This is a genomic window from Pseudomonas sp. PAMC 26793, assembly GCF_000313235.1.
GTDB lineage: Bacteria > Pseudomonadota > Gammaproteobacteria > Pseudomonadales > Pseudomonadaceae > Aquipseudomonas > Aquipseudomonas yamanorum.
Genome location: NZ_AMXG01000051.1, coordinates 110,203 through 203,424 on the forward strand (window position 1 = coordinate 110,203; position 93,222 = coordinate 203,424).

General features: G+C 60.7%; 77 protein-coding genes and 1 pseudogene (1 of these 78 only partly in view). 47 read left to right on the forward strand and 31 right to left on the reverse strand.

From position 1 onward, the window contains the following. Together D109_RS0127330 and D109_RS0127335 are read left to right on the forward strand one after the other, a co-directional pair. Positions 1–219, forward strand: the final stretch of a protein-coding gene (locus D109_RS0127330; RefSeq protein ID WP_017479697.1) for an MFS transporter. Its footprint begins 1,116 nt before the window's first position; only the last 219 of its 1,335 coding nucleotides appear in the window; its start codon lies beyond the left edge, outside the window; its stop codon occupies positions 217–219. A 30-nt stretch (positions 220–249) separates the two neighbouring features. Continuing rightward, positions 250–1,497, forward strand: coding sequence for an OprD family porin (locus tag D109_RS0127335; RefSeq protein WP_017479698.1), 1,248 nt, complete (start codon positions 250–252; stop codon positions 1,495–1,497). Here D109_RS0127335 and D109_RS0127340 read toward each other — a convergent pair. Beyond that, entirely contained in the window at positions 1,494–1,712 is a 219-nt protein-coding gene (locus D109_RS0127340; RefSeq protein WP_017479699.1) for a DUF2790 domain-containing protein, read from the reverse strand. The genes D109_RS0127335 and D109_RS0127340 overlap by 4 nt on opposite strands. A 110-nt stretch (positions 1,713–1,822) precedes the next feature. Between D109_RS0127340 and D109_RS0127345 the strand changes: the two genes are divergently transcribed. Continuing rightward, positions 1,823–2,746: a LysR family transcriptional regulator gene (locus tag D109_RS0127345; RefSeq protein WP_017479700.1), complete on the forward strand. Its 924-nt coding sequence runs from the start codon at positions 1,823–1,825 to the stop codon at positions 2,744–2,746. Between the two features lie 91 nt (positions 2,747–2,837). After that, complete coding sequence (locus tag D109_RS0127350) at positions 2,838–3,671, forward strand: oxidoreductase (protein WP_017479701.1); 834 nt, start codon at positions 2,838–2,840, stop codon at positions 3,669–3,671. A gap of 8 nt (positions 3,672–3,679) precedes the next feature. Here the strand turns inward: D109_RS0127350 and D109_RS0127355 are convergent, their stop codons facing one another. Then, positions 3,680–4,594 (reverse strand): LysR family transcriptional regulator, encoded by a 915-nt coding sequence (locus D109_RS0127355; RefSeq protein WP_003217142.1) that lies wholly within the window; start codon positions 4,592–4,594, stop codon positions 3,680–3,682. Positions 4,595–4,842: 248 nt separating this feature from the next. Here D109_RS0127355 and D109_RS0127360 point away from each other — a divergent pair, with 248 nt between their 5' ends. From D109_RS0127360 to pgm, 4 genes are all read left to right on the forward strand, one after another. Next, positions 4,843–5,865: a zinc-dependent alcohol dehydrogenase family protein gene (locus D109_RS0127360; RefSeq protein ID WP_017479702.1), complete on the forward strand. Its 1,023-nt coding sequence runs from the start codon at positions 4,843–4,845 to the stop codon at positions 5,863–5,865. A 650-nt stretch (positions 5,866–6,515) separates the two neighbouring features. Next, a complete protein-coding gene (locus D109_RS0127365) occupies positions 6,516–7,925 on the forward strand; it encodes a hypothetical protein (protein WP_026078252.1) in 1,410 nt (469 codons plus the stop codon). Positions 7,926–7,949: 24 nt separating this feature from the next. After that, a complete protein-coding gene (locus tag D109_RS0127370; RefSeq protein WP_017479704.1) occupies positions 7,950–9,362 on the forward strand; it encodes a PLP-dependent aminotransferase family protein in 1,413 nt (470 codons plus the stop codon). Positions 9,363–9,462: 100 nt separating this feature from the next. Continuing rightward, positions 9,463–11,106 carry a phosphoglucomutase (alpha-D-glucose-1,6-bisphosphate-dependent) gene (pgm, locus tag D109_RS0127375; protein ID WP_017479705.1) on the forward strand — a complete coding sequence of 548 codons (1,644 nt, stop codon included), beginning with the start codon at positions 9,463–9,465 and terminating at the stop codon, positions 11,104–11,106. Between the two features lie 156 nt (positions 11,107–11,262). On the opposite strand, the gene D109_RS0127380 is transcribed toward pgm, so the two are convergent. Beyond that, entirely contained in the window at positions 11,263–11,958 is a 696-nt protein-coding gene (locus D109_RS0127380; protein WP_017479706.1) for a pirin family protein, read from the reverse strand. Positions 11,959–12,176: 218 nt separating this feature from the next. Between D109_RS0127380 and D109_RS0127385 the strand changes: the two genes are divergently transcribed. Then, on the forward strand, positions 12,177–14,645 hold the full coding sequence (locus tag D109_RS0127385; protein ID WP_017479707.1) for a UvrD-helicase domain-containing protein: 2,469 nt from the start codon (positions 12,177–12,179) through the stop codon (positions 14,643–14,645). A gap of 130 nt (positions 14,646–14,775) precedes the next feature. On the opposite strand, the gene D109_RS0127390 is transcribed toward D109_RS0127385, so the two are convergent. After that, a complete protein-coding gene (locus tag D109_RS0127390) occupies positions 14,776–15,048 on the reverse strand; it encodes a DUF1652 domain-containing protein (RefSeq protein WP_017479708.1) in 273 nt (90 codons plus the stop codon). A 260-nt stretch (positions 15,049–15,308) separates the two neighbouring features. Here D109_RS0127390 and D109_RS0127395 point away from each other — a divergent pair, with 260 nt between their 5' ends. Genes D109_RS0127395 through D109_RS0127410 form a run of 4 tightly spaced genes read left to right on the forward strand, consistent with a single transcriptional unit; the run spans position 15,309 to position 19,089 of the window. Further along, complete coding sequence (locus D109_RS0127395; protein ID WP_017479709.1) at positions 15,309–16,124, forward strand: AraC family transcriptional regulator; 816 nt, start codon at positions 15,309–15,311, stop codon at positions 16,122–16,124. 49 nt (positions 16,125–16,173) lie between these two features. After that, complete coding sequence (locus D109_RS0127400; protein ID WP_017479710.1) at positions 16,174–17,580, forward strand: FAD-binding oxidoreductase; 1,407 nt, start codon at positions 16,174–16,176, stop codon at positions 17,578–17,580. Between the two features lie 27 nt (positions 17,581–17,607). Then, on the forward strand, positions 17,608–17,949 hold the full coding sequence (locus tag D109_RS0127405) for a cupin domain-containing protein (protein ID WP_026078253.1): 342 nt from the start codon (positions 17,608–17,610) through the stop codon (positions 17,947–17,949). 60 nt (positions 17,950–18,009) lie between these two features. After that, on the forward strand, positions 18,010–19,089 hold the full coding sequence (locus D109_RS0127410) for a polyamine ABC transporter substrate-binding protein (protein ID WP_017479712.1): 1,080 nt from the start codon (positions 18,010–18,012) through the stop codon (positions 19,087–19,089). Between the two features lie 369 nt (positions 19,090–19,458). Here the strand turns inward: D109_RS0127410 and D109_RS0127415 are convergent, their stop codons facing one another. Then, on the reverse strand, positions 19,459–20,253 hold the full coding sequence (locus tag D109_RS0127415) for a helix-turn-helix transcriptional regulator (RefSeq protein WP_017479713.1): 795 nt from the start codon (positions 20,251–20,253) through the stop codon (positions 19,459–19,461). Positions 20,254–20,450: 197 nt separating this feature from the next. Here D109_RS0127415 and D109_RS0127420 point away from each other — a divergent pair, with 197 nt between their 5' ends. The 10 genes from D109_RS0127420 to D109_RS0127465 all read left to right on the forward strand — a co-directional run bounded on the left by D109_RS0127420 (position 20,451) and on the right by D109_RS0127465 (position 37,738). Then, entirely contained in the window at positions 20,451–21,815 is a 1,365-nt protein-coding gene (locus D109_RS0127420; protein ID WP_017479714.1) for an APC family permease, read from the forward strand. 9 nt (positions 21,816–21,824) lie between these two features. Next, on the forward strand, positions 21,825–22,925 hold the full coding sequence (locus D109_RS0127425; protein WP_017479715.1) for a P1 family peptidase: 1,101 nt from the start codon (positions 21,825–21,827) through the stop codon (positions 22,923–22,925). Positions 22,926–23,289: 364 nt separating this feature from the next. Beyond that, positions 23,290–24,738, forward strand: a complete 1,449-nt coding sequence (locus D109_RS0127430; RefSeq protein ID WP_017479716.1) for a serralysin family metalloprotease — start codon at positions 23,290–23,292, stop codon at positions 24,736–24,738. A 74-nt stretch (positions 24,739–24,812) separates the two neighbouring features. Then, positions 24,813–25,181 (forward strand): AprI/Inh family metalloprotease inhibitor, encoded by a 369-nt coding sequence (locus D109_RS0127435; protein WP_026078255.1) that lies wholly within the window; start codon positions 24,813–24,815, stop codon positions 25,179–25,181. Between the two features lie 104 nt (positions 25,182–25,285). After that, the gene (locus D109_RS0127440) at positions 25,286–27,037 is read left to right on the forward strand and encodes a type I secretion system permease/ATPase (RefSeq protein ID WP_017479718.1); all 1,752 of its coding nucleotides are present in this window, start codon (positions 25,286–25,288) and stop codon (positions 27,035–27,037) included. Continuing rightward, the gene (locus D109_RS0127445) at positions 27,034–28,368 is read left to right on the forward strand and encodes an HlyD family type I secretion periplasmic adaptor subunit (protein ID WP_017479719.1); all 1,335 of its coding nucleotides are present in this window, start codon (positions 27,034–27,036) and stop codon (positions 28,366–28,368) included. The genes D109_RS0127440 and D109_RS0127445 overlap by 4 nt, the downstream gene beginning before the upstream one ends. A gap of 2 nt (positions 28,369–28,370) precedes the next feature. Further along, positions 28,371–29,708: a TolC family outer membrane protein gene (locus D109_RS0127450; RefSeq protein ID WP_017479720.1), complete on the forward strand. Its 1,338-nt coding sequence runs from the start codon at positions 28,371–28,373 to the stop codon at positions 29,706–29,708. A gap of 233 nt (positions 29,709–29,941) precedes the next feature. Then, positions 29,942–32,899 (forward strand): autotransporter serine protease, encoded by a 2,958-nt coding sequence (locus D109_RS0127455; protein ID WP_017479721.1) that lies wholly within the window; start codon positions 29,942–29,944, stop codon positions 32,897–32,899. 217 nt (positions 32,900–33,116) lie between these two features. Then, positions 33,117–36,194: an autotransporter domain-containing protein gene (locus D109_RS0127460; protein ID WP_371103597.1), complete on the forward strand. Its 3,078-nt coding sequence runs from the start codon at positions 33,117–33,119 to the stop codon at positions 36,192–36,194. A 113-nt stretch (positions 36,195–36,307) separates the two neighbouring features. Beyond that, positions 36,308–37,738, forward strand: a complete 1,431-nt coding sequence (locus D109_RS0127465) for a lipase (protein ID WP_017479723.1) — start codon at positions 36,308–36,310, stop codon at positions 37,736–37,738. A 152-nt stretch (positions 37,739–37,890) separates the two neighbouring features. On the opposite strand, the gene D109_RS0127470 is transcribed toward D109_RS0127465, so the two are convergent. Next, the gene (locus D109_RS0127470; RefSeq protein ID WP_017479724.1) at positions 37,891–38,115 is read right to left on the reverse strand and encodes a YgdI/YgdR family lipoprotein; all 225 of its coding nucleotides are present in this window, start codon (positions 38,113–38,115) and stop codon (positions 37,891–37,893) included. A 188-nt stretch (positions 38,116–38,303) separates the two neighbouring features. On the opposite strand from D109_RS0127470, the gene D109_RS0127475 reads away from it, so the two are divergent. Then, a complete protein-coding gene (locus tag D109_RS0127475; protein ID WP_017479725.1) occupies positions 38,304–39,953 on the forward strand; it encodes a VRR-NUC domain-containing protein in 1,650 nt (549 codons plus the stop codon). Beyond that, the gene (locus D109_RS0127480; RefSeq protein ID WP_017479726.1) at positions 39,950–42,238 is read left to right on the forward strand and encodes an ATP-dependent DNA helicase; all 2,289 of its coding nucleotides are present in this window, start codon (positions 39,950–39,952) and stop codon (positions 42,236–42,238) included. Before D109_RS0127475 ends, D109_RS0127480 begins: the two co-directional genes overlap by 4 nt. A gap of 124 nt (positions 42,239–42,362) precedes the next feature. Here D109_RS0127480 and D109_RS0127485 read toward each other — a convergent pair whose 3' ends face one another. Continuing rightward, positions 42,363–43,322: an oxidoreductase gene (locus tag D109_RS0127485; protein WP_017479727.1), complete on the reverse strand. Its 960-nt coding sequence runs from the start codon at positions 43,320–43,322 to the stop codon at positions 42,363–42,365. Between the two features lie 98 nt (positions 43,323–43,420). Between D109_RS0127485 and D109_RS0127490 the strand changes: the two genes are divergently transcribed. Beyond that, positions 43,421–44,326, forward strand: coding sequence for an AraC family transcriptional regulator (locus D109_RS0127490; RefSeq protein ID WP_017479728.1), 906 nt, complete (start codon positions 43,421–43,423; stop codon positions 44,324–44,326). 6 nt (positions 44,327–44,332) lie between these two features. Here D109_RS0127490 and D109_RS0127495 read toward each other — a convergent pair whose 3' ends face one another. The 5 genes from D109_RS0127495 to D109_RS0127515 all read right to left on the reverse strand — a co-directional run bounded on the left by D109_RS0127495 (position 44,333) and on the right by D109_RS0127515 (position 51,539). Beyond that, positions 44,333–45,811: a hypothetical protein gene (locus D109_RS0127495; protein WP_017479729.1), complete on the reverse strand. Its 1,479-nt coding sequence runs from the start codon at positions 45,809–45,811 to the stop codon at positions 44,333–44,335. Between the two features lie 30 nt (positions 45,812–45,841). After that, positions 45,842–47,515: a hypothetical protein gene (locus D109_RS0127500; protein WP_152416417.1), complete on the reverse strand. Its 1,674-nt coding sequence runs from the start codon at positions 47,513–47,515 to the stop codon at positions 45,842–45,844. A gap of 246 nt (positions 47,516–47,761) precedes the next feature. After that, a complete protein-coding gene (locus D109_RS0127505) occupies positions 47,762–49,993 on the reverse strand; it encodes a hypothetical protein (protein ID WP_017479731.1) in 2,232 nt (743 codons plus the stop codon). 50 nt (positions 49,994–50,043) lie between these two features. After that, on the reverse strand, positions 50,044–51,207 hold the full coding sequence (locus tag D109_RS0127510; RefSeq protein ID WP_017479732.1) for a hypothetical protein: 1,164 nt from the start codon (positions 51,205–51,207) through the stop codon (positions 50,044–50,046). Then, entirely contained in the window at positions 51,204–51,539 is a 336-nt protein-coding gene (locus D109_RS0127515; RefSeq protein ID WP_017479733.1) for a hypothetical protein, read from the reverse strand. Before D109_RS0127515 ends, D109_RS0127510 begins: the two co-directional genes overlap by 4 nt. Positions 51,540–51,807: 268 nt before the next feature. Here D109_RS0127515 and D109_RS0127520 point away from each other — a divergent pair, with 268 nt between their 5' ends. After that, positions 51,808–53,988 carry a hypothetical protein gene (locus D109_RS0127520; RefSeq protein ID WP_017479734.1) on the forward strand — a complete coding sequence of 727 codons (2,181 nt, stop codon included), beginning with the start codon at positions 51,808–51,810 and terminating at the stop codon, positions 53,986–53,988. 206 nt (positions 53,989–54,194) lie between these two features. On the opposite strand, the gene D109_RS0127525 is transcribed toward D109_RS0127520, so the two are convergent. Then, complete coding sequence (locus tag D109_RS0127525) at positions 54,195–55,661, reverse strand: sensor histidine kinase KdpD (RefSeq protein ID WP_017479735.1); 1,467 nt, start codon at positions 55,659–55,661, stop codon at positions 54,195–54,197. Then, complete coding sequence (locus D109_RS0127530; RefSeq protein WP_017479736.1) at positions 55,658–56,368, reverse strand: response regulator transcription factor; 711 nt, start codon at positions 56,366–56,368, stop codon at positions 55,658–55,660. Before D109_RS0127530 ends, D109_RS0127525 begins: the two co-directional genes overlap by 4 nt. Before the next feature lie 297 nt (positions 56,369–56,665). Between D109_RS0127530 and msrB the strand changes: the two genes are divergently transcribed. From msrB to msrA, 3 genes are all read left to right on the forward strand, one after another. After that, complete coding sequence (msrB, locus tag D109_RS0127535; protein ID WP_026078258.1) at positions 56,666–57,178, forward strand: peptide-methionine (R)-S-oxide reductase MsrB; 513 nt, start codon at positions 56,666–56,668, stop codon at positions 57,176–57,178. Between the two features lie 29 nt (positions 57,179–57,207). Then, positions 57,208–58,965, forward strand: coding sequence for a cytochrome c biogenesis protein DipZ (locus tag D109_RS0127540; protein ID WP_017479738.1), 1,758 nt, complete (start codon positions 57,208–57,210; stop codon positions 58,963–58,965). A gap of 140 nt (positions 58,966–59,105) precedes the next feature. After that, positions 59,106–59,801, forward strand: a complete 696-nt coding sequence (gene msrA / locus D109_RS0127545) for a peptide-methionine (S)-S-oxide reductase MsrA (RefSeq protein WP_017479739.1) — start codon at positions 59,106–59,108, stop codon at positions 59,799–59,801. 90 nt (positions 59,802–59,891) lie between these two features. On the opposite strand, the gene D109_RS0127550 is transcribed toward msrA, so the two are convergent. The 3 genes from D109_RS0127550 to D109_RS0127560 all read right to left on the reverse strand — a co-directional run bounded on the left by D109_RS0127550 (position 59,892) and on the right by D109_RS0127560 (position 62,900). Beyond that, positions 59,892–60,317, reverse strand: a complete 426-nt coding sequence (locus D109_RS0127550; protein WP_017479740.1) for a nuclear transport factor 2 family protein — start codon at positions 60,315–60,317, stop codon at positions 59,892–59,894. Between the two features lie 220 nt (positions 60,318–60,537). Beyond that, a complete protein-coding gene (locus D109_RS0127555) occupies positions 60,538–61,488 on the reverse strand; it encodes an alpha-E domain-containing protein (RefSeq protein ID WP_010169366.1) in 951 nt (316 codons plus the stop codon). Between the two features lie 2 nt (positions 61,489–61,490). Beyond that, positions 61,491–62,900: a circularly permuted type 2 ATP-grasp protein gene (locus D109_RS0127560; RefSeq protein ID WP_026078259.1), complete on the reverse strand. Its 1,410-nt coding sequence runs from the start codon at positions 62,898–62,900 to the stop codon at positions 61,491–61,493. 399 nt (positions 62,901–63,299) lie between these two features. Between D109_RS0127560 and D109_RS0127565 the strand changes: the two genes are divergently transcribed. The 3 genes from D109_RS0127565 (at position 63,300) to D109_RS1000000134690 (ending at position 64,282) form a co-directional block, all read left to right on the forward strand. Next, positions 63,300–63,845, forward strand: coding sequence for a hypothetical protein (locus D109_RS0127565; RefSeq protein ID WP_017479742.1), 546 nt, complete (start codon positions 63,300–63,302; stop codon positions 63,843–63,845). Positions 63,846–63,917: 72 nt separating this feature from the next. Beyond that, positions 63,918–64,130 carry a hypothetical protein gene (locus D109_RS0127570; protein ID WP_003217072.1) on the forward strand — a complete coding sequence of 71 codons (213 nt, stop codon included), beginning with the start codon at positions 63,918–63,920 and terminating at the stop codon, positions 64,128–64,130. Positions 64,131–64,141: 11 nt separating this feature from the next. Continuing rightward, positions 64,142–64,282, forward strand: coding sequence for a hypothetical protein (locus D109_RS1000000134690; RefSeq protein ID WP_017479743.1), 141 nt, complete (start codon positions 64,142–64,144; stop codon positions 64,280–64,282). A 3-nt stretch (positions 64,283–64,285) separates the two neighbouring features. Here D109_RS1000000134690 and D109_RS0127580 read toward each other — a convergent pair whose 3' ends face one another. Continuing rightward, positions 64,286–65,632: a sodium:proton antiporter gene (locus D109_RS0127580; protein WP_026078260.1), complete on the reverse strand. Its 1,347-nt coding sequence runs from the start codon at positions 65,630–65,632 to the stop codon at positions 64,286–64,288. Positions 65,633–65,689: 57 nt separating this feature from the next. Continuing rightward, the gene (locus tag D109_RS0127585) at positions 65,690–66,616 is read right to left on the reverse strand and encodes a LysR family transcriptional regulator (RefSeq protein WP_017479745.1); all 927 of its coding nucleotides are present in this window, start codon (positions 66,614–66,616) and stop codon (positions 65,690–65,692) included. 111 nt (positions 66,617–66,727) lie between these two features. Between D109_RS0127585 and D109_RS0127590 the strand changes: the two genes are divergently transcribed. From D109_RS0127590 to D109_RS0127620, 7 genes are all read left to right on the forward strand, one after another. Continuing rightward, complete coding sequence (locus tag D109_RS0127590; RefSeq protein WP_017479746.1) at positions 66,728–67,711, forward strand: aldo/keto reductase; 984 nt, start codon at positions 66,728–66,730, stop codon at positions 67,709–67,711. Between the two features lie 69 nt (positions 67,712–67,780). Further along, a complete protein-coding gene (locus D109_RS0127595) occupies positions 67,781–68,572 on the forward strand; it encodes a CDP-diacylglycerol diphosphatase (RefSeq protein WP_017479747.1) in 792 nt (263 codons plus the stop codon). A gap of 103 nt (positions 68,573–68,675) precedes the next feature. After that, entirely contained in the window at positions 68,676–70,670 is a 1,995-nt protein-coding gene (locus D109_RS1000000135140; RefSeq protein WP_017479748.1) for an aminotransferase class I/II-fold pyridoxal phosphate-dependent enzyme, read from the forward strand. 25 nt (positions 70,671–70,695) lie between these two features. Beyond that, the gene (locus D109_RS0127605) at positions 70,696–71,532 is read left to right on the forward strand and encodes a transporter substrate-binding domain-containing protein (protein WP_026078261.1); all 837 of its coding nucleotides are present in this window, start codon (positions 70,696–70,698) and stop codon (positions 71,530–71,532) included. A gap of 183 nt (positions 71,533–71,715) precedes the next feature. Next, positions 71,716–72,420: an ABC transporter permease gene (locus D109_RS0127610; protein WP_017479750.1), complete on the forward strand. Its 705-nt coding sequence runs from the start codon at positions 71,716–71,718 to the stop codon at positions 72,418–72,420. A gap of 7 nt (positions 72,421–72,427) precedes the next feature. Then, positions 72,428–73,126, forward strand: a complete 699-nt coding sequence (locus tag D109_RS0127615) for an ABC transporter permease (protein ID WP_017479751.1) — start codon at positions 72,428–72,430, stop codon at positions 73,124–73,126. Next, positions 73,123–74,121: a DMT family transporter gene (locus D109_RS0127620; RefSeq protein WP_017479752.1), complete on the forward strand. Its 999-nt coding sequence runs from the start codon at positions 73,123–73,125 to the stop codon at positions 74,119–74,121. The genes D109_RS0127615 and D109_RS0127620 overlap by 4 nt, the downstream gene beginning before the upstream one ends. Here D109_RS0127620 and D109_RS1000000135075 read toward each other — a convergent pair. Continuing rightward, positions 74,077–74,709, reverse strand: a pseudogene (locus tag D109_RS1000000135075) (TetR/AcrR family transcriptional regulator); the annotation flags it as partial. The gene D109_RS0127620 and the pseudogene D109_RS1000000135075 overlap by 45 nt on opposite strands. Between D109_RS1000000135075 and D109_RS0127630 the strand changes: the two are divergent. Then, on the forward strand, positions 74,654–75,649 hold the full coding sequence (locus tag D109_RS0127630; protein WP_026078262.1) for a succinylglutamate desuccinylase/aspartoacylase family protein: 996 nt from the start codon (positions 74,654–74,656) through the stop codon (positions 75,647–75,649). The pseudogene D109_RS1000000135075 and the gene D109_RS0127630 sit on opposite strands and share 56 nt — an antisense overlap. Positions 75,650–75,919: 270 nt before the next feature. On the opposite strand, the gene D109_RS0127635 is transcribed toward D109_RS0127630, so the two are convergent. The 10 genes from D109_RS0127635 to D109_RS0127680 all read right to left on the reverse strand — a co-directional run bounded on the left by D109_RS0127635 (position 75,920) and on the right by D109_RS0127680 (position 85,444). Beyond that, a complete protein-coding gene (locus D109_RS0127635) occupies positions 75,920–77,188 on the reverse strand; it encodes an EAL domain-containing response regulator (protein WP_017479755.1) in 1,269 nt (422 codons plus the stop codon). Between the two features lie 9 nt (positions 77,189–77,197). Then, complete coding sequence (locus tag D109_RS0127640; RefSeq protein WP_003209702.1) at positions 77,198–77,581, reverse strand: response regulator; 384 nt, start codon at positions 77,579–77,581, stop codon at positions 77,198–77,200. Then, positions 77,566–78,921 (reverse strand): HAMP domain-containing sensor histidine kinase, encoded by a 1,356-nt coding sequence (locus D109_RS0127645; protein ID WP_017479756.1) that lies wholly within the window; start codon positions 78,919–78,921, stop codon positions 77,566–77,568. Before D109_RS0127645 ends, D109_RS0127640 begins: the two co-directional genes overlap by 16 nt. Positions 78,922–79,146: 225 nt before the next feature. Continuing rightward, positions 79,147–80,520, reverse strand: a complete 1,374-nt coding sequence (locus tag D109_RS0127650; RefSeq protein ID WP_017479757.1) for an ATP-binding protein — start codon at positions 80,518–80,520, stop codon at positions 79,147–79,149. Then, entirely contained in the window at positions 80,517–81,179 is a 663-nt protein-coding gene (locus D109_RS0127655; protein ID WP_017479758.1) for a response regulator, read from the reverse strand. The genes D109_RS0127650 and D109_RS0127655 overlap by 4 nt, the downstream gene beginning before the upstream one ends. Positions 81,180–81,190: 11 nt before the next feature. Further along, positions 81,191–81,835, reverse strand: coding sequence for a tetratricopeptide repeat protein (locus D109_RS0127660; RefSeq protein ID WP_017479759.1), 645 nt, complete (start codon positions 81,833–81,835; stop codon positions 81,191–81,193). Then, entirely contained in the window at positions 81,832–82,641 is an 810-nt protein-coding gene (locus tag D109_RS0127665; RefSeq protein WP_017479760.1) for an SDR family oxidoreductase, read from the reverse strand. Before D109_RS0127665 ends, D109_RS0127660 begins: the two co-directional genes overlap by 4 nt. After that, a complete protein-coding gene (locus tag D109_RS0127670) occupies positions 82,628–83,302 on the reverse strand; it encodes a TenA family transcriptional regulator (protein ID WP_017479761.1) in 675 nt (224 codons plus the stop codon). Before D109_RS0127670 ends, D109_RS0127665 begins: the two co-directional genes overlap by 14 nt. Continuing rightward, the gene (locus tag D109_RS0127675; RefSeq protein WP_017479762.1) at positions 83,299–84,777 is read right to left on the reverse strand and encodes an AMP-binding protein; all 1,479 of its coding nucleotides are present in this window, start codon (positions 84,775–84,777) and stop codon (positions 83,299–83,301) included. The genes D109_RS0127670 and D109_RS0127675 overlap by 4 nt, the downstream gene beginning before the upstream one ends. Continuing rightward, positions 84,767–85,444 carry a thermostable hemolysin gene (locus tag D109_RS0127680; protein WP_017479763.1) on the reverse strand — a complete coding sequence of 226 codons (678 nt, stop codon included), beginning with the start codon at positions 85,442–85,444 and terminating at the stop codon, positions 84,767–84,769. Before D109_RS0127680 ends, D109_RS0127675 begins: the two co-directional genes overlap by 11 nt. A gap of 194 nt (positions 85,445–85,638) precedes the next feature. Here D109_RS0127680 and D109_RS0127685 point away from each other — a divergent pair, with 194 nt between their 5' ends. From D109_RS0127685 to xylB, 6 genes are all read left to right on the forward strand, one after another. Next, on the forward strand, positions 85,639–86,190 hold the full coding sequence (locus D109_RS0127685) for a cytochrome b (RefSeq protein ID WP_017479764.1): 552 nt from the start codon (positions 85,639–85,641) through the stop codon (positions 86,188–86,190). Positions 86,191–86,494: 304 nt separating this feature from the next. Next, positions 86,495–88,039, forward strand: a complete 1,545-nt coding sequence (locus D109_RS0127690) for a sugar ABC transporter ATP-binding protein (protein WP_026078263.1) — start codon at positions 86,495–86,497, stop codon at positions 88,037–88,039. A 25-nt stretch (positions 88,040–88,064) separates the two neighbouring features. Then, entirely contained in the window at positions 88,065–89,033 is a 969-nt protein-coding gene (locus tag D109_RS0127695) for a hypothetical protein (protein ID WP_003209708.1), read from the forward strand. A 33-nt stretch (positions 89,034–89,066) separates the two neighbouring features. Continuing rightward, the gene (locus tag D109_RS0127700) at positions 89,067–90,008 is read left to right on the forward strand and encodes an ABC transporter substrate-binding protein (RefSeq protein WP_017479766.1); all 942 of its coding nucleotides are present in this window, start codon (positions 89,067–89,069) and stop codon (positions 90,006–90,008) included. Between the two features lie 21 nt (positions 90,009–90,029). Further along, complete coding sequence (locus D109_RS0127705) at positions 90,030–91,022, forward strand: LacI family DNA-binding transcriptional regulator (protein WP_026078264.1); 993 nt, start codon at positions 90,030–90,032, stop codon at positions 91,020–91,022. A gap of 1 nt (position 91,023) precedes the next feature. Beyond that, positions 91,024–92,496 carry a xylulokinase gene (gene xylB, locus D109_RS0127710; protein WP_017479768.1) on the forward strand — a complete coding sequence of 491 codons (1,473 nt, stop codon included), beginning with the start codon at positions 91,024–91,026 and terminating at the stop codon, positions 92,494–92,496. Positions 92,497–92,944: 448 nt separating this feature from the next. Here xylB and D109_RS1000000133390 read toward each other — a convergent pair. Further along, positions 92,945–93,222 (reverse strand): LysR substrate-binding domain-containing protein (locus D109_RS1000000133390; protein WP_026078265.1); only part of this gene is annotated, 278 nt, incomplete at its 5' end.

The window sequence follows — 93,222 nt, forward strand, 5'->3', positions numbered from 1 at the left end:
ATTCGAGCCACTGGCCTTGGCTGGGCTTCCGGTATCGGCCGCACAGGCGCCATCGTAGGCCCGCTGCTGGGCGGCGCACTCATGGGCATCGAGTTGCCCCTGCACCTGAACTTCATGGCCTTTGCCATTCCCGGGGCTATCGCTGTGCTGGCGATGACGGGGTATGCCCTGAATGAGCGTCAAGGCCGGCACGACGAGATCACCGCCCCGGCGCAATAACTGTCGATAACAATAACTAAGAGCAACGACATGAAGACACAACGTATCTGGCTGTCCCTGTTGGGCATGCCCCTTGCGGCGACGGCGGCTGAGGGCGGTTTTATCGAGGACTCCACGGCCACCTTGCAGGCCCGCAACTATTACTTCAGCCGCGACTTTTCGGACATCGTGGGCGCCAACAGACAGTCAAAGGCGCAGGAGTGGGGCCAGGGCTTTATCCTGACCTATAAATCCGGCTATACCCCGGGGCCGATCGGTTTCGGTTTGGATGCACTGGGCACCCTGGGTCTCAAACTCGACAGCAGCCCGGACCGGACCAATACCGGTTTGCTCCCGGTCAAGGGCGATGGCAGCGCCCCGGACAATTACAGCCGTTTGGGCCTGACCTTCAAGGCCAGGTTATCCAAAACCGAATTGAAGGTCGGCGAACTGCAACCCAACTTGCCGGTGCTGGCCTTCAGCGATATCCGCCTGCTGCCGCCGAGCTATCAGGGCGTGAGTGTCAGCTCCGGCGAAATCGCGGGCCTGACGCTACAGGCCGGGCACTTGACCACCACCCGCCTGCGCAACGAAGCCGGCGACGAGAAGATGATCGCTATGCTCGGCCATGTGCCGCAACGCAGCGCAGAAAGTGATGGGTTCAACTACGTCGGCGGCGACTACGCCTTCAACACCAACCGCACCAGCGTCAGCTACTGGCATGGCCAACTCAAGGACATCTACCGCCAGGACTTTGTCGGTCTCAAGCACAGCCAGCCGATGGGCGACTGGGTGCTCGGCGCCAACCTCGGCTACTACGATGCCCGGGAAGATGGCGAAAAATTGCTCGGCAAGATCGACAACCAGGCGTTTTTTTCGCTGCTGTCGGCCAAGCATGGCGGCCATATCTTCTACGTCGGTTATCAAGCCATGTACGGCGACAGTGCCTTCCCCCGGGTATTCGCGAACATCTCGCCACTGGGCAACGAGGTGCCCACCTACGAGTTCGCCTACACCGACGAACGCTCCTGGCAAGCGCGGTACGACTACGACTTCGCGGCGCTGGGCATTCCGGGGCTGACCACCACCGTGCGCTATATCACCGGTAACAACGTGACCACCGGCGCCGGCTACGAAGGCAAGGACCGCGAGCGCGACCTGGATATCGGCTATGTGGTGCAAAGCGGCACATTGAGCGGCCTGGGCATCCGAGTGCGTAACGTCATGGCCCGTTCAAACTACCGCAGCGACATCGACGAGAACCGGCTGATCCTCAGTTACACCTGGAAGCTGCTTTAAACCCCGCCCTGGCACGTGCCCATGACCTGGTAGTTGAGGGTGTGGCTGACGCCCTGCCTGTCGAGGTAAACCATCGTCGCCGGTTCTACCTGGCAACTGCCGGGCACGGGTGTGATTGAAACGATGTGCTGGATGTCCGGTGCTCCAGCGCTACCGGCCGCCAGGGTGCCGGTAGCGGTGATGAGCAGGATCAGGCCGAGCCATTTGATATTCATGATGAGTCCCTCTGTGAGTAGGGTTCATTTTAGTGATTGCCGCAGCGGGATAAAGACAGGAACAGGTGAATGACTCGTACGTATCAGGTAGCAATCGAGGGGCAACGCTGATGGATCTGCTCAATGGCATGCAGGTGTTCGCCCGAGTTGTCGACACAGGCAGCTTTGCTGCGGCGGCTGAGGCCTTGGAGATGTCCGGCGCACACGTGTCGCGGTTGATCGCCGAACTGGAAAAACACCTTGAGACCCGACTTTTGCAGCGCACCACTCGGCGCCTGAGCCTTACTGATTCGGGCGAGCGTTTCCTGTTGCGCTGTCGCGACATTCTTGAGGACGTGAGGGACGCCACCGCCGAAGCCAGCGGCGCCCACCTCAAGCCGCGTGGGCGTTTGCGGTTGCATTGCATGAGCGGGCTTGGCGTGCTGATCACACCATTGATTGCCCGCTACAGCGAGCAGTACCCGGACGTGTCCATCGAGTTGACCCTGTCCCAGCACAACCCGGACCCGCTTGAAGAGGGCCACGACGTAGTGATCTCTATCGCCCATTCATTGCCGGATTCAGCGCTGGTGAGCCAGACGATCGGGCAGTTATTCAGTGTGCCCTGTGCGGCACCGGGATATTTGGCCAGGTACGGCGTGCCCGAGCATCCGCGGAAGTTGATGCAGCATCGACGTTTGCATCTTCAGGATTTCCAGGAGGATGCGTGGCTGTTCAAGGGGGAAGAGGGCGAGATTGCGATTGCGCCGGGTGATACCTTCAGGACCAATGTCGCGGATGCGATGGTCAAGGCAACGCAGGAAGGAATGGGCATCAGTCTGTTGCCGTTTTTCAGTGCAAGCACGGCGCTACGCGATGGTTCGCTGGTGCGGCTGTTACCCGAGTATAGGCTTCGAGAGCGCAGTATTTTCGCGGTGTACCCGTCGAGGCGTTTTCTGGATGCCAAGGTGCGCACATGGGTAGCGTTTTTGCAGGCGCAATTGCCGGTGTTGCTGGCAGGGCAGGTGAACGTGATTGAGACCCCCCGACGCTGATAGGAATAGGCAAACCTCATAGATTTACCGGCATAGGTCGACAGTGATTACCTGACTACCATGGGAGTACATCCACCAAGGGCCATTTTTCATGAGTACTCAAAAAACACTGTTCATCACCGGCATCAGCAGCGGCTTTGGCAAAGCGCTGGCAGCAGAGGCATTGGCTGCCGGCCACCGAGTCATCGGGACCGTACGCAATGAGACGGCCCTGCAGGCGTTCGAAGTGTTGTCGGCGGAACGCGCCCATGGGGTGATCCTGGACGTCACGGATTTTGAGCGGATCGACAACGTCGTCGCCGAGGTGGAGACCCGCTTCGGCCCGGTGGACGTCCTGGTGAACAATGCGGGTTACGGTCATGAGGGGATTTTCGAAGAGTCGCCCCTGGAGGACATGCGCCGCCAGTTCGACGTCAATGTGTTCGGCGCCGTTGCGGTGACCAAGGCCTTCGTGCCGTACTTCCGCCAGCGCCGCCGTGGGCACATCATCAACATCACCTCCATGGGCGGCACGATCACCATGCCGGGCATCGCCTACTACTGCGGGAGCAAATTCGCGCTGGAAGGCATCTCCGATACCCTGAGCAAAGAACTCAAGCCATTCAACATCTTTGTCACGGCCGTGGCTCCGGGTTCGTTTCGCACCGACTGGGCCGGCCGCTCGATGCAGCGCACGCCCCGCAGTATTGCCGACTACGATGAGAGCTTTGATCCAGTGCGCCAGGCACGGGAAGAGAAAAGCGGCCACCAATTGGGTGACCCACAAAAAGCCGCGCAGGCGATGTTGACGCTGATTGCCAGCGACCACCCACCGGCGCATTTGCTGTTGGGCAGTGATGCGCTGGGTTATGTGCGGGAAAAACTGCTGCAATCCCTGCGGGATATTGATCAGTGGGAGGCTGTGACACGTTCTACGGATGGTTAAACAGTGAATCAGAGGCTGTCAGGATCCCCAAAAAACATCTGAATCCGCGACCGCAACCACCGTTCCCCCGGGTCATTATCCTGTGACCCACGCCACGCCATGTGCAACTCAAAGGTACGCACCGGCAATGGCGGCTCTTCAGCCCGCAAGCCACCCGCTGAAGTCAACGCTTCAGCGGCATAATCCGGCACGGTCGCGACAATATCGGTACCCGCCAGCAACGTCCCCAGCCCATTGAACTGCGGCACCGCGAGCACCACATGGCGCTTGCGGCCCAGTTTCTCCAGTTCTTCATCGAGAAACCCGCTCAAATCCCCGGCAAATGACACCAGGGCATGGGGCCGCGCACAGAAGTCATCCAGGCTCATGGAACCCGGCATGCTGTCGGCCCGCAGGAGCATTGGCTTGCTGCGGCGCAGGACCTTGCGCTTGGCGTTGGCCGGCAAATCGGTGGTGTAGCTCACGCCAATCGAGATTTCCCCGGAGGCCAGCAGGCCGGGCATCAGGATGTAGTTGACGCGGCGTACTACCAGCACGATGCCTGGGGCTTCGGCCCGCAGGCGCTTGAGCAGCAGCGGTAGTAGGGCGAATTCGACGTCGTCCGACAGGCCGATGCGGAATACGGCGGTGCTGGTGGCCGGGTCGAATTCGGAGGCGCGGCTGACGGCGGTGGAAATCGAGTCCAGGGCAGGGGAGAGCAGGGCGAAGATTTCTACTGCACGGGCCGAGGGCTCCATGCTGCGCCCGGTACGCACGAACAATGGGTCGTCGAACAGGCCGCGCAGGCGTGACAACGCCGCGCTGATGGCCGGCTGGCCAAGGAACAATTTCTCGGCAGCGCGGGTCACACTGCGCTCATGCATCAAGGTTTCGAATACGATCAACAGGTTGAGGTCGACACGACGGAGGTCGTTACGGTTCATCTTGTGTCCCAGGCGGCGTCAGTAAACTTGACGGGAGCGGTCATATAAGAACAATGACCGGCATGAATCTTACGGGGAAAGGCTGGTACTCTGCACCGGCTAATTCAGTTTTCCTACATGGCTTGGTGCGTTTTCCGTATGTGCGGAATCAATGACAGGCATGTCGACTATTAACGGCGACCGGTGGCCTTGCTCCGAAAGCCCAGATAGAGTTCATGGCAATAGAGGTTACTTTGACGAGGTTTGCGATGTCCCGCACGATCCGTTTTCACAAGTTTGGTCCGGCCGAGGTGCTCAAATGCGAAGAGCATGCAGCCGCTAAGCCCGCACCGGGCGAAGTGCAGGTGCGCGTCGAGGCGATTGGCATCAGCTGGTACGACATTCTCTGGCGCCAGAACCTGGCGTCGTCCCATGCCCGTCTGCCATCCGGCCTGGGCCATGAAATGGCCGGCGTGGTGGTGGCCGTTGGCGAGGGTGTCGACGACCTGGCGGTGGGTGACAAGGTCGCCAGCTTCCCGGCCGAGAGCCCGAATGATTACCCGGTATACGGTGAACAGATCGTCCTGCCCCGTTCGGCCTTGACCCGTTACCCGGATGTCCTGAGCCCGATCGAAGCCAGCGTGCACTACACGCCGCTGCTGATTGCCTACTTTGCGTACATGGACCTGGCGCGGGTCAAACCCGGGCAGTTCGCCCTGGTGACGGACGCCAGTCACTGTGCCGGCCCATCGTTTGTGCAACTGGGTAAAGCTCTGGGTGTGCGGGTGATTGCCGCCACCAAGACCAGTGATGAGCGCGAGTACCTGCTGTCCCTCGGGGCGGAAAAGGTCATCGTTACCGAAGAACAGGACCTGCTGATGCAAGTCAACAAGTTCACCGACAACCGCGGCGTAGACGTGGTGTTCGATGGCTTGGGTGGCCCGCAGATGTCGTTGCTGGGTGATGTGCTGGCGCCCCGTGGCAGCCTGGTGTTGTACGGCCTGCAAGGTGGTAACCAGACGCCATTCCCGGCCTGCGCGGCGTTCCAGAAGAACATCCAGTTCTTTGTGCACTGCATCGGCAACTTCACCGGCAAACCGGAACTGGGCATCATCCAGGACCAGGTGGCCTTGCAGCGTGCCCTGCGTGACATCAACCAATTGACGGCCGACAAGGTGCTGATACCGCTGAAGACCACAGTATTTCCCTTCAGCCAGTTCGTTGAAGCACACCGTTATATGGACGAATGCCCATGCCGTGAACGTGTGGCCTTGCAGGTAGAAGCTGTTTGATCTGTGGGAATATTCTCAAGCGAGTATTCCTGCCCCCGGGCGCATGGGGCAAATGCGCCATTTGACAGGGCTTAACCTGCTCACCGTTTGAATCGGGACTTCAACGTTTCAACCCGATAAATCACCTGCCTGACCCCTGACGCCGCCCTGAATGCCAGCGCGGCGTTGTCGTGTCTGGACATTCGACACCCCACGGGTGCTCCCATCTGAACTGGTTTTAGCGGTCGTTCTGTATCTGTTAATCACGTCGCAAGTGCTGATAATTGCGCGGTCACTTTCATCTCAAGGATTGAGCAATGATTGAATATCTGAAATTAACCCGTGTGTTCGTTAAATCCAATAATGCGCTATATGCCCGGCCAGGCGAAAAACTTATATTAAAGTTGGACATGTCGGATGATTCTTTAATTTGTAAGTTAGGAGCGAGTAGGAAGTTGTCAGAATCTTCCTAAGATAGCCCGTTTGAGCTATGACCCCCGAAGTGTGGCGCTTGTACTGGGCTGGAAGCCCTGAAGCGCGCGTTTGCAGGCATGGTCCGGTGCTAATCTTCATTGAAGTCACATATTGTAACGCCCCTACAGAAACAACAGGTCAGGCAAACACCGTTAACGGTTGCCCGAAACTGATATTTCAACTCAGGTAGTAGAACTATGAGCGCTATTCACGAGCAAGCCATGAACTATGTCTATCAACAAGTATTGCAACGCTTGGTAGGGCATTTCTCACGAACAGAACGCACCTCCCTCCAATTATTGATTCAGCGCATCGTGGTGGCGGCAGGTGGCATGGAGCGGATCGGTGAATACAAGGTGCTGCTGGCTCATGGAACGGGCGCTGGCACCAGCTACGCCTTGACCTTGCTGCGGGCGGCACAACTGACACTTGCGGGCCGGGCGCCGCGGACCTTTCAATTGCGCGTCGCCACCTTGCGCCATGCCGGCATGACGCAATCGGCGCTGGACACGTTGCATCGCGGCTACAGCGCGCTGTTTATGCATGACGATCCGCGTGTCGAACTGCTGATGGTGGAAAACCAGGAAGTGTTGCCGTTCAATCACCTGCGGCCGGCCTCCGGCACTGCGCGTGACACCAGCCGGCGCAACATGCTGATGGTGGGGCACCTGACTTCGGGCGACCTTCGCCAGACCCTGTGCAACGACGCCTATCTGGCCCTTGGCGATTTTTACCAGCGCGTGACCACGTGGAATGGCGGCGTGCATGCGTTGGTCAGCGGTGATTCCGCGCGCAAGCAACGCGAGTACCTTGCGTGGTTGAAAAAGGCCGCGCTGGCGGCCGGAGTAGAGATCCCGGCCCGCCAGCACCTGATGCTCAGCGGGCTGTTTGCGCGCATGGATGAGTGGAGTCACGCTTATTACTGTGACGTCTACGGTGAGCACTACGATGCCGTCGATACGTCTGAAAAGGACAACTACCGCCACATCGCCTATATCTGCATGGCGGACCTGATGGCGGCGGCTGAGTACCCGACCTGCGCGCTGTTACGGCAGTTTCTGGACTATAAGCCCGACGAGTTTGGCTTTCATTTCAGCCACGCGACCTACGCGAACCCAATGCTGATGGCCCATCTGCGAGGCTTGCAGGCCGAGTGCCTGCGGGAACTGGACTACGAGGAGGGCGCCTTGGGCTTTGTGCAGCAGGCCTTGCTGTTCATGCGCCGCAAGCAGATTCCCGAACCTATGATTGCCCAGGCTGCCACCCCGGAAGGCCGCGCCTTGTCCGCCGGCTACGCCCAGGCGCTGTTCGGGCTGGATGAAAGCCAACTGAGCTGCCTGATGTTTTCGCCGTTTATCCGTCACGGCGAGCGCCTCGAGAGCTTTTTGCGCCAGTGCCACCCCGGCATGCTGGTGGCACTTCCCGAGCTGCACAAGGCGCTGCAAGGCAAACCGGTGGCCGAGATGCTGGTGCAATGGGCTGTCGACATCAGCGGGCTACCGATCCACCTGCTGCAGCACCTCTATCGCAAACGGCCGGCCACGGCGATTCCGTGCGCGGCCTCTGCCCCGCAGCAAGGCGCGCCTGCCATGGCAACCGGGCGTTAAAGGGGTGACGGCGGGTGAGCAGCGATGAACCTCAGGGACGACAGGCAAACCGACTTCGCCTACCAGGCGGTGTATCGCTACATGATCAACCTCATCAACGAGGTCGGTACCGATGCCCGGGTAAAGTTGCCATCATTGCGGCAATTATCGGAGCGCCTGAACGTGTCGATCTCGACCATTCAATACGCTTACTCGCTGCTGGAGAAGGAAGGCCGGGTTTATTCGGTGGCCAAGTCGGGCTACTACGCGTGGCCGGTATTGAATAAGCCGCCAGGCAGCAGCGGTGGTGATCTGCTAGAGCGCCTCTACGCCGGTGCACGGCGCCCGGGAATGCGGGTGCTCAGCGCCGATGAACCGGCACTTGGGGCGTCTTTGGACGGTGCACTGTTGCTGCTGGAGCGCGAACTGTTGCGTCACTACCCGCGTCATCTGCAGCCATGGTCGCAGCCGTGCGGCGTCTGGGAGCTGCGTGCCGCGCTGGCCGCGCGTTATACCTCGTCGCCCACCCGCTGCTGGCAGGCGGATGAGGTGTACATCGGTGCCGATCTGCGCGGGGTCCTGGAAATCCTGATTGAGGTGCTGGGGCTCAAGGGCGCGGCGATCATCGTGGAATCGCCCTGTGACTGGTTGATCCTGCGGTTGTTGCAGGGCGCGGGGGTGAAGGTCCTGGAACTGCCTTTCACGGCGGACGGCGGCCTGGACCAGGAACTGCTCGAGCAATTGCTCGGCAATGAGTCGGTTCAACTGGCGCTGCTCTCTTCGGGCGTCAGCCTGCCGTCCGGCATCGCCCTGTCCACCCATGACCGCCTGCAGTTGGTCCGGTTGCTGAACCAGCATGGCTGCTGGTTGTTAGAAAATGACATCCATGGTGAGTTGGGCTTTGAGCAGCCCACCACCGCCTTGCGTGACCTGGCCAACCCTGAGCGGCTGATGGTGTTTTCCACCTTCGAAAAAATGCTCGGGCCCGAAGCGCCGTTTGGCTATTTGTTGTCCCGCCACTTGAGCGGCGAGTTGCAACGCCAGTTCCTGCTGCGTGAATTCCGTCTGTCCTCCATCCGCCAGCGGGCGATTGCGCGGCTCTATCTCAGCGGGCGGATCGACCAGCATCTGCGGGAGTTGCGACCGAAACTCAACGAGCAGGCCCAGCTGATGAGCCAGCGCCTGGATGAGCATCTGGGGGAGCAGGTGAGCTACCGGATGCCTGCCGCTGGCGCCACCTTCTGGTTGCGTTCAACGGCGGTGGTGGACATGCGCCAGGTGTTCCAGCGCCTGCTCACCCGGCAGGTGGTGATCGCGCCGGGAGAGCTGTTCAGCATCAGCGGCCTGCACCGCCAGCACCTGCGACTGAGCCACACCTTTGACGGGGCGCATCACCTGGAAAACGCCCTGGATGAGTTGGCCCAGGCGTTGAGGCAGGCACAGACCGGCTTCGAATGAAATTTCACTGATTGTTGTAGGATTTATAACGTCGCGGAGCAGTCCAACTCTCAGTAAACTGCACTCTTTTTCCGAATCCTTCTCTTTCAGAGGTTTATGCATGACTCTCAGTCCTTTTGCGGGCAAGCCGGCACCAGCTCAATTGCTGGTAGACATCCCGCGACTGGTAACGGCCTATTACACCGGCCAGCCTGATGCAGCGATCTCCACCCAGCGCGTGGCCTTTGGTACCTCCGGGCACCGCGGCAGCTCGTTCGACCTGAGCTTCAACGAATGGCACGTGCTTGCCATCAGCCAGGCCATTTGCCTTTACCGTGAAGCCCAAGGCATCAACGGCCCGCTGTTTGTCGGCCTGGACACCCACGCCCTGTCGACGCCTGCCGGCGCCAGCGCCCTGGAAGTGCTGGCGGCCAATGGCGTGCACGTGATGCTGGCCGAAGGCGACGAGTACACCCCGACACCGGCGATTTCCCACGCCATTATTTGCTACAACCGCGGCCGCACCAGTGGCCTGGCCGACGGCATCGTGATCACGCCGTCCCACAACCCGCCACAAAGCGGCGGCTACAAATACAACCCGCCGAATGGCGGCCCGGCCGATACCCACATCACCAAGTGGATCGAAGCCAAGGCCAATGAACTGCTGGCCAATAAGCTGGCCGGGGTCAAGCGCATCACCCATGCCCAGGCCCTGAAGGCCGACACGACCCATCGTCACGACTACCTCAACACCTACGTGGCCGACCTGGTCAACGTCATCGACTTTGATGCGATCCGCAGTTCAGGCCTGCGCCTGGGCGTTGATCCGCTGGGCGGAGCAGGGGTGCGCTACTGGTCGGCCATTGCCGAGCACCATCGCCTGAACCTGGATGTGGTGAACACCGAAGTCGACGCCACGTTCCGCTTCATGAGCGTCGACTGGGACGGTCAGATTCGCATGGACCCGTCCTCCAGCTACGCCATGCAAGGCTTGATTGGCCTCAAAGACCGCTTCGACGTGGCCTTCGCCTGCGACCCGGACCACGACCGCCATGGCATCGTGACGCCATCCGGTGGTTTGCTGGCCCCGAACAACTACCTTGCCGTGTCCATCGACTACCTGTTCCAGAACCGTCCTGATTGGCGTGCAGATGCAGCCGTGGGCAAGACCGTGGTCAGCAGTGGCCTGATCGACCGGGTTGCCAAGCGCATCGGCCGTCGCCTGTACGAAGTGCCGGTAGGCTTCAAATGGTTTGCAGACGGGCTGTTCGAGGGTTCACTGGGTTTCGGTGGCGAAGAAAGCGCCGGTGCGTCGTTCCTGCGCAAGGACGGCAGCGTCTGGAGCACCGACAAGGACGGTTTGATCCCGGCGCTGCTGGCTGCCGAAATGACGGCGCGCAAAGGCCAGGACCCGAGCCAGATCTACCGTGGGTTGACTGATGCGCTGGGCGAACCGTTCGCCATTCGTGTGGATGCCAAGGCCACCCCGGCGCAGAAGGCCCTGCTGGGCAAGCTGTCGCCGGACCAGGTGACGTCCACGCAGTTGGCGGGGGAAAGCATCCAGCAGATCCTCAGCCATGCGCCGGGTAACGACCAGGCGATTGGCGGGCTGAAAGTCATGACTGAAAACGGCTGGTTTGCCGCACGGCCATCGGGTACTGAGGACATCTACAAGATCTACGCCGAGAGCTTTATCGGTGAGGATCACCTCAAGCAGCTGGTGGAAGAGGCGCAGGTGTTGGTGGACGGGGCGATCTCCCAGTAACACCACGGCCAAAATGTGGTAGCCAGGCTTTTGTGGGAGCTGGCTTGCCTGCGATGCAGTCAACTCGGTCTTTCAGCCATACCGAGTTGATGCTATCGCAGGCAAGCCAGCTCCCACATAAAGCTCATTACCCATTGGATTTGTAAGCTTGCGAATTCAGGCGAGGTCGACCAACACGATCTCGCTATCTTCAACCGCCGTCACCCGCAACACCTGCTCATCCTCAACCGCCACACCGTCTCGAGCGTGTGCACGCAAGCCATTGACTTCAATCACCCCAGTGGCAGGCACCAGATACGCCCGGCGTCCGCTGTCCAGCCGATACTCGGCACTTTCACCGGCTTTCAAATTAGCTGCCACCAGGCGTGCATCCGCCCGAATGCGCAGGCTTTCGCTGTCTCCTGCCTTGCCACTGGCCAGGGTCACAAAACCTTCGCGGTCACCCTTCGGAAACGGCTTGGCGCCCCACGACGGCGGCAAACCGGCCTCGTTGGGAATAATCCAGATCTGGAAAATCTTGGTCGGCGTGGCTTCCAGGTTGTATTCGCTATGGGCGATCCCGGTGCCGGCGCTCATCACCTGGACATCGCCAGCCTCGGTACGGCCTTTATTGCCCAGGTTGTCGGCATGACTGATGGCGCCTTCACGCACATAGGTGATGATTTCCATGTCCCGGTGCGGGTGCTGCGGGAAACCTGTGCCCGGAGCGATGAGATCGTCGTTCCATACCCGCAGGTTGCCCCAGTGCATACGCTTGGGGTCGTGGTACTCGGCAAAGGAAAAGTGGTGGTGAGCGTCCAGCCAACCGTGATTGGCGCCGCCCAAGGTGTTGAAAGGTCGAAGTTCAAGCATGATCGTCTCCTGTGGATGGGAGCCATGATCCAGCAGCGCCAGATCGATAAAAAGCGTAAAAAATGCTGGATTCCTATCGAATGCTTCGATGTCGGTGCTCAGGACTTATCTTCACTTCATCGCCTAACTGCATGAGCCCAAAGCAATTGGCTGGAACTGTGGGGCATTTGCGGCGACCATAGGGCTCTTGTCCGAGTTAACGCATTGCAGGAGGCCGCGTGCCGCAACACACCCCCGATCTGCCTCCCGAACTGCGGCCATTGGCCGAAATGCCCCTGTTGAAACGGCTCGCCGCCCGATTATTCGGTCACGGCCTGACGCGCCTGCGCGCCCAGCACCGTTTTTCCTGGTTGCATGGCCAGGCCGATGGCTTTCGAAGTGGCCACACGGCCGGCGTGGAATATGGCTATCAGGAAGGCAAGGCGGATGGCATCGAGGAAGGCCGCCAGGTCCTGCTGATTCGTGACTTTCGGCCGGATGAACACACCGCGCCAGGTGTCGATGACAACCTGTTCGACGATTGGCGCCTGCCACTGACCGCCGAGTTGAAAAAACGTATCAAGGCCGACGTGGCACGCCTGCTGCCAGCCCATGCCCAGCCGAGCGCGGCCCAGTGGAAGATGATCTTCAGCGATACGCCGTCCACCTCGGTGATTGCCGGCGCCGGTGCGGGTAAATCCACCTCGCTGGTGCTGCGTATCCTGCTGCTGACCCATTACCTGGGCTTTGAGCTGAGCTCCATGACAGTGGTGACCTTCACCCGTGAGTCGCGCAAGGACTTTATCAGCAAGCTCATGGAAATTCTCGCCTTGTGGGGCCAACCCCTTGGTATGAAAGAGGCGCAAGCCGTGGTGCGCACCTTTCACTCGCGCATTCTGCCGATGGTGCGCAGCCTGCCGGGCCTTGAACGGCTGCAGGCATTTGAGAACCTCAACGTGCGCACCGAAGCGGGCTTTGATGAGGCTGACAGTAATCCCTTCGAATTGCGCATCAACGACGCCCAGCGCCAGCAACTGAATGCCTGCTACCACCAGTTGCATGGCCGTCACGCGCGCTTCCGCGAGCTGATCGCCCCGTTGGCGCGCCATGCCCTGCAACTCAAGGAGCTGGAACGGGATCATCCGGACGTACAGAAACGCGTGGCGGTGACCGAACTGGCGGCCAAGCGCGATGAAGAACTCTGTGATGTGATCGAAGACCTGTGGTTTCGCGCCGGGGCCTGGCCGATCAAAGGGATTGAGCCCAACCGCCAGACCTTCGATATCAATGGCGCGCAGTTCCATTGCCACGGCTACATTGCCGAGCTGGATGCCTGGGTGATGCTGGGCTTTGATCCTCGGGAAAATGCCCAGCTCAGTCGTCCTGGATCCAAGCTGTCCGTGCGCGCAGAGTGGGCGGTAAAGCGAACCCTGTTTCAAGCTTTCTGCCGTAAGCCATTGATATGGTTAGATAATTATGAATCATCCAAGCGCCTTTTGAGCAGCCTGGCTGGCGACGCAACCGCGGGCCCGGGCTTCGATTACAAGGTCAAGGGCGAGCTGGGTTCGGCGCCGCTGTTGGACAGTTTTGTCGCCGCCGCCGGGTTTATCGAGAACCTCGGGCTGGATGTGCCCACCGCCGTGGGCAAGATGAGCTTTGCCAAGGACGATCCGGACCGTTTCTACTTCGAAGCCCTGAGCATTTTCTGGAAAGCCCTGGAAGACCACTTGCTGGACCAGTCGCCCCCCGTGATGACCTACAACCGGATGTTCTCGCTGTTTGGCGAAAATACCCCGGAAAACCTCAAGCTCCTCAGCGATAGCCTGCTGCGGCCGATGTCGCACCTGATGATCGACGAATTCCAGGACGTATCGCCGCAGATCGTCTCGTGGATCCGTGCCAGCCTGCGGGAGATTCGCAGTCGCGGCCCGGCCATGCACGTAGGCCGTGGTGCCCAGCGCTCTTCGCTGTTGTGCGTGGGGGATGACTGGCAATCGATCTATGGCTGGCGCGGCAGTTCGCCGAAGTACTTCATGGAGTTCAACAAGGAATTCCCGTCGCCCACCACCACACGGGTGATGCTGGGCGAGAACTACCGCAGCCATCAGCACGTTATTGATGCTGCCGAGCACATCGTGCGTGCCGCCCCGGCCATCAGCGGCAAGAAAGCCAAGGCCAGTGGAACCCCGAAGGCATTGGTACCCGTCACAGTGCGTGATCGTGACGATGCGGCGCTGGGCCAGCAACTGTTGGAACACTATCAAAAAGGTGATTCGGTATTAATGCTGTATCGAAAAAGCAGCGATAAGTCATTGATACAAGAGCATATTCAGTCTGTAGTTAATCTGGATTCTAGCTTGCCGTACGGCGCTCGCCGTCTGAAGCAACTGACCTATCACAGCGCCAAGGGCCTTCAAGCGGATGCGGTATTCCTGCTGGGCGACTGCCAACACTTGACCACTTCGCCTTACAAGAACCAGGTCTATCGCATGGCGGGCCTGGGCAAGGACGGCGACACCGAACCTTACGACAGTGCACAAAAGGACGAAGTACTGCGCCTGGCCTACGTGGGGATTACCCGGGCGGTGAGCCATTGCTATTGGTATGTCGAGGCGCAGGATGGCCAAGGGGTGAATGTGCCAAAGGCTTCGGACCGGGTTGCCGGGGACAAGCCGTTTTTTGATGATCAGCGCATCAGCAAATCATAAGGGCCGACGTTGAATCAGGTGGCGAGGGAGCTTGCTCCCGCTGGGCTGCGTAGCAGTCCCAAAATCCTGGGAGCGCTGCGCACTCCAGCGGGAGCAAGCTCCCTCGCCACAGGATACCTGCTCCGCCAGATCAAGCGCGTAGCGACAGCGGCGGCACAAACGACTCCAGCTCATCCTCCACGGCCTCGATGATCCGCTCCACATCAGCGGCATTCATCACCGTTGCACAAGGAATGCCGGCAATCGCAATCAGGGTTTCTCCGCTGGCGCGGTCGAACAGGCGGGCGATCATGCTACCGGGAGCATCCATGCTCGCCTCAAAGCCCATGGGATGAAAATGCCAGCGCATCAGCTGGCAAGCGTTGGGGAATGTCACTTTGTTCATCTTGCCCACCTTGTTCATTGAGCGCTTCCTTTAGCTCGCAGCAGGGGCGCCATGACCATCAATGGTCCTGGCCGTCGTGAGCTCTAAAAATAGCATTCGTTCGCATCCGGCAGGGGAGTTTTTTCGCCCCGTTCAGCGGTTGTTTCCGGGAAGGTTGATGTGGGTCATGTCCTACGCGGGAATGGGCGAAAGGCCATTAGTCATAACTATCAAATGGCCATTGAACCCGCCCGGAAAGTTGGGCAAGCTCGCAGGCTGTCCCAGCCTTAGAGCGCTCCATGCCCGATTTCATCGCGGATGACTCCCAGCAGACCCAAGCCACTGGCGAGTTGGTGCTGCGTCACCATCTGTGCTGGAAACACCGGGACCTGGATGGCGTGATGTCGTACTACCACCCGGACATCCAGTACCACGATTTCTTCCAGAACCGCGTGGTCGGTGCAGACGAGCTGCGCGAGTACCTGCAAGCCAGCATGCCCCGTGGCGCGGATGAGGCGATCGAGCACACCGACCGTATTCGCGCCGACGGCGACACCGCCTTCATCCAGTACCGCATCACGTTGCGCGGCGGCCAGGGACTGGTGTCATTTCGCACCAGTGAAGCCATCACCGTACGTGACGGCCTGATCTGGCGGGTCAACGAATACGCCTCCCTGGTGCACGAACAGTCCGCCAGCCGCAGCGAGACCACGCGCCCCACCGTCAGCCGCCTGGGCCTGTCGCCCCAGCAACTGAGCTACATGGCCAACGACCTGCAGCAGTACTTCGAGCGCCAGCAACCGTATCTTGACCCCGAGCTGGACCTGCAACGGGTGGCAAAGGAGTGCGGGTACAGCCGCAACCAGATCTCCTATCTGTTGAACCAGGTGCTGGGCCAAAGCTTTTACCGCTACGTCAACCAGGCGCGCCTCCAGCATTTGCTGGGCGCACTGGACAAGGCCACGCCGCCGATCCGCATCGACGAACTGGCGTTTGCCGCGGGCTTCAATTCGACGTCGGCGTTCTATAGCTGTTTCCGCCAGCACACCGGCCAGTCGCCCAAGGCCTACGTCAAACAAATTTCCCTGCGTGCACGCGCGCAAGACAGCCCCTGAGGCCAGGCTCTAGGATCATGGCCATCGAAGTGTGGTGGTGGAGCTTGGCATGCCTGCATGGCGCAATATCAGTTTATGGATGGACCAGTTGGACGAGCCGCTGGTGGCTCGCGCGTCCCTGGAGCACGACCTGGACGTCAACGTGGCCATTATCGGCGCCGGCTACACCGGGCTCTGGACCGCGTATTACCTGAAGCGCCAGGCGCCCGAGCTGAAAATCGCGATCATCGAGGCGCAAACTGCCGGGTTCGGTGCCTCGGGCCGTAACGGCGGCTGGCTGATGGGCAACTTGCTGGGGGAAGACCGCCTGTTGGCCGGCTTGTCTCCCGAACAGCGCCGGGCTTCGTTCGACCTGTTGCACGCGATTCCCGATGAAGTCGCGCAGGTGATCGAGCACGAAGGCATCGACTGCGACTACCGCAAGGGTGGCGTGCTGTATTGCGCCGCGCGCTATCCCGAACAGGAAGCCACCCTGCGGGCCTATCTGGCCAAGCTTCACGCTCAGGGTCTGACCGACGATGATTACCGTTGGCTCGGCCCGCAGCAACTGGCCGAGCAAATCCGCATCGCCAAACCCTATGGCGGCATCTATGCCCCCCACGTTGCCACGATTCACCCGGCCAAGCTGGTACGTGGCCTGGCGCGGGTGGTGGAGCAGATGGGCGTCACGATCTACGAAAACAGCCCGGTGACCCAGTGGCAGTCCGGCAGCCTGCGCACGGCTAAAGCCTCAGTGCGCGCGTCATGGGTGGTGCCGGCGGTGGAGGGGTACGCCACCACGTTGGCGCCTTTGGGCCGCTATCAGTTGCCGGTGCAAAGCCTGATTGTCGCCACCGAGCCGCTGCCCGCCAGCACCTGGGATGAAATCGGCCTGAACCGTGGCCAGGCGTTCGGCGAAAGCAGTCGCCAGGTCACCTACGGCCAGCGCTCGGCGGACAACCGCCTGGTGTTCGGCGCCCGTGGGGGCTATCAGTTTGCCGGCAAGTTGCGGCACAACTTCGACCTCACCGACAGCGAAGTCGAACTGCGTCGCTACCTGTTCGGTGAACTGTTCCCGCAGCTCAAGAAAGTCCGCATCACCCACGCCTGGGGCGGCAACCTCGGCATGTCCCGGCGCTTCAAGCCGCACATGCTGTGCGATCACGCAGCGGGCATCGCCTTGGCCGGTGGTTATGGCGGCGAGGGCGTAGGGGCCAGCAACCTGGGCGGGCGTACCTTGGCCGACTTGATCCTGGGGCTCGACACACCGCTGGTCACGCAGCCATGGGTGATCCAGCCGGGCCGGCTGGAGGGGCTCAAGGCCTGGGAACCGGAACCCTGCCGCTGGTTGGGCTACAACGCGATCATTCGCAGTTTTGTCCATGAGGACCAGGTGTTGGCCAACCCCAACACTGCGCCGTGGCGCCGCAAGCTGGCCAGCGGGGTTGCCGGGTTCATGGAAGGTTTCATGCACTAAGTCGTTTCAATCACCACAGGTATGAACATGAGCATTACCCAGTTCAAAGACACACTCAGCGCCCATTTGCCGGACGCTTCCCCCGTTGCCGTGCCACTGGGCACACCGGTCGCGGTGGCCTCGACCCTGAGTGTGGAACGTAGCGACGGCGTCGAAACCGGCATCTGGGAATGCACGCCCGGGCGCTGGCGCCGGCAGATCAAAGCCCAGGAGTTTTGCCACTTTATCCAGGGCCGCTGCACCTTCACCCCCGACAACGGGGAGATGCTCCACATAGAAGCCGGTGACGCACTGATGTTGCCGGCCAACAGCACCGGTATCTGGGACATCCAGGAAACCGTGCGCAAGACCTATGTACTGATCCTCTGATTCTTTGATCTTTGATCGCCTGCCATAAAAACAGCCCTAAAACCGCCAGGAAATCGAACCATGAGACCCATTGCCCTGTTGCCGCTGGTATTTGTCGCCACCCTCAGCCAAGCCGCCGAGACGGTGAAGATCTACAACTGGTCGGACTACATCGCCCCCGACACCACCAAGAACTTCCAGAAAGAAACCGGGATCGGCTTCACCTACGACGTGTACGACAGCAACGAAACCCTCGACGGCAAGTTGATGACCGGCAAATCCGGCTACGACGTGGTGTTCCCCTCCAACCACTTCATGGCCCGGCAGATCCAGGGCGGGGCGCTGAAGAAGCTCGACAAGAGCCAGTTGCCCAACTGGAAGAACCTCAACCCGGTGCTGCTCAAGGCCCTGGAAAACAACGACCCGGGCAACGCCCACGGCTTCCCTTACCTGTGGGGCAGCACTGGCATCGGCTACAACATCGACAAGGTCAAGGCGGTACTCGGCGACAACGCCCCGGTGGATTCATGGGACCTGATCTTCAAACCCGAGAACATGCAGAAACTGCAAAAATGCGGCGTGGCCATCCTCGACAACGGCCCGGAACTGCTGCCCGCGGCGCTCAACTACCTGGGCCTGCCGCACCACAGCAAGAAGGCGGAAGACTACAAAAAGGCCGAGGACCTGCTGATGAAAGTGCGGCCCTACGTGGCGTACTTCCACTCCTCGAAATACACCGCCGACCTGGCCAACGGCGACATCTGCGTGGCCGTGGGCTTCTCCGGCGACATCCTCCAGGCCGAAAGCCGCGCCAAGGAAGCCAAGAACGGCGTGAACATCGGCTACAACATTCCCAAGGAAGGCGCCGCCATCTGGTTCGACATGGTCGCCATGCCCGCCGATGCCCCGGATGAAAAAGCCGGCTATGCGTTCATGAACTACCTGCTGCGCCCGGAAGTCATGGCCAGCATTACCAACTACGTGCACTACGCCAACGGCAACTCTGCAGCCGACAGCTTGGTAGACCCGGCGATCAAGAGCGACACCAAGGTGTACCCAAGCCCGGAAATGATGGGCAAGTTGTTTGCCCTGGAAGCAATGCCACTGAACATCGACCGGATTCGCACACGGGTGTGGAACACCATTCGCACCGGCCGTTGATGATCGTTCCCACGCTCCGCGTGGGAATGCATCCTGTGACGCTCCGCGTCACGACTTCAAAAGCGGACGCGGAGCGTCCAGGGCGGCATTCCCACGCAGAGCGTGGGAACGATCATTACAGGGTCGCCATGCCCGCCGACGCCCCGAGTACCCAAGCCCGGAAATGATGGGCAAGTTGTTGCACTGGAAGCATGCCGCTGAACATCGACCGGATTCGCACACGGGTGTGGAACACCATTCGTACCGGGCGTTGATGATCGTTCCCACGCTCCGCGTGGGAATGCATCCTGTGACGCTCCGCGTCACGACTTCAAAAGCGGACGCAGAGCGTCCAGGTCGGCATTCCCACGCAGAGCGTGGGAACGATCATTAAGGATTCTCCAAGTCATGCCCCAACGACTGGATAAACAACGAAAACAACTCCGGCTGCGACGAGATATCCAGCTTGGCGTAAAGGTGCCGACGATGCACCTTGACCGTATCCGGCGAGATATTCAGCCGTTCGGCCATGGCTTTTGACGAAAACCCGCGCAACACCAGCCGTGCAATCTCCAGTTCCCGCTCCGACAACACCCCGCAACCAAAATGACTCAGCGCATCGCGAATCTGGCTGGCCATTTGCGCAGGCGCCGCCACCCGCTGGGTACTCTGCTGCCAATGCTGCTGCATCAACGGCAACACCCAGGCCGCCAAGGTGGTCATCAACCCCGTTTCCTCGGCGGTGAACAACCGCTGCATCCCCAACGACAGCGATAACGTCCCCGCACCCGGCAATTGCAGGATGAATTGCACCTCGTCCTCCAGCACGTTGTCGTGGAAGTAGTTGAGGAAGTATTCACTCTGGCGAAAATGATCCGGCGCGACTTCTTCAAGGCGGTACACGCCACTGGCATACCCCTCGCGACATGCCTGGAAAAACGGGTCCAGCAAGTACAAGCCATTGAGGTAAACCAGCATCGACGCCGGCTTGCTGCTCGGTTGCGCGTCGTATTCCTCCAGCGCCTGGGGCGGCCCGTCGGCGGGGTAGAAGATCGCCAGGGCATTGTCGAAGGGCACGCATTGATGCAACAACAGCACCAGTTGTTTCCAGAAACGTCCGGTGCCGATCTGCGCGACGGTGCGGCCCAGGCCTGCGTGCATGCCGACTTCCCTGAACAGGCTCATGTGCAGCTCCACGCAAAGGATTCAGGCCGCAAGGGTTCGACTTTTGCCCGTCGGCGTCAAGGGGAGTACTCCAATAGGGGAATTGGCCGATCTATGTAGAGTGTTTAAGTTTGCCGTCAGTCAGTGGGGAACATACCCCGCGCCGCTTCACCTTTTCGTTTCTGCCTCAAACCAAGAACAATCAAGAGGATAACGATATGAGTGCTCCTTCCACGCCCGACGGCGTGCTGAAACCCACCCTGAGCGTATTCGATGTAGTGGCCATCACCGTCTCGGCGGTGACCCCGGCCAGTTCAGTGTTCGTGATTGCGCCCTTTGCCATCCAGCAGGCCGGCAGCGGGGTGTTCCTGGCCTTTGTGATGGCCGCGTTGCTCGCGTTGATGTTCGCCTTTTGCTACGCCGAGCTCGGGCGCGCCCACAACAGCGCTGGCGGTGAGTATGTTTACGCCAAGCGGGTGTTCGGCGGCATGGCCGGTTACGCGACGTTCCTCACGGTATTGGTGATGTTGCTGTTTATCCCGCCGGTGCTGGCCACCGGCGCGGCGACTTACCTGAATAACGCCCTGGGCACAAAGTTCGATTCACAAACCGTGGCCCTGGTCATCGTGGTGTGCAGCTACGCCCTGGGCATCCTGAATATCAAGCTGAATGCCTGGATCACCGGCACCTGCCTGCTGTTGGAAGTGGCGGCGTTGCTGGTGATCGTGTTTATCGGCTTCGGCAACCCGGTGCAGCCGGTCAGCGTGCTGCTGCAACCGCAAATCGTCGAAAACGGCGTGTTGCACCTGGCGCCCTGGGCACTGGTGATCGGTGCGGTGGGCATTGGCCTGTTCTCCTTCAACGGCTATGGCCCGGCGGTGTTGCTGGCCGAAGACATGAAGTGCGGCGGCAAGGGCGTGCACAAAGCGGTGTTGTGGTCCCTGGGCCTGGTGGTGGTCATCGAGCTGGTGCCGATCACCGCGTTGTTGATCGGTGCGCCATCCCTCAGCGCGATGATCAGCAGCCCCGACCCGATCGGCTACCTGCTGACCAGCCATGGCAATGAAACCCTGTCACGGTTGGTGAGCGCCGGGATTTTCCTGTCGGTGTTCAACGCCATTGTCGCCATCGTGATTCAGATCGGTCGGGTGGTGTTCAGCAGCGGCCGCGATGCACTGTGGACGCCAACCATCAATAAACTGTTCACCCGGATCCACCCGCGCTGGGATTCACCGTGGTTGGCGACGCTGTTCCTGGCGATTCCATCGGCGTTGCTCAGCTTCAGCTCGAACCTGGCGGACCTGACGTCCTTCAGCGTGCTGCTGATCATGCTGGTGTACCTGATTGTGGCGTTGAGCGCATTGATGAGCCGGGTGTTGCTGCGTGACCGCGAGCACCCGTATCGCATGCCGTTGTGGCCGGTGCCGGCCTTGCTGGCGGTGCTGGGCGCCGGTTACCTGCTGGTGACCCTGGCGATGGCCGCTTCGGTTCGGGACATCATGATTATCATCGGCCTGTTGGCACTGTCGGTGATCCTGTATTGCATCAGTGGCCGGTTGAGTCCGGCGTTTCAGAAATTGTAAGGAGTGGTTATGCGCGCACGTCAATTGGGCATCACGTTGGGACTGGGCACGCCCGGTGAGCTGAATGCCATCACCGACGTTCCAGGGGTTCGGGTCGGCCACAGCACGATCAAGACCCGCATCAATGGCAAACAGGTGCGTACCGGGGTCACGGCGATTCAGCCTCGGGCCGGTGCCGCGCGGTATCAACCGTGTTTTGCCGGCTACCACGTGCTCAATGGCAATGGCGACGCCACGGGGCTTGAATGGATCGCCGAGTCGGGCCTGCTGACCACGCCGCTGGCGATCACCAACACCCACAGCATCGGGATTGTGCGCGACAGCCTGATCGCCCTGGAGCGTGAAAGCCTGGCAGACCCTGCGGTGTACTGGTGCATGCCGGTGGTGATGGAGACCTACGACGGGTTGCTCAACGACATCTGGGGCCAGCATGTCGGCCCGGAGCATGTGCGCGAGGCGCTGGCCAACGCCGAGTCCGGCCCGGTGGCGGAGGGCGCCGTGGGCGGCGGCACCGGGATGATCTGCCATGAGTTCAAGGGGGGGATTGGCACGGCCTCGCGGCGCCTGTCGGCGGAGCAGGGTGGCTGGACGGTCGGCGTGCTGGTGCAGGCCAACCACGGCAAGCGCCAGGAATTGCGGGTGGACGGTTATCCGGTAGGTCGGCAACTGATGGAAATTCCCTCACCGTTCGCCGATCGCGGCACTCCCGGCATGGGCTCCATCGTGGTGATCATTGCCACCGATGCGCCGTTGTTGCCCCATCAATGCCAGCGCCTGGCACAGCGCGCGTCCATCGGCATTGCGCGCACCGGCGGTGGTACCGAGGACTCCAGCGGGGACCTGTTCCTCGCGTTCGCCACTGGCAACCAGGATTTACCGGCGGCCGACTACGGGCGCAAGGGCTTGCCCCTTAGTACATCGCTGCAGATGGTCAATAACGACCACATTTCGCCCTTGTTCAGCGCGGCGGCGGAAGCGGTCGAGGAAGCGATCATTAATGCGATAGTGGCCGGGGAGGACATGCTCACCGACGACGGGGTACGCGTGCCGGGGCTGGATTCGCAAACGCTCCTGCAGGCATTGCGTCAAACAGGCTGGCGCGACCGATAAACAAACTAAGTCTTGTCCCGGTAATACGGGACAAACTCTTAAATAGTGGCAATTCAATACTAATAATGACACGGTGACACTTTCTTAGTGCACCTCAGGCAATACTTTGGATCCATTCCTCAGCAAATGTCTTTAGGAGTATTTAATATTTAAATAGCTGGATTTTTATAAGGTGCTATTTGCCAATGTTTGCAGGTTTTGTTCGTCGGCCCAACTTTTTCCTTGGATAAAAACCGCTGGACGAATGATTTCAGGTTGTGTCAGTTTTCTTTCGCCTTCAAAAGGGGCGAGTGATCGGACTTACTCGCCAAAGTGAGTCCGGTCGGACAAAAACTGTTCCACTTGCAAACAAGGAAGTACGTTTATGTCAAAAGTAAAAGACAAAGCTATTGTGTCGGCGGCTCAAGCAAGTACCGCCTATACGCAAATCGATAGCTTTAGCCATCAATACGACCGTGGCGGCAACCTCACGGTCAATGGCAAACCCTCGTTCACCGTTGACCAGGCCGCCGACCACCTGCTGCGTGAGAACGTCGCGTACCGGGACGTGGATGGCAACGGCAAGATCGATCTCACCTACACCTTCCTGACCTCGGCTTCCAACGCCACCATGAACAAGCATGGGATCACCGGGTTCAGCCAGTTCAACACCCAGCAGAAAGCACAGGCCGTACTGGCCATGCAATCCTGGGCTGATGTGGCCAATGTCACCTTCACCGAGAAAGCCTCGGGCGGTGACTTCCACATGACCTTCGGCAACTACAGCGGCGGCCAGGACGGCGCAGCGGCCTTTGCCTACCTGCCAGGCACCAACGCCAAGTACAACGAAAGCGGGCTTGACGGCACTTCCTGGTACCTGACCAACAACAGCTACACGCCGAACAAGACGCCGGACCTGAACAACTATGGCCGGCAGACCCTGACCCACGAAATCGGCCACACCCTGGGCCTGGACCACCCTGGCGACTACAACGCCGGGACCGGCAACCCTTCGTACAAAGACGCGGACTATGGACAGGACACGCGTGGCTACAGCGTCATGAGTTACTGGAGCGAGAGCAACACCAACCAGAACTTCAGCAAAGGCGGGGTAGAGGCCTACTCCTCCGGCCCGCTGATCGACGACATCGCCGCGATCCAGAAGCTCTACGGCGCCAACTACAACACCCGCGCCGGCGACACCACCTACGGCTTCAACTCCAACACCGGGCGTGATTTCCTCAGCGCCACCTCATCGGCCGACAAGCTGGTGTTCTCGGTGTGGGACGGTGGCGGCAACGACACCCTGGACTTCTCCGGCTTTACCCAAAACCAGAAGATCAACCTCAATGAGACCTCGTTCTCCGACGTTGGCGGTCTGGTGGGTAACGTTTCCATCGCCAAGGGCGTGACCGTAGAGAACGCCATCGGCGGTTCGGGCAACGACCTGTTGATCGGTAACGCTGCAGCCAACGTCCTCAAGGGCGGTGCCGGCAACGACATCATCTTCGGTGGCGGCGGTGCAGACCAGCTGTGGGGCGGTTCAGGCAACGACACCTTCGTGTTCGGCGCCAGCTCGGACTCCAAGCCAGGTGCGGCCGACAAGATCTTCGACTTCACTTCGGGTTCGGACAAGATCGACCTCACCGGCATCACCAAAGGTGCGGGCCTGACCTTCGTCAACGCGTTTACCGGTCACGCCGGCGACGCGGTGCTGTCCTACGCTTCGGGTACCAACCTGGGCACATTGGCAGTGGACTTCTCCGGTCACGGCGTGGCGGATTTCCTCGTCACCACCGTTGGCCAGGCAGCCGTCAGCGACATCGTGGCTTGATTCAGGTGTAAAGGAGGGTGGCGCACACGCGCCGCCCTCTGCCCTTGCATCCACCCCTTGAACGGGCGAAGGTGATGACGCTATTTCGCAGTACAGTTGCCTGGTGTCTCCAGGCGTTGCTTATGTCGGCAGGAGCCACAGCAATGGCAAGCAGTCTGGTTTTACCCACGTCCGCGCAGTTGGCCGGGCATTGGACGCTGCACCAGCAAGAGCAGGTGTGTGCGCTGGATCTGATTGAACACGCCAACGCCCTGGGGGGCGATGTGGAGTGCGTGGGACAATGGCTGGGTGAAACCCCCGTTAGTTGGACGCCAACGCCCGACGGTATTTGGTTGATGAATGCCGAAGGCACCGGCATTACCCATTTGAATCGCCAGAAAGAAGGCGAATATGAAGGCCGCGTAAAGTCTGGCGCGGTATTGATATTACAACGTGCACCCTAATAGTTCGTTATAACGATATAACCCGATTTTAATGTTTGCCCGCCCCTTAATGGGGCGCCTGGCAAACTATTGCGCGTCATTCGGCTCAGGGAAGATCAGGCAACATGGCGAAGACCACTCCCGCTGCACCACTGTTCAAGGCACTCGGCGACTACAAAAGTATTCTGATCAGTATTGGCTGCTTCACGGCATTGATTAACGTATTGATGCTGGTGCCGTCGATTTATATGTTGCAAGTCTACGACCGCGTGCTGTCTTCACAGAACGAAACCACCCTGGTGATGTTGACGCTCATGGTGGTGGGGTTCTTCGCCTTTATCGGCGTGCTTGAGGTGATCCGCAGCTTTATCGTGATTCGCATCGGCAGCCAACTGGAGCGGCGTTTCAACCTGCGGGTGTACAAGGCCGCCTTCGAACGCAACCTGCAACGGGGCGAAGGCCATGGCGGGCAATCCCTGGGGGACCTGACCCACATCCGCCAATTCATCACGGGGCCGGCGCTGTTCGCGTTTTTCGATGCGCCGTGGTTTCCGATCTACCTGTTTGTGATCTTCCTGTTCAACGTCTGGCTGGGGGTCTTGGCCAGCGCCGGTGCAGTGCTGCTGATTGCCCTGGCGTGCCTCAACGAATACCTGACCAAAAAACCCCTGGGTGAAGCCAGCGGGTTTTCCCAGCAATCCACCCAGTTGGCCACCAGCCACCTGCACAACGCCGAAACCATCCAGGCCATGGGCATGCTCGGCGCCTTGCGCAAGCGCTGGTTCAAGGTGCATTCGCAGTTTCTGGGCTTGCAGAACAAGGCCAGCGACACCGGTTCGATCATCAGTTCCCTCAGTAAATCCCTGCGCCTGTGCCTGCAATCGTTGGTGCTGGGCCTGGGGGCGTTGCTGGTGATCAAGGGCGACATGACGGCAGGGATGATGATCGCCGGTTCGATCCTGATGGGCCGGGTGTTGAGCCCCATCGACCAGTTGATTGCCGTGTGGAAGCAATGGAGTTCGGCCAAGCTGGCTTATCAGCGCCTGGACAGCCTGATGCGCGAATTCCCGCCCCAGGGCGAGCAGATGGCCTTGCCGGCGCCCAAGGGCAATGTGAGTTTCGAGCAGGTCAGCGCGGGCCCGCCGGGAAGGCGTGTACCGACCTTGCATCAGGTCAGCTTCAACCTGACGGCCGGTGAAGTGCTCGGCGTGCTGGGTGCTTCCGGCTCCGGCAAGTCGACCCTGGCCCGGGTGCTGGTGGGCGTGTGGCCAACCCTGGCGGGCACCGTGCGCCTGGACGGTGCCGACATCCATCGCTGGGACCGCGACGACCTCGGCCCGCATATTGGCTACCTGCCTCAGGACATCGAACTGTTCAGCGGCAGCATCGCCGACAACATCGCACGCTTTCGCGAAGCCGACCCGGAGCGGGTGGTGCAGGCCGCTCAACAAGCGGGCGTGCACGAATTGATCCTGCGTTTTCCCCACGGCTACGACACGGTGCTCGGTGACGAGGGCAGCGGCCTGTCCGGCGGCCAGAAACAACGGGTCGCCCTGGCCCGTGCGCTGTACGGCGGCCCACGCCTGATCGTGCTCGACGAGCCCAACTCCAACCTCGACACCGTAGGCGAAGCCGCCCTCGCCAGCGCGATCATGCAGATGAAGGCCCAGGGCAGCACGGTGGTGCTGGTGACGCACCGTTCCTCGGCGTTGGCCCAGGCCGACAAGCTGCTGGTGCTTAACGAAGGCCGTTTGCAGGCGTTTGGTCCGAGCCAGGACGTGCTGCGGGCGCTGTCCGGCCAGCAGGAAGCACCGCGAGAAAAGGCCGGGGTCAGCCTCAGCCGTCAGTATCAAGCCGGAAGGAATCCAGGCGCATGAGCAGCGACAACAGCATTCAAATCAACCGTGATTACGAACAGACTCACCCCGAACACGACGCGCGCTTCTTTGCCCGCATGGGCTGGCTGCTGACGGTGGTCGGCGCCGGTGGGTTTTTCCTGTGGGCCAGCCTGGCGCCGCTGGACCAGGGGATTCCGGTACAAGGCACGGTGGTGGTGTCGGGCAAGCGCAAGGCGGTACAAACCCTCAGCCCCGGCGTGGTCAGCAGAATCCTCGTGCGTGAAGGCGAGGCGGTGAAGCAGGGCCAACCCCTGTTCCGCCTCGACCAGACGCAAAACCAGGCTGACGTGCACTCCCTGCAAGCCCAATACCGCATGGCCTGGGCCAGCGTGGCGCGGTGGCAGAGCGAGCGGGACAACCAGTCGACGATTACCTTTCCGGCGGAGCTGAGCGGCAACCCTGATCAAGCCCTGGCATTGGTGCTCGAAGGCCAGCGCCAACTGTTCAGCAGCCGCCGCGAAGCCTTTGCCCGGGAACAGGCCGGGATTCGCGCGAGTATCGAAGGCGCCACCGCGCAGTTGAACGGCATGCGCCGCGCCCGCAGTGACCTGACCGCCCAGGCGCAATCCCTGCGTGACCAACTGAACAACCTGCAACCCCTGGCCGACAACGGCTACATCCCGCGCAACCGGCTGATGGAGTACCAGCGTCAACTCTCCCAGGTGCAACAGGACCTGGCGCAGAACACCGGGGAAAGCGGCCGGGTGGAGCAGGGCATCCTCGAGTCGCGCCTCAAGTTGCAGCAGCACAGTGAGGAATATCAGAAGGAAGTCCGCAGCCAACTGGCCGACGCGCAACTGCGCACCCTGACCCTGGAGCAGCAACTGACCTCCGCTGGTTTCGACCTGCAGCACAGCGAAATCAATGCGCCCGCCGACGGCATCGCCGTCAACCTGGGCGTGCACACCGAAGGCGCTGTGGTGCGGGCCGGTGAAACCCTGTTGGAAATCGTGCCCCAGGACACCCGCCTGGAAGTGGAAGGTCGCTTGCCGGTGCATCTGGTGGACAAGGTCGGCGCACACTTGCCGGTGGACATCCTCTTCACCGCCTTCAACCAGAGCCGCACGCCCCGGGTACCGGGTGAGGTAAGCCTGATCTCCGCCGACCAGATGCTCGACGAAAAAACCGGCATGCCGTACTACGTGTTGCGCACCGTCGTCAGCAGCAACGCCCTGGAAAAACTCCATGGCCTGGTGATCAAGCCGGGGATGCCCGCCGAGATGTTCATCCGCACCGGCGAACGCTCCTTGCTCAATTACCTGTTCAAGCCGCTGCTGGACCGTGCCGGCTCGGCGTTGACCGAGGAATGAGCATGAAGCCGATGTTCATCGCCTTGTTACTCGCGTGCAGCAGCGCCCAGGCCGCCATGGGGCCGTTCGACGTCTACGAGCAGGCCCTGCGCAATGACCCGGTATTCCTCGGCGCCATCAAGGAGCGCGACGCCGGCCTGGAGAATCGCACCATCGGCCGCGCCGGCCTGCTGCCCAAGCTGTCGTACAACTACAACAAGGGCCGCAACAACTCCCAGGCCACCTTGCCCGACGGGCGCGGCGGCAATTATCACGATGACCGCAACTACAACAGCTACGGCTCCACCTTCACCCTGCAACAGCCGCTGTTCGACTATGAGGCCTATGCCAACTACCGCAAGGGCGTGGCCCAGGCGCTGTTTGCCGACGAGAGTTTTCGCGACAAGAGCCAGGCGCTGCTGGTGCGGGTGCTGACCTATTACACCCAGGCGCTGTTCGCCCAGGACCAGATCGACATTGCCCGCGCGAAGAAAAAAGCCTACGAGCAGCAGTTCCAACAGAACCAGCACCTGTTCCAGCAGGGAGAGGGCACGCGCACCGACATCCTGGAAGCGGAATCGCGCTATGAGCTGGCGACTGCCGAGGAAATCCAGGCGCTGGATGAGCAAGACGCGTCGCTGCGGGAGCTTGGCGCATTGATCGGTGTGCAGAGCGTCAACATCAATGACCTGGCGCCGCTGAACCCGGGATTTGCCGCCTTCACCCTGACCCCGGCCAACTACGACACCTGGCACGAACTGGCGCTGACCAACAACCCCAACCTGGCCTCGCAACGCCAGTCCGTAGAAGTGGCGCGTTATGAAGTGGAGCGCAACCGCTCGGGGCACCTGCCACGGATCACGGCCTATGCCAGCTCCCGCCAGCAGGAATCCGACAGCGGCAACACCTACAACCAACGCTATGACACCAACACCATCGGCATCGAAGTCAGCATGCCGTTGTATGCCGGTGGTGGCGTCTCGGCGTCCACCCGCCAGGCCAGCCGCGCCATGGAGCAGGCCGAGTACGAACTGGAAGGCAAGACCCGCGAAACCCTGATTGAACTGCGGCGCCAGTTCAGCGCGTGCCTGTCGGGCGTCAGCAAACTGCGGGCGTATCAAAAGGCGCTGACTTCGGCTGAAGCGCTGGTGGTCTCCACCAAGCAAAGCATCCTCGGCGGCGAGCGGGTCAACCTCGATGCGCTGAACGCCGAGCAACAGCTGTACAGCACCCGCCGCGACCTGGCCCAGGCACGGTACGACTACCTGATGGCCTGGACCAAATTGCATTACTACGCGGGCAACTTGCGCGACACCGACCTGGCCAAGGTGGATGAGGCGTTTGGTCCTATGAGCCGCTGATGCCTGGACGAGTATGACCGGGTGCAAGGGGGCTTTGGTGGGGAGGGAGCTTGTTTTGGCAAGGGAGCTTGTTGTGGCGAGGGAGCTTGCTCCCGCTGGGCTGCGTAGCGGCCCCAAAATCTTGGGAGCGCTGCGCACTCCAGCGGGAGCAAGCTCCCTCGCCACAGCAAGCCCCTTCGCCACAGGAGGCGCCCTCGCCACTGGTATTTCAACAATAAGAAAAAGGACTCTTCATGATCACTGATTCACCTCGCTTCAAACCCTTCACCGCAGGCTCCTTGCTGCTGCTGTCAGTGGCGGCCCACGGGCAGTACATCGAAACCGGCAAAGCGGGCGACCCCGCCAGTTGGCGCTCCGCCGAGTTCCAGAGTGACTGGGGCCTGGACCGGATGAAAGCCAACGAGGCCTACGCGAGCGGCATCACCGGCAGTGGCGTGAAGATCGGCGCCCTCGACTCGGGTTTCGACCCCAACCATCCCGAAGCCTCCAAGGACCGCTATCACGCGGTCACCGCCAACGGCACCTACGTCGATGGCAGCCCGTTCAGCACCACCGGCGCGCTCAACCCCAACAACGACTCCCATGGCACCCACGTCACCGGCACCATGGGCGCGGCCCGTGATGGCGTGGGCATGCACGGCGTGGCGTACAACGCGCAGATCTACGTCGGCAACACCAACGCCAATGACAGCTTCCTGTTCGGCCCCACGCCGGATCCCAAGTACTTCAAGGCGGTGTACAGCGCCCTGGTGGATTCCGGCGTGCGTGCGATCAACAACAGCTGGGGCAGCCAGCCCAAGGATGTCAGCTACCAGACCCTGGGCGACCTGCACGCGGCCTATGCCCAGCACTACAACCGGAACACCTGGCTGGATGCCGCCGCCGATGTGGCCAAGGCCGGGGTGATCAACGTGTTCAGTGCCGGTAACAGCGGCTACGCCAACGCCAGCGTGCGTTCGGCCTTGCCGTATTTCCAGCCGGAACTGGAGGGCCACTGGCTGGCGGTGTCGGGGCTGGACAAGGCGAATAACCAGAAATACAACCAGTGCGGCATCGCCAAGTACTGGTGCATTTCCACCCCCGGGGCGTTGATCAACAGCACCGTTCCCGACGGCGGTTATGGGGTGAAATCCGGCACCTCGATGTCGGCGCCCCATGCCACGGGCGCATTGGCACTGGTGATGGAACGCTACCCGTACCTGAACAACGAACAGGCCCTGCAGGTGCTGTTGACCACCGCCACTCAGCTCAATGGCGCGGTCACGGATGCACCGACCACCCAGGTCGGCTGGGGCGTGCCGGACCTTGGCCGGGCGATGCACGGGCCTGGGCAATTGCTCGGACCGATGAATGTCACACTGGCGGCCGGGCAGGGCGATGTGTGGAGCAATGCGATCTCCGACAAGGCGCTGATCCAGCGTCAGGCCGAAGACAGCGCCGAAACCCTGGCCTGGCAGCAAACCCTGCACGACAAGGGCTGGGAGAACGGCGTGGCCGCCGGCGCGAGTCAGCAGGACCAGACGGACTATGCCGTTGGCACCGCCCGGGCAGCAGCGGCGGCCCAGCGTCTCTACGAAGGCAGCCTGATCAAGTCCGGCGCGGGCAGCCTGGTGCTGAGCGGGGATAACACCTACCGTGGCCCGACCACCGTGAATGGCGGCCGGTTGGCGGTGAATGGCTCACTGACGTCGGCAGTGACGGTCAATGACAGCGGCACACTGGGCGGTTCCGGCCGCATCGCGGCGTTGCAAGTGAACAACGGCGGCACCGTGGCGCCGGGCAATTCAGTGGGTACCTTGCAGGTGGCCGGTGACGTGAACCTCGCCGCCGGTTCCACCTATGCAGTCGAACTCACCCCCACCAGCAGCGACCAGATTGTCGCCACCGGCAAGGCAATCCTCGGCGGCGGCACGGTGACCCTGGCCCTGGAAAACAGCCCGACCCTGCTCAGCCAGCAACAGGCCGAAAGCCTGCTGGGGCGCCAGTACAACATTCTCCAGGCGGCGGGCGGGATCCAGGGGCAGTTCGGTGCGGTCTTGCCCAACTACCTGTTCCTCGGCGGCACCCTCGACTATGCCGCCAACGGCGTGCAACTGGACATTGCCCGCAGTGATGCGAGCTTTGCCAGTGTCGGCGCCAATCGTAACCAGCGCTCGGTGGCGGCGGCTGCCGAGCAGTTGGGCGCGGGTAACCCGGTGTATGAAAGCATCCTGCGGTCAGACTCGGCGGCCACGGCGCAGTCGGGCTTCCAGCAACTGTCGGGAGAAATCTATCCGGCCATCGGCACGATGCTGATCAATGACAGCCGTCAGGTGCGCGACGCCGTCGGCGAGCGCCTGCGCCATACGCCGGTTACCGGTGAAAGCAATGTGTGGGTCAAGGCGCTCGGCAGTTGGGGCAAGACCGACAGCCGCAGCGACACGGCGGGCTACACCACCTCACTGGGCGGCATGCTGGCGGGTGTCGACGGCGCCCTGGACGAGCAGACCCGCGCCGGTCTCGTGGCCGGTTACAGCGACAGCTCGCTGAACATGGGCAGCGGCACTCATTCCTCGGCATCCATCGACAGCTACCACCTTGGCGCCTATGCCGGGCATGAGCTGGGCAACTGGCGCTTGAGCGTCGGCGGCGCCTACAGCTGGCATCGCGGCGACGTTAAACGTGATTTGCAGTACGGCGAAGTCAGCGGAAAGCAGAAGACCAAACTGGATGCGCACAGCGCCCAGGTATTTACCGAAGCGGCCTACCGTTTGAGCCTGCAATCGATGGCGCTGGAGCCGTTCGCCAACCTGGCTTACGTGCACCTGGACAACGAACGCTTTCACGAAAAAGGCGACGCCGCCGCGCTGGAGCGTGGCAGTGACAGCCGCGATGCAGTGCTGAGCACCCTGGGCCTGCGGGCATCGAAAACCTTCCCCCTCAATGATCGGCAGCAACTGGACGTTTCCGGCTCGTTGGGCTGGCAGCACAGCCTGAGTGCCGTTGACTCCGAAGAGCACCTGGCGTTTGTCGCCGGTGGGCCGTCGTTTGCGGTGCAAAGCTCGCCGTTGCTGCGCGATGCGGCACTGGTGGGTGTGCAGGCCAGCCTGGCGTTGAGCAAAAGCACACGGGTCAACCTCGACTACACGGGCCAACTGGCTGGCCGGGAAAAAATCCAGGGTGTGGGGTTGAGCCTGAACTGGCAGTTCTGAGCAAGATCCTGAGGCCGAAGGAGGTCAACTGTGGGAGCGGGCTTGCTCGCGAATGCGGTGTGTCAGTCGACGCACCTGTAACTGAGCCACCGCATTCGCGAGCAAGCCCGCTCCCACATTGGGTCGGCGGCGCCTGGGAGAAACGTGATTTATACAAGTGCAATAAAAACTAAGGAAGGTCACCGTGAAAAGAACAAAACGAGGGTTTCAATCCGCCATCCCAACAGGCCCGGGCTACCCGCTCAAGGCCTTGAGCTGCGTGCCATACGGCGCGTTGCTGTGTTGCCTGGCCAGCCTGGGTACCGCCCAGGCCGCACCCTACGTGGAAAGCGGAAAACTGGGGGATGCTGCCAGCTGGCGCAGCAATGAATTCAAAGCCGATTGGGGGCTCGGCGCTGTGCATGCAGACGCTGCTTACGCCGCCGGCTACACCGGCAAGGGCGTGAAGCTAGGGATCTTCGACCAGCCGGTGTATGCCCAGCACCCGGAATTCGCCAGCCCCGGCAAAGTGGTCACGATCGTGACCGAAGGCATTCGCCAATACACCGACCCGTACATCCCGGTGAAGGCCGGGGACGCGTTCCGCTACGACGGCACACCCTCCCTGGGCTCCAACGGCAAACTCGGCAATCACGGGACCCACGTGGGCGGGATTGCCGCAGGTAACCGTGACGGCGGGCCGATGCATGGTGTGGCGTTCGATGCGCAGATCATCAGTGCCGAAAACGGTGACCCGGGCCCCGAAGACGGGATCATCCTGGGCAACGATGGCGCGGTCTATAAAGCCGGTTGGGACGCCCTGGTGGCCAGCGGCGCACGCATCATCAACAACAGCTGGGGCATCGGCATTGGTGACCAGTACGCCAAGGGCGGGCGGGATCCGGCGTTCCCCAACTTCACGGTCAATGAAGCCCAGGCGCAGTTCAATAACATTCGGCCGATCCTTGGCACCATCGCCGGCGGCGCTTATCAAGGCGCCATCGATGCGGCCCGCAGCGGCGTGCTGACGATCTTTGCCGCCGGCAACGACTACAACCGCAACAACCCGGACGCGATCTCGGGACTCGCGTACTTCGTGCCGGAGATCGCGCCCAACTGGCTGTCGGTAGCGGCGCTGCAACAGAACCCCGACACCGCCAGTTCCGACCCGTACGTGATCAGCACCTTCTCTTCACGTTGCGGTTATGCGGCGAGCTTTTGCGTCGCAGCGCCCGGCACCAAGATCTACAGCTCGGTGATCAACGGCACCACCCTGGAAAACCTGACCACCGACTACGCCAACTTCAACGGCACCTCCATGGCCGCGCCCCACGTGGCCGGCAGTGCGGCGGTGCTGATGGAGCGCTTCCCGTACATGAGTGGCGAGCAGATTTCCACGCTGCTGAAAACCACCGCGACCGACCTCGGCGCACCGGGCATCGACTCGCTGTACGGCTGGGGCATGATCAACCTGGGCAAGGCCATCAACGGCCCGGGGATGTTTGTGACGGCTGAGGATATCCCGGCCGAATTTCGTATCGACGGTGCCTACGGCTCCGGTCAATTCGTCGCCGACCTGCCAGGGATTGGCGCCGTGGTGGATGCGGGCAAACCGACCCAGCGCCTGTGCACCGACGTGCATTGCGGGCTGGATGTGTGGAGCAACAACATCGCCGGGCATGGCGGCCTGACCAAGCAGGGCATTGGTGCGCTGGTATTGACCGGCACCAACACCTACAGCGGCCCGACCCTGGTCAACCAGGGGTTGCTGGCGATCAATGGTTCGATCACCTCCGACGTCACCGTCAGCAACAGCGGCGTAGTGGGCGGTTCCGGGCGCATTGGTTCGCTGACGGCAAACAGCGGCGGTACCGTGGCACCGGGTAACTCCATCGGCACGCTGAACGTGGCGGGGGATGTGAGTTTCGCAGCAGGCTCCACCTACGCGGTGGAGCTGTCGCAAACCAGCAGTGACCGCATCGTCGCCGGCGGCAAGGCCACCCTCAGCGGCGGCACGGTGACCCTGGCCCTGGAAAACAGCCCGACGCTGTTGACCCAGACCCAGGCCGAAAGCCTCATCGGTCGCCAATACAATATCCTGCAGGCCGCAGGCGGCATTACCGGCAGCTTCGGTTCGGTGCTGCCCAACTACCTGTTTCTCGGCGGCACCTTGAACTACGCCGCCAACGGCGTGGAACTGGATGTGGGGCGCAATGCCAACACCTTTGCCAGTGTGGCGGCCACGCCAAACCAACGTTCGGTGGCAGCCGCTGCCGAGCAATTGGGCGCGGGCAACGCGGTCTATGAAAGCCTGCTGCTGGCGCCGAATGCGGCCTCGGCCCAAGGTGCGTTCCAGCAGCTGTCCGGGGAAATCTACCCGGCGCTGGAAACCGCATTGATCAATGACAACCGCTACCTGCGCGAAGCCGTGGGCGAGCGTTTGCAGCAAGGGGAAATGGGCGCATCGAGCCAGACCGTCGACAGCCGTGGCAACGTCTGGGTCAAGGCGTTGGGCGCCTGGGGCAAGACCAACAGCGGCAGCGATACGGCGGGCTACACCACCTCCATCGGCGGCATGCTGGCGGGTGTGGACGGCGCGCTGGATGAAGACACCCGTGTGGGCCTGGTGGCGGGGTACAGCGACACGTCGCTGAACATGGGCAGCGACACCCATTCCCGGGCGTCGGTAGACAGCTATCACTTGGGCGCATACGCCGGGCATGAAATCGGTGCCTTGCGTTTGAGCGGTGGCGCGACCTACAGCTGGCACCGCGCCGATGTGAAGCGTGAGCTGCAATACGGTGAAGTCGCCGGCAAGCAGAAAGCCAAGGTGGATGCCCGCAGCACCCAGGTGTTTACCGAAGCGGCCTATCGCTTAAACCTGCAACCCCTGGCCCTGGAACCGTTCGCCAACCTGGCGTATGTGCATCTGGATGCCGATGGGTTTACCGAGAAGGGTGATGCGGCGGCCTTGAAGGGCCGGGACGACAGCCGCGATGTGGTGCTGAGTACCCTGGGGGCTCGAGCGCTGAAAACCTTGAATATCAACGACCATCAGCAACTGGAGCTTTCCGGCACCCTGGGCTGGCAGCACAACCTGAGCAGCGTCGATTCCGAGCGTCACTTGGCGTTTGCCTCGGGCGGCCCGTCGTTCTCGGTGGAGAGCTCGTCGATGGTGCGTGATGCGGCCTTGGTGGGCGCGCGGGTCAGCCTGGCGTTGAGCAAGGATGCGAAGGTGAACCTGGATTACAACGGCCTGCTGGCCAGCAAAGAGAAAGTCCATGGTGTCGGGCTGAGCCTGGACTGGGCTTTCTAAACACCGCAGTTCGAAATGTGGGAGCAAGGCAGCTCCCACATTGATCCGGTTCCATTCGTCCATTTGGGCAAATTTGGCTTTCTCGACAATTCCAACAAAAGAGAGGCAATACCATGGGTGTTTTCGACTATAAAAACCTCGGGACCGAGGGCTCCAAAGCGTTGTTCGCCGATGCCTTGGCGATCTCGCTGTACTCCTACCACAACCTGGACAACGGCTTTGCCGTGGGTTATCAGCACAACGGTTTTGGCCTTGGGCTGCCGGCCACGCTGGTGGGGGCGTTGCTGGGCAGCACTGACTCGCAGGGGGTGATTCCGGGGATTCCCTGGAACCCTGACTCGGAAAAGGCCGCCCTTGAGGCGGTCAACAACGCCGGCTGGACGCCCATCAGCGCCAGTACCTTGGGCTATGGCGGCAAAGTGGATGCCCGGGGCACGTTCTTCGGTGAAAAGGCCGGCTACACCACCGCGCAAGTGGAAGTGCTGGGCAAGTACGATGGCGCCGGCAAGCTGCTGGAAATCGGCATTGGTTTTCGCGGGACTTCCGGGCCCAGGGAAACCCTGATCAGCGATTCCATTGGCGATCTGGTCAGTGATTTGCTGGCGGCGCTGGGGCCCAAGGATTATGCGAAAAACTACGCCGGCGAAGCCTTTGGCACCTTGCTCAAGGATGTCGCGGCGTATGCCGGCAGTCATGGCCTCACGGGCAAGGACGTGGTGGTCAGCGGCCATAGCCTGGGCGGCCTGGCGGTCAACAGCATGGCCGACTTGAGCGGCAATAAATGGTCGGGTTTCTACAAGGACTCGAACTATGTGGCCTATGCCTCGCCCACCCAAAGCAGCGGCGACAAGGTGCTGAACATCGGTTATGAGAATGACCCGGTGTTTCGCGCGCTGGACGGCTCGTCGTTCAACTTCTCGTCCCTGGGCGTGCACGACAAGCCCCATGAGTCGACGACGGACAATATTGTCAACTTCAACGATCACTACGCGTCGACGCTGTGGAATGTCCTGCCGTTTTCCATCGTCAATGTCCCCACCTGGCTTTCTCACTTGCCCACGGCCTATGGCGATGGCTTGACCCGTGTCCTGGACTCGACGTTCTACGACCTGACCAGCCGGGACTCGACCATTATCGTGGCCAACCTGTCGGACCCGGCCCGGGCCAATACCTGGGTACAGGACCTCAACCGCAATGCCGAGCCCCACAAGGGCAACACGTTCATTATCGGCAGTGAGGGTGATGACCTGATTCAGGGGGGCAAGGGCGTGGACTTCATCGAGGGCGGCAAGGGCAATGACACGATCCGCGACAACAGTGGGCATAACACCTTTCTGTTCGGCGGGCAGTTTGGGCAGGACCGGGTGGTGGGTTATCAGCCGACTGACAAGCTGGTGTTCCGTGACGTGGAGGGCAGTGCGGACTGGCGTGACCACGCCAAAGTGGTGGGGGGCGATACGGTGCTGAGTTTTGGCGCGGATTCGGTGACGCTGGTTGGCGTTGGACTCGCCGGGGTTTGGGGCGATGGAATTTCCATCAGCTAAGTAGCGCCCCAGATTGATCGTTCCCACGCTCTGCGTCCAACTGCCAACCCACGGCTCACGTCTTGTGCAGTGGTGACGCGGAGCGTCACGGGATGATTCCCACATGGAACGTGGGAACGATCGCCGATCGGGAGCCAATTGGCTCCCACTTTTTATTTCTCCTTCATCACGGTCGCGACGTCATCGGCCTTGACGCGAATATGCTTGCCGGCGATGTCGGTGAACTCGTAGAAACCATCAGCGGTCTTCGCGTTCGGCACGTCTTTGGTCAAATACTGGGTGCCGTTCTGTAACGTCACCACGGTTTGCGTGGAGCAACCGGCCAATACCAGCAACGTGACCATACTCACCGCCAGACCCAAATTCTTCATGCTCATAACCCTTACCCTGATCCTTCGAAAACCCCGCGCCTGAGCGGTCGGGGGGAACAAATTTTATGTGGCTGACAGCCATCTGATCATTATTACGCAAAAAGTTGCGTGTGCCTTTGATCTATTACCGATTGCAACAACCCCTCAGGGACGGCACTCTGTATGCATAACCAGTGTTTGATCCCGTGCCTGATATGTCCAATCTCCTTGAAGACCCGCTCTATTACCTGCATAACTTCCGCCAGGTGCTCAATTGGCTGGGGCAGCGTTATGCCGATTTACTGGCCCCGGACGAAGAGCATTTCATTCAGCAATTTGACAGCTTGCCCCAGGCTTCCCAGGCGTTACTGGTACGCATGGTGATGCGCAAGGGCGCGCATTTCAGGGCGGGTAAACTCAACTATGTCGAGATCGGCGCCGTGCACGCGGCGGTCGTGCCTTTGCTGGAACAGGGCTGGGTGACGGATCAGTGCCTGTTGTCGTTTGACGAACTGTTCGGGCTGTTGCAGAAGGCGGAAATTCTGGCGGCGTTCAAACCCTGGATTGAGCAACCCAAGGCCAAAAAGGCAGACTGGCTGGAGGGCCTGTCGACGCAGTTTTGCGAGTCGCGCTGCTTTCAGCATTGGTGTCCGGACCTGGCCGATCAGCTCTACAGCCTGACGGTGATGGACCTGTGCGACCGTTTGCGGCTGATGTTCTTCGGCAATCTCTATCAGGACTGGTCGGAGTTTGTGCTGGCGGACCTGGGGATTTTTACTTACGAAAAGGTCGAGTTCTGCGCCGAATCCCGTGGCTTGCGCAGCCGTGACGACGTGCACGGCTTTCTGTTCCTGCACCAGTGTCAACAGGCCTTTGAAGCGGGTGAGGCACTGGATAAGGTGCTGGAACAAATCGCCACCCTGCACACTGACAACCCCTGGCTGGAAAAGCGTCGGGCCAAGCTGCTGTTTCAAGTCGGCCAGTATTGTGAGCGCAGCGCCGAGTTGGCCCTGGCGGAGGCGATCTACCGCAGTTGCACATACCCCGGCGCACGGGCTCGGCTGATCCGGGTGCTGGAGCGCCAGGAGGACTTTGCCCAGGCGATGCGGCTGGCCCGTGAGGCGCAGCAGGCCCCGGAAAGCGCTGCCGAGCAGCAGCACCTGTTGCGTGTGATCCCCAGGCTGCGGCGTAAACTCGGCGAGCCGGCGATGCCCAAGGTAAAACCCCGGGATATCGTGCGCCTGGACCTTGAGCTGCCGGCACCGGACCCGTTGATGTCGGTGGAGTATTGCGTGCAGGCCCACTTGAGCGACCACGGCGCGCCGGTGCATTACGTCGAGAACACGCTGATCAATTCGTTGTTTGGCCTGCTGTGCTGGCCGGCGATTTTTGCGCCCTTGCCGGGGTCGTTTTTCCACCCGTTCCAGCGCGGCCCCGTGGACCTGCACAGCGAAGATTTTCATCAGCGGCGTGCCGAGCTGTTCGCCGAGTGCCTGGGCCAACTGGACGATGAGCGCTACAAGCACACCATTCGCCAGCGTTACGTCGACAAATGGGGCATTCAGTCACCCTTCGTGTTCTGGAACGTACTCAGCGAAGAACTGCTCGACCAGGCCCTCGACTGCCTGCCCGCCGCGCACCTGCGTCACTGGTTCGAGCGCCTGCTGCTGGATATCCGCGCCAACCGCGCCGGCATGCCTGACCTGATCCAGTTCTGGCCTGAGGAAAGAACCTACCGCATGATCGAAGTCAAAGGCCCCGGCGATCGCCTGCAAGACAACCAGCTGCGCTGGCTGGAATTCTGCGGCGAACACCAGATGCCGGTGACCGTGTGTTATGTGCGCTGGGCGGAGCAGGCCGCTTGAGCTACAGCGTCGCGGTGCGTGCGTTGTGTGAATTCACCGCCAAGGTCGGCGACCTCGACCTGCGTTTTACCCCGTCTCCCAGTGCCCAGGAAGGGATTGTCGGCCACCGCACCGTGGCTTCGCGGCGCAGTGCGCACTACCAGAATGAGGTTGCGCTTCAGGGTGAATACCAGCAGTTGAAAGTCCGGGGCAGGGCGGATGGCTACGACCCGGACCGCAACCAGCTGGAAGAGGTGAAAACCTATCGCGGCGACCTCGACAAGCAGCCGGCCAACCACCGGCAACTGCACTGGGCCCAGGTCAAGGTCTACGGTTGGTTGATGTGCCAGAAACTTGGGTTGTCGGAGATTGTCCTGGCGCTGGTGTACTTCGACATTGTGGGTGAGCACGAAACGCTGCTCAGCCAACGCTTTCAGGCGGACGACCTGCAGGCATTCTTCCATCAGCAATGCGCGCTGTTCCTCGGCTGGGCCGAACAGGAAATGCACCAGCGCGAAGCCCGCAACGCCGCAGCAACGGCCCTGGGCTTTCCCCATGCAGCGTTTCGCCCCGGCCAGCGGTCACTCGCGGAAACGGTCTACAAGGCTGTCAGCACCGGTCGCTGCCTGATGGCCCAGGCGCCCACCGGTATCGGCAAGACCGTCGGCACTATCTTCCCGATGCTCAAGGCCCTGGCGCCCCAGCAACTGGACAAGGTGTTCTTCCTTACGGCCAAGACCCCGGGCCGAAAATTGGCACTGGACGCCGCGCAAGTGCTGTATGACAGCAGCCCGGATTTGCCGCTGCGGGTACTGGAGCTGGTAGCCCGGGACAAGGCCTGCGAGCATCTCGACAAAGCCTGTCACGGCGACTCGTGCCCACTGGCCAAGGGTTTTTACGACCGCTTGCCGGCTGCCCGTGAAGCCGCATCCCGCGTGCGACTGCTGGACCAGCGCAACCTGCGGGAAGTCGCGCTGGCCCATGACGTCTGCCCCTATTACCTGAGCCAGGAAATGGCGCGCTGGAGCGATGTGGTGGTCGCCGACTACAACTACTACTTCGACTTCGGCGCCATGCTGTTCGGCTTGGCGCAGCTCAACCAGTGGCGGGTCGCAGTGCTGGTGGACGAGGCCCATAACCTGGTGGACCGAGGTCGTTCGATGTACAGCGCAGCCCTCGACCAATACACCCTCAAGACCCTGCGGGAGATCGCGCCCGAGCCGCTGAAAAAGCCCCTCCAACGCCTGAACCGTGAGTGGAACACCCTGCACAAGGAGCAAGTGGCGCCGTATCAGGCTTATGCCCAGAAACCCGACAAACTGCTGCACGCCCTGAGCCTGTGCACCAGCGCCATGGGCGAGTATTTCAACGACCGTCCCGAAGCACTCAATGGCGAGCTGCAAGCCTTCTACTTCGAGGCCTTGCAGTTTGCCAAGGTCGCCGAACTGTTCAACGAACACTTCATCTTCGACATCAGCAAGCGCGAACACAGCGGCAAACGCAGCTCATCGAACCTGTGCCTGCGCAACGTGGTGCCTGCCGAATTCATTCGGCCACGGCTGACGGCAGCCCGCAGCAGCGTGCTGTTTTCCGCGACCTTGAGCCCTCGGCATTACTACGCGGATTTGCTGGGAATGCCGCCGGACACGGCCTGGGTCGATGTGGAATCGCCGTTCAAGGCCGAGCAGTTGCAGGTGCATATCGTCGACCGGATCTCCACCCGGTTTGTGCATCGACAGGCGTCCCTGAGGCCCATCGTCGAGCTGATCGCAGCGCAGTTTGCGCAGCAGCCGGGCAACTACCTGGCGTTCTTCAGCAGCTTCGATTATCTGCAGCAAGTGGCGCAATTGCTTGCCGAGCGATATCCGCACATTCCGCTGTGGCAGCAGTCCCGGGGCATGGCCGAGGTCGAACGCCAGGGGTTTCTCGAGCAGTTCACCCAGCACAGCCAGTGCATCGGTTTTGCCGTGCTCGGCGGCGCATTCGGCGAAGGCATCGACCTGCCGGGAACCCGGCTGATCGGCGCATTTATCGCCACCCTGGGCCTGGCGCAACTGAACCCCGTGAATGAGCAGCTCAAACTGCGAATGGGCGCGATTTTCGGTGCTGGCTACGACTACACCTATTTGTACCCAGGCATTCAGAAAGTGGTGCAGGCTGCGGGCAGGGTAATCCGCAGCCAGCAGGACCGGGGCGTGGTGATGCTGATCGATGACCGCTTTGGTGAAGCGCGGGTGCGGCAGCTATTGCCGCGCTGGTGGTCGATCACTGCGGCGGATACACCGCATCCCGTAACTGGTGGGTGATAACCGAAGCCCCAGCCCGGGTCCTGGGTTTGCACCTTGGCACCGGTAGCTGGCAGGAGGCTGCATGGTTCAGGTCGCTCATTGGCAGTGCATGACTGCCAAATATGAACGCCAGGGGCCCGGACTACAACGTGGCATTGCACAGCTGTTGACTCAGTGCCCATAAGCGTTCGGCCTGCTCCGGGTCGACAGCCCAGGGCCATACGCCGTTACGGCTGGTGTCATCCTGCGACCAAGCGGCCACATCGCAATCTTCGCAGTAGAGTCCGCCCATACCCTCCAGTTGCGGGCTGACAGCGCACCACACCGACGTCGCGGCGCCTTGCTCGGGGCTCTTGTAGTGACTGGCGGGGCGGATATTGCCGTGCTCATCCAGTGCGCCGACGAATGCCAGGTCGTCCTTGTCCAGATAGCGGATCAAGTCGGTGAGGATTTCCCCCGGGTGCACGGAAAATGCGCGCACACCCTCTGCTTTACCTCGTCGGTCCAGTGCTACCGCGAACAGTGCGTTGGCGGTTTTTGATTGGCCGTAGGCGAGCCACTTGTCATAGGGGCGGTGTTCAAATTGCGGGTCATCGAAATGCACGGGGCTGAGACGATGGCCGAGGGACGATACCGAAACCACGCGTGCGCCATTAGCCTCACGCAGTGCCGGCCATAACCGGACGGTTAGCTGGAAGTGGCCCAGGTGGTTGGTGGCGAACTGCGCTTCGAGACCTCGCGCATCCCGTTGCAGGGGTGTGGCCATGATTCCGGCGCTATTGATGATAAGGTTCAATGCCCGGCCGCTGGCGATGAAGTTTTCGGCAAAATGGTCGATGGAAATCGGGTCGAGTAAATCCAGGCTGGCGTGTTCAACACCGATGATGCCCGAGAGGTTGCGTTCGGCCTTTTCAGGATCCCGCGCGGGAACGATCACCTGCGCACCCGCGTCGACCAACACGCGCACCGTTTCCAGGCCAATGCCGGAATAGCCACCGGTGACAATCACCGTCTTGCCTCGCAAATCGCTACCCGCCAAGGCTTGCTGGGCGGTAGTGCCGGCATCGAAGCCGCTGCCAATTGGGGTTTGTTTGTCAGCCATGAAAGATCTCCTTATGGGAGGCCTAGGGTCTCTCGCTGGAGCCCGGACGCGGAATGCCCTAGAGTCCGTGTTTCTGTCGCGATCGTCCGGAGCTTTTTATGGATACCCTTTCCGATGTGCTGGCACTGTTAAAAAGCCATCGCTCGACCTTCGCCGGCCTTAAGGCTGGAGGCACCTGGGCCATCAACTTTGCGGCGCCGGATGGCATCAAGTTCAATGCGGTGGTGGAGGGCAGTTGCTGGCTGGAAGTGGAAGGGCTGGCAGTACCGATACGCATGTATGAAGGGGATTGTTTCCTGTTGACCCAGGCACGCCCGTGGAGGCTGTCCAGCAATCTGTCCCCTGAAGGGCTCGATGCACGTGAGGTGTATGCCGATGCGGTGGGAGGCATCGCCACGGTGGGGGCCACGGTGGATCTGTTCCTGATCGCCGGACGATTTATCTACGGGGATGAGGCCCGACTGTTGCTGGACAGCCTACCGCCGGTGCTGCGGGTGAGCGCCAACTCCGAACAGGCCGCCGTATTGCGCTGGTGCCTGGACCGCCTGGCCAGGGAATACGCGAGTCCGTTACAGGGCGCGGCGCTGATGACCGAGCATTTGGCGCAAATGATGTTGGTGCAGATCCTGCGGCTGTATCAATCTTCCATGGGCGCGCATACCACTGGCTGGTTGGGAGCGTTGACCGACCCAAGGCTGGCGCCGGTGCTGCGGGAAATTCACGCAGCACCCGAGCGGCGCTGGACGTTGAGCGAAATGGCCGAGCTTGCGAGCCAATCCCGCTCCACTTTTGCCTTGCACTTCAAACAACGGGTGGGGTTGGCGCCACAGGAATACCTGACCCGGTGGCGCATGCACCTGGCAGTGCAGGCCTTGAAGGCCAGCGACAACAGCGTGTCCACGATCGGCCAGGCCCTGGGTTATCAGTCAGACAGCGCCTTCAGCAATGCTTTCAAGCGTGTGATGGCCTGTTCTCCCCGCGAGTATCGCGAGCGACCTGCATAAACCGTATTACCCCATTTCCCACACCTGCAACTTCGAGTAACGGGGGAGTTGTCCGTCTCGGTCGAGGCTGTAATACACCTTCACGATTTCGCCCATTTGAAGGTCATCCACTGATATCGGGATGCGCAGCACCTGGCCGGCCATGTCTGCGTCCAGTGTGGTGGGCACGGTGGTTCTCGACTGGCTGGCGATCCATTGCAAGGTCACGGTGTCGCCGGGGGCGGTCTCGGTGAACGGCACGATGACTGTCACCTGGTGCTCGCCTTGCGCACGCTCGACCTGTGCCTGGGGGAGACGACTGAGGGGCTCGCCCACCTGCAATTCCAGGCGAAGGGATTCATGAACGGGCAAGGGCTCGATGCGTTCGTAATACAGTTCGGTGAGCTGGTTGGCCAGCGTTTTGACTTGCTCTCCACCCACCGTCAACACGATGGTGCGATCTTCCGGGATCTCGTCCAGCGTGTGTTCCTCGGTGTAGATCGTTGTATCTGCCTCCCATACCAGGCGCACCTGCGTCGGTGCATCCCACCCAGCGGGCGCAGTGAACACCACGGTTGCCTTGGCGATGTTCGGGTCCAGACGGCTCCCTTCAGCCTCCAGAACCTGAGGCGCCGGCCATGGAGTGGCTTCGCCGTGCACAGCCTCGGGGTCAGGGAACAGTTTGACCTTTTGCGGCTTGTCGCCCAACCCATTGAGGTCGACATTAACCCACGTGATCGGTGACCAATTAGAGTCCGATTCAGGGTCCATATTCACTGCCGGGTAATTGCCGACGGCATCGACTACCTGCATTGCTACCGGGGTAAACGGGCTGCTTCCTGCGCCCAGGACGACCTCCACGGGGACGATAATTGGAAAACCTCTACCCACATCCTGCGGCCTCACCACATGAGAAAAACGCTTAGAGCCCCAGAAGATGTTGCAGGTATCGAACTCCGCCATGTTGAGGTAAGGCTCGACACCAAGAATGATTCCCCGCAGTGCCCTGTCACGGTTCACCACCTCACCCGCCTGCAAGTCCGGGGGCATGAAAAATACGAAGCCCTGATGGCCAACGGTATCCGGGTCTGGATCGCGATCACCGGGACGGTCCAGTTTGATCCGCACCTTCAGGTGATTTGACTCCACCGGGCCTTCGCGAGGTTCCTGAACGGTGCAATACGGGTAGGCCCACGTTGGCAGAACGTTGTGTTTGTCCACCCTGAGGGAAATTCTCGGGGCGTTCTGGTTCCCACTGTTTATGACCGCGTAATCTTCCGGGACCGGGCCATCCCAATAGAGAAATATCTCGGTGCCGAGCGCGTACGTGCGCTCTGGGTAAAGCGTCGGCCTCACATCATGCTCCACATGCCGAAGGCCCAGGCCGCCGCTGGATTGAGTGGCGGCTTCATCTTCCTGGATCGGCGGCGTCAGGTTGTGGATGACAAGTTCGGGTTTATCGTCGGCGCGGGAGCCGCCCGCGTCTTTTTTGAGCGCACGAGACATGGTGAAACCTCCACGGTAAACGGGCTGCAATCAATTCGACAGGTTCTCATCGCCAGCAGTGTTTCGGCGTGCAATCCGCACCGTCGTCACGCCGGAGTAACGCTGCGGTCTTCCGCCCAGGTTGACGAACCAATAGACTTTTACGATGTGATTGAGGTTATCCAGCACAAATTTTGCCGGCACCCTGACCCGTGCCTCACCTGGAGTATTGACACGCACAAGCATTTCGATGCGAGTGCCCGGGCCAAACCAGTGCAAGCGAATATCCCGGCCAAGCGGCGGGTCGGGAATGGTGACCCAGGCGCCGTCTGGCACCAGATCCGGGTCAAGCCGGTGGCCGATGACCCTTTCCACCACGGGCGCCGCCATGGGCGCCCAGCGCTCGCCCACCAGCAGGGTTTTGCGCGCGGATTGCCCCAGCAACCGGGGAGGCGCGCGGCTATCCGTGGCTTCGTAGTACATCTGCGAAGGGCGCCCTTCAAAGCGCCTGGCTTGTGCGCCCGGCACATGGAACTCAAGCACGTTGTGTTCCGGACGTTCACCGGCACTGCGGCTGAAACGGTACTCCACGGCACTCTCCGCGTCGGGTACCAGCCAGACCAGGGTGATCAGGTCGGTGGGTTTCCAGCTTTCCTGATAAGGCACGTAGGCGTAACCATCCAGAGGTACGGGTTGCACGTGGGCGAAGGGTTGCACCTCGTTCATGTACGGCGCGGGCCATGGCGCGACCACGCCCTGAACCGTTACGTAGTCGGCGATCGAGTGCAGCGTTAGGCCTTCGACGAACTTGTGAAGGGTGTATTGCACCTTGGCGTGGCCCTGGACCAGCTTCGCCACCAGGTCATGGCTTATCGGGAACTCAAATAATTTATTGCTTTGGTCCACCCGTTTTTTTTCGTTGTAGGTGATGATATTTCCCTGGGCATCGGTGCCCTGGAAGAAAAACTCCAGCGTGTCGTTAGGCGAGAAGTAGTTGGGATCGGCATAGACATTCGCCGTGACCGATTTTCCCTCGAGTTTCGCCAGATCGATCACCCGGGTTTGCGGATCGGCCTCGTTGATAAACGGTTCATACAGGAAGTCGTCCCGGGCAAAGACCCTCACTTCACTGGCTGCCGACCAGGGTGCAGAAGGGTCGGAGTAGTTTCCGGTGTGTCCACGCACCTGAAACTGCACGCTCAACCGATCACTATCGCCAGCAGCGATGATTTTTTCGTAGGGCACGACCAGGATGAGGGGGCGCCGTAGGTCACTATCACTGATCGAATAGATCACTTGTTGATCGCCCCAGCACAGCACCACGCGGTCCCCGACGGCAATGAAGGGGTAGTGCAGCACTTCGACCTCGATACCCTCGCGGGCGCGCTTGTTGCTGACGCCGTTAACCACCACGTCGGCAGGCAGTTTAAAGACCAATCCCTGGTGCCCCGGCGTCGTGACGTCGGGGTCGGGGCCGCCAGGCATGTTCAGGTCAACCCGCAGGCGCAGGGCCTGGGTCGACTCGCCGGTGACGTTGTTCCGGCATACCAGTGGGTCAATCAACAGCGGCCTGATACTGGCAGAGGGAAGCAGCAGCGGTAGCCGAGCCTGTTGCAAGTCGCCAGGCTGGACAAAGGTATGAGCCACTGGTATCAGCGGGTCGTTGCTGAACAATTCGAGCAAATCACCGTTGGCCATCCTGGAGGACGTTTGCACGTAAACCATTTGGGGCGTCTGTATATTTCTGAGACCCAGGCTACCGTCAATGCCCACATCGCCGGCATTGGCAGGAAATAATCCTGGCACGTCAAGGCTGCCTAATTCAGCTGTGGGTTGGGGTACGTCTGTAATAACTGTGGACATCGCAGTGACTCCTTTCTGGATGGCCCCCTTCGAGGCGTGCCAAGTGCGTAAGTTATAAGTTACGTATACGACTTCGTTGCGTGATGGTCGGCTGATTCCGAGTAATCATTAGAGCGCTCGGACCAGGATATCGTCGACTTCATAATCATTGCCCTCATGGGTAGGGTAGTGACTATTGACATTAAGAGTGATCGAAACGTTATTGGTGGTGAACACCCCGCGAACAGTGACCCATTCATAGGGAGTTGAAAGAGTTACCTGTGACGTAATTACACCCTCTGAAGTACTGAGTGAAAGGATGGGAGCAAAATACCAACCTTCAAATCTTCGAGCGCTCAGTGAAAATTCGTAACGACGCCCTAGCACTACATTGTTAAAAGTTTTACTTAAAATGACTCCGGCCTTATTGCCGGGCGGATAGGTATAGTTGTGGAAGACCGTGTTTCCATCATAGGTCCTGAATGCAATATCTCTATCATCACTAAGTGCAGGTCCTCGAGCCCAGCCATTTAAATTGCTTCCGGTGAAAGTGGTATGATCATTTTGACCAGGAGTACTTTGAATCATTAATACGTAAATTTGTGAAAAGCGTCGAGGAACATTGGCCCTGGCCAAGTCGTATATGATCCGCACCGAACTGCCTATATCGCCATCGACAAAACGGCGCTCTATTGGGATTAGAAGTGCCGTTCCTGCTTGCTCTCTACTGACTTTCACCTCAACTGATGTATCCAAGGCATCACCGTCCCAAGTTAATGTGATGACGTCACCTTCAATGCTATCTGTGAGTGGAATAGTTACCGTCACGTGGGTGTCAATAGTTGCGGGATCGAGACTGTTGCCGAAAGTTTTTTCAACAATCACTGCGGGCAACGTTCTTGCAAGCTCTCCCACCACAAGCTGCAGGCGCAGCGACTGGTGATGGGGCGTGCGATCGATACGCTCGTAGTACACCTCGACGGGCAACGTATTAAAGCGTTGGACTTGCTCCCTCGGAACCGTAAAGCTCAAGCGCCGGTCTTCTGGAATGGCTTCCAGAAATATTTCTTCAGAAAAGTTAACCGAATGAGCGACCCAAACGACGCGAATTCGCGTGCCTGGTGTCCAACCATCCTGTGCACTAAATCTCATGGTGGCATCAGAGGTCGGGGCGAGCTGCCCGTCAGGTGCCTGGTCGATGGTGGGGGCCGGCCAGTCCCTCTGTTGCCCGATAACCTGTACACGCACTTTCCTTGACGGATACCAGGTATCGGTCACGATCTTGTACATCTCGTAATACATGATCGCGATTCCACCCGCGATGGCTCTGAGCAACTCATTCTCGATTTCGAACTCCATCAAGTGATTGATGCGGTCGACGAATCTGCTTTCGGTATGAAAGAAGGGTAGGTTTTGGATGTCGCGGCCCTGCCACTCCAACCTCACCGTGTCACCCACCTCAAAAAAATCAGGGTCGGTCCACAGATAAACCAATTGCGCCGCTCCCCCGAGTTCTTCCATGTCGACGGTCTCCCCCGGCTGCTCCAGCCAGGGCCCTCGTGGCCGATAGACCCCAAGGTTGACGTTGACCCGACTAATTTCGGACCAGTTGGCGTTGGTATTGGGGGCAGGGTAGTTGCCGCCCATATCGATGATTTGCATCGCCACCGGCAGCGTCTCTTCGTAGTCGTCATGCCTGATTACGTCTGCGGTGACGACGACGTCAAAAGAGCGCATCACCTCCTTTTGTGAAACGACGTACGAGACTATTTGGGAGCCCCAGGCAATCAAACAGGTATCACCCTCCGCCATGTTTTCGTAGGGCTCCACTTTAAGCACTACACCTCGTTCGGCTCTCCTCTCATCCACATGGCTGCCGGCGGCCAGGTCTTCGGGCAGGGCAAACACCAGGCCTTGATTACCGGGGGTATCCGGGTCCGGATCCGGGTCTCCAGGGCGGTCACGCTTGACCCGCAGCTTCAAGGGTCTGGTTTTAGAGGGGTTGCCGCTGGGGCGCCTTATGATGCAGTAGACTTCGGCCCAATCCGCCAGAACCTGCTCTTTAGGGACCATCAGATCGAAATACCGGTTTCCCTGGTTCTGAGGTTGGATGACGATATAGTCCACGGGCAGTACGGGATCGCTCCAGTAGAGGTAGATCTGGGTGTTTAACGGCAGTACCGCCGGACGCACCAGCGTCACCACCAGGTCGTGTTCGACATGCCGCAGGCCTATACCGCCGTCATAGTCGCCAAAGCCTTTGAGCGGTGGGTACAGGTCGTCGATAAATACCGGACCTATCATGTCGTATTCTTCGTCAGCGAGCGGGTGCTCAGAATCTATTTCCGGTACACGAGACATGGCGGAGCCTCCACCGTCGAAGGGTGCTGTTGATGGTCAAAAAGCCAGGTTCAAACTTCTGCGGCCGGAGGGCCAATCTGGACTACCTGGAGTTCGGACTCGTTTATGTCTGCCGTGGCGTTCAGAAATTGTTCCGGCTCATAGACGTAATAGAGCTCAGGGGTGAGGCGGTTGAACCTCAAGAGGTCCCTGTAGGGAATCAGGCGGCGTATCGGTATGCCTTCCGGCACATTGCCGACGGTAAACCGGTCGGTATACAAGGTGACCTGGTTACTGCCCGGCAACACGTGACGCAAGATCAGCTCGATTTTGTCTGTGGGGTTGCGCCATGCGTACCACGGGATCTCCACGGCAGCGCCACTCGTGGGAATAGGGTTGAGCACATGGTTGGTGTGGTTCAGGAAGAACGGTGCCAGTAGCCGCACAATCACATCCACCACCTGTGCGGTGGCAAATTTCGAATACCGCGTTGGAAAACCGGTCTTGAGCAGCAAGTAGCTGATTTCCACTCTGCCCCCAGCACACGCGCGCACCTTTTCATTGGGGATGAAGAAGTCTTCCGCTCTGCCGGCAAACTCAATGGGAATGTATTTTTCTTCCAATACAACGCCGCCCAGCTTCGGATAGCCACGGTAGGTGACGTGGTAGGTGTGACCCGCAGGGCCTTGATGGGGGGGCAGGTAGAGCTGTATATGCAAAGGCTGGCCATTCAGCCGCTCAAGGTCGATATAACCTGCAACATCCTGGGTATTAAAAATAGGTGCAGCCAGAGTGTCGCGATCAAGGTCTATCAGCACCGGAATGTTCCGCGAACGAGGCGTGGAAACATTGCCGACCAAGTCCGCCACGTTAAAGCTCACCAGCCGGTTGTTGCCGTTACCGGCCTCAACAATACCGTCACGGCTGATTGCTATCACTGTCTGTTTGCCGACACCCGAGACCTGCTGGCGCGGAGCATTGTAGTTGCCGAACCTCAGCGCGATCAGATCGCCGTTATCCATCTCCGGGTAGGGATCGATGGTGACCGTGACCAGCCTGGATTGAAACTCACGGATTTCGAGGTAGTTAGGCTTGAAGTTGAGTTCGGAGTGGCCTGGGATAATATGATTGTTGTCGTCGCCTGCGGGGCGGGTTCTTTTGACCAATACATTCAATGGATTGGAGGTATCGGAGTCTGGGCCGCCTTCGTAATGCACCACGTAGCCCAGCGTCACGCTTCCTTCGGGCAAGCGACTGTCGGGAATCGCAAACGTGAAGCTGTCGTCCGCCTCTTCTCCCGGCAGCAGCTTTTTTCGGCCAGGACGATCAAGCCCTGCAGCGGCGTTTTTTCTTTGGGGCCGATCAAGCCCGGCATCAAGACTACCTCGATTCTGTCCTTAGGCTTCGCACGCCAGTTTTTGTACACGATCACGGTCAGGCCATGGGTCAGTAACCGCACGGGGATCCCGCCAGCGTAGTTAGCAAACCCCGGCGACATGCCCGGAATAAGCAATTGATCAAGAGACTTGGGTTTAGCCACGGATGTCTTGGCTTTCTTGGTAGGCATGGCGTTTTCCGTTCAGGCAGTGGTTAGGCGTCACAGGAACCGTTCCTGGCTTTGGATTTATCAAATACCTGCGGTAGAGGGTTGGCTACTGTCAGAATTAACAGGTGCCGACGAATGGTAATTTGCACGCGCTGGCCCACAGACAGCCCTGTCTGAGTGCACCTGCTACCTGTGAACTCTGACAGTAGTCATGGGGCTCGTTTAGGCGTTTGATTGGGTTTAACTGCCTCTGCGCCCAGAGCTAGATAATCTGACAAGGAGCCTGGTCATGGCTAAGCCCCCCACGCCTGTAAACCTCTTGCCTGTCGTAGACATCCCTCTATTGCAACCGCCGATTGACGACGATGTAGAGCGCGCTGATGGTGGTATTGGCTTGCGGCATGTCGAACATCCTCTTGTGGTGCACATGGATCGTCCCGATAACACACCCGACGGCACCGTATTCGAATTGTTCTGGGGCAATACCGAGCGACCCGTGGCCGTCAACTTTATACGCGAGGGAGACGAACAGCTAAGCCGTATCCCGTTCACGGTACCGCTGGATGAAATCCACGAAGACTGGGCTGATCCAGTGTTCGCGAAGGTGATCCGCGTCGAGGGCGGGGGTGAGAACAGTGAGACAAGGCGATTACGTTTGCGCGTCAATCTGCAACGTCCAGGGGGGCGAGATCCCGACAGCGATATGCCAGGCCATCAGAATCTGGTACTTGAGTTGCCTGCGGATGTAGTGAGGGATGGAATCAGCGACGCGCGGGCTCATCTCGGTGTCGAGGTGGTTTGCAGGTATTGGGAAAATATGGCGGCCTACGATCTCATCATCCTGGCCCGGGGTTCCGAAATTATCACTTACCGGGTTCAGCCGGACCAGGTCCGACGGGATATTCCCCTCTTCATTGACCATGCAACCATCCTTGCGGCGGGGAACGGCGAAATCATTCCGGTAGGGTTCCAGGTCATCGGACCGACCGGTAACTACCCGGACGAATGGGCGCGATGGTCAGCCACACAGTTTATTGATGTGTATACCGATACCATCCGTCCTGATGCCCCCCGGGTAGTGAGCCCCGCTACCGAGAGGGACATAGATCTTGCTGACCTGGGTAATCAAAATGTAAGCGTCGAGATTTACATCAATCAAACTGACGCCCGCCTGTACAGCCTGGCAACCCTTTTTTGGGCTGGCAAGGACAGTGAGGGTGGACCCGTTCCCTACGCACAAAGCCAGGATCTATCCGGGTATGGGCCTTATGAGTTTGAAGTGCACAACACGGTGATTACCGCGATCGCTCAGGGAACCGCTGTTGTGTATTTTGTGCTGCAGGGGGAGGGGGTGCCAGACAAACGTTCAAATAACCGCCACCTTAGAGTTGTGGGCGAGCTGGCGCAGTTGCCGGCACCCGAAATATATGAAGCGCTGGACGGTGATCTGGATCCGAATCTACCTTGGGCGACCGTGCTATTTGCGCCACAGGACATTTGGCCGGGGGACGCTCTTCTCGAAGTCGTGTTTGAAGCCGGCGGTCCTAATGGGACTATCGAGCACCGGCTTGGGCGGCGTGTGAATGAGGTGCCGCTTACCCCTGGAGGGGAAATGTACTTTCGGGTGTACACCGTTGATCTCAAGCGGTTTGAAGGTTATTCAGCCCAGGTGTATTACGTATTCAGCAGAACTACGGTAGATCGACAAAACTCCTTGCGCCTGCCAGTGCAAGTGGGTGCAGTGACGCGGGATATGCCAAAGCCGATTATTGAAAATGCTTCTGGCGGTTATCTGGATGCCAGCAACGTCAAGGATTACGTCAAGGTTTTTGCACCTTTTACCGACACGCTTCGTTATGACTGGATTGGTATGCGCTGGCTGGGGGACCGCGCGCGTGCTCAAGTAAAAGTTCAGGTCGCTGTCAACGGTGATACTACCGAGCATGATATTGGGCGTCACTTTGTTATAAATAACTTGAATAGCCAGGTAACTGTTTATTACACGCTTGAGCGCGAAGGGCAGCGACGGCGTTATTCAAGTGCCACCATTATAGATGTCGTCACGGGATTCAAAAAAGACCTAACAGACTTCAATGACAGAGATCTAAATGGTTGGAGAGCTGCTTTGGAAGGAAAGTTTGAGTTTCTTCAAAGTGGCCAAGGGTATTATCTTCGGTATACAGGGTCGGAGTGGGCCAGTAGCGCGATAATGAAAACTTATCCCCCTTCAACTTTAATGCCTGGCCATAGTTATGAAATCAGCTTTGACTATTTAGGTGGCGAACAAATGTTTGTTGAAGTTCCTGCGGCAGATTTTAGATTTGACTTTCCTCGTGCAACTATCTGGACAAAGGTGAGCAAGGTATTTACCGTTTCGACAGCGTACACTGGCGAGATTTCTGTATATATCGGCACTTATAGGAAAGGCGTGCAGTTCTCAATAGATAATATAAGCATACTGCCGGTTTGAGAGCGAATAGGGAAGTTGTGAGTGCTACATGCTCATTATTTGATAATGCCTCGATCTCAATAAAGCAGGAAGATTTACATGGCAGAATATCTCTTCCCGCTTTTACAAAACCATCCTAATGGATACGTTCACTTGCTTCCCATGCGAGCAACTCCGATAACGGGGGCATTGTCCACTTCGTGCAAGGTTGGAACAAGCGGAGAAGGTCAACGAGCTATTGCTTGAGTTCCCAGAGCGAACGTAAACGTCGCCCCACGCCCAACCACCTCCACCAACCGAATTTCCCGCCCATGCAACTGCAAAATCCGATGAACAATCCTCAACCCCAACCCCCCATCCCGCCGTGCACCGCCAATGGTGAACGCCCGCAGGAATAACCCTTCACGCAGTTCCGCGTCAATCCCCGGCCCACTGTCACTGACGGTCACTTCAACCCGATCCCCCTTGGGCGCAAGCGTGACCTGAATATCCCCGTTCACCGGGGTATGCCGCAGCGCGTTATCCAGCAGGTTGGTCAGCACCCGTTCAATCAACCCAAGATCCGCAAACACCGTCGGTACCTGCGGCGGCAGGCTGGCAATCAGGGTGATGCCGCGCGCCTCAGCCGTCAGTTCGAATTTCTGAAAGATGTCCTGCACCAAATCCGGCAGGGAAAAGCCCTCGATCACAGGCTGCACAAAACCATGTTCCAACCGCACCAGCTCCAGCAGCGATTGTGCCAAACCACCGACCTTGCGGCTCTGGTCCAGTGCAATGCCCAGGTAACGCCGACGGTCTTCGGGGCTCAGGCTGGCATCTTTCAGCGACAGGGTTTCCAGGTAGCCATGCAGCGAAGCCAGCGGCGTACGCAGGTCGTGGGAGATGTTGGCGACCATCTCTCGACGTTCCTGGTCCTGATGGGTGAGGGCACGCCATTGCTCGCCCAGGCGGTTTTCCATCTGGTTGAAGGCCTGGTCGAGCACGGCAATTTCGTCCTGGCTCGACGGGGCTGTGGCCACGGGCTGCTGGACTTTCGGCGCACCGTTGATATCGAACTGGCCGACTTTCTCGGTCAGCAGGCGCAGGGGCCGGGTGATCCAGGCGAAGGCGGTCAAGCCGGCCAGCAGACACAGGAGCGCTACCAGGGCGATGGACCACAGCGCGATATTCAGGGCCACGCTGGTGGCGTCCTGGGCATCGAACAGGTCATGGGCCTCGCCCAGCAGCACCACGTACAGGTAGCCGGTTTGCTGGCCATTGACCTTGAGCGGCGCGGCGCTGAAAACCTTGAGCCCGTCGACGCTGCGCGGGTCATCGCCCACGATCGGCAACCGGGCGCCGCTGAGGAATCGGCGAATCGGCTCCAGGTTCACCTGGTCACGGCGCAAGTGCCCGCTGGGCGCGGCATTGCCCACCACCCGGCCATTGATGTCCAGCAGGTACACCTCGACACTCGGGTTAACCAGCATCAACTGGCTGAACAGGTTGCGCACCGCATCGGGCTTGAGGCCGTCGGCGTCCATCAACTGGGTGTCGCGGGCGATATGGGCCGCCAGATCGCGGGACAGGCCTTGCACCACCTCCAGTTCATGCATGTGGTTGGAGCGCACTTGCAACCAGGCCGAGGTGCCGCTGCAAATCAGCAGCAACAGCGCAAACACCAACGACAGGCGCTGGGTAAGGGTCAGTTTCATGACGCTTGCTCGGCGAATTTGTAGCCACGGCCCCACACCGTGAGGATGCGCGCCGGGTTGGCCGGGTCGGTCTCGACCTTGGCCCGCAGGCGATTGATATGGGTGTTGACCGTGTGTTCGTAGCCCTCGTGACTGTAGCCCCACACGGCGTTGAGCAGGTCCATGCGCGAGAAGACTTTGCCCGGCTGGCGCGCGAAGAAATACAGCAGGTCGAACTCCCGTGGCGTGAGGTCAAGGCGCTGGCTTTGCAGGGTGGCTTCGCGGGTCAGCGGGTTGATGAACAACTGGCCGAGGTCGAGGCTGCCGGCGTCCATCTTCAGGTTGCGGGCCATGGCATCCACCCGGCGCAGCAAGGCTTTGACCCGTGCCACCAGCTCGGGCATCGAGAACGGTTTGGACAGGTAGTCGTCGGCCCCCAGCTCCAGGCCGAGGATGCGGTGCAATTCACTGGAGCGGGCGCTGGTGATGATGATCGGCGTGTAGCGCGTCATGGCTCGGGCGCGGCGGCAGATTTCCAGGCCGTCGACACCGGGCAGCATCAGGTCGAGGATCAACGCATCCCAGCCGCCTTGTTCCAGCAGTTGTACGGCCTCGTTACCGTCGGCGCTGTGCACCACCTCAAACTGCTCGTCCCGCAGGTGCAGGCAGATCAAATCGGCAATGTGCGCATCGTCCTCGACCACCAGGACACGTTTGGGCTGATCCATTGGCAAAACCTTTTCTCGTGATTCGCGCATTGTGCGGGTTTTGCAACAGTGTAGTTATCACGAATTGTTTAACTCTACGTGAGGATTCCGCGACCAGACCGGGCCTAACCTTACTCATCGCAATGGCATAAGTACGCAACCCCATTGTGGCGAGGGAGCTTGCTCCCGCTGGGTCGCGCAGCGGCCCCAAAAAAACCGGGAGCGCTACGCACTCCAGCGGGAGCAAGCTCCCTCGCCACAGTTTGTTTGTCAGCCATAGGGGGCGCCAGCCATCAGCACTTGTGTGAGGAGAAAGTCATGTATACGCGTCGACAAATGCTGCTGGCCGGCGGCGGCCTTGGGCTTGCGGTAATCGCCGGTGGCCTGCTGCAAAAAATCAATGCCGGGCCCGCCCTGATTGCCGTAGCCGAAGCCGCCGAACATTTCGAAGTCAGTCACACCGACGCCGAATGGCGCACCCTGCTGACCGCCGAGCAATACGCGATCCTGCGGGAGCAGGGCACCGAACGCCCCTACAGCAGCGCCCTCAACAGCGAGCATCGCAACGGCACTTTCGCCTGCGCCGGTTGCGCACTGCCGCTGTATGCCTCCGCCACCAAATTTGAAAGCCACACCGGCTGGCCCAGCTTCTGGCAACCCCTGGAAAACGCTGTGGCCAGCCACGTCGACACTTCCTTCGGTGTGGAACGCAAGGAAATCCATTGCCGGCGCTGCGGCGGTCATCAGGGCCATGTGTTCGATGACGGCCCGGCTCCCACCGGCCTGCGCTATTGCATGAACGGCGCAGCCATGACGTTCACTGCGGCTTAATTCAATGTCGACTTATAAGGGAATACCCCATGTGGCTTTTGGTTCTCGCGTATCTGGGCGGCGTGCTGACGATTGTCAGCCCGTGCATCCTGCCGGTTCTGCCTTTTGTCTTCGCTCGCACCGGGCAGCCGTTTTTGCGCAGTGGCTTGCCGCTGCTGCTGGGGATGGCGATGACGTTCGCCCTGGTCGCCTCGCTCGCGGCGGTGGGCGGCGGTTGGGTGGTGCAAGTCAATCAGTACGGTCGTTGGCTCGCGTTGCTGTTTGTTGCGCTATTCGGGCTGACCTTGCTGCTGCCCAGTCTGTCGGAACGCCTGACCCGGCCACTGGTGGCAGCGGGCAGTCGCCTGTCGGAAGCCGCCGGGGCCGATTCGCGGCCGCGTCCGGGCGCTTCATTCCTGATCGGCGTGGCCACCGGGCTGCTGTGGGCACCGTGCGCCGGGCCCATCCTGGGGTTGGTGCTGACGGGCGCCGCGCTGCAAGGCGCCAGTATCGGCACTACCTTGCTCTTGCTGGCCTACGCCGCAGGTGCTGCCACCTCCCTGGCCTTGGCGTTGCTGGTCGGCGGTAAAGTCTTCGGTTTCATGAAGCGCTCCCTGGGCGCAGGTGAATGGCTGCGCCGTGGCCTGGGTGCGCTGATGCTGGCGGGTGTGGCGGCGATTGCCCTGGGCCTGGACACCGGCATCCTGGCACGCTTGTCGACGGCGTCGACCGGTGGCCTGGAACAAAGCCTGGTGGAAAAACTCAGCGCCAAGCCTGAACAGAAGAGCGGGGCGATGATGGCCGGTGGCGCCATGATGGCCGCCAACCACAGCGACACGCTGCCGGTGGAAGGCCAGTTGCCAGCGCTGGACGGCGCCGTGCAATGGCTCAACTCCGAGCCACTGACTGCCGAGGCGTTGAAGGGCAAGGTGGTGCTGGTGGATTTCTGGACCTACTCCTGCATCAACTGCCTGCGCACCTTGCCGTACGTCAAGGCCTGGGCCGAGAAGTACCGCGACCAGGGCCTGGTGGTGATCGGTGTGCACGCTCCGGAATTCGCTTTCGAGCGCGACGTGAACAACGTCACCAAGGCCATGAAGGACCTGGGCATCACCTACCCGGTGGCCATCGATAACAACTACAAGATCTGGCGCGCGTTCAATAACCAGTACTGGCCGGCGCACTACTTTGCCGATGCCAAGGGCCAGATTCGCTACCACCATTTTGGCGAGGGTGACTACGCCGAGTCCGAACGGGTGATCCAGCAACTGCTGCGTGAGGCAGGCGCTACCAAGGTCGCAGGCGGCTTGATCGAAGCGGACGCCAAGGGCATCCAGGCCGCACCGGACATGAACGAAGTGCAGTCGCCGGAAACCTACCTGGGCTTCCAGCGCGCCGAGAACTTCGTGACCACCGGCACCCTGGGTACCGACAAAGTCGTGAACTACCCGGCAGCCGGCAATCTCGCGCTGAATAACTGGACCCTGGAAGGCCAATGGAATGTCGGCGGCCAGCAAGCCACCCTCGCGGCGGCCCACGGCAAGATCGTCTACCGCTTCCACGCCCGTGACCTGCACCTGGTGCTGGGCCCAGGCGCCGACGGCAAGCCGGTGCGCTTCAAGGTCAGCATAGACGGGCAGGCGCCGGGGGATGCCCATGGCACCGACGTCGCCCCGGATGGCAGCGGCACCGTGACCGAACAGCGCTTGTACCAGCTTGTTCGTCAGCCGGGCGCGGTCATGGACCGGACCTTCACTATCGAGTTTCTTGATCCGCAAGTGGCGGCCTACGCCTTCACCTTCGGCTAACCCATAGCGAAATTTTGCAGAGTTAACCCGATCAATGTGGGAGCTGGCTTGCCTGGGATAGCGATGTTGAATTCACCGCCGCCATCGCAGGCAAGCCACACAGTTGACCGCGTTTATTCTGATGTTTCGGAGTGACTGAGATGAAACTATTTAAGTACTTACCCGCCCTGGCGTTCGCCGCCTTTGTCGGCCACAGCTCGGCGTTCTCTTTCGGCCCGTCCGACGACGCGGTGGTGATTGCGCCACCGGCCATGGATCTGCCCGCAGACTCCAACAACCTGCAAACCGCCGTGTTCGCTGGCGGCTGCTTCTGGGGCGTGCAGGGCGTGTTCCAGCATGTGCAAGGGGTGAAAAATGCGGTCTCCGGCTATGACGGCGGCGCGGCCAGCACCGCCCAATACGAAAGCGTCAGCGGCGGCGATACTGGCCACGCCGAATCCGTATCGGTGACCTACGACCCGAGCAAGGTCAGCTACGGCAAGCTGCTGCAGATCTACTTCTCGGTGGCCCACAACCCTACGGAACTCAACCGCCAGGGCCCGGACAGCGGCACGCAGTACCGCTCGGCGATCTTCGCCCAGAACGTCGAACAGCAAAAAGTCGCCCAGGCCTACATCGCCCAACTCGACGCCGCCAAGGCCTTCGACAAGCCGATCGTGACCACCATCGAAATGGGCAAGGCCTTCTACCCGGCGGAGTCCTACCATCAGGACTTCCTGACGGAAAACCCGTCGTACCCCTACATCGTGATCAACGACCTGCCCAAGGTGGCACAGTTGAAGAAACTGTTCCCTGAGCAGTACCGCGCAGAACCGGTGCTGGTGAAAAACCAGTAGGAGCGAGCTTGCTCGCGAAGGTCGTTAACGATAACGCTGGTTGTCTGGATGGGAGCGGCGCCTTCAGATTTTTCGCGAGCAAGCTCGCTCCTACACTTTTGCCAGGTAGGGCGCCAGGCGCCGGCCCATTTCCTCACCCAGGGCTTGCAGCCCGCTCAAGGGGCGGATCATCACTTCAAACTCGATGATCTGCCCTTGTTCGTTAAAGCGTATCAAGTCGATGCCCTTGAGCTGCTTGTCACCCACCCGCGCGCTGAACTCCAGCACCACGCTTTGACCATCGGCGGTGGCCAGCTCACGGTGGTAGGTGAAGTCTTCAAAGACGTTGAACACGGTGTTGAGGATCATCGACACCACGGGCGCGCCGGGGTAGGGCGTGTGGGCCATGGGCGAGCGGAAGACTGCGTCGGGGGCCAGCAATTCGGGCAGGGCCTTGAGGTCACCGGCAACGAGCATGGCGTGCCAGCGCTTGAGGCTGTGGGCGGCCTGGGGAGAGAGGTTCAGTTGTTCGGACATGTTGGGCACCTGTTCTTATGATGGGCGGGGCGTTGCACCCCACCAACATAAGAGCGGCACCAGGGCCGGATCAATGATCCGAAATGACAGTTACATGATTGAGCCGCACATCACAGCCGTCAGGATCGTTCCTGCGCTCTGCGTCCGCTTTTGAAGGCGTGACGCGGAGCGTCACCGGATTCAGTCCCACGCGGAGCGTGGGAACGATCACAGTCGCACTTCAGACCACTTCCAGGTAGGAGCTATGAATTGCCCGCGCCAACTCGCGCACGGTGTCGATAAATTCCGTCAGCCGGCTGTGGAGTCCGTCCTCAAGAATTTCATCAATCCCGGTATACCGCAGGCGCGCTTCAAACTCCGCCGCCAAACGCTGGGCCGTACGCCCATAACTCCCCGGCAGGTCCGCCAGGATATGGCTCAACTCCTCGATACACGCATGCAACGAGCGCGGTACATCGCTGCGCAACAGCAATAACTCCGACACCGACCGCGCATTCAACGCGTTCGGGTACAGCTCGGTGTACGCCTCAAACGAAGACAGCGCCCGTAGCAACGCACTCCACTGGTAATACCCGCGTGCCGAAAGGTCGCTGACTTCTTCGGACTCTTCGCCAAACATCTCGTACCGTGCATCCAGCAGGCGCAAGGTGTTATCCGCCCGCTCGACAAAGGTGCCAAGCCGGATAAACCGATAGGCGTCGTTGCGCATGATTGTCCCGGATGTCGCCCCACGGAACAGGTGCGAGCGCTGCTTCACCCAGTCACAAAAGTGGCTGATGCCATGGCGGGCCAGGCCGCCGGCCGCGATGCTGCGCATCTCCAGCCAGGTGGCATTGAGGTTTTCCCACATGTCGGCGGTGATCCGCCCACGTACCGCGTGGGCATTACCTCGCGCAGCCCGCAGGCAGTTGTAGATGCTCGCCGGGTTTTCCTCGTCGAGGGCGAAGAAATGCAACATGCGCTCGGCGTCCAGTTGCTGGTGGCGCTCCAGGTAGCTGTCCAGGGTGCCGCTGCTGAGCAGCGACATGGCCAGCTCGTCGAGCCCGTCACTGCGCCCGGCCTGGGGCATCAACGACAGCGAATAACTGACTTCGAGCATGCGGGCCAGGTTCTCGGCACGCTCCAGGTAACGGGACATCCAATACAGATCTGCGGCGGTTCTACTCAGCATATTCAGCCCTCCACCACCCAGGTGTCCTTGGTTCCGCCGCCTTGCGACGAGTTGACGATCAATGAGCCTTCGCGCAGTGCCACCCGGGTCAAGCCTCCGGGCACCAGGCGGGTTTCCTTGCCCGAGAGCACGAAGGGCCGCAGGTCGATATGCCGCGGCGCGATGCCGTTTTCGACAAAGGTCGGGCAGGTGGACAGGCTCAAGGTCGGTTGGGCGATGTAGGCGTGGGGGCGGGCCTTGATGCGTTGCCGGAAGTCCTCGATCTCGGCCGCAGTGGAAGCAGGGCCCACCAGCATGCCGTAGCCGCCGGAGCCCTGGGTTTCCTTCACCACCAGTTCCGGCAGGTGGGCGAGCACGTGGGACAGCTCATCGGGCTTGCGGCACTGGAAAGTCGGCACGTTTTGCAGGATCGGCTCTTCATCCAGGTAGAAGCGGATCATTTCCGGCACATAGGGGTAGATCGACTTGTCATCCGCCACGCCGGTGCCGATGGCATTCGCCAGTACTACGTTGCCGGCGCAGTAGGCGGCGACCAGGCCGGGCACGCCGAGCATCGAGTCGGGGTTGAAGGCTTGCGGGTCGAGGAAGGCGTCGTCGATACGGCGGTAGATCACATCAACGGCCTTCGGGCCATCGGTGGTACGCATGAACACCTTGAGGTCGTGCACGAACAGGTCGGCGCCTTCCACCAGTTCCACGCCCATTTCCCGGGCCAGGAACGCATGTTCAAAAAACGCGCTGTTAAAGCGGCCCGGCGTCAGCACCACCACGTTGGGGTTGTCCAGGCGGCTGGCGCTTTTCAGGGTCTTGAGCAGCAGGTTGGGGTAGTGGTCCACCGGGGCGATGCGTTGCTTGGCGAACACCTCCGGGAACAGGCGCATCATCATCTTGCGGTCTTCGAGCATGTAGCTCACGCCGCTGGGAGTGCGCAGGTTGTCTTCGAGCACGTAGTAGGTGCCGTCGCCATCGCGCACCAGGTCGACCCCGGAGATGTGCGAGTAGATATCGCGGTGCAGGTCCAGGCCAACCATGGCTTTCTGGTAACCCTCGTTACCGAGGACCTGCTCGGCGGGAATGATCCCGGCCTTGATGATGCGCTGGTCGTGGTAGATGTCGGCGAGGAACATGTTCAGCGCATTCACCCGCTGGATACAGCCGCGTTCGATGACGCTCCACTCACTGGCAGGGATGCTGCGGGGAATGATGTCGAAGGGGATCAGGCGCTCGGTGTCCTGCTCGTCGCCATACAGGGTGAAGGTGATCCCGGCGCGGTGAAACAGCAGGTCGGCTTCACGGCGGCGCTGGGCCAGCAGTTCTGGCGGCGTATTGGCCAGCCAGCGGGAGAATTCCTGATAGTGCGCACGGCAAACGCCTTGTGCGTCATTCATTTCATCAAAGAAAGATCGAGCCATTCCAATTACCTTGTCAGTGCCGGGACTAACTGCGCTTTGGCACTGCCGCTTTAGAAAACGCATTTTTTTATGAGCCCGTGGCTGATGGTGCCAGCAGGCCTGGTCCTTACTTTCTTTTTGGGTGGGCTCTGGGTCGGGGGGTAACGATTGCTCCTGTATCCGGGCAGATGAATGGATAAAGCAATGCCTGTGCCGAAATCCCTGTAGGAGCGAGCTTGCTCGCGAAAAACCTGAGAACACCACGTTCAGTCAGGATGCCAGCATTCTCGTTGACGCCCTTCGCGAGCAAGCCCGCTCCTACAGGGGGCGGGGCGCGCCCCAAATTGGCGCATGAACAAACTTGAACTTCGCGCCGGCCCGATTCTTCTAATGGGTCTCAGTCCAGCACGGAGCACGGATGTGCCCAGAATCATTTCACCCGACACGCCGGAATCGAGCCTGACCGACCACAGCGAACACAACGCGAAGATTTTCGGCTCGCCCAAGGACCGTCTCGATTTCTACCGGCGGGAGATCCAGTACGAGACCAGCATCCTGGCCAACCGTACCGACGCCTACCTCACGGCGCAGTCGTTCCTGGTGATCGCCTTCGTTTCCGGCATGGGCAACCTCAACCCGGAATGGGGCAAGCTGTTCACCCTGGTGGTGCCGGTATTCCTCGCGCTGCTGGGCATCCTCAGCTCCCTCAACGCCTGGCCGGGCATCCGGGCGGCCTACGACATCATTGATCACTGGCACTACAAACAGAGCGAACTGCTGCGCAGCGAGCCGGTGATGGGCCTGGCTTACGATGAATCGCCGCTGTTCAGTGAGATGGAGTCATCCCACAAGGGCTATCGCAAATCGCTGTTGTTCTCGATGCGCGCGCCGTGGCTGTTCATGGTGTTCTGGGTAATCCTGGGGGCCTATGCGTTCTATATCCAGGTGGACAATCCTGGCTCGTAAGCGATTGGAACTTCACCGACCCCCACAGGACCTTACCTTTACGCAGTCTGCGTTTTCCAAAAGAGGTGAGCCATGAGCACAGACAACGACCCGCAAACCAGCAACCGCAACGATCCCGCCATCGACCGCGGCGAACCGGCGCCAGGCACCGCGGCCGACGCACCGAAAGACCCGAAGCCTGCCAGTGACCCAAAGGCCAAGGAAAACGACTACAGTCCTGACTTCAAGCCCGAGCGCGAGCCCAAGCCTGAAACCGATGCCGATATCGATACCCAAGGCGGTTAGAGGAGACGGTCATGTCAGTTGAACTAGACGAAGACGATGAACTCAATGACCCGGGCAATGAAGACCCGGGCTCATTGATGGATGATGCCGAAGTACCCCTTAACGACCTGGATGATGCCGCCGACGTCGGCAACACCGAAAACCAGGAGTAGACGTCATTGTTGTGCCTGGGCACGTCGTTCATACCACACCAGCATCGGCTGCGTGCTGAGACCATGAACGACGATGCTCAGGGCAATGACTGACAGCGTCAGGTTCACCGCCACCGCGCTGTTGGTGCCCAGCAGCCCGTGGTTGATGGCATAGAACAGGTAGTAGATGCTGCCGATCCCGCGAATCCCGAACCAGCCCATCAACCCGCGCTGATTGCGATCCAACAAGCGGCCCCAGGGCATCGACAGCACGCTGAGGGGGCGGATCACGCAAAACAGCAAAGCGCCCACCGCCAGTGCCCGCCAGTCCCAATGGCTGACCAGTACCACCCCCAGCAGGGTCACCAGAAACACTTCCATGGAACGCTCCACCAGGCTGCCGAAGGCGAGCATGTCGCCCATCATCACCCCGGCGGCGATCTGCGTGTCCTGCAGTTGCCCGACGTCTCCATGCAACGCATGCTCCGGCTCCACTTCCATGTGGCCAACCACGGGCTGGGCGAGGTGCTCGGCGGGGGTTTGTGAGTTGCCGGTGGACTTGAACTCGGCCTGGCGCAGCCCGAGGCCGGCGGCGAATACTGATAGAAACCCATAGCCGCCGATGGCTTCGGCCACCACGTAGGCCAGAGCGATCAGGGCCAGCGTCAGGTAATCATTCGGTGACAGGGTGCTGTCGGCATTGGTGATCCGCATCTTCAGGGTGAGGCGACCGATGCCCCGGCCCATCCAATACCCAACCAGCAGCCCGGCAGGCACGGCCCAGAGCAGGTTTTTCAGGACCCAGCCGCCCAGCCAGTCACCGTCGAAGCCGCCGTGCTGCATGAAGACCAGTGCAAAGATCACAAAAGGGAAGGCCGTACCGTCGTTCAGTCCGGCCTCGCCTGAGAGGCCGAAGCGCAGCGAGTCATAGTCCTGAGCGCTATTGACCTGCACCAGGCCCGCCAGCACCGGGTCGGTGGGCGCCAGAATCGCTCCCACCAACAGCGACACCCCCCACGACAACCCCAGCAGCCAATGCAGCGCCAGGCACGTACCGAGGATGGTCAAGAGCATCACCGGTCCGGCCATGCCAAAGGCAATGCGCCAGGTTCGGTGCTTGAGGGGCAGGCGCAGTTTCAGCCCGCTGACAAACAGCGAAAACAGCACCGCGACTTCCGTCAGGTGTTCCATCCAGCGGGCAGAGCCCTTGATGTCCAGGTGCAGCAGGTCCATGCCCAACGGGCCAATGCAGATACCCAGCAGCAGGCAGACCGCCGAGGTGGTGACGGGCATCCAGCGCAGGTAGGAGGAGGTGAGGGCGAGGATGAGCAACACTGCGCCGAGTACGGCCATCCACAGAATAAAAGTCATCAAGCGTGCACCGGGCCGTGGTCTATCCCGGTTTGAGGAGCGCGGCCCGGTGCAGGTTCAATGTGATTCCATCCACGGCGAGCCGGTGGTTTTCAGGCGAATCATGTCGATCAGTTGCCGCAACCCCGGCTGCGACTGCCGGCGGCTCGGGTAGTACATGCACAACGGCGCGCCGATGCAGGTCCAGTCAGGCAGCACCTGCACCAGACGACCGTCGGCCAGCTCCGACAGCACGCGATTTTCCAGGCAATAGGCAATGCCCACGCCTTGCAGCGCCGCGTCGACGATGGTTTGTGTGTCCGCTGCACTGAAGTGGCCGGGCACGTCGAGGCGCTGCTGGCGGGCGCCGTTGCCCAGTTCCCATTTGTAGGTGGTCTTGTCCCCCAGGTACATGCGCACGCAAGAGTGCGCGAGCAAGTCCTTGGGTACCGAAGGCGTTCCGGCCTGCTTGAGATACGCGGGGGAAGCGACCATGATCCAGCGCAGCTCGCCGGTCAGCGGCACGGCCACCATGTCCTGGGGCACCGTAGCGCCATAGCGGATACCCGCGTCGTAGCCTTCGGCGACGATGTCGAGCATGCGGTCATCAATCATCACGTCCAGGCGCAATTGCGGGTAAGCGCGGGTGAACTCACCCAGGATGGGCGAGACAAGCAACACCGCCGCATCCCGTGGCACATTCAGGCGTAGCCGGCCAATCGGTGCCTCGCGGTAAAGTCCAAGGGTATCGAGGCCGTCCTGAATCGTCGCAAAACCGGCACTGAGTTTTTCCGCCAGCACCATCCCGGCATCGGTGGGCTCCACGGCGCGGCTGGTGCGGTAGAGCAACTTGACCCCCAGGCGGGTTTCCAGGTTGCGCATGGTGTGGCTCAGGGCCGAAGTGGTGACGCCCAGCTCATGGGCGGCATGCCGGAAACTGCGGCGACGGATGATCGCCATGAACACATTCAGGTCGGCCAACTCGGAGCGGTTGAACGCAGCCATATCAAGCACCTTTTGTGGGGTTTGGGTTGCACGCGCCGTTGAGCCCGATTCAACCACGGATGATCTAGAGTAATCGTTTTTTTACTGATTGTTTCTGGCGGAGGCTTTTTCATGAGTATCGAAACCATCAAGATCCCGGGCATCGACAAGGCCGTCTCGCGGATTGCCCTGGGTACCTGGTCCATGGGCGGTTCGATGTGGGGCGGCGCCGACAATGAAGTGTCGAACAAGACCATTCGCCATGCCCTGGACAGCGGCATCAACTTTATCGACAGCGCGCCGGTCTACGGCCTCGGGCTGTCTGAAGAACTGATCGGCCGCGCGCTGCACGGTGTGCGCCATAACGCCGTGATCGCCACCAAGGCCGGGCTGCAATGGGACGACGGCACCGTGCGCCGCAACGCCACGGCCCAGCGCATCCGCAAGGAAATTGAAGACTCACTGGTGCGCCTGGAAACCGACTACATCGACCTCTGCCAGATTCACTGGCCCGACCCGCTGGTGACCCAGGAGGAGACCGCCTGTGAGCTGGAAAAGCTGCGCCGCGAAGGCAAGATCCTCGCCGTGGGCGTGAGCAATTATTCGCCCGCGCAAATGGACGACTTCCGTCAGTACACCCACCTGGACACGGTGCAGCCACCCTACAACCTGTTCGAACGGGCGATCGACAGCGATATCCTGCCTTATGCCAAGCAAAACGCCCTGGTGGTATTGGCCTACGGCTCCCTGTGCCGGGGCCTGTTGACCGGCAGCATGCACGCCGCCACGCGCTTTAACGGGGATGATGTGCGCAAGCTCGACCCGAAATTCAAGGCGCCACGGTTTGAGCAATACCTGGCGGCGGTGGCGGCATTGGACGTGTATGCCCGCGAATGCCACGGCAAGTCAGTGCTGGCCCTGGCATTACGCTGGGTGCTGGACCAAGGGCCGACGATTGCGCTGTGGGGCGCCCGCCGTCCGGACCAACTGAAAGGCATCGAGGATGCATTCGGCTGGCAACTGAGCGCCGATGACCTGCAACATATCGACCGTATCCTCGCCAGCACGATAAAAGATCCGGTAGGGCCTGAATTCATGGCCCCTGCCCAGCGTTAACCTTTGCGACAGGGATGTCTGCGGCTGCAAAACAACAAAAGGCATCCCTTTGGCGTTGAGGTTTTTGGCATGAAGCGCAGTACCGTATTCAAGATCGTCGGTGGTTTGCTGTGTGCAGTGGCGTTGGTGGGCGCCTGGAAATGGCGGGGCAATCCTGATGTGTTGTGGCAGATCGTCAGCCGCCAATGCGTGCCTGATCAGAACCAGCACCACAACCCCAGTCCGTGCCTCAAGGTCGACCCGGACAAGGGCTACGCGTTGCTCAAGGACCTCAACGGCCCGTATCAGGACTTGCTGATCCCCACCGATAAAATCACCGGCATCGAAGACATCGCGCTGACCCGTGACCTGTTGCCCCATTACTTCGCCCAGGCCTGGAAACACCACGACGTGCTCTCCGCCGGCCTGCAAACGCCGATTGCCGACCGTTATGTGTCCCTGGCGATCAACTCGCGGTATGGCCGCACGCAAAACCAGCTGCACATTCATATCGCCTGCCTGCGCCCCGACATTTTCAACACCCTCAACGAACGCGCCGCAACCCTCGACGAACACTGGCAAACCCTTCCGGTAAAACTGCTGGGGCACACCTACAGTGCCCGCACTTTGTCAGCGGCGGACTTCGACCGGCGTGACCCGTTGGCCATCCTGAACGACTACGTGCAGGCCCAGGGCGATGCCATGGCCAGCTACAGCTTGCTGGTGACACCGGGTGCGAACGGCAACTTCGTGCTGCTGACCACGCGGTTGACGCTCAAGGAGTGGAACCTGGCGTCTGCCGAAGAACTGCAAGACCATCAGTGCAACCTGATGGGCAAACCACCACAACGACCTGTTTTAGCTGTTAACGACATCCGGTGAAATTTGCCGTTGAACGAGTGTTCAGTTTCAATTATGTTGGCTGCACCCCCTGCCTGGTAACAGGCGGGCTTGCGCTTTTTCTGATTGAACGAGAGGCACTGGCATGCGGTTTTCACCCTTTGTTGAGCGAATTGCAGGGCAGGGCGTAGCCGCCTGGGACATTCACCACGCCGCCTTCCAGGCCAGCAGCAAAGGCGAAGACATCATTATCCTGAGTGTCGGCGACCCGGATTTCGCCACGCCCTCGTTCATCACCGACGCCGCCGTCGAGGCCCTGCGCCAGGGCGACACCCACTACACCGAAATCCCCGGCCGCCCGGCACTGCGCGACGCCATCGCCGCCCGCTATAGCCTGTCTCTGGCGCGCCCGCTGAACGCCGAAAACGTCATCACTGTGGCCGGCGCGCAGAACGCCTTATTCGTCACTTCACTGTGTCTGTTACAGGCCAGTGATGAAGTGCTTGTCCTCGACCCGATGTACGTCACCTACGAAGCCACGCTCAAGGCCAGCGGCGCGACGCTGGTGCGAGTGCCGTGTTCGGCCGATTCGGGTTTTCGCCTCGACCCGGCACTGCTGGCCGCTGCCATCACGCCGCGTACTCGGGCGATCTTCTTCTCCAACCCCAACAACCCCACCGGCGTTGTGCTCAATCCCCAGGAGCTGCAAGCGATTGCCGACCTGGCGATCGAGCATGAACTGTGGGTGGTGGTGGACGAGGTCTACGAAAGCCTGGTGTTCGATGGTGAGTACCACAGCCTGGCGGCGCTGCCGGGCATGGCCGAACGGTGCATCGTGATTGGCAGCCTGTCCAAATCCCACGCCATGACCGGCTGGCGCATCGGCTGGATCATGGCTGAACCTGCCATGGTGGCCCATGCGGAAACGCTGGTGTTGAGCATGCTGTACGGCTTGCCAGGGTTTGTGATGGAAGCCGCGACCACCGCCGTGCTGGCCCACGATGAAGTCACCCAGGGCATGCGTGAAACCTACCGTCGCCGCCGCGACCTGGTGGTGGCAGGCCTCAGCGGTTGCCCGGGCATCCACGTACGCGCTCCGCAGGCCGGCATGTTTGTGCTGGTGGATGTGCGGGACACCGGTCTCAGCTCCCTGGATTTCGCCTGGCGCCTGTTTCGCGAAGCGGGGGTTTCCGTATTGGATGCCGCTGCCTTCGGCGAACCGGCTCAGGGCTTTGTGCGGCTGTCGTTCACCTTGGGTGAAGCGCGGCTGGCTGAAGCCTGTGAGCGTATCAGCCGCTTCGTCGCTAAGCTGTCCCGTGAACCACGTATAGCGCCTGCGGCGAAAATCATCAGCGTGCAGCCGGTCGCGGCGAAGAAGATGATCGAGGTGCTCGACCTGCACAAACGCTTCGGCAATATCGAAGTGCTCAAGGGCATCTCCCTGACCGCCCACGAAGGCGAAGTGATCTCGCTGATCGGCGCCAGCGGCTCGGGCAAAAGCACCTTGCTGCGCTGCATCAACATGCTCGAGGTGCCGGACCAGGGCAGCATTCATGTCGATGGCGAAAGCATCAAACTCAACTATGGCCGGCCCGGCGCACCACTGGTGGCCGACGCGAAACAGCTGGTGCGGATTCGCTCGACACTCGGCATGGTGTTCCAGAATTTCAACCTGTGGCCCCACCGCACAGTCCTGGAAAACCTTATCGAAGCACCGATCCAGGTGCTGCGGGAAAGCCGGGCCGAAGCCATCGAACGCGCCGAAGCCTTGCTCGACCGGGTTGGCCTGGCCGCCAAGCGCAACGAATACCCGGCGTTCCTTTCCGGCGGCCAGCAACAGCGGGTGGCTATCGCCCGCGCGCTGGCCATGCGCCCCAAAGTCATGCTGTTCGACGAACCCACTTCGGCCCTCGACCCGGAACTGGTGGGCGAAGTGTTGCGGGTGATTCGCTCCCTGGCGGAAGAGGGCCGCACCATGATCCTGGTGACCCATGAAATGGCATTCGCCCGGGACGTGTCATCCAAAGTCGCGTTTTTGCACCAAGGCCTGATCGAGGAAACCGGCTCGCCGGACTCAGTGTTTATCGACCCACGCAGTGAACGTTGCCGGCAGTTCGTCAACGCGCATCAAACTCGCTAACTCCAAAAAAAGACGGGGCAAGATCATGAAATCCAAACGATTGGCACAGTGGTTGAGCAGTGCAGTGTTGATGCTGGCGGCAGGTACGGCGTTGGCGGCGGAGAAACCCATTGTGTTCGCCGTAGCGGCGGAACCCTACCCGCCGTTCACGGTGAAGGGCGGCAACGGTGAATGGTCCGGCTTTGAGGTGGACCTGATCCACAAGCTCTGCGGCCTGATGAAGGCAGAGTGTCAGATCAAGGAAGTGGCGTGGGACGGGATTATTCCGTCGTTGCTGGCGAAGAAAATCGACGTGATTTTCTCCTCGATGTCGGTCACCGAGGAGCGCGAAAAACAGATCGCTTTCAGCCGCGCCTACTACGACTCGCTGCTGGGCATTGCCGGCCCCAAGGGCACCACCGTCGAGGTCACGCCGGCGGGGTTGAAGGGCAAGATCATCGGCGTGCAGATCTCCACCGTCAGCGCCAACTACCTGAAGAAGTACTACGAGAACATTGCTGACCTGAAGTACTACGACACCCAGGAATCGGCCAACGCCGACCTGATCGCCGGGCGCACCGACCTGATGATGGCCGACGGTGTCGCCATCGCCATGATGGTCAAGACCCCCGAAGCCCAGGGCCTGGCGGAAATCGCCGAAGTGCCTTACGACCCGATCATCGGCCGCGGCGTGGGGGCCGGCCTGCGCAAGGAAGACACCGAACTCAAGGCCCGCCTGGACAAGGCCATCGGTGAGTTGCTGGTGAGCAAGGACTACGCCGACCTGTCCCAGAGCGTGTTTGGGGTGTCGGTCAGCCCGTGCAAAAGGGCCGACACGCCTGCCTATGTGAGCAAAGTCTGCGACAGCCCCTACACAAACTAACCCGGTAGAAAGGGAGTGCTTGTGGCGAGGGAGCTTGCTCCCGCTGGGGTGCGAAGCGCCCCCAAAAAATTGGCCTGCTGCGCAGTCCAGCGGGAGCAAGCTCCCTCGCCACAGCAAGCTCCCTTGCCACAGCAAGCGCCCTCGCCACAGGGTCACTGCGTGTCATCGAAATAGGGAGCAGCGATGTTCGATCTACTCAACTTCAGCGAGCAAGGCTGGGGCAATGCATTGCTCAAAGGGTTATGGATGACCCTGCAGATCTCCGCCGGCTCGTTTGCGGTGGGGCTGCTGATCGGCCTGGTGGTGGCCTGCGCCAAGCTCAGTGCACCGCGCCCGATAGCGATGCTGATGCGCGGCTACACCACAGTCTTTCGCGCAGTGCCTGAGTTGCTGCTGATCCTGCTGCTGTATTACGCAGGTTCCATGGGCCTCAACGCGCTGATGCTGTGGCTGGGGTTTGCGCAGTTCAACATCAGCGGCCCGCTGGTAGCCGTCCTGGTACTGGGGCTGGTGCAAGGCGCGTACGCCTCGGAGATTTTCCGCGCGGCGATCCTCGCGATCCCCCACGGCCAGATCGAAGCGGCGCGGGCCTTTGGCTTGAGCGGCGTTGGCCTGTTCCGTCGGGTAACCCTGCCGATCATGGCGCCGTACGCCCTGGCTGGCATGTCCAACCTGTGGATCAACCTGATCAAGGACAGCGCGCTGATCAGCGTGGTGGGCACCAACGAACTGCTGTACACCGCCAAACAAGCGGCGGGCTCGACCCGGCATTACCTGTTGTTCTACCTCACGGCCGCCGCCTTGTATTACCTGGTGACATTGGCCTCCAACTACCTGTCCGGGCGCCTGGAACGACGTATTCGTCGCTGGATGCCGGTTGTCGAGTGAGCCGCACATGCCTGAGTGGATAAGTTATTACGCAGGACTGATCGCCAAAGGTTTGCAGACGACCCTGTCGTTGCTGGTGATTTCGGCAGTGCTCGGCTTCGCGTTGGCGGTGCTGGTAGCCTTGGCGCGGCTGTCTCGGCGCAAGTGGCTGGCCCGCTGTGCGCTGGCGTACACCAGCGTGCTGCGGGGCACGCCGTTGCTGATCCAGATCTACATTTTCTACTACGGCCTGGGCAGCCTGTTTGCCCAGTTCCCGATGATTCGCGGGAGTTTCCTCTGGCCGTTCCTGCGGGACGGCTACTGGTACATCGTGTTTGCCCTGGTGTTGTCGGTGGGCGCGTACGTCGGCGAAGTGATTCGCGGCGGCCTGCTGGCGGTGCCCAAGGGTGAAATGGAAGCCGCCTCGGCGTTTGGCATGACGCCGCGCCAGGCCCTGTTGCGGGTGCGCCTGCCACGGGCCATGCGCCTGCTGCTGCCGACCCTGGCGGGGGAGACGGTGATGTTGCTCAAGTCCACCGCACTGGCTTCAACCATCGCCGTGGTCGACCTGCTCGGCGCCGCCAACGTGGTGCGCGCCCAGACTTTGCAGATCTACCAGCCGCTGCTGTTGGTGGCCGGGGTCTACCTGTGCCTGACCTTTTTGATTGAAGCCCTGTATGCCGTTGCCGAGCGGCGCGGTACACCGTTGCGCAGGTCTGCCGGATGAAAGCCGATCGCTCGTTGCAAGGGATTGCCCTGTGTTCGCTGGCCTATGCGTTCCTGGCGTTTCAGGACGCGGGGATCAAATGGCTGGTGGCCGACTATTCAGTGTTCACCATCCTGTTCTGGCGCAGCCTGGTGGTGGTCGCTGCGTGCGTGATTGCCGGCCGCCTGGGTTTGCTCAAGCGTGCCTGGAACTCAGTCAGCCGCAAGTTGCTGATCATCCGCGGCCTGCTGTCGCTGCTGGCCTGGCTGCTGTACTACACCGCCGCCAAGGACCTGACCCTGGCGGAAATGACCACCCTGTATTTTTCTGCGCCGATCATGGTCACATTGCTGGCGGCGCTGATCCTCAAGGAGCGCGCCAGTCGCGGCCAATGGGTTTCGCTGATCATCGGCTTTGTCGGCTTGGTGATTGCCTGTCGGCCCAGCAGCATGGTCGACCCGCTGCCAATCGCCCTGACATTGGCCGCCGCGCTGTGCTGGGCATTTACCTATATCCAGTTGCGGCAGGTGGACGACAACACCTCGGTGCTGGAACAGATGCTGCTCACCAATGTGGTGTTTGTGATTTGCATGGCGGTGACGCTGCCCTGGACCCACACACCGTCGCCGACCCCGGCGTGGCTGGGCATGCTCGGTGCCGGTCTGGTGGGCGGCATTGGCCAGTTCCTGTTATTTGCGAGCTTCCGCCGGGCCACGGCGACGCTGTTGGCACCGTTTGAGTACACCGGCTTGATCTGGGCCTTCTTGCTGTCGAGCCTGGTGTGGGGCACGGTGATGGACGTGTCGCTGATCTTCGGCGCCGCGCTGATCGCCGTCAGCGGCACCCTGGCCATGCTCAGCGCCCGGCATCACGTGTCACAAGACGTGGTCGGCGCCGAATGCTCCGTGACGCAGCCCTTGTACCCAGCAGCGGCAGATGTGCAGCCCGTTGCCGGGGCTGAAGGTGCCGGGGTTGAGGCACCACTCAAGCCAAAGTCCGTCGAGCATCGCCGATAAACCGATGGCGGCCAGGCGCGTGTCGTGGATCACGAAGCCTTCGCTCTCGGCCAAGTCGTCGAGCAGTTGGCGGATCAGCTCCAGGTAGGCGCGGTAGCTTTTCTCATGGGAGTCATTCACGTGTTCCGAGTGGCGGATCAAGCTCCAGAACACCACCCAGACGCCCAACAGTTTCGGGTCCATCACCCGCGAGGAAAACGAGCCGGCGAGGAATGCATCCAGCCGCGCCGCAGGGCCCACGGCCTGGTCGACTTCCTGCCAGAGGGCGGTGGTCAGTTCGCTGGCGAGTTTGTGGTAGGTCTCGGCGATCAGTGCGTCGATGCTGCCGAAATGGTGATTGAGCAATCCCACCGAAACCCCGGCTTCAGCGGCGATGCGCCGCACGGAAATACCGGCATGCCCGTCCCGGGCGAGGCTGGTAAGGGTGGCGGCAATCAGCAGGTCACGACGGTCTTCGGTCACAGGCACATCCCAGATGGTTGAACGTGTGTTCAATATATACCTGCAGAACCAACAAGAGGAGGGCAACGGCATGGCAAAAGACCTTTCGTGGCAAGTTCCCGGCGATTCCGGGAACACCCTGCACATCGGCGCCTGGCGCTTCGAGGGTGACGGCAACGGGCCTCGGGTGCACCTGCAAGCCGGGGTGCATGCCGATGAAATCGCCGGGATGCTGGTGTTGCATCAACTGCTGCCGCGTTTGCAGGCGTGTCAGGACCGGGGGCGGCTCAAGGGCTCGGTGACGGTGGTGCCTCAGGCTAATCCGTTTGGCATTGGGCAGTTTCGCCAGGGGCGGTTGTTGGGGCGGTTTCATGAGGCCACCGGGCAGAATTTTAACCGGGCGTTTGATCATTCGTTGGCGATGGAGCGGCCGGCGAGCAACCTGGCGCAATGGCAGAAAAGTCTGGTGCAACTGGCGGCTGATGCGGAGTTGGTGCTGGACCTGCACACGGATGATGAGGCGCTGCCGTATCTGTATATCCATCGCAGCTTTTGGCCAGAGGGCCAGGTACTGGCGGCGGCGTTGCAGATGGATGTGGTGATTGTCTGGGACGAGGGCGGTGACGGGTCGTTTGAGGAAACCATCATTGATCATGGGAAGCCGCGGTTGGCGGCGACGATTGAATTGCGTGGGCAGGCGGATGTGAGTGATGCCCTGGCCGGGCGGGATGGCGATGGGATCTGGGCTTGGCTCTGCGCCAGCGGGGTGATCGATGAGGCGCCGGTGATTGCGCAATGGCACGGGCAGGTGGCGGACATGGGCTGTATGGAGACCATTCTGGCGCCGTGTGCCGGGGTGTTGGTGTTTGAAAAAGGTTTGGGCGAACAGGTGGAAGAGGGTGAGCGGTTTGCACGGATTATCCGGCGGCCTGGGGATCCGGATTCTGAAGTGGTGCTGCATGCGGCGCAAACCGGGCGGATGGTGACGAGGCATCGGGAGCGGTTGGTGTCACAGGGTTCGGTGGTGGCCAAGTTTACCGGGACGCGGTTGTCTGAGGGTTACAGCGGGGGGGTGTTGGATCCTTAGGCGGGAGTACATATCCGTTATTTGGGTAACCTAAGATCAAAAGCCAGATCAAGAGCACAGCGGCCTACCGGCCGGCTGAGTGTTGAAGAGCAAGATCAAAACCTAAAGCGGGCACGGTCCAAATGTGGGAGCGGGCTTGCTCGCGAAGGTCGTTAACGATGACGCTGGCATTCTGGATGAACGCGGCGCTCTCAGGTTTTTCGCGAGCAAGCCCGCTCCCACAGAAAAGCAGAGCCAACAAGTTGCAGAAGCGGGTGGGGCTGTTCGAAGTCAGTGGGGCTGCGGCCTGACCAGGCCGCGTTTTTCCAGCAACAGACGCTCCAATTCTTTCATCGGCAATGGCCGGCTGAACAGGTACCCCTGGATCTGATCGCAGCCGGCTTCCCGCAGAAACTCCAGCTGTCCCTGGGTTTCCACACCTTCGGCCACCACTCGCAGCTTGAGGCTGTGGGCCAGTTCGATGATGGTGCGGGTGATGGCCGCGTCCTGAGGGTTGCTGGTGACTTCGCGGATAAACGCGATGTCGATTTTAAGCGTATCAATCGGGAACCGCCGCAGGTAAGCCAGGCTGGAATAGCCGGTGCCGAAGTCGTCGATGGAGATCTTCACCCCCATGGCCCGCAGGCGTTGCAAGCTGGCGATGGTGTGTTGGGTGTTTTCCATCAGCGAGCCTTCGGTCAACTCAACCTCCAGCCAATGCGGCTCCACCCCAGCCCTGGTGAGGGAATGGGAGATATCGGCAATCAAGTCACCCTCGATCAATTGGTGACCCGACACATTGACCGACACTTCGACGGCGCCCACCGCAGTGGATTGCCAGGTGGCCATCTGGCTGCACACGTTATCGATCACCCAACGACCGAGTGTCACGATCAACCCCAGGCTCTCGAGGATCGGGATAAACACCGCCGGAGACACCGCACCGTACTCGGGCCGGTCCCAACGCAACAAGGCTTCAAGCCCGCATACCTGACCGCTGTCCAGTTCGACCTTGGGTTGGTAATGCAGCACGAACTCTTCGCGTTCGACGGCCAGGTGCAAGGCTTTTTCCAGCTCCTGGCGCGCCAGGTCATGCACATTCAACCGGGCAGTTGCATGCTGGTGATGCTGCAGTTGCTGCTCCAACAACAGGCTATGGTTTTTCAACTGATCGCCGTGGGCCTTGAGCCGCAGCAGGTTGCGTACCCGCAGCCACAACTCGACCCGCTCCACCGGCTTGCTGATGAATTCTTCAGCACCGGTTTCCAGGCCACTGAGTCGCGCGCTGGACTCGCTCAGGGCCGAGAGCATGATGATCGGAATGTTCGCCGTGGCCTGGTTGCCCTTGAGCTGGTTGGCCACTTCGTAACCGTCCATGCCCGGCATCATGATGTCCAGCAGGATCAAGTCCGGCGGCCTTTGCGCCACCAACTGCAAGGCTTCTTCACCACTGGCGGCACTCATGGTCTGGTAACCCTCGTGGCGCAGCAGGGTTTCCAGCAGCTTGCGCACCTGGATTTCATCATCGACGATCAAGAGCGTTGCGGGTTGGCTGGCCATGGAGAGGACTCAAGTTGGAGGTGTAATGTTCTTTTGCAGCAGCGTATCGATTACCTGGTACAGCTCTTTGTAGCGCAGGGGCTTGATGATGTAGGCATCGCAGCCGGCCCGCAGGGTTTTGTCGCGGTCTTCCTTCATGGCCATGGCGGTCAGGGCGATCACCGGGATGTGGGCGGTGTGAGGGTCCTGCTTGAGCAGTGACGTGGCCGCCAGGCCGTCCATGCCGGGCAACTGGATATCCATCAGGATCAGCGCCGGTTGTTTTTCCCGGGCCAGGGTCAACCCGGTCTCGGCGTCGGCCGCCCACAACACGCTGTGGCCGGCGTTCACCAGCAGCAAGCGGGCGAGGCGCATGTTGGCCTCGTTGTCTTCGACGATCAGGATTTCGGCCATGGGGCCTCCGCCTCCGCGGCGCGGTGCAGCGGCAGCCACACCACAAATCGCGCGCCGGCACCTTCGCGGCTGGCCACGGCGACACTGCCGCCGTGCAGGTCGGTGAGTTGCTTGACCATCGCCAGGCCCAGGCCCGTGCCTTCGAATTTGCGCGCCAGGCTGCTGTCGATCTGGCTGAAAGCCTTGAACAGCTTGCTCATGTCGTGCCGGGCGATACCGATGCCGGTGTCGCTGACGCTGAACTCCAGGAACTGTTGCTGCTCGCTGGGCTGCAGGGCAAAACCGTAGGTGGGCCAGTCGCCGGGAACCTGCCCGACTTGTGCACGACTCACCTCGCGCACCGACAGGGTCACGGAGCCGCCGTGCTCGCTGAACTTCACCGCATTGGCCAGCAGGTTGTAGATGATCTGCTTGGTCTTGCGCAGGTCGAGTTCCAGGGTGCCGAAGTCGTCCTGGCATTCAAGTTTCAATTGGATGCGTTGCAGCGCCGCCTTTTCCCGCACGATCAGCAGGCTGTTGGCCAACAACCCCGTCAGCTCCACGGCTTCCAGTTCCAGGTCCATCATCCCGGCCTCGACCTTGGACAGGTCGAGGATGTCGTTGATCAGCGACAGCAAGTGCTGGCCGCTGGTGAAGATGTCGCCGATGTATTCGCGCTGGATATCGCTCATGTCGCCCACCAGGCCATCCTTGAGGGCTTCGGAAAAACCGATCACCGCATTCAGCGGCGTGCGCAGCTCGTGGGACATGGTGGCGAGGAATTCGGACTTCATGTGGCTGGCGTGTTCCAGTTCCAGGTTCTTCTCTTCGAGGGCACGCTCAAAGCCTTTGCGTTGTGCCTCTTCCTGCTTGCGTGCGGTGTTGTCGGTGCCGATCAGCAGATAGCCGATGATCGCGTCGTTGCGGTTGCGCAGGGCGGTGACCGAGACCATCGCTGACAGGCGACTGTTGTCCTTGCGGATATAGGTCAGCTCGTAGATGTCCTCGATACCCCGGGAGGCCTTGAACACCAGGGCTTCGAAGCCGGGCGTGATCGGTGTGTCCAGTTCCAGGCTGAGGGCAGCGGCGCGGGTGATCAGCTCGGCGGGGTCGGAAATGTCGGCCGGTGTCACGCGGTTCAGCACATCGGCGGCGGCATAGCCGAGCATGCGTTCAGCGCCGACGTTGAAGATCTGGATCACGCCTTTTTCGTCGGTGGCGATGCTGGAGAAGTAAGCGCTGTTGAAGATCGCGTCTTGCAGCGCGCCGGTCTTGAGCAGGGCTTTCTGGCGTTTGAATTCGACGATTTTCTCGGCCCGGGATTGCGGCTCGATGGGGCTGTCGGCTGAAGAGTTGTCCATCGTGAAGTGTTCCGTGAACTTGAGGCCAGACGCTGCGCAAACGCAGCGCCGCAGAGCATGCTCACAGAAGATCGCGCAGGCGCGATGAGGAGGAGATGATGTCTTTGGACGATAGCAGATTAGCAACGGTTTACACCGCTATAACAAGGTGCAAAAGCATGCACTCTCAACAAAAAATCACTCAAATGGAGTGATTTTTCTCAAAGGCAGGTTTGCGATCTTCAATTAATCCGGGTCGCGGCGGATTTCCAGGGTGGCCCTGAGCCCGCCCGTGGCGCGATTTTCCAGGTGAACCTGGCCGCCCAGGCGCTGGGCGATGGTTTGCACGATCGTCAGCCCCAGGCCAGCGCCATGGGCGTTGCCTCGGCTGTAAAACCGCTCGAACAGCCGCTCATGCTCGGCTTCGTCAATACCGGGCCCCTCATCCTCCACCGTCAGTTGGAAATAGCCGGGCGTTTTGTTCAGGCCCACGGTGATCACCCCATGTTCCGGGGAAAAGTTGGCCGCGTTGGTCACCAGATTGTTCAAGGCAATGTGGATGGATGCCGCATCAACGTTGGCGCGGCAGTCGTCATCGTCGATCTCGAAGGCCAGCTCAAGGCCTTTGCTGAGCAGCCAGGGGGTCAGTTGAATCAGGCCGTCACGCACGGTTGTCGCCAGGTCCACCGGCTGAACCGGTGGCCATGCAGAGGTTGGCTCCAGCCGAGCCATGGTCAGCAGTTGGTTGACCAGCCGGCTGGCGCGGTCCACGCCCTCGATCAAGAACGTGAGGGACTCGCGGCGCTCATGCTCTGTGCCGGCTTCCAGCAGGTTTTGTGCATGCACCCGCAGCACCGCCAGCGGTGTACGCAGTTCATGGGCGGCGTCGGCAATAAAACGTCGCTCACGCCCCAGGACTTCCTGGATCTGCGCCAGCATGCGATTGAGTGCGGCCTGCATTGGCTCCAGTTCCATGGGCAGGGGACTCAGTTGCATCGGTTCCAATGACCCGGAGTGCCGGGCGCGCAAGGTAGCGGCCATGTTGACCAGCGGTTTGAGCCCCCAGCCGATGGCCAGCCAGACCATGCCGGCCAGGATCAGGCTGCCCAGGATATTGGGCCACAGTGTATGGCGCACAATGCGGTCGACCAGGTCGGAGCGCACGTCGTCCCGCTCGCCGACCCAGATCCGCAGGCCATTGTCCTTGTCTTTCAGCACGAAGCCGCGCCAATCACGTCCGGCCAAGTCGGTGACATTGCCGAAACCCGGTTGCGCAGGCGGCTTGGCGAAGGCGGGCGCACTGCTGGTGAACACCAGAAGCTCGCCTTGAGGGCTCCAGACCTGAAAGGCAATCTTGCTTTCATACGGGTGGCCATTGACCTTGGGCACCGCTTCTCCCAAAGCCTTATTGAAGGCGCGATACAGGTCTGCCTGGTCGCTGCTGGCCAGCGGCATGCTCATGACACCCTGCAGCAACCGCGCATTCTGGGCCAGCTGGGCATCATAAACCTCAGCGATTTCGTGATTGCTGTCGTGCAGGTTGAAAATGCTGATCACCAACAATCCAGCGAGCAGCAGGCCAATGATCAGTGTCAGGGTGCGCCGCCGGATTGAGGTCATCGCCGTTCCTCGACCAGGTAGCCTATCCCGCGAATGGTCCGGATCAAGTCGCTGGAAAACTTCTTGCGCAGGTGATGAATGTGCACTTCCAGGGTGTTGCTCTCGGCTTCTTCGTTCCAGCCATAAAGCAGTTGCATCAGTTGGTCACGGGTCATGACCCGCCCCGGTGGGGAGAGCAGTTCGTGCAGTAACTGATACTCCTTGGGCGTCAGCAGTACCGGTGCGCCGTTGTAGCTGACTTGTTGGGTGCCCGGGTCAAGGGCGATGCCCGCGTGCTCGATCAGCGCCCGCGCCCGCCCGGCACTGCGGCGCAGCAATGCGCGCAGACGGGCCTTGAGCTCGGCCAGGTCAAAGGGCTTGATCAGGTAATCGTCGGCACCGGCATCCAGCCCGGCGATACGGTCTTCGGTGGCATCTCGGGCCGTGAGAATCAGCACAGGCACCTGGGAGCCGCTGTCGCGCAAGCGGCGCAACACCTCCAACCCGTCCATGCGCGGCAGGCCCAGGTCGAGCACCACGACATCAAAGGTTTCGCTGAGCAACGCATGCAAGGCGCTGCTGCCGTCCTGCAACCAGTCAACGGTGTACCCCTCGCGCGCCAGGGCCTGGTGGATACCTTCGCCCAGGGCCACGTCATCTTCGATCAGTAATAAGCGCACAGAGACTCCTGTCAGGTCAGTTTTTTGTTGACGTCCACCAACAAGCTTTCGATTTCCTGGCGGCGCCCGGCATCGGCGGTTTCGCGGCCAGGGCGGGGGGCGGCCTGCAAGGCTTGCTGCAAGGCGACCTTGGCGTCGGCATAGCGTTTTTGCCGGTACAGATGGTCGCCCCAGAAATACAGACTATCAATGCCGGTCGGGTTCAGTTGCAAGGCCTGCTTGAGCAGTTTCTCGGCTTTCTCGGCATCACCAAAGCCGATGGGCCAGCCGGGGACGCGATCATACAACGCAGCCAGGCTCGTATAGGCCGAACCTTGCAAGGCGCCAGGGTCCAGCGCCAATGCCTTTTCGAAGTCGGCTTTCGCCTCCTTGACTTTGCTCAACGCGCCCAGCCCGCCCTGGGCACCGGCCCAACTGCTGGTCACGATGCCGGACCAGATCCAGGCCTCGGCGACCTGAGGCCGCGCCTGGGTAAAGCCCGTGGCCTGGGCGGCCAGCTCTTCAAAGGCATGGGTGCGTTGTTCGCCGGGCAGGTTGTATTGAATGTGCGCCCAGCGCAGTTGGATGTCGCTCAGGCGTTGCTGGTCGGCATTGTCCAGGGCCCAGGAACCCTGGCTCAGGCCCATCAGCAGCAAGACCGCGAAGATTTTTTTCATGGCGTAAGGTCCTTGTGGTCAGGCTTGTGGCTCAAGCGGCGTATCAGTGGCAAATGCTTGCGCAGCCCTCGGTCTACCAAGTGCGGCAGCAGGCCGTTGAGGCGTACGAAGAAGCGCTCTGGCCAACCCAGGTAAAGGTCGCGCCGATCGGTGGCGATGGCCTGGATCACCGCCGATGCGACGGTTTGCGGGTCGTCGACATTGGCCTTGAGCGCGTCGTTCAAAGCCTGCGCCGCCGGGCTGTTCATGCGGGTGCTGGTGGCCCGGGGAGCTACGTACAAGACACTCACCCGGGTGTCGGCCAGCTCCCGGCGCAAGGCTTCGGAAAATCCCCGCAGGGCAAACTTGCTGGCGCAATAGCTGGCATACCCTGGATAACCGATGGAGCCGTAGGTGGAACCCACATTCACCACCATGGCGCTCTCGGCTTGCTTGAGCACCGGCAGCAGGATTTTCGTCAGGCTGATGGGCGCACCAATGTTCAGTGCCAGCATGGCGCTGATTTCACTGTCGTCCAGTTGTTCGAGCATCGCGAAGTGATTGATACCGGCCGCATTGATCAGCAGGTTGATGCCGCCGATGGCTTCGGCCGCCGCCAGGACTTTGCGCCGGTCGCTGACGAAGGTCAGGTCGGCGCCTACCCAGCACAGGTGTTGCGGGTAGCGCTCGATCAACGCGTCCAGCGGCTCGCGGTGCCGGGCCACGGCCAGCACTCTGGCGCCGGCGGCACACAGCGCGGTGGCAATCGCCAGGCCAATGCCGCCGCTGGCACCCGTCAACACCACCCGCGCGTCAGACAGGCGCATGGGTATTCTCCGCACTGCGTGGCAAACCCCGGAACATCGCGGTGTACAGGGTGTACACCACTTTTGAGGCGTGAATCACGGCCGCTTGGTCATCAGCATCCTCAAGGCTATTCATCAACCGGCGGTAGGTCTCCATATGGCCGATGTCCAGTGAACCATGGGAACTGAGGTAGCTGAACGCCGTTTCGGGCAGCCCCAGGCGCTCACGGATATTGCCGGCGGCATGGGTGGCCAGTGCGATGCTGGTGCCTTCCAGCACATTGACCATGCCAAACAGGCCCACCGGATTGCCCCGGGCAATCAGGTCATAGAGAAAACCCACCATGAGCTCGATGGGCAACGAAGGCTGTCCATCGCGTACGGCGTCTTTGTCGCCGCCGCAGGCAGCAATGTCGTTGAGCACCCACTGCTCATGGCCGTATTCGTCCTCGATGTATTCGCACACGGCCTTGCGCAGCCATTCCAGGCGCGAAGGCAGGCGTGCGCCACATGCCATCATCAAGGGCACTGTGTGGCGAACGTGGTAATAGGCCTGTGCCAGGAACGCGCGGTAACTGTCCAGGCTGACAGTGCCTTCCAGCGCGTCTCGAATGATCGGCAGGCTGAACAGTTCCTGGCGTTCCTTCTGGGTGGCTTCTTGCAGGGTGTCGAAGAAATTCATGACGGTGTTTCCTCAGGGAACAGGGTTTCCAGGCGGGATTGATAATGCGCGACGATGGCGTCACGGCGTGGCCTGCCATTGGCGGTCAGCAATCCGTTGGCGGCTGTAAAGGGTTGAGGCAGGCGCGTCCAGTAATGCACCTGGGCGTAATCGGGCAGGGCAGCGTTGGCCTGGGCCACGGCGGTCGCCAGTTGTTGGTCGGTGCAGTCCGGGCGACGGGGCCACAGCAGCGCATGGTTATGCGGCAGTGCCTCGCCATAGACAAAGGCCTGGGCGATTTCACCGCCCTGGGTCATCTCCGCCTCGACCCATTCCGGGTTGACGTTGCGGCCAAAGCTGGTGACGAATTGGTGTTTCTTGCGGCCCTTGAGGAACAGAAACCCGTCAGCATCGAAGACCCCAAGGTCGCCGCTGGGCCACCACGCATCCAGCGCCTCGTCATGGCCCAGATAACCGAGCAAGGTGGAGCCCTTGATCAGTACCTCGCCGTCATCGTCCAGGCGAATCTCCACATGGGGCAATGGCCGGCCAACACTGCCGGGGCGATGGGCCCCGGGCCGGTTGAGGCAAACCACCGAGGCACATTCCGACAGTCCATACCCCTCATAGACCGGCATCCCGACCTGCTGCGCACGCGCCAGCAATGCTTCGGATACCCGGGCACCGCCCACTGCCGCAAAGCGCAGGAGCCGAGGGTTGAACACGTGTTGCTCGGCGGCACTGACCAACACCTGCAACAACTGCGGCACCAGGATCAGGCTGTGTGGCGCACGCGCCGCCAGGCTGTCCAACAGTTGCGGCGCATTTACGCCACTGGCGCCCTGCATACCGAGGCTGCCCTGACTCGGCAGGCTCAAGGTTGCTCCTGCGTACAGCGCGGCGTAGCAGCCCAGGTTTTCCAACAGAATCGCCAGCGGCAACAGCGCCATATGATGGCGAGGGGCTGCCGGTTGGCTGGCGTGCTCCAGCTCCCGCGCCACCCGCAGCAGGCTATCGGCGCTCAGGCATACGCCCTTGGGCGTTCCGGTGGTGCCCGAGGTGAAGGTGAGCTTGGCGGTACCTTCTGGCATTGAGTTCGCACCATTGAAGGCGCGATGCCAGAACTCGCCGTTGTTCCGATAGCCAAGGGCGTGCAGTTCAGGCGCCAGGTGCGGTTCGCAGATCACCCGTTCGGTCTGGCTTTGCTCCAGGCAATGAGCGCGCTGGGCCGGGCTGAAAAACGGCGGCAGGGTGACACAGGTCAACCCCTCGAACAGCACCGCCAAGTCCCAGAGCATCGCGTCTACCCCGTTGTCCAGCGCCATGGCGACTACCTTGGCGCCCTCATCACGCAGGCGTTGTTGTCGATACGCCACCTCGGCACACAGGGTGGGGTAATCCAGTTTCAGGTGATCGCCCCACAGGGCGATACTGCCGTCGTGGCGCTCGGCATGGCTGCGCAGGGCTTCCTGGAAACGCCGGGTTTCAGGCGACATGGCTGGCTTCCTCGATAGACGTTGGCAACCCCAGGCGCGTGAACAGGCCCATGTTGCGTAAATGAATGAACCCGGCGCGGATATTCCCGACATGCACCCAAGGCTGGCTTTCGTAATAACTGCCCCAGTGATGCTGGTCGTCGCCAAGGCGCTGCGGGTCGGCCGCACACAGGGTGACGGGCTTCAATCCCAGGCGGTGAAAGCTGTTGACCAGTCCGGTATTGCCGGTAAATGCCACCCACTCCAGGCCACCCATGGCCAGTAAGTAGGTAATAGCGATGATGCTCAGCCGCGCACTGCCGGTGTCGCTGGCAGCCAGGTTGCCGACTTCAGCGATGGCTCCACGGTCCACCGTTTGCTCGGCGGCAGCGCTGATCAGCGGGTCTATCGGGTGATCCAGGTAGCGCTCCAGAAACAGCGCCTCGGCGCCGGCCAACCGCACGCCGGCCACCGCGCACAGCTCGCCGCCAGCCTTGCTGACGCCAAACAGTTGCGGCATGAAATGCCGGATATCAGCGCCATGGGCAATTCGAAAACGCTGCTGGATGAAGGCTTCGAAAGAAGGGCGTTGCGCGTCGTGCACCAAGGCACGATCCAGTGACATGTGTGGGGTGTCGGCTTGGCCGAACCTCAGTGGCAAGGGAATGTTCCAGTCGATATCGGGCATTGGCAATTCGCCTCCCTCGTTGAGTTGGGAGGAGTATCCGAGGCGATTCTTAACGAAGTCTGAAGGTGCTGAAAATGATCGATTTTCCCATCTTCAGATTGCCTTAAGACGCGAAGGGCAGGGTGGCGCTGTCTGTTCACGGCGGGATGAATGAATCGTCCGCCGGCCACTCCCTTGCACGAGGCTCCTCACCCATGACCCAAAACTCAACCACCCAGCGCTACACAACACTGTCGATGACCCTGCACTGGCTGATGCTTGCGCTGTTTGTCGGCGTCTATGCCTGTATCGAAATCAAAGGCTTGCTACCCCGAGGGAGCGCGCTGAGAAGCCTGCTCCTGGGCGGGCATGCGCTATTCGGCGTGGGGATTTTTGTGCTGGTGTGGCTGCGCTTGCTCGGCCGACTGGCTCCGCGCCCGGCGATCCTGCCACGCCCACCGGCCTGGCAAACGGCGCTGTCGCACCTGATGCACCTGGCGCTGTACGGGTTGATGATCGTCACGCCGCTGCTGGCGTGGTTGATGCTCAACGCACAGGACAAACCGCTGCCGTATTTTGCGATTCCTTTGCCGTCGCTGGTAAACCCGGACCCGGACCTCGCACGGCAATTCAAACACTGGCACGAATGGCTGGGCAGTGCCGGTTACTGGCTGATCGGACTGCACGCGGCGGCAGGGCTGTTTCACCATTACTGGGTCCGTGATAACACCCTGGTACGCATGTTGCCCAAGCGCTTCGAACCTTGAAGAAGTGATCGGAATGCCAGGTTGGTTCCACCCTGGCATTCATCCATGGTTTCAACACTCAATCATCACAATCGACGGAACATGAGTTGATGAAACGTTTAACCAACCCTAAAAAACGCTACGCAAGCGCTTGCTTAAAGTTTTTTATCTGATTAGAGTCATTTTCAATCAGGTCACCAGCTGAAACATTTTCGGCGTTGACCCAGGTAAAAAAATAAAAAAAGCCGGGGTTGCACATGCACACTTTGTCTTGCCAGTCAGTCCGCATCGCCGTGGGCGTCACATCATCGGTGAGGTCTCAGCCATGAGCCTCGTACCGCAGCCATTGCCCCTCCTCGAAATGCACGGCATCAGCAAGACCTTCAGCGGCCTGCGGGTGCTCAAGAACGTCAGCCTGAAGGTCTACCCCGGTGAAATCCACGCCCTGATGGGTGAGAACGGCGCCGGTAAATCGACCTTGATGAAGATCCTCTCCGGTGCCTACCAGGCCGATGACGGCGGCACCATCCGCATCGATGGCCAGCCTGTCGCCAGTTACAACCCAGCCTCCGCCAAAGCCCTCGGCATTGCCGTGATCTACCAGGAACTCAGCCTGTGCCCGAACCTGACGGTGGCCGAGAACATCTACCTGGGCCGTGAACTGCGCCGTGGCTGGACCATCGACCGCAAGGGCATGGAAACCGGGGTGGCTGAAGTGCTGGCAAGGCTTGGCGCGGAGTTCCTGCCCACCACCCGCGTCGCCAGCCTGTCCATCGCCGAGCGCCAATTGGTAGAAATCGCCCGGGCGCTGCATGCCCACGCGAAAATCCTGGTGATGGACGAACCCACCACGCCGCTGTCTTCCCGGGAAACCGACCGCCTGTTTGCGCTGATCAAACAGCTGCGCAGCCAAGGCTTGGCGATCATCTACATCAGCCACCGCATGGCGGAAATCTACGAACTGTCGGATCGGGTCTCGGTGCTGCGGGACGGCGAGTACGTCGGCGAACTGGCGCGGGACGTGCTGTCGGCCGAGGTGCTGGTGAAGATGATGGTGGGCCGCGACCTTTCCGGTTTCTACAAGAAAGAACATGCCGCCTACGACCCCGGCCAGGTGGTGATGCGCGTGCGTGACATGGCCGACGGCAAGCGCGTGCGCCATTGCAGTTTCGACCTGCACGCCGGTGAGGTGCTGGGCATTGCCGGGCTGGTGGGCGCTGGCCGTACCGAACTGGCGCGGCTGATCTTTGCGGCCGACCCGCGTACTTCGGGCACCCTGGAAGTGGTCGGCAAGACCGTGACCCAACTGCGCAACCCGGCGGATGCGATTCGTGCCGGCGTGGTGTACCTCACCGAAGACCGCAAGGCCCAGGGCCTGTTTCTTGACATGAGCGTGGCCGACAACATCAACGTTTGTGCCTGTGTGCCGGATGCCCATGCCGGCGGTGTACTCAACCGTGGCCACGCGGCACAACGCTCACGCGATGCGATCAAGTCCCTGTCGATCCGCGTGGCCTCGGGCAAGGTCAATGTCGGCAGCTTGTCCGGCGGCAATCAGCAGAAGGTGCTGCTGGCCCGACTGCTGGAGGTCAAGCCCCACGTACTGATCCTCGACGAACCCACCCGTGGCGTGGACATCGGCTCCAAATCCGAGATCTACCGCATCATCAACCAACTGGCCAAGGCTGGCGTAGGCATCGTGGTGATCTCCAGCGAGCTGCCGGAAATCATCGGCACCTGCGACCGCGTGCTGATCATGCGCGAAGGGCAATTGGTAGCCGAAGTGGGCGGGGCATCGGGGCTGGATATTTCCCAGGAGGCGATCATCGACCTCGCCACCGGCAGCGAGCAGGTGGCCGCCCATGGCTAATTCAACTACGAGCGGGAGCAACACCATGACTGTGGCAACGATCGGCAAGGCTGAGCGTATTCGCGAACTGATGCGCACGGTAGGCATGTTGCCGGTGCTGGTGCTACTGCTGGTGGGCTTTGCCCTGGCCAGCGAAAACTTCATGACGGTGCAGAACCTGTCGATCATCACCCAGCAGGCGTCAGTCAACGTGGTGCTGGCGGCGGGCATGACCTTTGTGATCCTCACGGCGGGCATCGACTTGTCGGTAGGCGCGATTCTCGCGGCTTCGGCCGTGGTCGCGCTGCAAGCCTCGATGTCGCCGCAATTCGGCATGTTCGGGATTGCCGCCGGGGTTGGCTTCGGCCTGTTGCTTGGCCTGGTCAATGGCGGCCTGATCGCCTTCATGCGCCTGCCGCCGTTTATCGTCACCCTCGGTGCGCTGACGGCCATGCGCGGTTTGGCACGCCTGTTGGCCGACGACAAAACCGTGTTCAACCCTGACCTGCCATTCGCCTTTATCGGCAACGACTCAGTGCTGGGCGTGCCCTGGCTGGTGATTATCGCCGTGGCCGTCATCGCATTGTCGTGGTTCATCCTGCGGCGCACGGTGATGGGGGTGCAGATCTACTCCGTGGGCGGCAACCCGGAAGCGGCGCGGCTGTCGGGGATCAAGGTGTGGAAAGTCCTGCTGTTCGTCTATGCCATGTCCGGCGCGTTGGCCGGGCTGGGCGCGGTGATGAGCGCGTCACGCCTGTTCGCCGCCAATGGCCTGCAACTGGGGCAATCCTATGAGCTGGATGCGATTGCCGCGGTGATTCTCGGCGGCACCAGTTTTACCGGCGGCGTCGGCACCATCGGCGGCACGCTGATTGGTGCGCTGATCATCGCGGTATTGACCAACGGCCTGGTGCTGCTGGGGGTGTCGGATATCTGGCAGTACATCATCAAGGGCATCGTGATCATTGGCGCCGTGGCGCTGGATCGCTATCGCCAGTCCGGTGCGCGGACCTGATTTCACTCAAACAACAATCACAAGAGAGTCATCATGAACTTCAAACGCATGTTTCCTGTTGTCGCCTCCCTGGGCGTTGCCGTGTTGATGTCCCAAGCCGCAGAAGCCCGTGAACTGAAAGCCATTGGCATCAGCATGGGTTCCCTGGGCAACCCGTATTTCGTGACCCTGGCCGACGGTGCCACGGCCCGGGCCAAGGAGCTGAATCCAGCGGTCAAGGTCACCTCGGTGTCGGCTGACTATGACCTGAGCAAGCAGTTCTCGCAGATCGACAACTTCATCTCGTCCAAGGTCGACCTGATTTTGCTCAACGCCGTGGACCCGTCGGCCATGGCCTCGGCCATCAAGAAAGCCCGTGATGCCGGGATCGTGGTGGTGGCGGTGGACGTGGACGCCAAGGGCGTGAATGCCACGGTGCAGACCGACAACGTCGAGGCCGGCAAGCTCGCCTGCCAGTTCATCGTCGACAAGCTGTCGGGCAAGGGCAACGTGATTATCCAGAATGGCCCGCAGGTCACCGCCGTGACCGATCGCGTCAAAGGCTGTAAAGCCGCGCTGGCCAGTGCGCCGGATATCAAGGTGCTGTCAGATGACCAGGACGGCAAAGGCTCCCGCGAAGGCGGCTTAAACGTGATGCAAGGCTACCTCACACGCTTCCAGAAAATTGACGGCCTGTTCGCGATCAACGACCCGCAAGCCATCGGCAGCGACCTGGCGGCCAAGCAACTGAAACGCAGCGGCATCATCATCACCTCCGTGGACGGTGCGCCGGACATCGAGAATGCCCTGAAGACCGACACCCTGATCCAGGCCTCTGCCAGTCAGGACCCATGGGCCATGGCCCAGACCGCGGTTAACGTCGGCAATGACATTCTCAATGACAAACAACCCGCCGAAGCGGTTACCCTGCTGGCGCCAAAATTGATCACCCGCGACAACGTCGGTTCCTACAGCGGTTGGTCCAGCAAACATTAAAAGCGCGCAGGAGTGAACACCGTGGCAACCATGGAGGATGTGGCAAGAATTGCAGGGGTGTCGACGTCGACGGTTTCCCACGTCTTGAACGGCACCCGCAAGGTCAGCCCGGACACGGTGCAAGCGGTGCAGAGCGCGATCCGGCAGTTGGGCTACATCCCCAACACGCTGGCGCGCTCCCTGGCTCGATCCACCACCAATACCATTGGCGTGGCGATCTCGGCGCTGTCCAACCACTACTTCAGTGAAGCGGTGCACGCGATTGAAACCGAGTGCGCCAAACACGGCTACATGATGCTGTTTGTCGATACCCACGACGATCCCGAGCAGGAGTTGCGGGTGGTCACGACGCTGCACCATCGACGGGTGGACGGCATTCTGCTGGCGCCGTCTACCGGTTCCCTGGCCCTGGAATACTTGCAGGCCAATGAAGTGCCGGCAGTGCTGGTGGACCGGATGATGAGCGATCGCTTTGATCAGGTCGGGGTGGAAAACACCTTGTCGACCCAGGCTTTGGTGGCGCACTTGATCGAGCATGGCCACCGGCGCATCGGCTTTATTTCCGGGCGTGTGGGGCTGGGTACTTCCGATGAGCGCGTGGCCGGCTACCAAGCCGCGCTGCAAGCGGCGGGGTTGCCCTTTGAGCCGCAGCTGCTGGTCAATGGTGGTTCCAGCAGCGAGCCGGCGCGGCAAGCCACGGCCCAGTTATTGGCCCTGGAGACGCCGCCCACGGCAATCATGGCGGGTAATAACCTGATGACCCTGGGGGCGATGCACGCCTTGCGTGATGCCCATATCGACGTGCCCGGGCAAATGGCCCTGGTGGGTTTCGATGATTTTGAATGGGCGGACTTCTTCGTGCCGCGCCTGACCCTGATCGCGCAGCCTGTCCAGGAACTGGGCGCCCGTGCGGTCAACCTGCTGCTTGAGCGCATGGCGTCGCCCAAGCGTAAAACACACAGCGTGCGGCTCGCGCCCACCCTGAAGATTCGTAATTCATGCGGCTGCCCCTGATATGAACAACCCGGTTTCCCTTGGCATTGATCTCGGCACTTCGGAACTCAAGGCGATCCTGATGGACGAGCAAGGCCGCGTCCTCGCTCGTGCGGGGGCACGGCTGACGGTCTCGCGCCCGCACCCAGGCTGGTCCGAGCAGGCGCCTGAGGATTGGTGGCAAGCGTGCCTGAAGGCCCTGGACCAACTGCGCATTGATCAGCCGGATGCCTATGACCGTGTCGGCTGCATCGGTTTGTCCGGACAGATGCACGGGGCGGTATTGCTGGGGCAAGACGACCGGGTGTTGTACCCGGCGATTCTCTGGGATGACTCCCGTGCCATGGCCCAGGCTGAAGCGTTGGGCAGTGAGTTTGCCGACGTCACCGGCAGCTTGCCGATGGCCGGTCTCACGGCGCCCAAGCTGCTGTGGTTGCAGGAACATGAGCCGGCGGTATTCAGCGCCATTGATTGCGTGCTGTCGCCCAAGGACTATCTGCGCTTGCGCTTGAGTGGTGAGCGCGTGAGTGATGTGTCTGATGGTGCGGGGACGTTGTGGCTGGATGTGGCCAACCGTGAATGGTTTGAACCGATGCTGCAGGCAACGGGTTTGCGATTGGCGCAGATGCCACGGCTGGTGGAAGGCGGTGCGGCCAGTGCTTGTTTGAATGCGGCGGCGGGGCGACTGGGCTTGGCTGAGGGGCTGGTGATTGCTGGCGGTGGCGGGGACAACCCGGTGGCGGCGGTGGGCATTGGGGCGGTGAATGCGGGTGACGCGTTTATCACGTTGGGGACGAGTGCGGCCATCGTGGCGATTACTGATCACTCGGCGGGGAATCCGGCGAGTGCGGTGCATAGTTTTTGTCATGCGTTGCCTGGGCGTTGGTACACCATGGGGGCGATGCTGGCCGGGGCCAGTTGCTTGCGTTGGGTGACGCGGTTGACGGGGTCGGTTGATGAGCAGGCGCTGCTGGATCGGGTGCAGACCGAGTTGCCTATCGGGCAGGTTGTGCCGGTTTCCAATCCGTTGTTCCTACCGTATCTGGCCGGTGAGCGTACGCCCCATAACGACCCGCTGTTGCGGGGTGGGTTTATGAACCTGGGGCATGATTGCACGCCGGCTATGTTGGGGTATGCGGTGATGGAAGGGGTTGGGTTCGGGCTGTTGGATGCGCTGAGTGCGGTGCAGTCGGCCGGCGCCTCGGTGGGGGCTTGTGCGTTGGTGGGGGGTGGGGCCCGCAGTGAGTATTGGGCGCAGTTGCTGGCCAATATTCTTGGGCGGGAGATCTATACGTTGCAGGGCAGTGAGTTGGGGGCGTGTATTGGTGCGGCGAAGTTGGGGTTTGTGGCGAGTGGGCGGGGTATGGAGTTGTTGCAGGCGGGGATGCCGGTGAAGCAACGGTTTTTCCCGGACGGCGCTCAACAGGCTGTTTTGCAGGCGCGTTATTTGAAGTTTCGGGGGTTGTTGGGGGCGGCTAAGGCTTTGCACGATTAGCTAAGTTTTGGGTGTATATCCGTTATTTGGGTAACGGCTGCTATTGGTTCCGCCCTTACGGCGGCTCACTTTTGAAGAGCGCAAAAGTAAGCAAAACGCTCTTGCCCCACCACTCGGCACCTCGCCTAGGCTCGGTGTGCCCTTGCTCCGGCTTTGGACCGTGGGCCGCCGTCATGGGCCATCCTTGGCCCAGGACGGCTAACCTGGCGTCCTGCCAGGTTACCCACGCTCCAAAGCCTGCGTTCGGCCAGCGTGGTTTAACGGGGCGCCTAAGATCAAGATCAAAAGCAAGATCAAGAGCACAGCGGCCTACCGGCCGGCTTGAGTGTTAAAAGCAAAGGCAAAATCTAAAGCGGGCACGGTCAAATGTGGGAGCTGGCTTGTCGGGTCGCCGCATCGCTGCGACGGCATCACCTCGGTTTATCTGAAAAAACCAGTTGTCTGCGATCTATGTAGCAGCCTGGGTCAATAACCAGTCGCGGAACACCTGTACTTTTGCCAGCTCGCTAGACTCTGGCCGGAACACAATATCGTAGGCCAGGGCCACGGCGCTTTTGACCTCGCCAAACGGGCGGATCAGACGCCCGGATGCCAGGTCGTCGCGCACCATGACGCTGCGGCCTAGCGCGATGCCTTGTCCTTCGATCGCGGCGTGACTGCCGGGCGTAACTGATCGAAAACTCAGCGTGTGGCGAGGGAGCTTGCTCCCGCTGGGCTGCGCAGCGG

Excerpts from the sequence above, each read along its gene's own strand:
- D109_RS0127500 (WP_152416417.1), bottom strand. The coding sequence starts at position 47,515 with ATGGTTTACGTGCAAACGTCCTCCAGGATGGCCAACGGTGATTTGCTC.
- D109_RS0127495 (WP_017479729.1), bottom strand. The coding sequence starts at position 45,811 with ATGTCTCGTGCGCTCAAAAAAGACGCGGGCGGCTCCCGCGCCGACGAT.
- D109_RS0127695 (WP_003209708.1), top strand. The coding sequence starts at position 88,065 with ATGACTGTGGCAACGATCGGCAAGGCTGAGCGTATTCGCGAACTGATG.
- D109_RS0127700 (WP_017479766.1), top strand. The coding sequence starts at position 89,067 with ATGAACTTCAAACGCATGTTTCCTGTTGTCGCCTCCCTGGGCGTTGCC.
- D109_RS0127445 (WP_017479719.1), top strand. The coding sequence starts at position 27,034 with ATGAGCAGCGACAACAGCATTCAAATCAACCGTGATTACGAACAGACT.
- D109_RS0127350 (WP_017479701.1), top strand. The coding sequence starts at position 2,838 with ATGAGTACTCAAAAAACACTGTTCATCACCGGCATCAGCAGCGGCTTT.
- D109_RS0127605 (WP_026078261.1), top strand. The coding sequence starts at position 70,696 with ATGAAATCCAAACGATTGGCACAGTGGTTGAGCAGTGCAGTGTTGATG.
- D109_RS0127425 (WP_017479715.1), top strand. The coding sequence starts at position 21,825 with ATGCGCGCACGTCAATTGGGCATCACGTTGGGACTGGGCACGCCCGGT.
- D109_RS0127610 (WP_017479750.1), top strand. The coding sequence starts at position 71,716 with ATGTTCGATCTACTCAACTTCAGCGAGCAAGGCTGGGGCAATGCATTG.
- D109_RS0127530 (WP_017479736.1), bottom strand. The coding sequence starts at position 56,368 with ATGGATCAGCCCAAACGTGTCCTGGTGGTCGAGGACGATGCGCACATT.
- D109_RS1000000135140 (WP_017479748.1), top strand. The coding sequence starts at position 68,676 with ATGCGGTTTTCACCCTTTGTTGAGCGAATTGCAGGGCAGGGCGTAGCC.
- D109_RS0127585 (WP_017479745.1), bottom strand. The coding sequence starts at position 66,616 with ATGGCTGCGTTCAACCGCTCCGAGTTGGCCGACCTGAATGTGTTCATG.
- D109_RS0127455 (WP_017479721.1), top strand. The coding sequence starts at position 29,942 with ATGATCACTGATTCACCTCGCTTCAAACCCTTCACCGCAGGCTCCTTG.
- D109_RS0127660 (WP_017479759.1), bottom strand. The coding sequence starts at position 81,835 with ATGAAAAAAATCTTCGCGGTCTTGCTGCTGATGGGCCTGAGCCAGGGT.
- D109_RS0127590 (WP_017479746.1), top strand. The coding sequence starts at position 66,728 with ATGAGTATCGAAACCATCAAGATCCCGGGCATCGACAAGGCCGTCTCG.
- D109_RS0127370 (WP_017479704.1), top strand. The coding sequence starts at position 7,950 with ATGAACCTCAGGGACGACAGGCAAACCGACTTCGCCTACCAGGCGGTG.
- D109_RS0127450 (WP_017479720.1), top strand. The coding sequence starts at position 28,371 with ATGAAGCCGATGTTCATCGCCTTGTTACTCGCGTGCAGCAGCGCCCAG.
- msrB (WP_026078258.1), top strand. The coding sequence starts at position 56,666 with ATGTATACGCGTCGACAAATGCTGCTGGCCGGCGGCGGCCTTGGGCTT.
- D109_RS0127430 (WP_017479716.1), top strand. The coding sequence starts at position 23,290 with ATGTCAAAAGTAAAAGACAAAGCTATTGTGTCGGCGGCTCAAGCAAGT.
- D109_RS0127365 (WP_026078252.1), top strand. The coding sequence starts at position 6,516 with ATGAGCGCTATTCACGAGCAAGCCATGAACTATGTCTATCAACAAGTA.
- D109_RS0127345 (WP_017479700.1), top strand. The coding sequence starts at position 1,823 with ATGGATCTGCTCAATGGCATGCAGGTGTTCGCCCGAGTTGTCGACACA.
- xylB (WP_017479768.1), top strand. The coding sequence starts at position 91,024 with ATGAACAACCCGGTTTCCCTTGGCATTGATCTCGGCACTTCGGAACTC.
- D109_RS0127400 (WP_017479710.1), top strand. The coding sequence starts at position 16,174 with ATGCCTGCATGGCGCAATATCAGTTTATGGATGGACCAGTTGGACGAG.
- D109_RS0127440 (WP_017479718.1), top strand. The coding sequence starts at position 25,286 with ATGGCGAAGACCACTCCCGCTGCACCACTGTTCAAGGCACTCGGCGAC.
- D109_RS0127650 (WP_017479757.1), bottom strand. The coding sequence starts at position 80,520 with ATGACCTCAATCCGGCGGCGCACCCTGACACTGATCATTGGCCTGCTG.
- D109_RS0127335 (WP_017479698.1), top strand. The coding sequence starts at position 250 with ATGAAGACACAACGTATCTGGCTGTCCCTGTTGGGCATGCCCCTTGCG.
- D109_RS0127570 (WP_003217072.1), top strand. The coding sequence starts at position 63,918 with ATGAGCACAGACAACGACCCGCAAACCAGCAACCGCAACGATCCCGCC.
- D109_RS0127645 (WP_017479756.1), bottom strand. The coding sequence starts at position 78,921 with ATGGACAACTCTTCAGCCGACAGCCCCATCGAGCCGCAATCCCGGGCC.
- D109_RS0127465 (WP_017479723.1), top strand. The coding sequence starts at position 36,308 with ATGGGTGTTTTCGACTATAAAAACCTCGGGACCGAGGGCTCCAAAGCG.
- D109_RS0127420 (WP_017479714.1), top strand. The coding sequence starts at position 20,451 with ATGAGTGCTCCTTCCACGCCCGACGGCGTGCTGAAACCCACCCTGAGC.
- D109_RS0127515 (WP_017479733.1), bottom strand. The coding sequence starts at position 51,539 with ATGCCTACCAAGAAAGCCAAGACATCCGTGGCTAAACCCAAGTCTCTT.
- D109_RS0127685 (WP_017479764.1), top strand. The coding sequence starts at position 85,639 with ATGACCCAAAACTCAACCACCCAGCGCTACACAACACTGTCGATGACC.
- D109_RS0127415 (WP_017479713.1), bottom strand. The coding sequence starts at position 20,253 with ATGAGCCTGTTCAGGGAAGTCGGCATGCACGCAGGCCTGGGCCGCACC.
- D109_RS0127550 (WP_017479740.1), bottom strand. The coding sequence starts at position 60,317 with ATGTCCGAACAACTGAACCTCTCTCCCCAGGCCGCCCACAGCCTCAAG.
- D109_RS1000000134690 (WP_017479743.1), top strand. The coding sequence starts at position 64,142 with ATGTCAGTTGAACTAGACGAAGACGATGAACTCAATGACCCGGGCAAT.
- D109_RS0127525 (WP_017479735.1), bottom strand. The coding sequence starts at position 55,661 with ATGAAACTGACCCTTACCCAGCGCCTGTCGTTGGTGTTTGCGCTGTTG.
- D109_RS0127410 (WP_017479712.1), top strand. The coding sequence starts at position 18,010 with ATGAGACCCATTGCCCTGTTGCCGCTGGTATTTGTCGCCACCCTCAGC.
- D109_RS0127355 (WP_003217142.1), bottom strand. The coding sequence starts at position 4,594 with ATGAACCGTAACGACCTCCGTCGTGTCGACCTCAACCTGTTGATCGTA.
- D109_RS0127620 (WP_017479752.1), top strand. The coding sequence starts at position 73,123 with ATGAAAGCCGATCGCTCGTTGCAAGGGATTGCCCTGTGTTCGCTGGCC.
- D109_RS0127485 (WP_017479727.1), bottom strand. The coding sequence starts at position 43,322 with ATGGCTGACAAACAAACCCCAATTGGCAGCGGCTTCGATGCCGGCACT.
- D109_RS0127615 (WP_017479751.1), top strand. The coding sequence starts at position 72,428 with ATGCCTGAGTGGATAAGTTATTACGCAGGACTGATCGCCAAAGGTTTG.
- D109_RS0127360 (WP_017479702.1), top strand. The coding sequence starts at position 4,843 with ATGTCCCGCACGATCCGTTTTCACAAGTTTGGTCCGGCCGAGGTGCTC.
- D109_RS0127640 (WP_003209702.1), bottom strand. The coding sequence starts at position 77,581 with ATGGCCGAAATCCTGATCGTCGAAGACAACGAGGCCAACATGCGCCTC.
- D109_RS0127540 (WP_017479738.1), top strand. The coding sequence starts at position 57,208 with ATGTGGCTTTTGGTTCTCGCGTATCTGGGCGGCGTGCTGACGATTGTC.
- pgm (WP_017479705.1), top strand. The coding sequence starts at position 9,463 with ATGACTCTCAGTCCTTTTGCGGGCAAGCCGGCACCAGCTCAATTGCTG.
- D109_RS0127635 (WP_017479755.1), bottom strand. The coding sequence starts at position 77,188 with ATGGCCAGCCAACCCGCAACGCTCTTGATCGTCGATGATGAAATCCAG.
- D109_RS0127560 (WP_026078259.1), bottom strand. The coding sequence starts at position 62,900 with ATGGCTCGATCTTTCTTTGATGAAATGAATGACGCACAAGGCGTTTGC.
- D109_RS0127405 (WP_026078253.1), top strand. The coding sequence starts at position 17,608 with ATGAGCATTACCCAGTTCAAAGACACACTCAGCGCCCATTTGCCGGAC.
- D109_RS0127340 (WP_017479699.1), bottom strand. The coding sequence starts at position 1,712 with ATGAATATCAAATGGCTCGGCCTGATCCTGCTCATCACCGCTACCGGC.
- D109_RS0127690 (WP_026078263.1), top strand. The coding sequence starts at position 86,495 with ATGAGCCTCGTACCGCAGCCATTGCCCCTCCTCGAAATGCACGGCATC.
- D109_RS0127395 (WP_017479709.1), top strand. The coding sequence starts at position 15,309 with ATGCCCGATTTCATCGCGGATGACTCCCAGCAGACCCAAGCCACTGGC.
- msrA (WP_017479739.1), top strand. The coding sequence starts at position 59,106 with ATGAAACTATTTAAGTACTTACCCGCCCTGGCGTTCGCCGCCTTTGTC.
- D109_RS0127630 (WP_026078262.1), top strand. The coding sequence starts at position 74,654 with ATGGCAAAAGACCTTTCGTGGCAAGTTCCCGGCGATTCCGGGAACACC.
- D109_RS0127435 (WP_026078255.1), top strand. The coding sequence starts at position 24,813 with ATGACGCTATTTCGCAGTACAGTTGCCTGGTGTCTCCAGGCGTTGCTT.
- D109_RS0127490 (WP_017479728.1), top strand. The coding sequence starts at position 43,421 with ATGGATACCCTTTCCGATGTGCTGGCACTGTTAAAAAGCCATCGCTCG.
- D109_RS0127555 (WP_010169366.1), bottom strand. The coding sequence starts at position 61,488 with ATGCTGAGTAGAACCGCCGCAGATCTGTATTGGATGTCCCGTTACCTG.
- D109_RS0127580 (WP_026078260.1), bottom strand. The coding sequence starts at position 65,632 with ATGACTTTTATTCTGTGGATGGCCGTACTCGGCGCAGTGTTGCTCATC.
- D109_RS0127380 (WP_017479706.1), bottom strand. The coding sequence starts at position 11,958 with ATGCTTGAACTTCGACCTTTCAACACCTTGGGCGGCGCCAATCACGGT.
- D109_RS0127665 (WP_017479760.1), bottom strand. The coding sequence starts at position 82,641 with ATGCGCCTGTCTGACGCGCGGGTGGTGTTGACGGGTGCCAGCGGCGGC.
- D109_RS0127595 (WP_017479747.1), top strand. The coding sequence starts at position 67,781 with ATGAAGCGCAGTACCGTATTCAAGATCGTCGGTGGTTTGCTGTGTGCA.
- D109_RS0127505 (WP_017479731.1), bottom strand. The coding sequence starts at position 49,993 with ATGTCTCGTGTACCGGAAATAGATTCTGAGCACCCGCTCGCTGACGAA.
- D109_RS0127470 (WP_017479724.1), bottom strand. The coding sequence starts at position 38,115 with ATGAGCATGAAGAATTTGGGTCTGGCGGTGAGTATGGTCACGTTGCTG.
- D109_RS0127670 (WP_017479761.1), bottom strand. The coding sequence starts at position 83,302 with ATGAATTTCTTCGACACCCTGCAAGAAGCCACCCAGAAGGAACGCCAG.
- D109_RS0127680 (WP_017479763.1), bottom strand. The coding sequence starts at position 85,444 with ATGCCCGATATCGACTGGAACATTCCCTTGCCACTGAGGTTCGGCCAA.
- D109_RS0127520 (WP_017479734.1), top strand. The coding sequence starts at position 51,808 with ATGGCTAAGCCCCCCACGCCTGTAAACCTCTTGCCTGTCGTAGACATC.
- D109_RS0127675 (WP_017479762.1), bottom strand. The coding sequence starts at position 84,777 with ATGTCGCCTGAAACCCGGCGTTTCCAGGAAGCCCTGCGCAGCCATGCC.
- D109_RS0127475 (WP_017479725.1), top strand. The coding sequence starts at position 38,304 with ATGTCCAATCTCCTTGAAGACCCGCTCTATTACCTGCATAACTTCCGC.
- D109_RS0127390 (WP_017479708.1), bottom strand. The coding sequence starts at position 15,048 with ATGAACAAGGTGGGCAAGATGAACAAAGTGACATTCCCCAACGCTTGC.